The 113,772-nt window shown below is 71.7% G+C and carries 101 protein-coding genes, 2 tRNA genes and 1 pseudogene; 47 read left to right on the top strand and 57 right to left on the bottom strand.

From position 1 onward, the window contains the following. Positions 1 to 104 precede the first annotated feature (104 nt). Together BIV04_RS14115 and BIV04_RS14110 are read right to left on the bottom strand one after the other, a co-directional pair. The gene (locus BIV04_RS14115) at positions 105 to 593 is read right to left on the bottom strand and encodes a DUF4126 family protein (RefSeq protein WP_071257009.1); all 489 of its coding nucleotides are present in this window, start codon (positions 591 to 593) and stop codon (positions 105 to 107) included. Between the two features lie 94 nt (positions 594 to 687). Then, positions 688 to 759, bottom strand: a tRNA-Gln gene (locus BIV04_RS14110). Positions 760 to 886: 127 nt separating this feature from the next. On the opposite strand from BIV04_RS14110, the gene BIV04_RS14105 reads away from it, so the two are divergent. Continuing rightward, positions 887 to 1,381 carry a MarR family winged helix-turn-helix transcriptional regulator gene (locus BIV04_RS14105; RefSeq protein WP_055974208.1) on the top strand — a complete coding sequence of 165 codons (495 nt, stop codon included), beginning with the start codon at positions 887 to 889 and terminating at the stop codon, positions 1,379 to 1,381. A 26-nt stretch (positions 1,382 to 1,407) separates the two neighbouring features. Here the strand turns inward: BIV04_RS14105 and BIV04_RS14100 are convergent, their stop codons facing one another. The 6 genes and pseudogenes from BIV04_RS14100 to glp form a co-directional block, all read right to left on the bottom strand. Continuing rightward, on the bottom strand, positions 1,408 to 2,742 hold the full coding sequence (locus tag BIV04_RS14100) for an ABC-F family ATP-binding cassette domain-containing protein (protein ID WP_369825329.1): 1,335 nt from the start codon (positions 2,740 to 2,742) through the stop codon (positions 1,408 to 1,410). Positions 2,743 to 2,753: 11 nt separating this feature from the next. Beyond that, positions 2,754 to 3,156: pseudogene (locus BIV04_RS17545) on the bottom strand (ATP-binding cassette domain-containing protein); the annotation flags it as partial. 122 nt (positions 3,157 to 3,278) lie between these two features. After that, positions 3,279 to 3,809, bottom strand: coding sequence for a molybdenum cofactor biosynthesis protein MoaE (locus BIV04_RS14095; protein ID WP_083396486.1), 531 nt, complete (start codon positions 3,807 to 3,809; stop codon positions 3,279 to 3,281). Next, entirely contained in the window at positions 3,806 to 4,381 is a 576-nt protein-coding gene (locus BIV04_RS14090) for a molybdenum cofactor biosynthesis protein B (RefSeq protein ID WP_083396485.1), read from the bottom strand. The genes BIV04_RS14095 and BIV04_RS14090 overlap by 4 nt, the downstream gene beginning before the upstream one ends. Continuing rightward, positions 4,378 to 4,941 carry a cyclic pyranopterin monophosphate synthase MoaC gene (gene moaC / locus BIV04_RS14085; protein ID WP_083396484.1) on the bottom strand — a complete coding sequence of 188 codons (564 nt, stop codon included), beginning with the start codon at positions 4,939 to 4,941 and terminating at the stop codon, positions 4,378 to 4,380. Before moaC ends, BIV04_RS14090 begins: the two co-directional genes overlap by 4 nt. Further along, positions 4,938 to 6,215 (bottom strand): gephyrin-like molybdotransferase Glp, encoded by a 1,278-nt coding sequence (gene glp, locus BIV04_RS14080; protein ID WP_083396483.1) that lies wholly within the window; start codon positions 6,213 to 6,215, stop codon positions 4,938 to 4,940. The genes moaC and glp overlap by 4 nt, the downstream gene beginning before the upstream one ends. 38 nt (positions 6,216 to 6,253) lie before the next feature. Here glp and BIV04_RS14075 point away from each other — a divergent pair, with 38 nt between their 5' ends. The 5 genes from BIV04_RS14075 (at position 6,254) to BIV04_RS14055 (ending at position 10,423) form a co-directional block, all read left to right on the top strand. Further along, the gene (locus BIV04_RS14075; protein ID WP_255364302.1) at positions 6,254 to 7,168 is read left to right on the top strand and encodes an MTAP family purine nucleoside phosphorylase; all 915 of its coding nucleotides are present in this window, start codon (positions 6,254 to 6,256) and stop codon (positions 7,166 to 7,168) included. Between the two features lie 65 nt (positions 7,169 to 7,233). Beyond that, positions 7,234 to 8,289 carry an NAD(P)-dependent oxidoreductase gene (locus tag BIV04_RS14070; RefSeq protein WP_071257042.1) on the top strand — a complete coding sequence of 352 codons (1,056 nt, stop codon included), beginning with the start codon at positions 7,234 to 7,236 and terminating at the stop codon, positions 8,287 to 8,289. Between the two features lie 84 nt (positions 8,290 to 8,373). Then, positions 8,374 to 9,042, top strand: a complete 669-nt coding sequence (locus BIV04_RS14065; RefSeq protein WP_071257006.1) for a glycosyltransferase family 2 protein — start codon at positions 8,374 to 8,376, stop codon at positions 9,040 to 9,042. Then, positions 9,039 to 9,722: a DUF2064 domain-containing protein gene (locus BIV04_RS14060; RefSeq protein WP_071257005.1), complete on the top strand. Its 684-nt coding sequence runs from the start codon at positions 9,039 to 9,041 to the stop codon at positions 9,720 to 9,722. The genes BIV04_RS14065 and BIV04_RS14060 overlap by 4 nt, the downstream gene beginning before the upstream one ends. After that, positions 9,719 to 10,423 carry a bifunctional 2-polyprenyl-6-hydroxyphenol methylase/3-demethylubiquinol 3-O-methyltransferase UbiG gene (locus tag BIV04_RS14055; protein WP_255364301.1) on the top strand — a complete coding sequence of 235 codons (705 nt, stop codon included), beginning with the start codon at positions 9,719 to 9,721 and terminating at the stop codon, positions 10,421 to 10,423. Before BIV04_RS14060 ends, BIV04_RS14055 begins: the two co-directional genes overlap by 4 nt. Here the strand turns inward: BIV04_RS14055 and BIV04_RS14050 are convergent. Then, the gene (locus tag BIV04_RS14050) at positions 10,372 to 10,878 is read right to left on the bottom strand and encodes a hypothetical protein (protein WP_071257004.1); all 507 of its coding nucleotides are present in this window, start codon (positions 10,876 to 10,878) and stop codon (positions 10,372 to 10,374) included. The two genes, BIV04_RS14055 and BIV04_RS14050, sit on opposite strands and share 52 nt — an antisense overlap. Next, positions 10,875 to 12,233, bottom strand: coding sequence for a molybdopterin-dependent oxidoreductase (locus tag BIV04_RS14045; RefSeq protein WP_071257003.1), 1,359 nt, complete (start codon positions 12,231 to 12,233; stop codon positions 10,875 to 10,877). Before BIV04_RS14045 ends, BIV04_RS14050 begins: the two co-directional genes overlap by 4 nt. 85 nt (positions 12,234 to 12,318) lie before the next feature. Between BIV04_RS14045 and BIV04_RS14040 the strand changes: the two genes are divergently transcribed. Beyond that, a complete protein-coding gene (locus BIV04_RS14040; protein WP_177174827.1) occupies positions 12,319 to 13,788 on the top strand; it encodes a glycosyltransferase 87 family protein in 1,470 nt (489 codons plus the stop codon). Here the strand turns inward: BIV04_RS14040 and BIV04_RS14035 are convergent. The 4 genes from BIV04_RS14035 to BIV04_RS14020 are packed head-to-tail and all read right to left on the bottom strand — an operon-like array spanning position 13,776 to position 16,949. Further along, positions 13,776 to 14,834, bottom strand: a complete 1,059-nt coding sequence (locus tag BIV04_RS14035) for a sulfate/molybdate ABC transporter ATP-binding protein (RefSeq protein ID WP_071257001.1) — start codon at positions 14,832 to 14,834, stop codon at positions 13,776 to 13,778. The two genes, BIV04_RS14040 and BIV04_RS14035, sit on opposite strands and share 13 nt — an antisense overlap. Further along, positions 14,831 to 15,715 (bottom strand): ABC transporter permease, encoded by an 885-nt coding sequence (locus BIV04_RS14030; protein ID WP_255364300.1) that lies wholly within the window; start codon positions 15,713 to 15,715, stop codon positions 14,831 to 14,833. Before BIV04_RS14030 ends, BIV04_RS14035 begins: the two co-directional genes overlap by 4 nt. Positions 15,716 to 15,725: 10 nt before the next feature. Then, complete coding sequence (gene modA / locus BIV04_RS14025; RefSeq protein WP_071257000.1) at positions 15,726 to 16,541, bottom strand: molybdate ABC transporter substrate-binding protein; 816 nt, start codon at positions 16,539 to 16,541, stop codon at positions 15,726 to 15,728. Between the two features lie 3 nt (positions 16,542 to 16,544). Further along, positions 16,545 to 16,949: a molybdopterin-binding protein gene (locus tag BIV04_RS14020; protein WP_043593466.1), complete on the bottom strand. Its 405-nt coding sequence runs from the start codon at positions 16,947 to 16,949 to the stop codon at positions 16,545 to 16,547. Between the two features lie 158 nt (positions 16,950 to 17,107). Between BIV04_RS14020 and moaA the strand changes: the two genes are divergently transcribed. Together moaA and BIV04_RS14010 are read left to right on the top strand one after the other, a co-directional pair. Further along, positions 17,108 to 18,202, top strand: a complete 1,095-nt coding sequence (moaA, locus tag BIV04_RS14015; RefSeq protein WP_369825324.1) for a GTP 3',8-cyclase MoaA — start codon at positions 17,108 to 17,110, stop codon at positions 18,200 to 18,202. 1 nt (position 18,203) lies between these two features. Beyond that, entirely contained in the window at positions 18,204 to 18,521 is a 318-nt protein-coding gene (locus tag BIV04_RS14010; protein ID WP_071256999.1) for a MoaD/ThiS family protein, read from the top strand. Between the two features lie 11 nt (positions 18,522 to 18,532). Here BIV04_RS14010 and BIV04_RS14005 read toward each other — a convergent pair whose 3' ends face one another. Continuing rightward, a complete protein-coding gene (locus BIV04_RS14005; protein WP_083396481.1) occupies positions 18,533 to 19,816 on the bottom strand; it encodes a ThiF family adenylyltransferase in 1,284 nt (427 codons plus the stop codon). Between the two features lie 52 nt (positions 19,817 to 19,868). On the opposite strand from BIV04_RS14005, the gene BIV04_RS14000 reads away from it, so the two are divergent. Then, positions 19,869 to 21,482, top strand: a complete 1,614-nt coding sequence (locus BIV04_RS14000) for a glycosyltransferase family 39 protein (RefSeq protein WP_083396480.1) — start codon at positions 19,869 to 19,871, stop codon at positions 21,480 to 21,482. A 91-nt stretch (positions 21,483 to 21,573) separates the two neighbouring features. Here the strand turns inward: BIV04_RS14000 and BIV04_RS13995 are convergent, their stop codons facing one another. From BIV04_RS13995 to rsmI, 7 genes are all read right to left on the bottom strand, one after another. Beyond that, positions 21,574 to 22,512 carry a 4-(cytidine 5'-diphospho)-2-C-methyl-D-erythritol kinase gene (locus tag BIV04_RS13995; RefSeq protein ID WP_071256996.1) on the bottom strand — a complete coding sequence of 313 codons (939 nt, stop codon included), beginning with the start codon at positions 22,510 to 22,512 and terminating at the stop codon, positions 21,574 to 21,576. 13 nt (positions 22,513 to 22,525) lie between these two features. Beyond that, positions 22,526 to 23,092, bottom strand: a complete 567-nt coding sequence (locus BIV04_RS13990) for a hypothetical protein (protein WP_143048716.1) — start codon at positions 23,090 to 23,092, stop codon at positions 22,526 to 22,528. A gap of 33 nt (positions 23,093 to 23,125) precedes the next feature. Beyond that, entirely contained in the window at positions 23,126 to 24,028 is a 903-nt protein-coding gene (gene rsmA, locus BIV04_RS13985; RefSeq protein ID WP_071256993.1) for a 16S rRNA (adenine(1518)-N(6)/adenine(1519)-N(6))-dimethyltransferase RsmA, read from the bottom strand. After that, positions 24,028 to 24,990, bottom strand: a complete 963-nt coding sequence (locus tag BIV04_RS13980) for a TatD family hydrolase (protein WP_071256992.1) — start codon at positions 24,988 to 24,990, stop codon at positions 24,028 to 24,030. Before BIV04_RS13980 ends, rsmA begins: the two co-directional genes overlap by 1 nt. Then, positions 24,987 to 26,555 carry a methionine--tRNA ligase gene (gene metG / locus BIV04_RS13975; RefSeq protein ID WP_071257037.1) on the bottom strand — a complete coding sequence of 523 codons (1,569 nt, stop codon included), beginning with the start codon at positions 26,553 to 26,555 and terminating at the stop codon, positions 24,987 to 24,989. The genes BIV04_RS13980 and metG overlap by 4 nt, the downstream gene beginning before the upstream one ends. 96 nt (positions 26,556 to 26,651) lie before the next feature. Further along, complete coding sequence (locus tag BIV04_RS13970) at positions 26,652 to 27,644, bottom strand: NADP-dependent oxidoreductase (RefSeq protein ID WP_071256990.1); 993 nt, start codon at positions 27,642 to 27,644, stop codon at positions 26,652 to 26,654. A 93-nt stretch (positions 27,645 to 27,737) separates the two neighbouring features. Further along, complete coding sequence (gene rsmI, locus BIV04_RS13965; protein ID WP_071256988.1) at positions 27,738 to 28,565, bottom strand: 16S rRNA (cytidine(1402)-2'-O)-methyltransferase; 828 nt, start codon at positions 28,563 to 28,565, stop codon at positions 27,738 to 27,740. 46 nt (positions 28,566 to 28,611) lie between these two features. On the opposite strand from rsmI, the gene BIV04_RS13960 reads away from it, so the two are divergent. Further along, on the top strand, positions 28,612 to 30,351 hold the full coding sequence (locus BIV04_RS13960; RefSeq protein WP_083396479.1) for a dolichyl-phosphate-mannose--protein mannosyltransferase: 1,740 nt from the start codon (positions 28,612 to 28,614) through the stop codon (positions 30,349 to 30,351). 64 nt (positions 30,352 to 30,415) lie between these two features. Here BIV04_RS13960 and BIV04_RS13955 read toward each other — a convergent pair whose 3' ends face one another. Genes BIV04_RS13955 through BIV04_RS13945 form a run of 3 tightly spaced genes read right to left on the bottom strand, consistent with a single transcriptional unit; the run spans position 30,416 to position 33,171 of the window. After that, positions 30,416 to 31,354, bottom strand: a complete 939-nt coding sequence (locus BIV04_RS13955) for a 3-oxoacyl-[acyl-carrier-protein] synthase III C-terminal domain-containing protein (RefSeq protein ID WP_071256987.1) — start codon at positions 31,352 to 31,354, stop codon at positions 30,416 to 30,418. 49 nt (positions 31,355 to 31,403) lie between these two features. Further along, positions 31,404 to 32,219, bottom strand: coding sequence for an MBL fold metallo-hydrolase (locus tag BIV04_RS13950; protein ID WP_071256986.1), 816 nt, complete (start codon positions 32,217 to 32,219; stop codon positions 31,404 to 31,406). Then, positions 32,212 to 33,171, bottom strand: a complete 960-nt coding sequence (locus tag BIV04_RS13945) for an NAD(P)-dependent oxidoreductase (protein ID WP_071256985.1) — start codon at positions 33,169 to 33,171, stop codon at positions 32,212 to 32,214. Before BIV04_RS13945 ends, BIV04_RS13950 begins: the two co-directional genes overlap by 8 nt. A gap of 38 nt (positions 33,172 to 33,209) precedes the next feature. Here BIV04_RS13945 and BIV04_RS13940 point away from each other — a divergent pair, with 38 nt between their 5' ends. From BIV04_RS13940 to BIV04_RS13925, 4 genes are all read left to right on the top strand, one after another. Then, positions 33,210 to 34,406: a glycosyltransferase gene (locus BIV04_RS13940; protein WP_071256984.1), complete on the top strand. Its 1,197-nt coding sequence runs from the start codon at positions 33,210 to 33,212 to the stop codon at positions 34,404 to 34,406. A gap of 96 nt (positions 34,407 to 34,502) precedes the next feature. Next, positions 34,503 to 35,795 (top strand): O-acetylhomoserine aminocarboxypropyltransferase/cysteine synthase family protein, encoded by a 1,293-nt coding sequence (locus BIV04_RS13935; protein WP_056261918.1) that lies wholly within the window; start codon positions 34,503 to 34,505, stop codon positions 35,793 to 35,795. A gap of 42 nt (positions 35,796 to 35,837) precedes the next feature. Continuing rightward, positions 35,838 to 36,368, top strand: a complete 531-nt coding sequence (locus BIV04_RS13930; protein WP_369825328.1) for a CoA-binding protein — start codon at positions 35,838 to 35,840, stop codon at positions 36,366 to 36,368. 111 nt (positions 36,369 to 36,479) lie between these two features. Then, on the top strand, positions 36,480 to 37,364 hold the full coding sequence (locus BIV04_RS13925; RefSeq protein WP_071256982.1) for a sulfurtransferase: 885 nt from the start codon (positions 36,480 to 36,482) through the stop codon (positions 37,362 to 37,364). 59 nt (positions 37,365 to 37,423) lie between these two features. Here the strand turns inward: BIV04_RS13925 and BIV04_RS13920 are convergent, their stop codons facing one another. The 4 genes from BIV04_RS13920 to BIV04_RS13905 form a co-directional block, all read right to left on the bottom strand. Further along, positions 37,424 to 39,412, bottom strand: coding sequence for a thioredoxin domain-containing protein (locus tag BIV04_RS13920; protein WP_071256981.1), 1,989 nt, complete (start codon positions 39,410 to 39,412; stop codon positions 37,424 to 37,426). A gap of 17 nt (positions 39,413 to 39,429) precedes the next feature. Further along, positions 39,430 to 40,614, bottom strand: a complete 1,185-nt coding sequence (locus BIV04_RS13915) for a bifunctional 2-methylcitrate synthase/citrate synthase (protein ID WP_071256980.1) — start codon at positions 40,612 to 40,614, stop codon at positions 39,430 to 39,432. A 139-nt stretch (positions 40,615 to 40,753) separates the two neighbouring features. Continuing rightward, positions 40,754 to 42,382, bottom strand: a complete 1,629-nt coding sequence (locus BIV04_RS13910; RefSeq protein ID WP_071256978.1) for a long-chain fatty acid--CoA ligase — start codon at positions 42,380 to 42,382, stop codon at positions 40,754 to 40,756. A gap of 92 nt (positions 42,383 to 42,474) precedes the next feature. Continuing rightward, positions 42,475 to 42,975: a helix-turn-helix transcriptional regulator gene (locus BIV04_RS13905; protein ID WP_071256975.1), complete on the bottom strand. Its 501-nt coding sequence runs from the start codon at positions 42,973 to 42,975 to the stop codon at positions 42,475 to 42,477. Between the two features lie 411 nt (positions 42,976 to 43,386). On the opposite strand from BIV04_RS13905, the gene hrpA reads away from it, so the two are divergent. The 6 genes from hrpA to BIV04_RS13875 all read left to right on the top strand — a co-directional run bounded on the left by hrpA (position 43,387) and on the right by BIV04_RS13875 (position 53,581). Further along, on the top strand, positions 43,387 to 47,286 hold the full coding sequence (gene hrpA, locus BIV04_RS13900) for an ATP-dependent RNA helicase HrpA (RefSeq protein ID WP_071256973.1): 3,900 nt from the start codon (positions 43,387 to 43,389) through the stop codon (positions 47,284 to 47,286). A 41-nt stretch (positions 47,287 to 47,327) separates the two neighbouring features. Next, positions 47,328 to 48,356: a LacI family DNA-binding transcriptional regulator gene (locus BIV04_RS13895; protein WP_071256971.1), complete on the top strand. Its 1,029-nt coding sequence runs from the start codon at positions 47,328 to 47,330 to the stop codon at positions 48,354 to 48,356. Positions 48,357 to 48,576: 220 nt separating this feature from the next. Further along, a complete protein-coding gene (locus BIV04_RS13890) occupies positions 48,577 to 49,962 on the top strand; it encodes an extracellular solute-binding protein (protein ID WP_083396495.1) in 1,386 nt (461 codons plus the stop codon). A 230-nt stretch (positions 49,963 to 50,192) separates the two neighbouring features. Then, on the top strand, positions 50,193 to 51,050 hold the full coding sequence (locus tag BIV04_RS13885) for a carbohydrate ABC transporter permease (RefSeq protein ID WP_043593482.1): 858 nt from the start codon (positions 50,193 to 50,195) through the stop codon (positions 51,048 to 51,050). Beyond that, complete coding sequence (locus BIV04_RS13880; RefSeq protein WP_043593442.1) at positions 51,047 to 51,958, top strand: carbohydrate ABC transporter permease; 912 nt, start codon at positions 51,047 to 51,049, stop codon at positions 51,956 to 51,958. Before BIV04_RS13885 ends, BIV04_RS13880 begins: the two co-directional genes overlap by 4 nt. A gap of 87 nt (positions 51,959 to 52,045) precedes the next feature. Continuing rightward, a complete protein-coding gene (locus BIV04_RS13875; protein ID WP_071256969.1) occupies positions 52,046 to 53,581 on the top strand; it encodes an alpha-N-arabinofuranosidase in 1,536 nt (511 codons plus the stop codon). Positions 53,582 to 53,723: 142 nt separating this feature from the next. Here the strand turns inward: BIV04_RS13875 and BIV04_RS13870 are convergent, their stop codons facing one another. Together BIV04_RS13870 and msuE are read right to left on the bottom strand one after the other, a co-directional pair. Beyond that, positions 53,724 to 54,128 (bottom strand): hypothetical protein, encoded by a 405-nt coding sequence (locus BIV04_RS13870; RefSeq protein ID WP_071256968.1) that lies wholly within the window; start codon positions 54,126 to 54,128, stop codon positions 53,724 to 53,726. 57 nt (positions 54,129 to 54,185) lie between these two features. Next, positions 54,186 to 54,902: an FMN reductase gene (msuE, locus tag BIV04_RS13865; RefSeq protein ID WP_071256966.1), complete on the bottom strand. Its 717-nt coding sequence runs from the start codon at positions 54,900 to 54,902 to the stop codon at positions 54,186 to 54,188. 72 nt (positions 54,903 to 54,974) lie between these two features. On the opposite strand from msuE, the gene BIV04_RS13860 reads away from it, so the two are divergent. The 3 genes from BIV04_RS13860 to BIV04_RS13850 all read left to right on the top strand — a co-directional run bounded on the left by BIV04_RS13860 (position 54,975) and on the right by BIV04_RS13850 (position 58,239). Continuing rightward, positions 54,975 to 55,769, top strand: coding sequence for a class I SAM-dependent methyltransferase (locus tag BIV04_RS13860; protein WP_143048715.1), 795 nt, complete (start codon positions 54,975 to 54,977; stop codon positions 55,767 to 55,769). Positions 55,770 to 55,873: 104 nt separating this feature from the next. Further along, on the top strand, positions 55,874 to 56,980 hold the full coding sequence (locus BIV04_RS13855; protein ID WP_071256964.1) for a hypothetical protein: 1,107 nt from the start codon (positions 55,874 to 55,876) through the stop codon (positions 56,978 to 56,980). Next, positions 56,977 to 58,239, top strand: coding sequence for a kynureninase (locus tag BIV04_RS13850; RefSeq protein WP_071256962.1), 1,263 nt, complete (start codon positions 56,977 to 56,979; stop codon positions 58,237 to 58,239). The genes BIV04_RS13855 and BIV04_RS13850 overlap by 4 nt, the downstream gene beginning before the upstream one ends. Positions 58,240 to 58,317: 78 nt before the next feature. On the opposite strand, the gene nrdF is transcribed toward BIV04_RS13850, so the two are convergent. From nrdF to nrdH, 4 genes are all read right to left on the bottom strand, one after another. Continuing rightward, complete coding sequence (gene nrdF / locus BIV04_RS13845) at positions 58,318 to 59,319, bottom strand: class 1b ribonucleoside-diphosphate reductase subunit beta (RefSeq protein ID WP_054146924.1); 1,002 nt, start codon at positions 59,317 to 59,319, stop codon at positions 58,318 to 58,320. 99 nt (positions 59,320 to 59,418) lie between these two features. Continuing rightward, the gene (gene nrdE, locus BIV04_RS13840; protein WP_071257033.1) at positions 59,419 to 61,524 is read right to left on the bottom strand and encodes a class 1b ribonucleoside-diphosphate reductase subunit alpha; all 2,106 of its coding nucleotides are present in this window, start codon (positions 61,522 to 61,524) and stop codon (positions 59,419 to 59,421) included. Between the two features lie 32 nt (positions 61,525 to 61,556). After that, the gene (nrdI, locus tag BIV04_RS13835; RefSeq protein ID WP_071256960.1) at positions 61,557 to 61,976 is read right to left on the bottom strand and encodes a class Ib ribonucleoside-diphosphate reductase assembly flavoprotein NrdI; all 420 of its coding nucleotides are present in this window, start codon (positions 61,974 to 61,976) and stop codon (positions 61,557 to 61,559) included. A gap of 81 nt (positions 61,977 to 62,057) precedes the next feature. Then, positions 62,058 to 62,291, bottom strand: coding sequence for a glutaredoxin-like protein NrdH (nrdH, locus tag BIV04_RS13830; RefSeq protein WP_043596549.1), 234 nt, complete (start codon positions 62,289 to 62,291; stop codon positions 62,058 to 62,060). Between the two features lie 329 nt (positions 62,292 to 62,620). On the opposite strand from nrdH, the gene BIV04_RS13825 reads away from it, so the two are divergent. From BIV04_RS13825 to BIV04_RS13815, 3 genes are all read left to right on the top strand, one after another. After that, the gene (locus BIV04_RS13825; protein ID WP_071256958.1) at positions 62,621 to 63,829 is read left to right on the top strand and encodes an MFS transporter; all 1,209 of its coding nucleotides are present in this window, start codon (positions 62,621 to 62,623) and stop codon (positions 63,827 to 63,829) included. A gap of 108 nt (positions 63,830 to 63,937) precedes the next feature. Then, on the top strand, positions 63,938 to 64,768 hold the full coding sequence (locus tag BIV04_RS13820; protein WP_071256957.1) for an aldo/keto reductase: 831 nt from the start codon (positions 63,938 to 63,940) through the stop codon (positions 64,766 to 64,768). Between the two features lie 120 nt (positions 64,769 to 64,888). Then, complete coding sequence (locus BIV04_RS13815) at positions 64,889 to 65,422, top strand: ribonuclease H (protein WP_071256955.1); 534 nt, start codon at positions 64,889 to 64,891, stop codon at positions 65,420 to 65,422. Positions 65,423 to 65,674: 252 nt separating this feature from the next. On the opposite strand, the gene BIV04_RS13810 is transcribed toward BIV04_RS13815, so the two are convergent. Continuing rightward, the gene (locus BIV04_RS13810; RefSeq protein WP_043596555.1) at positions 65,675 to 66,436 is read right to left on the bottom strand and encodes an SDR family NAD(P)-dependent oxidoreductase; all 762 of its coding nucleotides are present in this window, start codon (positions 66,434 to 66,436) and stop codon (positions 65,675 to 65,677) included. Positions 66,437 to 66,505: 69 nt separating this feature from the next. Next, the gene (locus BIV04_RS13805) at positions 66,506 to 69,076 is read right to left on the bottom strand and encodes an RNA helicase (RefSeq protein WP_083396476.1); all 2,571 of its coding nucleotides are present in this window, start codon (positions 69,074 to 69,076) and stop codon (positions 66,506 to 66,508) included. Positions 69,077 to 69,603: 527 nt separating this feature from the next. Here BIV04_RS13805 and BIV04_RS13800 point away from each other — a divergent pair. After that, entirely contained in the window at positions 69,604 to 70,101 is a 498-nt protein-coding gene (locus BIV04_RS13800; RefSeq protein WP_055974314.1) for a flavin reductase family protein, read from the top strand. A gap of 68 nt (positions 70,102 to 70,169) precedes the next feature. Here the strand turns inward: BIV04_RS13800 and BIV04_RS13795 are convergent, their stop codons facing one another. Continuing rightward, positions 70,170 to 70,352 carry a hypothetical protein gene (locus BIV04_RS13795; protein ID WP_071256954.1) on the bottom strand — a complete coding sequence of 61 codons (183 nt, stop codon included), beginning with the start codon at positions 70,350 to 70,352 and terminating at the stop codon, positions 70,170 to 70,172. A 236-nt stretch (positions 70,353 to 70,588) separates the two neighbouring features. Here BIV04_RS13795 and BIV04_RS13790 point away from each other — a divergent pair, with 236 nt between their 5' ends. Continuing rightward, on the top strand, positions 70,589 to 71,491 hold the full coding sequence (locus BIV04_RS13790) for an NAD(P)-dependent oxidoreductase (RefSeq protein WP_071256952.1): 903 nt from the start codon (positions 70,589 to 70,591) through the stop codon (positions 71,489 to 71,491). A gap of 78 nt (positions 71,492 to 71,569) precedes the next feature. On the opposite strand, the gene BIV04_RS13785 is transcribed toward BIV04_RS13790, so the two are convergent. Then, a complete protein-coding gene (locus BIV04_RS13785) occupies positions 71,570 to 74,068 on the bottom strand; it encodes a beta-glucosidase (RefSeq protein ID WP_083396475.1) in 2,499 nt (832 codons plus the stop codon). 77 nt (positions 74,069 to 74,145) lie between these two features. On the opposite strand from BIV04_RS13785, the gene BIV04_RS13780 reads away from it, so the two are divergent. Continuing rightward, a complete protein-coding gene (locus BIV04_RS13780; protein ID WP_083396474.1) occupies positions 74,146 to 74,736 on the top strand; it encodes a TetR/AcrR family transcriptional regulator in 591 nt (196 codons plus the stop codon). Positions 74,737 to 74,770: 34 nt separating this feature from the next. Here the strand turns inward: BIV04_RS13780 and BIV04_RS13775 are convergent, their stop codons facing one another. From BIV04_RS13775 to galU, 7 genes are all read right to left on the bottom strand, one after another. Beyond that, positions 74,771 to 76,369, bottom strand: a complete 1,599-nt coding sequence (locus BIV04_RS13775) for a methyltransferase (protein ID WP_071256948.1) — start codon at positions 76,367 to 76,369, stop codon at positions 74,771 to 74,773. A gap of 111 nt (positions 76,370 to 76,480) precedes the next feature. Continuing rightward, entirely contained in the window at positions 76,481 to 77,446 is a 966-nt protein-coding gene (locus BIV04_RS13770; protein ID WP_071256946.1) for a DUF4190 domain-containing protein, read from the bottom strand. Positions 77,447 to 77,576: 130 nt separating this feature from the next. Beyond that, the gene (locus tag BIV04_RS13765) at positions 77,577 to 77,780 is read right to left on the bottom strand and encodes a hypothetical protein (RefSeq protein ID WP_071256944.1); all 204 of its coding nucleotides are present in this window, start codon (positions 77,778 to 77,780) and stop codon (positions 77,577 to 77,579) included. 199 nt (positions 77,781 to 77,979) lie between these two features. Continuing rightward, positions 77,980 to 78,055 (bottom strand) — tRNA-Ala (locus tag BIV04_RS13760). 67 nt (positions 78,056 to 78,122) lie between these two features. Continuing rightward, a complete protein-coding gene (locus BIV04_RS13755; RefSeq protein ID WP_071256942.1) occupies positions 78,123 to 79,160 on the bottom strand; it encodes a hypothetical protein in 1,038 nt (345 codons plus the stop codon). A 115-nt stretch (positions 79,161 to 79,275) separates the two neighbouring features. After that, positions 79,276 to 79,923 (bottom strand): GNAT family N-acetyltransferase, encoded by a 648-nt coding sequence (locus tag BIV04_RS13750; RefSeq protein WP_056229038.1) that lies wholly within the window; start codon positions 79,921 to 79,923, stop codon positions 79,276 to 79,278. 16 nt (positions 79,924 to 79,939) lie between these two features. Further along, on the bottom strand, positions 79,940 to 80,836 hold the full coding sequence (galU, locus tag BIV04_RS13745; protein ID WP_054146939.1) for a UTP--glucose-1-phosphate uridylyltransferase GalU: 897 nt from the start codon (positions 80,834 to 80,836) through the stop codon (positions 79,940 to 79,942). A 66-nt stretch (positions 80,837 to 80,902) separates the two neighbouring features. Here galU and BIV04_RS13740 point away from each other — a divergent pair, with 66 nt between their 5' ends. The 3 genes from BIV04_RS13740 to mscL all read left to right on the top strand — a co-directional run bounded on the left by BIV04_RS13740 (position 80,903) and on the right by mscL (position 82,516). Continuing rightward, positions 80,903 to 81,481, top strand: coding sequence for a 5-formyltetrahydrofolate cyclo-ligase (locus BIV04_RS13740; RefSeq protein WP_055974340.1), 579 nt, complete (start codon positions 80,903 to 80,905; stop codon positions 81,479 to 81,481). A 26-nt stretch (positions 81,482 to 81,507) separates the two neighbouring features. Next, complete coding sequence (locus BIV04_RS13735) at positions 81,508 to 81,927, top strand: FmdB family zinc ribbon protein (protein WP_071256940.1); 420 nt, start codon at positions 81,508 to 81,510, stop codon at positions 81,925 to 81,927. A gap of 94 nt (positions 81,928 to 82,021) precedes the next feature. Beyond that, positions 82,022 to 82,516 (top strand): large conductance mechanosensitive channel protein MscL, encoded by a 495-nt coding sequence (gene mscL / locus BIV04_RS13730; RefSeq protein ID WP_055977401.1) that lies wholly within the window; start codon positions 82,022 to 82,024, stop codon positions 82,514 to 82,516. An 81-nt stretch (positions 82,517 to 82,597) separates the two neighbouring features. Here mscL and BIV04_RS13725 read toward each other — a convergent pair whose 3' ends face one another. Further along, complete coding sequence (locus tag BIV04_RS13725) at positions 82,598 to 82,813, bottom strand: hypothetical protein (RefSeq protein ID WP_071256937.1); 216 nt, start codon at positions 82,811 to 82,813, stop codon at positions 82,598 to 82,600. Further along, the gene (locus BIV04_RS13720; RefSeq protein ID WP_071256935.1) at positions 82,810 to 86,577 is read right to left on the bottom strand and encodes an ATP-binding protein; all 3,768 of its coding nucleotides are present in this window, start codon (positions 86,575 to 86,577) and stop codon (positions 82,810 to 82,812) included. The genes BIV04_RS13725 and BIV04_RS13720 overlap by 4 nt, the downstream gene beginning before the upstream one ends. Before the next feature lie 274 nt (positions 86,578 to 86,851). On the opposite strand from BIV04_RS13720, the gene BIV04_RS16865 reads away from it, so the two are divergent. Both BIV04_RS16865 and BIV04_RS13710 read left to right on the top strand, forming a co-directional pair. After that, positions 86,852 to 87,253 carry a hypothetical protein gene (locus BIV04_RS16865; protein WP_071256934.1) on the top strand — a complete coding sequence of 134 codons (402 nt, stop codon included), beginning with the start codon at positions 86,852 to 86,854 and terminating at the stop codon, positions 87,251 to 87,253. 328 nt (positions 87,254 to 87,581) lie between these two features. Further along, a complete protein-coding gene (locus BIV04_RS13710; RefSeq protein WP_055974355.1) occupies positions 87,582 to 87,788 on the top strand; it encodes a DUF1508 domain-containing protein in 207 nt (68 codons plus the stop codon). 19 nt (positions 87,789 to 87,807) lie between these two features. Here BIV04_RS13710 and BIV04_RS13705 read toward each other — a convergent pair whose 3' ends face one another. Further along, positions 87,808 to 88,650: a sulfurtransferase gene (locus BIV04_RS13705; protein ID WP_071256933.1), complete on the bottom strand. Its 843-nt coding sequence runs from the start codon at positions 88,648 to 88,650 to the stop codon at positions 87,808 to 87,810. 94 nt (positions 88,651 to 88,744) lie between these two features. Here BIV04_RS13705 and BIV04_RS13700 point away from each other — a divergent pair, with 94 nt between their 5' ends. Further along, complete coding sequence (locus BIV04_RS13700; protein ID WP_071256932.1) at positions 88,745 to 89,713, top strand: epimerase; 969 nt, start codon at positions 88,745 to 88,747, stop codon at positions 89,711 to 89,713. Positions 89,714 to 89,891: 178 nt separating this feature from the next. On the opposite strand, the gene BIV04_RS13695 is transcribed toward BIV04_RS13700, so the two are convergent. Together BIV04_RS13695 and BIV04_RS13690 are read right to left on the bottom strand one after the other, a co-directional pair. Beyond that, on the bottom strand, positions 89,892 to 91,187 hold the full coding sequence (locus BIV04_RS13695; protein ID WP_071256931.1) for a DUF418 domain-containing protein: 1,296 nt from the start codon (positions 91,185 to 91,187) through the stop codon (positions 89,892 to 89,894). 99 nt (positions 91,188 to 91,286) lie between these two features. Further along, positions 91,287 to 91,718 carry an Lrp/AsnC family transcriptional regulator gene (locus tag BIV04_RS13690; protein ID WP_054146944.1) on the bottom strand — a complete coding sequence of 144 codons (432 nt, stop codon included), beginning with the start codon at positions 91,716 to 91,718 and terminating at the stop codon, positions 91,287 to 91,289. 149 nt (positions 91,719 to 91,867) lie between these two features. Here BIV04_RS13690 and BIV04_RS13685 point away from each other — a divergent pair, with 149 nt between their 5' ends. The 3 genes from BIV04_RS13685 to BIV04_RS13675 all read left to right on the top strand — a co-directional run bounded on the left by BIV04_RS13685 (position 91,868) and on the right by BIV04_RS13675 (position 95,262). Then, entirely contained in the window at positions 91,868 to 92,899 is a 1,032-nt protein-coding gene (locus BIV04_RS13685; protein ID WP_055974365.1) for an ornithine cyclodeaminase, read from the top strand. Between the two features lie 53 nt (positions 92,900 to 92,952). Further along, on the top strand, positions 92,953 to 94,026 hold the full coding sequence (ctlX, locus tag BIV04_RS13680) for a citrulline utilization hydrolase CtlX (protein ID WP_218141857.1): 1,074 nt from the start codon (positions 92,953 to 92,955) through the stop codon (positions 94,024 to 94,026). Between the two features lie 195 nt (positions 94,027 to 94,221). Beyond that, the gene (locus BIV04_RS13675; RefSeq protein ID WP_071256929.1) at positions 94,222 to 95,262 is read left to right on the top strand and encodes a TerC family protein; all 1,041 of its coding nucleotides are present in this window, start codon (positions 94,222 to 94,224) and stop codon (positions 95,260 to 95,262) included. Between the two features lie 188 nt (positions 95,263 to 95,450). On the opposite strand, the gene BIV04_RS13670 is transcribed toward BIV04_RS13675, so the two are convergent. Beyond that, positions 95,451 to 97,562 (bottom strand): phosphoenolpyruvate carboxykinase (GTP), encoded by a 2,112-nt coding sequence (locus BIV04_RS13670; RefSeq protein ID WP_071256927.1) that lies wholly within the window; start codon positions 97,560 to 97,562, stop codon positions 95,451 to 95,453. Then, positions 97,559 to 99,304 carry a glyceraldehyde-3-phosphate dehydrogenase gene (locus BIV04_RS13665; RefSeq protein WP_071256926.1) on the bottom strand — a complete coding sequence of 582 codons (1,746 nt, stop codon included), beginning with the start codon at positions 99,302 to 99,304 and terminating at the stop codon, positions 97,559 to 97,561. Before BIV04_RS13665 ends, BIV04_RS13670 begins: the two co-directional genes overlap by 4 nt. A 132-nt stretch (positions 99,305 to 99,436) precedes the next feature. Between BIV04_RS13665 and BIV04_RS13660 the strand changes: the two genes are divergently transcribed. Beyond that, complete coding sequence (locus BIV04_RS13660; RefSeq protein ID WP_071256925.1) at positions 99,437 to 100,870, top strand: helix-turn-helix domain-containing protein; 1,434 nt, start codon at positions 99,437 to 99,439, stop codon at positions 100,868 to 100,870. Then, on the top strand, positions 100,860 to 101,312 hold the full coding sequence (locus BIV04_RS13655; protein WP_071256924.1) for a DUF6314 family protein: 453 nt from the start codon (positions 100,860 to 100,862) through the stop codon (positions 101,310 to 101,312). The genes BIV04_RS13660 and BIV04_RS13655 overlap by 11 nt, the downstream gene beginning before the upstream one ends. Before the next feature lie 118 nt (positions 101,313 to 101,430). Here BIV04_RS13655 and BIV04_RS13650 read toward each other — a convergent pair whose 3' ends face one another. Further along, positions 101,431 to 101,679 (bottom strand): glutaredoxin domain-containing protein, encoded by a 249-nt coding sequence (locus BIV04_RS13650; RefSeq protein ID WP_043594734.1) that lies wholly within the window; start codon positions 101,677 to 101,679, stop codon positions 101,431 to 101,433. Positions 101,680 to 101,928: 249 nt separating this feature from the next. Here BIV04_RS13650 and BIV04_RS13645 point away from each other — a divergent pair, with 249 nt between their 5' ends. Further along, the gene (locus BIV04_RS13645; protein ID WP_177174826.1) at positions 101,929 to 103,443 is read left to right on the top strand and encodes an MFS transporter; all 1,515 of its coding nucleotides are present in this window, start codon (positions 101,929 to 101,931) and stop codon (positions 103,441 to 103,443) included. Between the two features lie 276 nt (positions 103,444 to 103,719). Next, a complete protein-coding gene (locus BIV04_RS13640; RefSeq protein ID WP_071256922.1) occupies positions 103,720 to 109,155 on the top strand; it encodes an S-layer family protein in 5,436 nt (1,811 codons plus the stop codon). Positions 109,156 to 109,298: 143 nt separating this feature from the next. On the opposite strand, the gene BIV04_RS13635 is transcribed toward BIV04_RS13640, so the two are convergent. Further along, entirely contained in the window at positions 109,299 to 110,315 is a 1,017-nt protein-coding gene (locus BIV04_RS13635) for a YafY family protein (RefSeq protein WP_071256920.1), read from the bottom strand. Between the two features lie 78 nt (positions 110,316 to 110,393). Between BIV04_RS13635 and BIV04_RS13630 the strand changes: the two genes are divergently transcribed. The 4 genes from BIV04_RS13630 to BIV04_RS13615 all read left to right on the top strand — a co-directional run bounded on the left by BIV04_RS13630 (position 110,394) and on the right by BIV04_RS13615 (position 112,799). Further along, positions 110,394 to 110,846, top strand: coding sequence for a VOC family protein (locus BIV04_RS13630; RefSeq protein ID WP_071256919.1), 453 nt, complete (start codon positions 110,394 to 110,396; stop codon positions 110,844 to 110,846). A 175-nt stretch (positions 110,847 to 111,021) separates the two neighbouring features. Next, on the top strand, positions 111,022 to 111,717 hold the full coding sequence (locus BIV04_RS13625) for a YafY family protein (protein ID WP_071256917.1): 696 nt from the start codon (positions 111,022 to 111,024) through the stop codon (positions 111,715 to 111,717). Between the two features lie 97 nt (positions 111,718 to 111,814). Then, positions 111,815 to 112,189, top strand: a complete 375-nt coding sequence (locus BIV04_RS13620; RefSeq protein WP_071257029.1) for a VOC family protein — start codon at positions 111,815 to 111,817, stop codon at positions 112,187 to 112,189. 175 nt (positions 112,190 to 112,364) lie between these two features. Then, entirely contained in the window at positions 112,365 to 112,799 is a 435-nt protein-coding gene (locus BIV04_RS13615) for a hypothetical protein (RefSeq protein WP_071256915.1), read from the top strand. Positions 112,800 to 112,855: 56 nt separating this feature from the next. Here BIV04_RS13615 and BIV04_RS13610 read toward each other — a convergent pair whose 3' ends face one another. Both BIV04_RS13610 and BIV04_RS17540 read right to left on the bottom strand, forming a co-directional pair. Beyond that, positions 112,856 to 113,092 carry a hypothetical protein gene (locus BIV04_RS13610; protein WP_071256914.1) on the bottom strand — a complete coding sequence of 79 codons (237 nt, stop codon included), beginning with the start codon at positions 113,090 to 113,092 and terminating at the stop codon, positions 112,856 to 112,858. A 283-nt stretch (positions 113,093 to 113,375) separates the two neighbouring features. Next, on the bottom strand, positions 113,376 to 113,570 hold the full coding sequence (locus tag BIV04_RS17540; protein WP_369825327.1) for a PLDc N-terminal domain-containing protein: 195 nt from the start codon (positions 113,568 to 113,570) through the stop codon (positions 113,376 to 113,378). Between the last annotated feature and the right edge of the window lie 202 nt (positions 113,571 to 113,772).

Below are 113,772 nucleotides of genomic sequence, written 5' to 3'. Positions count from 1 at the left end.
GGTGGCGCGTGATCACCGCCGATCCTCCCACGGGAGGCGACGCGGCCGCGGGTCACCCGCCCGGCGTGGGGACGCGGCCGTCGACGCGACGGGGTGGGGAGGAGTCAGCGCGACCGGACGACGGCGACCGAGCCCGAGATCGCGACGGCGTCCTCGACGAGGGCGACGACGACGTCGGGCACGCCGGTCTTCTCGACGACGGCCTTCCGGGCCCGGTAGAAGAGCCAGCTGCCGACGAGGGCTCCGGACGCCCCGGCGAGGGCTGCCGCCACAGGGGTGCCTGGGCGGCCGGTGCCGGCCATCGCGATGCCCGCGACGGCGCCGGAGACCGCCCGTCCGAACAGCGGCCCGGCACCGACCCGACTCGGCGTGGCCGGGAGCTTGTCACCGACCAGTTCACCGACGCCGGCGGCCACCAGGGCACCGCGACCGATGGGCGAGCGGAACAGGCGCCAGCGCTGCCACCGGCCCCGCGCCTCCTGGACGTCGTGGTTGAGGGCGAGGACGGCGAGAGGCGTCGCCGAGCGCGACCCGCTGAGGACGCCGAGCAGGGCGGCACGGAGGAGGGGCGGCACGGAGCTGGTCTTCGACATGACGGGAGTCCTCGTCGTCAGGTGGACGCCGGGGCGCCCACGATCGGGAGCGGGACGGGACCGACGAGCCGACCGCGACCTGCGACGCTCGGGGCTCCGCCACCAGGATTCGAACCTAGACCTAACAGCTCCAAAGGCTGTCGTGCTGCCGTTACACCATGGCGGACCGCGCGTGCGCGCCGGACCATTCTGCCAGACCGCGACTCGACCGAGGTGACCGCGAGGGGTGACGTGCCCGCCGGGCCGCACCCGCGCCTCCCGCGTCCGAGGACGGCCTCGGGCATGATGGGCGGATGCCCGAGCAGGACGAGGTCGACCGGATCGTCGAGGCGTGGCGCCACGAGCGACCCGACCTTGACTTCGCGCCGCTCCACGTGCTCTCGCGCGTGGGTCGTCTGTCGAAGCACCTCGACCGGGCGCGACGCGAGGCCTTCCACGCCAGCGACCTCGAGTCGTGGGAGTTCGACGTGCTCTCGGCCCTGCGCCGTGCCGGCGATCCCTACCAGCTGAGCCCCAAGACGCTGCTGCAGCAGACCCTCGTCTCGAGCGGCGCGATGACCAACCGCATCGACCGGCTGGTGGCGCGGGGCCTGGTCGAACGCCGCACCGACCCGAACGACGGCCGGGGCATCCTGGTCACGATGACGACCGAGGGGCGCCGCGCCGTCGACGCCGCTATCGAACGACTCGTCACGGCCGAGGACGCCCTGCTCAGCGATCTCAGCGACGACGACCGTCGACGGCTGACCGAGCTGTTGCGCACGCTGAGCCTGACGCTCGGCGGCTGAACGGCTTCTGCCCCGCGCCCTAAGCCCTACGCCAGCAGCTCGCTCAGTTCGAGCCAGCGCACCTCGAGCTCGCCCGTCTTGTGGTCGAGCGCCGTCAGCTTGGCCTGCAACGCGGCCAGGCCGTCGAAGTCGGACTGGTCGAACGACGCGAACTGCGCGAGCAGGGCCTCGCGCTCGCCCGACGCCTTGGCCAGCTTGCGGTCGATCGAGCCCAACTCTTTCTCGGCGTTGCGCTTCTCGGCGCCGGACAGGCCCGACGCGGCGGCCGAGGCCGCGACCGACGCCGAGGCCCCCTGGACGGCCGTCGGGCGGTCGGTCGCGCCTCCTTGGTTCTGGGTCGCCTCGCGACGCAGCTGGAGGTACTGGTCGACGCCGCCGGGAAGGTGCCGGAAGCGACCCTCGAGCACGGCGTACTGCTGGTCGGTGACGCGCTCGAGCAGGTACCGGTCGTGCGAGACGACGAGCAGGGTGCCGGGCCAGCCGTCGAGCAGGTCCTCCATCGCGGCGAGCATGTCGGTGTCGAGGTCGTTGGTGGGCTCGTCGAGGATCAGCACGTTCGGCTCGTTCAGCAGGATGAGCAGGAACTGCAGGCGGCGCTTCTGGCCACCGGACAGGTCCTTGATCGGCGTCTGCAGTTGGGCGCTGGTGAAGCCGAGGCGCTCGAGCAGCTGCCCGGGCGTCATCTCTTTGCCGCCGGTGACGTACGAGGTGCGCTGTCGCCCGATGACGTCGTTGACCCGCTCGTGCGCGACCTCGTGCAGGTCGGCGAGCTGCTGGTCGAGGATCGCGAACTTGACCGTCTTGCCCTGCTTGACGCGCCCCTCGGTGGGCGTGATGGCCCCGGTGACGACCTTGAGCAGCGTCGACTTGCCGGCGCCGTTCACGCCGAGCACGCCGGTGCGCTCGCCGGGAGCGATGCGCCACTCGACGTCCTGCAGGACGCGCTTGTCGCCGAACGAGACACCGACCTCGACCAGGTCGACGACGTCCTTGCCGAGTCGCGCGGTCGCCATCTGCGACAGCTGGACCGCGTCGCGGACGGGCGGCTCGTCGGCGATCAGCTCGTTGGCCGCGTCGATGCGGAACTTGGGCTTGGTCGACCGCGCCGGGGCGCCGCGACGCAGCCAGGCGAGCTCTTTGCGCATCAGGTTCTGGCGCTTGGACTCGGAGGCCGACGCCATGCGGTCGCGCTCGACACGCTGCAGCACGTAGGCCGCGTAGCCGCCCTCGAAGGGTTCGACGATGCCGTCGTGGACCTCCCACGTGTCGGTCGAGACCTCGTCGAGGAACCACCGGTCGTGGGTCACGACGACGAGCGCACCCGAGTTCGGGGACCAGCGGCGCGAGAGGTGCTGCGCCAGCCAGGCGACGCCCTCGACGTCGAGGTGGTTGGTGGGCTCGTCGAGGAACAGTACGTCCCAGTCGCCGACCAGCAGGGTGGCGAGGGCCACGCGGCGACGCTGGCCGCCGGAGAGGTCCTCGACCCGCGCCTCCCACGGGATGTCGGTGGCGAGCCCCGAGATGACGTCGCGGATGCGCGCGTCGCCGGCCCATTCGTGCTCGTCGCGGTCGCCGACGATCAGGCTGCCGACCGTGGCGCCCTCGGGCAGCACGTCCCGCTGGTCGAGCATGCCGATCGTCAGGCCGCGGCGGGTCGTCACGCGGCCGTCGTCCGGTTCGAGCCGGCCGGCGAGCACCGACATGAGCGTCGACTTTCCGTCGCCGTTGCGGCCGACGACACCGATGCGGGAGCCCTCGTCGATGCCGAGGGTCACCCCGTCGAGGACGACCTTGGTCGGGAATTCGAGACGGAGGTTTTCTGCGCCGAGTAGATGAGCCACCACAGAAGCGTAGACGGCCCGGGCCGGGCGGCCGACTCGTTGGTGCGCCGCCGGTGTCAGCCCAGCGACGCCACCCACTCGTCCGAGCCGTCGGTGAACTCCTGACGCTTCCAGATCGGGGTGCGGGCCTTGACCTCGTCGACGAGGGCGGCGCAGGCCGCGAACGCCTCGGCGCGGTGGGCCGACGCCACGGCGCAGGCCAGGGCGACGTCGCCCACGACGAGGTCGCCGTACCGGTGCTCGACCGCGATCGCGACCTCGGGGTGCGCCTCGGCCACGGCCAGCGCGACCTCGCGGATGACCTCGGTCGCGGTCGGGTGCGCCTCGTAGTGCAGGGCCTCGACGCCGCGCCCCTCGTCGTGGTCGCGGACGACCCCCTCGAAGGTCACGACCGCCCCGGAGGCGCGGCTCGTCACGAGCGCGGAGCACTCGGCCACCGACACGGTCACGTCGACGACGCGGGCGAGCAGCACGCGCTCGGAGGCGGATGCTGCGGCGGGTGCGATCGGCGCGCCGGAGCCCGTGGCCGCACCGGCCTCCCGGGCGGGCTCCCCGCCGGGCAGGAGGGTCGGATCGTCGGCGGTCATGCGGCCCCCTCGGGACTGGGATGGCGGTTCTGGGCGTGGTCGACCCCGTGCAGCTGGTCGACCACGTGGTCGAGGACGTCGTCGAGCACGGCGAGCCCGTCGCGCACCCCGCCGCGCGAACCGGGCAGGTTGACGACGAAGGTGCCGCCGGCCACGCCCGCGAGCCCACGGGAGAGGACGGCCAGCGGCGTCGAGACCGCGCCGCGCCTCCTGAGCGCTTCGGCGATGCCGGGCAGCTCGCGGTCAAGCAGGGGCAGGGTCATCTCGGGGGTCGCGTCGGTCGGCGAGACGCCCGTGCCACCGGTGGTGACGACGGCGTCGACGCCCCACTCGAGGGCGGCCTCGAGCACCGCCCCGACCGGTTCGCCGTCGGCCACGACGACGGGGCCCTCGACCAGCCAGCCGCGCGCCACGAACCAGTCGCGGATGACGGGGCCGGTCGTGTCGTCGGCCGTGCCGGCGGCCGCGCGGGTGGAGGCGACGACGACGACCGCCCGACGCCGAACGGTCCCGTCGGCCGTGGCTACGTCTGCCGTAGGCACGTCGCCCGGCTCGTCCAAGGTGTTGCTCATCGCGACCAGTCCCCCGACTTGCCGCCCTGCTTGTCGAGCACCTTGATCTCGCCGATGACGGCGAGCGCGTCGACCGCCTTGATCATGTCGAACAGCGTCAGGGCCGCGACCGACGCGGCGGTCAGGGCCTCCATCTCGACCCCGGTGACGCCCCGGGTCGAGACGCGTGCGATCACGGTGACCTGCGCCTCGGTGGTCTCGAAGTCGACGGTGATCGCGCCGAGCGGCAGGGGGTGACAGAGCGGGATGAGGGTCGGCGTCTGCTTGGCGGCCAGGATGCCGGCGATGCGGGCGGTGCCGAGGGCCTCGCCCTTCGGCAGCGAGCCGTCGACCAGTCGCGCGATCACGTCGGGCCGGGTGGTCAGCACGGCCTGGGCGGTCGCGATGCGCTTCGTCTCGGCTTTGCCGGTTACGTCGACCATGTGCGCGGTGCCGTCGTCGCGGACGTGCGAGAGCGGGGTGTCGGACAGCGCGGTGTCGGACAGCGCGGTGTCGGTCTGCGGCACGTCGGTCTGCGACACGTCGGTCTGCGACACGTCGGCCGGCGGGGTCTCGGTCATCGGTCGGCCTTCTCGTGGGGGGCGGGATCGTCGAGCGCCCAGACCTCGACCCGGTCGCCCTCGTCGACGCGGTCGACCCCGACGGGGATCGAGACGAGCACGGTGGCCTCGGCGTGGGCCGCGAGCAGATGCGAGCTGGGCCCGCCGACGACGTGGGCGCGGCCGTCGACGTCGACCCGGCCGCGCCGCAGCTGGTGCTTGCCGACCGGAGAGTCCACGGGGTGCGCCATGGGCACGGTCCACCGCCGTCGGGGCAGTCCGACGCCCGTGACGCCGTGCAGGGCGGGGCGCAGGAAGGCCTCGAACGACACGAGCGAGCTGACGGGGTTGCCGGGGAAGCAGACGACGGGCAGCTCGCGGTCGTGCACGCGGACGGTGCCCCAGCCCTGCGGACCGCCGGGCTGCATCGCGACCGAGCCGAAGGTGACGCCCGACTCCTCGAACGCGTCACGGACGACCTCGTAGGCCCCCGCGCTGACCCCGCCGCTCGTCAGCACGAGGTCGACCTCGGCGGCGTGGCGGGCGACGACGGCGACGAGGGCCGCCGCGTCGTCGGTCACCCGGGCGGTCGTGACGATCACGCCGACCTCGGCGAGCGCCGCGGCCAGGGCGACGCCGTTCGCGTCGTGGATCTGGCCGGGCCCGAGCGGGGCACCGGGCGCGGCGAGTTCTTCGCCGGTCGAGACCAGCAGGAGGCGCGGGCGGCTCCGTACCTCGACCGCGTCGATCCCGGAGGCGGCGAGCACGCCCCACCGGGCGGGTGTCAGTCGCGTCCCGGCCGGGAAGAGCACGGAGCCCGCGGCGACGTCGCTGCCCGCGGCGCGGACGAAGGCCCCGGCGGTGACACCCGCCGGGACCTCGACGACGGCGTCGACCCCGACGGGAGGGAACGCGTCGGGCGAGACCTTCTCGATGGGCACGATCGCGTCGGCGCCGGCGGGGACGGCGGCCCCGGTCATGATCGGGGCGGCGGTGCCGGCGCCGAGGTCGGGGGCGGCCCGCCCGGCGGGGATGCGCGCCGCGACCTGCAGGGTCGTGGGACCGGCCGGGTCGAGCCCGGCGGTCGAGACGGCGTAGCCGTCCATCTGCGAGTTGGCGAAAGGCGGCAGGTCGATCGGGGCGACGACGTCGGCGGCGAGCACGCGGTCGCGGTATCGGTCGGAGCGGGCGGCGAGCGCCTCGGGGCTGACTACGAGCGCGTCGACCGGCCGGGCCCGCACGGCGGCCTCGACGACTGCCGTGACCTCGGCGAGGTGGATCTCGATGGTGCGCACGCGGTTCCTCTCGGGCGATGGTCAGTAGCGTATCGGGGGTGACCGACCCCGCGACCGAGACCGACGTCCCCCAGCCCACCCGCGCCTCCTCGGGGCCGCCGCGCGTCGACGTCGCCGTCATCGGCGGATCAGGGCTGTACTCGCTCTTCGCCGAGGGCGAGGCGACCCGGCACGTCGTCGAGACGCCCTACGGCCCGACCTCGAGCGAGGTGACGATCGGCGAGCTGGGTGGCAAGCGCGTGGCGTTCCTCACCCGGCACGGCGCGGGCCACGCGGTCGCGCCGCACCTGATCGACTACCGGGCGAACGTGTGGGCGCTCGCGTCGCTCGGTGCAAAGGCCGTCGTGTCGTCGTCGGCGGTCGGCGGGGTCAGCCCCGACGTCGCCCCGGGCACCATGGTCGTCACCGACCAGTTCATCGACCGCACCTGGGGACGACGCGACACGTTCTTCGACGTCGAGGGCCACGTGCAGCACCTGATCGCCGCCGACCCGTTCGACCCCGTGCTGCGGGCCGCCGCGATCGAGGCCCTCGAGGCACAGGGCGAGCCGTTCGCCGCGACCGGCACCTGCGTCGTGATCCAGGGGCCGCGGTTCTCGACCCGGGCCGAGTCGCTGTGGTTCCGGGCCGCGGGGGCGCACACGGTCAACATGACGATGTACCCCGAGATCCCGCTCACCCTCGAACTCGGCATGGGAGCCGTCAACATCTCGTACGTGACCGACAGCGACGCCGGCCTGGCCCCGGCCGAGGGCGACGCGCCCGACGCCGACGCCGTGAGCGCCTCGCTCGTCTTCGAACGACTGGCGGCCGCCCAGCCGCGCATCGTCGCGGCCATCGAGTCGATCGTCGCCGCGATGCCCCACGACTACTCCCCGCGCGAGCTGATGCCACCAGACGCGGTGGCCGAGGTGCTCTCGCGGCCCGTCTCGGGTCGGAAGGCCGCGCTGTGAACGCCACCCGCGCCTCCTCGTCCGCGGCGTCCGCCGCGTCCGCTGCGTCCACCGACGGTCCGGGCCTGCTGCTCGTCACCGGCGGGGCCGGCTTCATCGGGTCGGCGATCGTCGACCTCGCGCTCGACCGCGGCTGGCGGGTGCGCGTGCTCGACTCGCTTCGGCCAGACGTACACGGCGGCGAGCCGACGCTCGATCCGCGCGTCGACTTCGTGCACGGTGACGTGCGTGACGCCGAGACGGTCGACCGGGCACTCGTGGGCGTCGACGCGGTCTGCCACCAGGCGGCCAAGGTCGGGCTCGGCGTGGACTTCCAGGACGCCCCCGACTACGTCTCGTCGAACGAGCTCGGCACGGCCGTCGTGCTCGCGGCGATGGACCGCGCCGGCGTCGACCGCCTCGTCGTCGCCTCGTCGATGGTCGTCTACGGCGAGGGCAGCTACCGCACCTCGTCCGGCGCGACCGAACGACCCGCACCCCGCCGCATCGCCGACCTCGACGCGGGCGTCTTCGACCCGCGTGACGAGGCGGGCGAGCTGCTCGAGCCGCAGCTGATCAGCGAAGAGGCCCCGCTCGACCCCCGCAACGTCTACGCCATCACGAAGCTCACCCAAGAACACCTGTCGACCTCGTGGGCGCGCAGCACCGGCGGTCGGGCCGCCGCCCTGCGGTACCACAACGTCTACGGTCCGGGCATGCCGCAGAACACGCCCTACGCCGGAGTGGCCTCGCTCTTCCGCTCGGCACTCCAGCGCGGCGAGGCACCGCGCGTGTTCGAGGACGGCGCCCAGCGTCGCGACTTCGTCCACGTCCGTGACATCGCGTCCGCCAACCTCGCGGCACTCGAGTGGACGGCCGATCGACCGGCCGACACGTTCCGCGCGTTCAACGTCGGCAGCGGCACGGTGCACACGATCGGCGAGATGGCCGAGGCCCTGGCTCGCGAGGCCGGCGGACCGATGCCCGTCGTCACCGGCGAGTACCGCGCGGGAGACGTGCGGCACGTCACGGCCTCGTCGGCGCGGCTGCAGGGCGAGCTGGGCTGGCGGCCGAGCGTGACCTTCGAGCAGGGCATGCACGAGTTCGCCACGGCCCCGCTGCGCGCCGCGGTCGTCCGCTAGGCGGGCAGGGCCACTCCCCCCGTTCGGGGCCCGCACCGCCCGCTCCCATGACCTTCATGGGATCGCGTCCGTACAGTCGAGAGGATGAGCAGCCCCCGAGTCGACGTCGTGCTTCCCTGTCTCGACGAAGAAGGCGCGTTGCCCTGGGTGCTCGGCCGCCTGCCCGAGGGCTGGCACGCGATCGTCGTCGACAACGGCTCCACCGACGACTCCGCCCGCGTCGCCGCCGAGCACGGCGCGACGGTGGTGCAGGAGGCGCGGCGCGGCTTCGGCAGCGCCGCCCACGCCGGTCTCGAGGCCGCCACGGCCGACTACGTCGCGTTCTGCGACGCCGACGCCTCGATGGACCCCGCCGACCTCGTCGCCCTCGCCGCCCCCGTGATGGCCGGTGAGGCCGATCTCGTCCTGGGCCGTCGACGCCCGACCACCCGGGCTGCCTGGCCGGTGCACGCCCGCCTCGCCAACCTCGCCCTCTCGCACCTGATGCGGAGGGCCAGCGGCGTCGCCCTGCACGACCTCGGCCCGATGCGCGTCGCCCGACGCCGGGCACTGCTCGACCTCGACCTGAAGGACCGCCGCAGCGGCTACCCGCTCGAGATGGTGCTGCGCGCCAGCGAGGCCGGCTGGCGGATCGTCGAGCAGGACGCCCCGTACTCGCCCCGGGTCGGCCGCAGCAAGGTGACCGGCACCATCCGCGGCACGTCCGTCGCGATCAAGGACATGTCCCGACTGCTGCGGGAGGTCGGCCGATGACGACCCTCGTGGTGATCGCGAAAGAGACGATCCCGGGCAAGGTCAAGACGCGCCTGCACCCCCCGCTCAGCCTCGAGCAGGCCGCCGACGTGGCCGCCGCCGCCATCCAGGACACCCTCGACGTGGCCCGCCGACTGCCGGCCACTCGGCGCGTGTTGCTGTTCGACGGCAACCGCATGCCCGTCGGCTCCGAAGACTTCGATGTGATCCCTCAGATCGGTGGCGACCTCGACGCACGCCTCGGCGCCCTCTTCGACGAGGTCGACGGGAAGACCGTGCTGATCGGCATGGACACCCCCCAGGTGACGGTCGAGGCCCTCGCCCCCGTCTTCGAGGCGTGGACCGACGACGTCGACGCCTGGTTCGGCCCGGCGAACGACGGCGGCTTCTGGGCCCTGGGCCTCGCCCGGCCGACCGGCGACCTGCTGCGCGGCGTGCCGATGTCGCGGGACGACACGGGTGCCCACCAGCTCCGCCGACTCGCCGACGCCGGACTGATCGTGCGCATGCTGCCCGAACTCGTCGACGTCGACACCATCGACGACGCCCGACTCGTCGCCTCCACCGCACCCGACAGCAGGTTCGCCGCCGCCCTGCGGCACGCCGAGGCCACTGCCCCCACCACCACGAACGGCGTCGCCCGCACGACCGATCCCGCCACAGAAGGGGTCACCTCGTGACCATCGCCCCCGACCGACCCGCCACCTTCGGATCAGGAGGCGCGGAGCCGTACGCGCGCGCCCTGCGTCACGAGGGACTCCTGCAACTCGTCCGCGCGACCGGCGGTGCCGGACGCCCGGCGTCGCCCCCGGCCGCCGGGGACGCCGACGAAGCGTTCGACGTCGCGCGCTGGAGCGCCGACGCCGACGCCGCCGACCTCACGACCCTCGACGACGAGACCGGCCCGGTGCTCGACATCGGCTGCGGGCCCGCCCGCATGGTGCGTGCCGCCGTCGAGCGCGGCCTGACCGTGCTCGGCCTGGACGTCTCGCCCACGGCCGTCGCGATGGCCCGGGAGGCCGGCCTGCCCGTGGCCGGTGGTTCGGTCTTCGACCCGCTGCCCCGCGAGGGCCAGTGGAACCTCGCCCTGCTGCTCGACGGCAACGTCGGCATCGGCGGCGACCCGACGGCACTGCTGACCCGCTGCGCCGAGATCCTCACCACCACCGGTTCGATCGTCGTCGAGACCGCCCCCGAGGCGACGCTCGACGACAGCTACGAGGCCCACGTGGTCGACGACCAGGGTCACGCCAGCGCGACCTTCCCCTGGGCCGAGGTCGGCCGCGAGGCCCTGCACCGCCACGCGAAGCGGTCCGGCCTGCGGGTCGCTCAGACCTGGTCGGTCGACGGACGCACCTTCTGCCGCCTGCGCGCCAGGTAGAGCGCCACCAGTCCGGCGGTCAGGGCCGCGATCACGAGCCAGAGCACGGTCAAGCGCAGACCGTAGTCGAACGGCAGCACGGTGTCGTTCTTCGGCCCCTTCGCCTTCGCGACGATCTCGGGCACCACGATCAGCGAGAAGATCGCCCCGACGACGACCGCGCCCTGCACGATCCAGAGGACCGCGGGTCGGACGCGACGCCCGGTCCGCCGCACGACCAGCGACACGGCGGCCACCACGGGGGCAAGGACGGCGTCGTGGACGACGACCGAGCCGACGAGCCAGAGCAGCAGGCCGCCGTACCGGTTCGGGTTGACGGTGTCGGTGAGCACCCAGCCGCCGAGGCCGATCAGGGCGACGCCGAGGGCGATCAGCACCCCGCGCACGACGCGGACGGTGCGCGACGTGCCCGCGCCTCCTGCGCTCGATGCGGCCGAGGGGACGCGCGCGGTCACGAGAGCACCTCGATCGAGCTGAGCCACTTGGTCTGCAGCACGCCGGGACGTCCCGGGGCGATCATGCGTGCCGGGTAGCCGTGGTCGATGCTGAGCGGCTCGCCGTTCAGCTCGAGGGCGACGAGGGTGCGCGGGTCGGAGGCGTACTCGGGGCCCATCTCGGTCACGCGGTAGCCCCCCTTCTTCTCGAGGCTGGTGAGCCGCAGGCGGTGGTCGGTCGGGGCTCCGGCGGCGGCCAGCAGGTCGACGAGGCGGACCCCGCGCCAGGCGCCGGTCTGGCTCCAGCCCTCGACACAGGCGATCGGCAGGCGTTCGTCCGCCCCGTCGAACCCGCGCAGCGTGTCGAGCGTGAACGAGGTCGCGACGCCGCCGACCACGACGTCGAGCCGCCAGTCGGGGTCCATGGCCGTCTCGAGCACCTGGGCCGCGGCGGCCGTGCGGTTGATCGGCAGGTCGTTCGGGCCCAGGCCGCGCTGCCGCGGCGCGAAGGCGTTGAGCGGCGAGAACGGGGCGAAGGACTGCCCGGCCGTGAGCGCGACGACTCCCCCGGTGGCGACGCCGGCGGCGGTGAAGAAGCCGCGGCGCGACACGCGTGCCCGCCCCGGTTCGCGGTCGACCTGGTGCGCGGTGTCGATCCAGCGCGTCAACCGGCCGGTCAGCCCCCGGGCGTGAGCAGGAGGCGCGGCGTGCGGATCACGGTCGCGTCGCGTCGCGTCGGCGTCGGGCACGGCACGGAAGCGGGCGAGCTCGGCGGACGCCTCGCTCTCGGCCACGAACGCGGCGCGGGCCTCGTCCAGCTCGGCCGACGGCTCGACGAAGCGTCCGTCGTCGTCGTAGCTGTCGCGCGCCCGCCAGTAGCGGGTGATCAGCGGCAGCTTCACCGCGATGTGGATCGCGAGCGAGCCGATGATGACGAACGACAGGGCGAAGTGCACCTGCTTGAACGGGAACGGCCACGGGTAGTACTGGTACGTGTTGAGCAGGCCGGTGACGAGCTGCAGGATCGTCGCCGCGACGAACAGGGCGATGGAGGCGCGCTCGAGCACGTCGACCGGGTGCTTGATCGGCGGGTGCTGGAAGAGCTGCGGGAACACCGAGTGCAGCTTCGCCAGCAGCAGCGGGATGCAGGCGATGCCGGCGGTGATGTGCACGCCCTGGCTGACCTGGTAGAGCCAGACGGGGCTCGTCGGGAATCGCATCCCGTCGAGGGGCTCCTGCAGGAAGTGGCTGTAGAGGCCGGTCAGCAGACAGATGACGAACGCGGCACCGAGGAGGCGGCCGAAGACGGTCGCCGACCGGGCGTTGCGGTTCGGTGACGAGGCCGCGCGGCGCGCCTCGTACAGCAGGCGCCTCATGGTGTCGGTCGTCTCATGTGGCTCATCATCTCCGATGCGCACGACTCGGACGGACTCCCAGGGCCGATTCGGCCAGACTGGGGGCGTGCGTACTGTGTTCGCGGCCGTTGCCGTCCTCGGATTGGCCGGGGCGATCGCCTGGGGCGTCGTGAACGTCGGGTTCCTCATGAAAGAGCTGCGCACCGACTTCGTCGTCTGGACCGCCGTGTGCTGGGCGCTGTTCGCCGTGGCCTTCGTGCTGCTGCGGCGGGTGCCCGTGCGACACGTCACGGCACTCGTGATCGCGGGCACGGCCCTGGTCGGTGGTGCGGGCCTGACCGGCGTGCCCAACACGAGCACCGACCCGGCGCGCTACGCCTGGGACGGGATCGTACAGACCGCCGGCGTCTCGCCGTACGAGTACACGCCCGACGCGGGCGAGCTGCGCGACCTGCGGCCGGCGTGGATCTTCCCCGAGTCGACGCCGTTCACCCGCGACGACGGCACGATCGGCGAACGCTGCGGCGAACCCGACCGCCAGGTGCACCGCGCCTACGACAGCCAGACCGGCGACGTCGTCTGCACGCTGATCAACCGGCCCGACGTGCCGACGATCTACCCGCCGATGGCCGAGCTGTACTTCTGGGCGGTGTCGGCCGTGGTCGGCCCCGACGCCGGGTTCTTCCCGCTGCAGGCCATGGGCTTCGTGCTCGTGCTGGGGACGACCCTCGCCCTGCTGGCGACGCTGCGTCGTCGGGGTCTCGATCCGCGCTGGGCGGCACTGTGGGGCTGGTGCCCGCTCGTGGTCGGCGAGGGCATCACCAACTCGCACGTCGACCTGCTCGGCGCCGTGCTCGTGGTCGCCGCGTCGCTGCTCGTCGCGACCGGTCGGCGCTTCCGCGGCGGCATCGCGCTCGGAGCCGCGATCGCGACCAAGCTCATCCCGGTGATCGCGGCACCCGCCCTGCTGCGCGGGCAGCCCTGGAAGGTGATCAGCGCCTCCGTCGTCACCTTCGCCGTCCTCTACGTGCCCTACGTCGCGATGACCGGGTGGGGTGTGCTCGGGTACCTGCCGGGGTACCTGACCGAAGAGGGCTACGAGGACGGCTCCCGGTTCGTGTTCCTGTCGGCCTTCCTGCCCGACGCCTGGACGACGCCGGTCGCCGTGCTGATCGTCGGCGTCACGGCCGTGCTGGTGTGGGTGAAGACCCCGGCGCACGACCCGTGGCTCGGGCAGCTCGTGATGATCGGCGTGACGCTCGTCACCGTCAGCCCGCGCTACCCCTGGTACGCGCTGCTGCTGGTGCCGTTCGTCGCGCTGACCGGGCGGGTCGAGTGGTTGGCGATCCCGCTCGCGCTGCTCGTCCGCCAGCTCGAGCCGGGCATGGCGCTGCAGCGCGCGTCACTCGCCTCGGCGGTGCTCGTCATCCTGCTCGTGACGCTCCGGCGGGCCGGGCCCGGGTTCACCGACCGGTTGCTCGACGGCATCGAGCGCGACGTCGACCGGGTGCGTCGGGTCGTCGGACACCGACGGTCCGACCCGTCGTCGAGCCCCAGGACCACTCAGACCAGGTAGGCGACGGCGTCCTCGGCGTCGAACGAGAACCGGACGAGGCTGCCCGGCACGAGGTCGAGGGTGGCGACCACGGCCGGCAGGACGTCGGCCGAGACGCCGCCGGCGCGGACCCGGACGACGTCGCCACGGGGTTCGAGGTCGGTGACGACGAGATCGAGGACGTTCGCGGGTGGTGTCGGACCCGGAGCGGCCCCCGTCGTCACGCGCACGGCGCTCGGCCGGACGGCCACCGCCGCCGCCGCCCCCGTCGCGAGCGCGTCGGCGGAGCGGGCGGCCAGCAGGGTGCCGTCCTCGAGCCGGACGCCTCCCCCGTGAGCCGTGCCGGTCAGCAGGTCGAGACCCGCCAGCCCGGCGGCGAACGGTGTGGTCGGGCGTTCGAGGACCGCACGCGTGGGGCCGACGTCGACGACCCGACCGCCCTCGATCACGACGACCCGGTCGGCCAGGGTGAAGGCGTCGAGGACGTCGTGTGTGACGACGACCGCCGTGCGGTCGGCGAGGACGTCGCGAAGGGTCCGTCGCAGGGCGGGCGCGACCGACACGTCCAGGGCGGCCATCGGCTCGTCGAGCAGCAGAAGGTCGGGACCCGCCGCCAGGGCCCGCGCGACGGCGATGCGCTGCGCCTGGCCGCCCGAGAGCTGCGCCGGTCGACGATCGGCGAGCGCCGTGGCGTCGACCCGGGCGAGCCAGTCGGCCGCGCGACGGGTGGACTCGTGGCGCGGCAAGCCGGCGCTGCGCGGGCCGAACGCGACGTTGTCGAGGGCGCTGAGGTGCGGGAAGAGCAGGGCGTCCTGCGCGAGCATCGAGATGCCACGTTCGTGCGGCCGCAGCGCGGGCCCGCGTCCTCGACCGTCGACGTCGAAGAGCACGCGGCCACCCAGCCGGGCCGTGCCGTGGTCGGGTCGCAGCAGGCCCGCGATCAACGCCAGCAGCGTCGACTTGCCCGCACCGTTCGGGCCGAGGACGGCCACCGTCTCACCCTCGCCGACGGTCATCTCGACGTCGAAGCCGCGGTCCTCGACGACCGCCGCGAACTCGAGCGTCACGACCCGCGCCTCCTCGTGGCGACACCGGACGGCCGGCCGGCCTGGTGCGCGAGGGCGACGACGACGACCGCCACGAGGACGAGCACGAGCGACAGCGCCACGGCGGCGTCGGGGTCGGTCTCACGTTGCAGGTAGATCTCGAGCGGCAGGGTCCGCGTGACGCCCTGCAGCGACCCGGCGAAGGTCAGCGTCGCACCGAACTCGCCGATGGCCCGCGCGAACGACAGCACGGCTCCCGAGACGAGGGCGGGCAGCACGAGCGGCAGGGTGACCCGCCGCAGCACGGTCGTGGGCCGGGCCCCGAGGGTGGACGCGACGGCCTCGTAGCGCGTGCCCACCGTGCGGAGGGCACCCTCGAGGCTCAGCACCAGGAAGGGCAGGGCGACGAAGGTCTGGGCCAGCACGACCGCCGTGGTCGAGAACGCGATGGTCACGCCGAGCGCGTCGAAGGTCTGACCGAGCAGCCCGCGGCGCCCGAAGGTGTAGAGCAACGCGATGCCCCCGACGACGGGCGGGAGCACCAGCGGCAGCAGCACGAGCGACCGCAGCACCTTCTGGCCGCGGAACTCGGTGCGGGCCAGCACGACGGCCATCGGGACGCCCAGCACGACGCAGATCAGGGTCGCCGCGACCGAGGTGCGCAAGCTGAGCCAGAACGCGGCGACCGACGACTCGGACGTGACCAGCGGCACGAACCCGGCCCAGTCGACCCTCGACACCATGGCGACGAGGGGCAGCAGCACGAAGGCGGCGCCGAGCGCCGCGACGACCGCGACCCACGCCGGGACGCTCGCGTACGCTCGGCGACGTCGACGGAGGACGCGTCGGGTGGACTCGGATCGGGTCGCTCCGGCCCGGGGCGACAGGGGACGGCGTGTCACGGGGCCGACGTCACGGCGTGCCGAAGCCGGCGCCCTGCAGCACGCCCTGCCCGACCTCGCCGGTGACGAAGTCGACGAACGCCTCGGCCACCGCCGGGTTCGCCGTGTCGGCCACGGGGGCGATCGGGTACGTGTTGACGGCCTGGTCGGCCTCGGGGAAGTCGATGCCCTTCACGCTGTCGCCGGCCGCCTCGACGTCGGTCACGTAGACCAGCCCGGCATCGGCCTCGCCCGAGGTGACCTTGCCGAGCACGTCGGTGACCGAGGACTCCTCGCTGACCGGCGAGATCGTCACCCCGGTGGCCTTCTCGACCGTCGCCGTCGCCGCCCCGCACGGCACCTGGGCGGCGCAGATCACGGTCTTCACGTCGGGCTTCGCGAGGTCGGCGAAGTCGCTGACCCCGGCCGGGTTCGACGGCGGCACCGCGATCGTGAGGACGTTCGTGGCGAAGTCCTCGGGTGCCGACGAGTCGACGAGTCCGGCGTCGGTCAGCTTCGCCATGTTCTTCTCGTCGGCCGAGGCGAAGACGTCCGCGGGGGCGCCCTCGGTGATCTGCGTGACGAGATCGGACGAGCCCGCGAAGGTCAGCTCGACGGTCGTGCCGGGGTGGGCCTTCTCGAACTCGTCGGCCAGCTCGGTGAACGTGGTCTTCAGCGAAGCAGCGGCGTAGACGGTGATCGAGCCGTCGAGCGCCGAGCCGGAGGCCGTCGGGGTCGCGCTGGTCGCCGGGTCGACGGTCGCGCCCGAGCAGCCCGTCAGGGCGAGCGAGGTCGCCAGCGCGACGGTTCCAGCGAACGCCGCGACGATCGTGGGGGTCCTTCTCATGGGTCAGGCCTTCCCGCCGGGGGTCTCGATGATGACCGTCGTGGCCTTCACGACGGCGATGGCCACCGAGCCGGGCTCGAGGCCCAGCTCGCGGACGGCCTCGCTGCTCATGAGCGAGACGATGCGGTGCGGGCCGCACTGCAGCTCGACCTGGGCCATGACCCGGTCGGCCGTGATCTCGGTGACGACGCCCACCAGGCGGTTGCGCGCCGAGCGCCCCACCTCGGACGGGTCGGCGGGCAGCACGGCGTTCTTCCGGGCGAGCGTCGCGAGCGCGAGGCCGTCGACCACGCCGCGCCCGGCGTCGTCCTTGACGCTCTCGAGCAGTCCGAGGTCGATCCAGCGACGCACCGTGTCGTCGCTCACGCCAAGGAATGCAGCAGCATCCTTGATCCGTATCTGCGTCATGGACGCCACTCTAGTTCCGAAAGCGCGGACGAGACCACGGCACGGATGTCGACATCGAGCCCGTGCACGGCGGGCGCCGTGCGCCGGTGAGCGAACGGAGGCGCGGGTCGCCTCCCCCGGACACCGCACGTTCGGCCCCGCGGGCTTAACCTCGACGGATGACCGTCTCGCTCGGACTGCCCACCATGCCCGGCCGGGCCTCCGCCGACGCCCTGCTGCCCCCGCGGCCGACGAACGACGTGGCACCGGGACTGCTCGACCGCTTCGGTCGGACCGCGACCGACCTGCGGGTCTCGCTCACCGACAAGTGCAACCTGCGCTGCACGTACTGCATGCCGGCCGAGGGCCTTCCGGCGCTCCCCCGTGAGCAGGCGCTCGACGCCGACGAGATCGTGCGGCTGGTCGGCATCGGCGTGCGTGACCTCGGCATCCGCCAGGTGCGGTTCACCGGTGGCGAGCCCCTGCTGCGTGCCGACCTGATCGACATCGTCCGACGGGTCGCCGCGATCGAGCCGCGACCCGAGGTCTCGCTGACCACGAACGCCATCGGCCTGGCGCACCGCGCCCAGGCCCTCGCCGACGCCGGCCTCGACCGGGTCAACGTGTCGCTCGACTCGCTGCACGCCGAGACGTTCATGAAGGTCTCGCGTCGACCGTTCCTCGACAAGGTGCTCGCCGGGGTCGACGCCGCGGCCGCGGCCGGCCTCACCCCGGTCAAGATCAACGCGGTGCTGCTGCCCGGCGTCAACGACCACGAGGCGCCCGACCTGCTCGCCTGGGCGCTGCGCGGCGGCCACGAGCTGCGCTTCATCGAGCAGATGCCGTTGGACGCCGACCGCAGCTGGGACCGCGCCTCCTTCGTCACCTCGCGGGACATCCATTCGCTGATCGCCACGCGCTTCGACCTCAGCCCCGCCGACGTCGAGCGCGACGGTGCCCCCGCCGAGCTGTTCGACGCCGTCGGCCGCGGTGACGACGCCGGACTGACGGGTCGGGTCGGCATCATCGCCTCGGTCAGCGAGCCGTTCTGCGCCGACTGCCGACGCACCCGCATGACCGCCGAGGGCGGCATCCGCAGCTGCCTGTTCAGCGGGGGCGAGACCGGGCTGCGCGATCTGCTGCGCAGCGGGGCGAGCGACGTCGAATTGGCCGACGCCTGGCGCGGCGCCATGTGGGCCAAGCCCTCGGGCCACGGCATCGACGACCCCGACTTCGTGCAGCCCGAACGCACCATGAGCGCCATCGGAGGCTGACATGACGACCACCCACCCCGACACCACCGTCGACGACGGCGCCTCGGCCTCCGTCTCGGCCACCCTGCGCTTCTTCGCGGCCGCCCGCACCGCCGTGGGCCGGGACGACCAGCGCGTCGAGGTGCCCGCGGGCGAGCGCCCGACCATCGGGCGACTGTTGACCGAGGTCCGCCCCGTCGAGGGCGTGTCGGCCGCGGACTTCCGCGACGTGCTGCTGCGCTGTTCGTTCCTCGTGGACGGCCTGACGACGCGTGACCGCGAGCAGCTCGTGCCCGACGGCACGGTGATCGACGTCATGCCGCCCTTCGCCGGCGGCTGAGCGCTGCCTGCCTACGGTCGCGCGGGCGCGCCCTGCGCGAGCTGCCATCCGAGCATGCCCCCGTGCAGCACCGACACGTCGAAGCCGTCGCCCGCCAGCAGGTCGGCCGCGGCTCGGGCCCGCGGACCTCGGGCGCAGTAGACGACAACCCGCTGCGACGGGTCGAGCTCGGGCCGCTGACGGGTGCGCGTGCCGTACCCGGGAGCCTGCACGTCACCCGCGATGTGGGCGAAGTCGTGCTCGTCGACCTCGCGCACGTCGAGCAGGGTGAAGGCGGCGTCACCGCTCGCGCGTGCTCCGAGCAGGGTCGACAGCTCGGCGGCGTCGACGTCGGGGCCGACGATGCGACCACGCACCGGCGCGTCGGCGGTGGTCGCCTGCGCCCCCGGGACCGAGGACGAGGAGGCGCGGCGCGCGTCGTTCACCGTGGCCCGGGCCTCGACCCGGTGCGGGGCACGGGCCAATCGGCTCTCACGCCAGGTGCCGCCCAGGGCGTCGACGGTCACGACCCGGCCGATCAGCGGCTCGCCGAGTCCGGTGAGCAGCTTCACGACCTCGCTGGCCATGCCCGTGCCCACCGTGCCGCACAGCGGCCCCAGCACGCCGACGTCGGCACAGGACTCGTCCCAGCCCGAGGCGGGCGGGGCGGGGTGGAGGTCGCGGTAGTCGACCGCGCGGCCGTCGGGGGCGTCGTCCCAGAAGACGCTGAACTGGCCGTCCCAGCGGTTGACGCTGCCCCACACGACCGGCAGGCCCCGAGCGGCCGCGGCGTCGGCCACGAGGTAGCAGGTGTCGAACGAGTCGCTGCCGTCGACCACGACGTCGTAGTCGTCGAGCAAGCCGGCGGTGCGTTCGCTCAGGCGGAACGGGTGGGCGACGACGGTCACGTCGGGGTTCGCGGCACGCACCCAGTCGGCCGCGGCGCGGGCCTTCGGGAAGCCCAGCTGGTCGGGACGGAACAGCACCTGGCGTTGTAGGTTCGAGAGGTCGACGGCATCGTCGTCGACGATTCCCAGGGTTCCCACACCCGAGGCTGCGAGATATTGGATGACCGGCGCGCCCAGCCCGCCGGCCCCGATCACCAGCACCCTCGACGTCGCCAGGCGCCCCTGGGAGCCCAGACCGAACCCCGGCAGGCGCACGCTTCGCGAGTAGCGTTCGCCCTCGGCGGGGTCGCCGCCGTGTCCACCGTCGCGCACGTCGGCACCGTGCACGCCACCGTCGCGCACGGCCGCCCCGTGCGCGTCACCACCGTGTCGCGCCCGAGATCCGCCGAGAGGGGGAAGAGACGACATGACGAACCTCCTGCATCCGGCCGACGGTCGATCGACCGCGCCCACTGTACCCATGACGTCCGACACCGGTCGGGGCACGACCCTCGCGCGCCTCCGGCACTGGCGTCACCTCGACGCCCTGCTGATCGGGCTGCTGGCCGCCGTGATCTCGGGAGCCTTCCTGTGGGTGCCCTCGGTCTGGTACGACGAGGCCGCGACGGTCATCTCGGCGACCCGCAGCTGGGGCCAGCTCTGGCAGATGGTCCAGACCGTCGACCTGGTGCACGCCACCTACTACGCGTTCATGCACCTGTGGTTCGACGTGTTCCCGTACTCGCCCGTGTCGCTGCGCGTGCCCAGCACGATCGTCACGGGTCTGGCCGCCGCCTTCACGGTGGTCCTCGCCCGCACGCTGGCCGACCGCCGGACGGCCGTGGTCGCCGGCCTGCTGTTCTGCCTAATCCCCCGCGTGACCTGGATGGGCGGCGAGGGCCGTTCGTACGCCTTCTCGGCGATGTTCGCCGTCGCCCTGACCCTCGTGCTCGTCACCGCCTCGCGCCGCACCGCCCAGGTGGGCGAGACCCGCACCCGGGCGTCGGCGGTGCGCTGGTGGGTCGCCTACGCCGTGCTCGCCGTCGTCTCGGTGCTGTTCTTCCTGTACGTCGCCTTCGTCGTGGTCGGGCACGGCGTCACCATGCTGGTGCAGTGGCGACGCGAGCGACGCCTGCGCGCCTCCATCGGGTCCGAGGCGGGGTCGCGTGACGCCGCGGTCGCGGCCCCGCTCGTCGGCGGACCGCACGGTGCGCGCGGCTCGTTCCTCGGCTGGTTCGCCGGTGCGGCCGTCGCCGGTCTCGCCAGCCTGCCCGTCGTCTACTTCACGTCCGAGCAGAGCGGCCAGGTCGGCTGGCTCGACCGACCGAGCTTCGCCACGATCAACCAGGTGCTCACGACGCAGTGGTTCTACCAGAACGACCGTTTCGCCGTCTTCGGCTGGATGCTGGTCGTCGCCAGCCTGGTCGTCGTGGTCGCCGGTCTCGTGCCCCACGCCCGAGGTCTCGCCGAGGTCGTCCTGCCGTGGATGATCGTCCCCACCGTCGGTCTCGTGGGCGTCTCGCTCGTGACCGAGCCGCTCTACTCACCGCGCTACCTGACCTTCGGCACCCCGGCCGTCGCGATCATGATGGCCGTCGCGGTGGCCGCCATCCCCTGGCGGCGGGTCATCGCGCTCGTGCTGCTGCTCGCCCTGGTGCTCACCGCTCCGACCTGGGAGCGTCAGCGACAGCCCGAGGCGAAGGACTCCGCCGCCTGGAACCAGGTGGCCGACCTCGTCGCCGGACAGCGCGCCCTCGAGCCCGCCGGTACGACCGAGGGCGTCGTGTTCGGTCCCGTGCGTCGGCACCCCAAGGCGACGTCGCGCATCATCGAGAACACGTACCCCGCGGCGTTCGAGGGCATGTCCGACTTCACGCTCGAGACCCCCGCGGCCGAGACCGGCGGCCTGTGGGAGGTCCAGCACCCGCTCGAGGACGTCATCGACCGCACCGACGACCTCGACGTCGTCTGGCTGATCACCAGCGACAAGCAGGATTGGCGCCCCCGCGTCACCGCCGACCTCGCCGCGAAGGGCTTCCACGTCGCGGACGAGTGGCACCTCACCCGCACGAACGTCCTCAAGTACGAGCGCTGAGTCGCCGAGACCCCAGGAAGTCGCCGAGACCCCTCTGCGCGCACAGGGGTCTCGGCGACTTCCTGGGGTCTCAGGGCCTGCGGCGGCGGAGTCAGTCGGTGACGACGCGGGCGCCGTGCACGGGGCCCGTGGCGCGGACCACCGTGAGGCGGGCGGCGCTCAAGGCGATCTGCAGCTCGAGGGCGCCGTCGAGGTCGGGCGCGAGGAACGCGACGGTCGGGCCGGAACCCGACACGATGCCCGCCAGGGCACCGTTGCCCTCGCCGAGCTCGAGGACGTCGGCGAGGCCCGGCTGGAGGTGCAGGGCGGGCGCCTGGAGGTCGTTGTGCATGGCGTCGGCGAGCATGCCCGGGTCGCCCGCGCGGAGGGCCTGCAGGACGCCGGCGTCGACGACCGGGTGCCGCACAGACCGGATCTCGCCCTGGTGCCGCAGCCGGTGGGCGTCGAGTTCGTCGTAGACGCGGGGCGTCGAGAGGCCGACGTCGGCGACGGCCAGCACCCACTGGAACTGACCCTTCGCCAGGGCCGGGCTGAGTTCGTCGCCGCGGCCGGTGCCGATCGCGGTGCCGCCGGCGAAGGCGAACGGGACGTCGGCGCCGAGCCGGGCCGAGAGCCGCAGCAGTTCGTCGCGGCCCACGCCGGTGCCCCACAGGGTGTCGCAGGCGAGCAGCGTCGCGGCCGCGTCGGCCGAACCGCCCCCCATGCCGCCGGCCACCGGCACGGCCTTGTCGACAGTCAGGGCGACGCCCCCGGCGTAGCCGGTCGTCTCGGCCAGCAGGCGCGCGGCCTTGACGGCGAGGTTGGACTCGTCGGTCGGCACGCCCGACACGTCGATCGACGGACCGCCCGTGACGCTGACGGTGAAGTCGTCGGCGTGACGCGCGCGCACGTCTTCGTAGAGCGACACGGCTTGGTAGGCGGTCGCGAGGTCGTGGTACCCGTCGTCCTGCAGATCGCCGACGGCGAGGAAGACGTTGATCTTGCCCGGCGCACGCGTGTGGACCACGGTCGGGGCGGCCACGGACGTCATGGGTCCAACCTAGTCAGTTCTGGCGATCACCCATGACGCCGAACGCCCGCGTCAACCCCTCTTTCACGGGCTGGACCCGTTCGGGCAGGCGCAGGCTGCCCTGCGTCAACGACACCGAGCACTTCGGACCGTCGGTCGACACCACCCGGAGGCGTAGGGTGTCTCCGTGCGCGAGGGTCCAGTCGGCGGTCGGGCGCGTCGCCGACCGGGCGACGACCTCGGGCGGGCCCCCGGCGTACCGGGCGAACCGGTCGACGGCGAGGTCCAACAGTTCGAGCGCTCCGCCCCGCAGGCTGCGGCCGACGGTGACCGCGTAGCTGCCGTCGGGCTGACGCCCCGGCGGCTCGACGCCGCGTTCTTGCTCGTAGCGCACCGTGATGCCCTCGGCCCACCACGGCACGACCTCGAATTCGTCGACCAGGAGGCGCGAGATCTGCTCGTGGGACAGTCGCGTCGCCCCCGCGGCGTCGAGCCGCGCGAACCACTCGGTCGCACTGCGCCCCGTGCCCGATCCGAGTCGGGCGTCGCTGAGCCGCTGCTCGACGCGCCCACGCTCACCCCCGCGCGTACCGGAGGGCACGTCGCCGGAGCCGTTCCTGCGTCGGGGCACGACTCAGCCGGCCTCGCCCTCGTCGGAGTGCAGCACGGCGGCGACGGACGCCCCGGCGAGGGCCTCGACGTCACTGACCCGGGCCACGGCGAGGAAGTCGTCGACGGTGAGCTGCTCGCCCCGCTGCGTCGGGGCGAGGCCGGCTCGCTCGAGGGCCTCGGACGCCGCGGCGGACGAGCCGTAGAGGGACGACAGCGACTGGCGCAGCATCTTGCGTCGCTGCTGGAACGCGGCGTCGACGAGGGCGAACGTCGCCCGGCGCTCGAGTTCGCTGCCCCGGGCCGGCTTGCGGTCGAAGGCGACGAGGATGCTGTCGACGTTGGGCACCGGCCAGAACACCTGGCGGCTGACCTGGCCCGCGGCGCGGAACTCGCCGTACCACGCGGCCTTGATGCTCGGACCGCCGTAGACCTTCGAGCCGGGCTCGGCGGCGAGACGCAGACCGACCTCGGACTGCACCATGACGAGCCCGTGCTCGAGCCCGCCGAAGTGCTCGAGGAAGTGCAGCAGCACCGGCACGCTGACGTTGTACGGCAGGTTCGCCACGAGGTGCGTGGGTTCGTCGGGAAGGGTCGTCACGCGCAGGGCGTCGTCGACCACGACGGTGAGGTCGGCCGCCGGCTGCAGTTGCGCGACGGTCTTCGGCAACTGCTCGGCGAGCCGCTTGTCGATCTCGACGGCCACCACCTTGGCACCCGCCTCGAGCAGGCCGAGGGTGAGCGAGCCGAGCCCGGGGCCGATCTCGACGACGGTCATGCCGGCCGAGACGCCCGACGCGGCGACGATGCGACGCACGGTGTTGGCGTCGTGGACGAAGTTCTGCCCGAGCTTCTTGGTCGGCTGGACGCCCAGCAGGTCGGCGAGGTCGCGGATCTCGGCGGGGCCGAGCAGGGTGGCGCGCGACATCAGCCCTCGACCGTCACGGGTTCGCTGTCCCAGGTGCCGTAGACCAGCTCGGTCGTCGACGAGATCTGGGCGGCCAGCATGGACACGTCGGTGCCGATCGTCTCGGCCATCGACCGCAACGTGAAGGGGATCAGGTACGGCGCGTTGGGGCGACCGCGATAGGGCACCGGTGTCAGGTAGGGCGCGTCGGTCTCGACCATGATCAGGTTGCGCGGCAGCTGCACGAGGGCGTCGCGCAGGGGCTGGGCGTTCTTGAACGTCACCGTGCCGGCGAAGGACGCGTACCAGCCGTTCTCGGCGAGGATGCTCGCCAGCTCGGGCCCGCCGCTGAAGCAGTGGAAGACGGTGCGTTCGGGAGCGCCCACCTCGAGCAGCAGGTCGACCACGTCGTCGTGGGCGTCGCGGTCGTGGATCTGCAGGGCCAGGCCGTGGCGCTTGGCGATCTCGATGTGACCGCGGAAGGCCTCGAGCTGCGCCGCACGACCGTCGTCGCCGGTGCGGAAGAAGTCGAGGCCGGTCTCGCCGACCGCACGCACGCGCGGGCGGGCCGCGAGCCCGTCGAGCTCGGCCAGGGCGTCGTCGAGGGTGCCCGCGGCGGCGAGGGCGGGGGCCTCGTTCGGGTGGATCGCGACGGCGGCGAGCACGCGGGGCTCGCGGCTGGCGATCTCGGCCGACCAGCGGGACGTCTCGAGGTCGGTGCCGACCTGCACGACACCGCGCACGCCCACGGCCGAAGCCCGGTCGAGGTGCTCGCGGTAGTCGAGGGGGCCGTCGCCGTCGTCTCCGACGCCGTCGGCGATCTCGAGGTGCGTGTGGTTGTCGTAGACCGGCACGACGAGCGGCTGAGGAGGCGCGGGGTAGGTGAGGTCGCGCTTCTGGCCGTCGGCGCCCGACGAACGGTGTCGGACGTGCGTCGCCGGGTCCCCGGCAGTCGCGGCGCCGTCGGACGTGACGTCGCTCATGCCGCGGGCTCGGGCTGTTCGATGCGCGGGAAGAGTCCGGCGGCGAGCAGCTGGACCTTGGGAGCGCTGGACCACTCGGCCGCCCTGTCGACGGGCTGGCTGGTCAACTCGCCCTGCCCGATCGACTGCCACAGGGTGTGCGTGGCCGTCGGGATGAACGGCGACAGCAGCACGGTGAGGGTGCCCAGGCCCCGCAGGGCCGTGGCGAGGACGGTCGCGAGACGCTCGCGCTGCGACTCGTCTTTCGCGATGGCCCAGGGCTCTTGCTCGGTGATGTAGCCGTTCAGCTGGTCGACGAGCTGCCAGATCGAGGCCAACGCCTCGTTGATGGCGAAGCGGTCGATCGCCGCGTCGGCCTCGGCCGTGACGCGCAGCTCGGTCTCGCGTACGGCGAGGTCGGCCTCGGTCAGGTCGCCGGCGACGGGAACGGTGCCGTCGAAGTACCGGGTGATCATGGCCACGACGCGCGAGGCGAGGTTGCCGAACCCGTTGGCCAGCTCGGCCTGGTAGCGGGCCGCGATGTCTTCCCAGCTAAAGTTGCCGTCCTGGCCGAAGGTGATGGCGCGCATGAAGTAGTAGCGGAACGCGTCGGCCCCGAAGACGTCGGTGATCTGCTGCGGGGCGATGCCCGTGAGCTTCGACTTCGACATCTTCTCGCCGCCGACCAGCAGCCAGCCGTGACCGAAGACGTTCTTCGGCACCGGCAGCCCGGCCGCCATGAGCATGGCGGGCCAGATGACGGCGTGGAACCGCACGATGTCTTTTCCGACGAGCTGCACCGCCGGCCAGCGCCGCTGGAACTCGTCGTCGTCGACGCCGTAGCCGATCGCCGTGACGTAGTTGAGCAGGGCGTCGAACCACACGTAGACGACGTGCTTCTCGTCCCAGGGCACCTTGACGCCCCAGTCGAAGCTCTGGCGCGAGATCGAGAGGTCACGCAGACCCTGCTTGACGAACGAGACGACCTCGTTGCGCACCGAGTCGGGCTGCACGAAGTCGGGCTGGGAGTCGTAGAGGTCGAGCAGTCGCTGCTCGAAGTCGCTCATGCGGAAGAAGTAGTTGCTCTCTTGCAGCACCTCGACCGGGATGCTGTGGATCGCACAGACCTGCTCGCCCTCGTAGGCGCCGGTGCCGGGCACGAGGTCGCTCGGCTGCTTGTACTCTTCGCAGCCGACGCAGTAGAAGCCCTCGAACTCGCCCTGGTAGATGAAGCCGTCGTCGTAGAGCTTCTGAAGGAACTTCTGCACGCCGGCCTCGTGGCGGGCGTCGGTGGTGCGGATGAAGTCGTCGTTGGCGATGTCGACCGTCTGCAGCAGGGGCTTCCAGGCCTCGGTGACGAGCTTGTCGGCCCACTCTTGCGGGGTGACGCCGTGGCTCGTGGCGGTGCGCAGGATCTTCTGACCGTGTTCGTCGGTGCCGGTCAGCAGCCAGGCGTCGTCACCCCGCTGACGGTGCCACCGGGCGAGCACGTCGGCTGCGACCTCGGTGTAGGCGTGACCGATGTGCGGCACGTCGTTGACGTAGAAGATGGGCGTTGCGATGAAGAAGGAGTCGCCGGCGGGCATGGGGACCATCTTAGGTGGGGGCACCGACGTGATGACGCGACCCGCGCCTCCTGCGTCCGCCGTCGGGGACGAGGAGGCGCGGGTCGCGTCGACCGGTCAGGTCGCGTCGTTCTCCTCGGTGCGGTCGTCGGAGCCCGCCCGTTCGCCCGCGTGCTCGCCCGGGTACTCGACGACGTCCATCCCGAGCACGTACTTGCCGCGGGCGTGGCCGTCCTCGAGGTCGCGGTAGGCGTCCTTCACCTCGTCGAGGGGGAAGATGCCGTCGATCGGCACCATGATCTTGTTCGTCGAGATCAGCTCGAGCAGCTCGGACAGGACGGCCTGGCTCGTGGCCTGGGCGCTGCCCTCGGCCTTCACGCCGTGCTCTTCGGCGGCCGCGAAGTCGATGATCGTGTCGATGCGCTGCGGGGCGACGCCGAGCTCGAGCGCGTAGCCGACGTTGCCCTGGCCGAAGCAGTCGACGTAGGCGTCGACGCCCTGCGGGGCCGCCTCACGGATGCGGTCGACGACGCCGTCGCCGTACTCGACGGGCGTGACGCCGAGCTGGCGCAGGAAGTCGTGGTTGCGCTCGCTCGCCGTGCCGATCACGGTGAGCCCGCCGAGGACGGCGAGCTGCGACACCATCACGCCGACGCCTCCGGCCGCGGCCGAGACGACGAGCGTGTCGCCCTCGGTCGCCTGCACCGCGCGCAGGGCGGCGTAGGCCGTGGGCCCGGTCACGCTGATGCTGCCGGCGACCTCCCACGGCACGTTCTCGGGCTTGGCGACGAGCTCGTCGTGGTCGACGACGACGAACTCGGCGTGCGACGACCGGTTCGCCCAGCCGACGACCTCGTCGCCGACCGACCACTCGTCGACGCCCGCCCCGACCTCGTCGACGACGCCGGCGAAGTCCGTCCCCTGTCCCGACGGGAAGGCCGCCGGGAACGCGTCGTGCACCAGTCCGGCGCGGATGGCCGCCTCGCCGGGGTTCAGGCCCGCCGCCTTGACGGCGACCACGACCTGACCGGCACCCGCCTCGGGCTTCGCCACCTGCTCGACCTTCAGCTCGTCGATGTCGCCGTACTGCTCGAAACGGACCGCCTTCATGCCGTGCCTCCTGATCGTGGTGGGCCGCGCCTCCTGCGGGCACGTGCCTGCATCGAGCTTGCACCCGCCGCCCTGCGAGGGGTACGCGACGCCCTACGTGCGGGGCGGGCGGGCCGCGAGGGCGGCCTGGTAGAGGTCGCGCCTCGACAGTCCCGTGGCGGCGGCGACGTCGGTGGTCGCCTCTTTCAGGCGGGTGCCGTCGGCCACGAGGGCCTGCACCTGGGCGAGTCCGGCGGCCAGGTCGACGACGCGCTCGGGGGCGCCCTCGACCACGATGCAGATCTCGCCGCGCACGCCCTCGGCCGCCCACTCGGCGAGCTCGGCCGCGCTGCCACGGCGCACCTCTTCGTGCAGCTTGGTCAGCTCGCGGCAGACGACGACGCGGCGCGAAGCCCCGAGGGCCGTCACGAGGTCGCCCAGCGAATCGGCCAGACGGTGCGGCGACTCGAAGAACACCATGGTGCGGCGTTCGTCGGCGAGCGCGCCCAGCACGCGCAGCCGGTCGCCTTGCTTCCGCGGCAGGAAGCCCTCGAAGCTGAAGCGGTCGGTGGGCAGTCCCGACACGGCGAGCGCGGTGAGCACCGCGGACGGTCCGGGGATCGCCGTGACGGTGACGCCCGCGGCGGCGGCCGCCTCGACGAGCGGGAACCCGGGGTCGCTGATGGCGGGCATGCCGGCGTCGGTGAGCACGACCACGTCGGAGGCGCGGGCCAGCTCGACGATCTCGCCCGCCTTCTCGCGCTCGTTGTGCTCGTGCAGGGCGATCAGGCGGGGGCGGTTCTCGACGCCCAGGGCGCGCATCAGGTGGATCGCCGTGCGCGTGTCCTCCGCGGCGACGACCTCGGCGTTCGACAGCGTCTCGATCAGGCGGCGGCTGGCGTCGCCGAGGTTTCCGATGGGGGTGGCGGCGAGCACGATCACCCGCCCATTGTCCCCCGGCCCCGGACCGCACAATTACGATGGCCCGATGACGACCGGGCCCGAGCGCGAATTCGACGCGCTCGTCGAGACCGACACCGCGCCTCCTGCCCGTCCGGTGGCCGGCGAGCCGGCCCCGGTGCCGTCCGGTCCGCTCGTCGGCCAGGCGGCCGTGACGCCCGTCGGCACGTCTGTCGACGACACGACGGCGGCCCACACCCGAGCGGCTCCCCAGACCCGGCTCGACGCCTGGTGGGGACGCGTGCTGCGCACCCCGGTCAGGAGGCGCGTCTGGGGCTGGGCGGGCCCCCTCGCGGTCACGCTGCTGGCCGCGGCGCTGCGGCTGTGGCATCTGAACTCGCCCGCGACGCTCGTGTTCGACGAGACCTACTACGTCAAGGACGCCTGGTCACTGTTCAACTTGGGCTACGAGGGGTCGTGGCCGGCCGACTACGACCCGACCTTCGCCGCCGGCGGGGTCGACGGGTTCCTCGCCGCACCGTCGTTCGTCGCCCACCCGCCCCTCGGCAAGTGGCTGATCGGCCTCGGCATGGCGGTGGTCGGCCCCGAGAACCCGGCGAGCTGGCGCATCAGCACGGCCGTCGTGGGCATCCTCGCGGTCGCCCTGGTCGCGGTCATCGGGTCGCTGCTGCTGCGATCGACGCTGCTCGGCACGCTGGCGGGGTTCTTCCTCGCGATCGACGGGCACGCGATCGTCATGTCGCGGGTGGCCCTGCTCGACAACTTCGTGATGTTCTTCGGCCTGCTGGCCTTCGGGGCGGTGCTGCTCGACCGCCGGCAGAGCGCCCGGCGACTCGAGGCCTGGCGGGCGAGGAGGCGCGGTGCCGGTCGCGACATCGCCTGGGGTCCTGCCCTCTGGGCGCGTCCCTGGCTGGTGACGGCCGGGCTGATGTGCGGCCTGGCGACGGCCGTCAAGTGGAACGGCCTGTACTTCCTGGCGTTCTTCGCGGTCTACACGGTGGTGGTCGACATGGTGGCGCGCCGCCGGGCCGGCGTGGAGTTCTGGCTGTCGGGCACGCTCTTCAAGCAGGCACCGGTGAGCTTCCTGCTGACCGTCCCCGTCGCCGTGGTGGCCTACCTGGCGAGCTGGACCGGCTGGTTCGTGACGTCGGGCGGCTACTACCGCAGCTGGGTCGAGGACGGCGGCGCCCGGTGGACGGGCGCCCTGGCGTGGGTGCCCGACGTCGTCCAGAACTTCTGGCACTACCAGGCAGGCGTCTACGGGTTCAACGTCGGCCTGCACACCCCCCACGCGTACCAGGCGAACCCGCTCACTTGGTTGCTGATGCTGCGACCGACGAGCATGTACTACCAGGGGTTCGACGAGGGCCAGGGCGGATGCGACGTGGCCCGGTGCGGCGAGGCGATCACCTCGGTCGCGAACCCGCTGATCTGGTACGCGGCGGTCGCGGCCTGCCTCTACCTCGTCTATCGCGTGGTGCGGTACCGCGAATGGCGCTACGGGGCGATCCTCGTCGGCGTCGCGGCGGCCTACCTGCCGTGGCTCGCGTTCACCGACCGGACGGTGTTCCAGTTCTACACGATCGCCTTCGAGCCCTACCTCGTGCTCGGTCTGGCCGCGGTGCTCGGCATCGTCCTCGGTGGACGCACCGACGATCGGTCCCGTCGACTGAGCGGGATCGGTGTCACGGCGATCGTCGTCGTGGTCGCCGTCGTCGTGTCGGTGTTCTTCTACCCGCTGTGGACGGGGCAGCTCGAGGACTGGGAGTTCATCCGGTTGCACTACTGGATCCCCAGCTGGAAGTAGCCGCCGGGGCCCCGACCGTCGCGACCGTCGTCGCCGCTGCCGTCGTCGCAGCCGGGGCCGTCGCCTAGAGCCGCAGGGCGAGCGCGTTCGCCGTGAGACCGGCCGCCGTGCCGCAGAGCAGGACGGTGTCGCCACGACCCAGGCGGCCGTCGTCGAGACAGCGGGCCAGGGTGTACGGCACCGACGCCGAGACCATGTTGCCGTACTCGGCCACGGCGTCGACGTACGTCCCGGGTGCCATGCCGAGTCGTCGCATGGCGATGCCCAGCGCTCCGCTCGCCTGGTGCGGCACGACGAGGTCGACGTCGTCGAGGCCGAGGCCGGCCTTCTCGAAGAACGCCGCGAAGAAGCCCGGCAGCACGGCCAGCATCCCCATCAGCGCCCGCCGGCCGTTCATGTCGAAGAGGTAGTCCCTCGGGTCGCCGTCGGCGTACGCCTGCGCCGGGTGCCGCGACAGCCCGCCGCGGAGCTCGGTGTCGTGCGCGTGCGCCGGCCAGGTGCGCTGGAGGCTCGCGATCACGCCCGGCCCCTCGGGGTCGTCGGCGCCGCGGGTGAGGACCACGGCGGCCGCCGCGTCCGAGAACAGCTCGAAGCTCTCGCGTTGGCCGGGGTCGAGGAACCTCGAGCCGACGTCGCCCGAGACGATCAGCACGTTCTCGTACTCGCCGTCGGCCAGGTAGCGGGAGGCGACGTCGACGGCCGTGACGAAGCTGGTGCAGGTCGAGTTGACGTCGAACGCCGCGGCCGCGGCACCCGGAGCGACGCGCTCCATGACCAGTGCGGCGGTGCACGGGATGGGCTGGACGCCGGCGGCGCAGGCCGCGATGACGCAGTCGACGTCGTCCGGGCGGAGGCCCGCGCGCTCGAGGGCCTGCTCGGCCGCCGACGCGAGCATGTCGAGCTGCGAGGTGTGGTCGGCGACCCGGTACCGGGTCTGTGCCCCGAAGGTCACCACCTCGTCGGGCAGATAGGTGCCCCAACCGGCGATCTGGCAGTTCTTCATGGTCGTCCCCCTCGTGTCGACGCGCGCCGGACCCCCGCCGGTGCGCTCCTCAGAGTAGGTCCGTCCGGGTCGGATGCGGATCGTGGGCGAGCAGCAGCCGCGCGCCGGACCGTTCGGCCGCCAGGAGCGACCGGGCCGTGCGGGCCTGCGCGGCACCGTCGTGGGCCACCAGGCGGGGCACGGCACGGAGGCGGGCCTCGTGGCCCAGCAGGTCACGTCCCCAGGCCGCGTCGCCGGCGAGCACGACCCGCCCCTCGACGAGGGCTCCCAGGTGGCCCCGGGCGTGGCCCGGCAGGTCGACGAGCAGGTAGCGGTCGTCGGCGAAGGGATCGGCGACGCGCAGCCCGAACGGCCCGTCGACGAAGTCCGACACGACCGTCGCCCGGCCGACGTCGAACCCGTCGGGCAGCAGCCGCCGCAGCACGCCGTCGCGCAGCCGCGGCCTGCCCAGGGTGCGGGCCACTCCCTCGCTGAGGACGAGCGTCGCGTGCGGGAAGGACCGCAGGCCGCCGACGTGGTCGGGGTGCAGGTGCGACAGCACGACGTGGGTGACCGTGGCGGGGTCGACCTGCTCGGCGATCGTGGCGCCGGCGGGCACGGTCGGCGGCAGGAGGCGCCGGTAGGCCCAGGCCGCGGGCCCGGCCCGCCAGGGCAGCGGGGCGTAGCCGGTGTCGAAGAGGACCCGCCGGGTGGCGGACGTCCAGAGGAACGCCCCCGACGGGAAGACCCGTCGCCCCCGGACGCCACCGCGGGTCAGCAGGCCCATGTCGTGGCTGGTCTCGCCGCAGGCGAAGTACTCGAGGCGGGTCGTCGTCGGGTCGGACGGGTCGGGCACGTCGGCCCCGGGCGCGGCGGCGTCAGGCACGCGCGTACCCCGCGAGGCTCTCGTCGAGGGTGACCTCGGGCTCGTAGCCGAGCAGTCGCCGCGCCTTCGAGATGTCGAGGGTCTGCGAGTGCGCGATGGTCGTGACGGTGTACCGGGTCATCGGTGGCTCGGGGCGCCCCGGCAGCACCGAGCAGACGCCCTCGAGCGCGCCGGCGAGGGCGTAGGCGGCCCGCGCCGGGACGGGACGGCCCCGCAGGGGCAAGCCGAGACCGCGCAGCAGCTGCTCGAGGACCTCGCCGAACGGCCGGGGGTCGCCGTTCGTGACGTTGAACGCCTCGCCGTGCACCCCCTCGGCCGTGGCCGCCAGCCGGACGGCGAGCGCGACGTTCTCGACCGACGTCAGGTCGACGAGCCCGCGTCCGCCCCGCATCAGCGGCACCCCGACCCGGGCGTGGACGCGCAGCAGCCGCGGGACGAGGCTCGGGTCGCCCGGCCCGACGATGCCCCTCGGCCGGAGGACGACGATCTCGGGCGCGTCCGACCGGTCGGCGGCGGCCGACAACAACTCCTCGGCCGCGAGCTTCGAGCGGATGTACTCGTTCATGGGGCGTCGCGCGTCGACCTCGTCCTCGCGGATGCCCACCCGGTCGCGGGGAGCCGCGTATATCCCCGGCGACGACAGGTGCACGAGACGCCGCGTGCCCACCCGCCGGGCGAAGTCCAGCACCCGGGCGGTGCCGGTCACGTTGGCGTGCTCGAACTCGGCCCGGCGACCCCACGGCGACGAGAGCGCCGCGCAGTGCACGACGACGTCGACCCGGTGGGAGGCGCGGGCCAGGTCGTCGAGGTCGCCCACGAAGGTCTCGCCCCCGCTCGGCAGACGGTCGGCCCGACGGCCTGCCGCGACGACGTCGTGGCCGCGGCGGCGCAGGTCGCGGACGACGTGACCCCCCACGAACCCACTGGCACCGGTAACGAGGTAGGAGTCCATGCCCGAATGCTAGACGGATCGGTCCCTAGGATCGGACCGTGCGCATCGCCCTCGTGACCGACTACTACCCGCCCACGCTCGGCGGGGTGCAGACCGCGGTGAAGGCGCTCGCCGAGGCCCTCACGGCAGCCGGTCACGAGGTCACGGTCTTCTGCCCGCTTGCCGCGCCGTCCGACGACGCCCGGGTGGTCGCGCTGCAGGTGGCGAGGTGGTTCCGCCCCGACGGCTACCCGTTCGCCTGGTCGCCGCGCCGCGTCGCCGACCGGCTGCGCCGCGAGTTCGTCGAACGCCGCATCGAGGTGGTGCACACGCACTCCGAGATGTTCGCCGCGCTCGGTGCCATCACGGCGGCCCGGTCGCTCGGTCTGCCCGTCGTCCACACGATGCACGGCCGCGTCGACGTCTACACGGCTCACGCGCTGCCCCTGCCCTCGGTGACCACGGCCCTGCTCGGCGCCCTCCACGCGCGGCACGTGAGCCGGCGGGGGCTCCGGGTCGAGCCCGGTTCGCCCTACACGGCGACCGTCTCGGCCCGCCGGATGTGGCGGCTCATGCTCGCCCAGTCCCGGGCGAGCGCCCACGTCTTCGTCCCCTCCGCCCACTTCGCGCGCAAGCTCGTCGACCAGGGCGTGACGACCCCGGTCAGCGTGTCCTCGAACGGACTCCAGCCCTCGGTGCTGGCGGCGATCGGCGAACCCGCGCCGCGCCTCCTCGTCCCCGGCGAGACGGTGACCGTCGTCTGGGTGGGGCGACTCTCGCGTGAGAAGAGGCCCGCAGCGCTGGTCGAGGCAGCGCGCCGACTCGGGTCGGCCGTGCGGGTCGACGTCTACGGCGACGGCCCCGAGCGGCGGGCGCTCGAGCGGCTGGGCGGGCCCGTGACGCTGCACGGAGCCGTGCCGCACGCCGAAGTGCTCGCCGCCATGCGCCGCAGCCACCTGCTCGTCTCGAGCTCGGTCGACTTCGACAACCAGCCCATGGTCATGCTCGAGGCGATGGCGACGGGACTGCCCGTCCTGTACTGCGACCCCGACCTCGCCGAGGTGGTGCCGCCCGGTGGCGGATTCGTGACCCCGACGCCCGACGTCGAGGGCATCGTCGACGAGGTCCGTCGGCTGGTGCGCGAACCGGACGCCGTCGGCGCGGCGAGCGCCGTCATGGTGGCCGAGCGCGACCGCGCGGCGCAGCACGTCGACGACGCGCTCGAGGTCTACGCGCGGGTCGTGGCCCGCGGCTGACCGACGACTCCTCCCCCGCAGGAGGCGCGGGTCGGCCGTGTTCCGCCGTGTGACGTCCCGGGTCCCCGCGTGACGCCCAGCGGCTAGCGTGGGGGCATGGCAGATCGTGAGTACGGCTTCCGCACGCGGGCGATCCACGCGGGCAACATCCCCGACGCGGCGACGGGAGCGCGGGCGCTGCCCATCTACCAGACCAGCGCCTTCGTGTTCGACGACACCGACGACGCCGCGGCGCGGTTCGCCCTGCAGAAGTACGGCAACATCTACAGCCGCCTCGCCAACCCGACCACCGCCTCCTTCGAGGAGCGCGTCGCCAGCCTCGAGGGGGGCCTCGGTGCCGTCGCCACCGCGAGCGGGCTCAGCGCCCAGTTCGTCACCTTCGCCTCGCTGGCCGGCGCGGGCGACCACATCGTCGCCAGCGCGAACCTCTACGGCGGGTCGATCACCCAGCTCGACGTCACCCTGCGTCGCTTCGGCGTCGAGACGACCTTCGTGCAGTCCTCCGACCCGGCGGACTACGCCGCCGCGATCCGCCCCGAGACGAAGCTGCTGTTCGTCGAGACCGTCGCGAACCCGTCCGGCGAGGTCGCCGACCTCGAGGGCCTCGCCGACGTCGCCCACGCGCACGGCCTGCCGCTGATCGTCGACTCGACCATCGCCACCCCCTACCTCAACCGGCCGATCGAGTGGGGTGCCGACGTCGTCGTGCACTCGGCCACGAAGTTCCTCGGCGGGCACGGCACGACGCTCGGCGGCGTCGTCGTCGAGTCCGGCCGCTTCGACTGGGACAGCGAGCGCTTCCCGCTCTTCGACCAGCCCGTGCCGAGCTACGGCGGGCTGAACTGGTCGGGCAACTTCGGCGAGTACGCCTTCCTCACCCGGTTGCGCGCCGAGCAGCTGCGCGACATCGGGCCGGCCCTCGCTCCGCACTCGGCCTTCCTGCTCGCCCAGGGCGTCGAGACCCTGCCGTTCCGCATGCAGGCCCACGTCGACAACGCCCGTCAGGTCGCGGAGTGGCTCGACGCCGACCCGCGCATCGAGCGCGTGCGGTGGGCCGGGTTGCCCGGGCACCCCCACCACGACCGTGCGGCGAAGTACCTGCCGAAGGGGCCCGGCTCGGTCTTCACCTTCGAACTGAAGGGCGGCCGTCCGGCCGGCAAGACCTTCATCGAGTCGGTCGAGCTCGCCAGCCACCTCGCCAACATCGGCGACGCGAAGACGCTCGTCATCCACCCGGGCTCGACCACCCACGCCCAGCTCAGCGAGCAGCAGCTCGTCGACGCGGGCGTGCTGCCCGGCTCGGTGCGCATCAGCGTCGGCATCGAAGACCCCGACGACATCATCCACGACCTCGACCAGGCGCTGGCCGCGGCGACGAAAGGCGAGTGAGCCGACGTGACCGACACCGTCACCACGCAGCTGACCAACGGGCTGACCTGCGAGCTGCCCTCGTCGTCCCCCCTCGCCAAGCTGCTCAAGTCGCAGCGCACCTGGGTCGGGCCGTCCGCCCGCGAGCGCCAGGCCATCCTGCGGTCGGCGAAGAGCGTCGCCGTCGTCGGCGCCTCGCCGAACCCGAGCCGGTCGAGCTCGTTCGTCGGCACGTACCTGCAGCAGTCGACCGACCTGCGCGTCTACTTCGTGAACCCCCGCGCCGACACGATCCTCGGTCAGAAGGCCTACCCCGACCTGGCGTCGCTGCCCGAAGTGCCCGACATCGTCGACGTGTTCCGCAAGGCCGCCGACATCCCGTCGGTGGTCGACGAGGTGCTCGCGATCGGGGCGAAGACCATCTGGGTGCAGTTGGGCATCTACCACGAAGAGGCCGCCCGCCACGGCGAAGAGCAGGGGCTCACCGTCGTGATGGACCGCTGCATGAAGGTCGAGCACGCCCGGTTCAACGGCGGGCTGAACCTGATGGGCTTCGACACCGGCGTGATCACCGCGAAGAAGGCCGGTCGCTGAGACGACCGGCCGGGCCCGTCCACCCGCTCGGGGTGGCTGCGCCGCAGACCCTGTGACGCTTCATTGCGGACTCACTGGGCGATGTCACCGGTGGGCGTTACCGTGGCCCGCATGGCCCCAGTCCTCACCTCACCCGTCGTCTCGGCGCAGTGGTTGGCCGACCACCTCGGCGCCGACGACCTGACGATCGTCGACGCGACCGTGCTCGTCGACCTCGGACTCGACGGCGACGCCGACCACGAGTCCGTCGCCTACGCCACCGGTCGTGACGGGTTCGAGCGCGACGGGCACGTCCCCGGGGCGGTCCTGGCCGATCTGGTCGCGGAGTTCAGCGACCCCGACTCCGGCCTGCCCTTCACCCGTCCCGGCGCCGCGCGCTTCCAGGCCGCGGTCGCCGCCCTCGGCGTCTCGAACGACAGCACCGTCGTGGTCTACGACACCGTCGACGGCCGCTGGGCGTCCCGCCTGTGGTGGCTGTTCCACGCCTACGGGCACGACGCCGTGGCGGTGCTCGACGGCGGGTGGTCGCAGTGGCTCGCCCACGGCAAGCCCTACGACCTGGGTCGCACCGACCCCGTGCCGGCACGGTTCGCCGCGACCGAACGCCCCGAGCACTGGGTCGACAAGGCCTTCGTCGAGTCCGTCCTCGCCGGTGACGAACGAGCGGCCCTCGTCTCCTGCTCGCCCCGCGACGAGTTCGACGGGACGTCGAGCCGGCTGCCCCGTTCCGGGCACATCCCCGGCAGCGTCAACGTGCCGGCCGAGACCCTGCTGGCCGACGACGGCACGCTGGCCCGCGACCCCGTGCTCCACGACCGCCTCGCCGTCGTCCCCGACGAGCCCCGCACGGTCGTCTACTGCGCCACGGGCGTCTCGGCCAGCGTCGACGCTCTCGCCCTCGCGGTCCTCGGACGGTCCGGCGTCTCGGTCTACGACGGCTCGCTCTCCGAGTGGGTCGCCGATCCGGCGGCACCGCTCCTGCCCGCCGCCGCCTGAGCCTCCGGGCGTCCTCCGGGCGTCCCCCGCCCGAGACGCCGCCCGACGCGATCGGGCGGTCAGCCCTCGAGCAGCAGCCCGTCGAGGTCGTCGACGGTCGTGACCGGCAGTCGGCAGACGAAGTCGCGGCAGAGGTACGCGGTGGGCACGCGCCCGGGGGCCGAGCGACCCGCGAACAACTCGAAGCCCGCGTGCTCGAACGCGACCAGCGCCTCCTCGTCCAGCACGGCGACGACGCTCCCGGGGCGGACGAGACCCCGCGCCCGCCGGGCGAGGTCACCGTCGGCGCGGTCCGCCCGTGACGGCTCGACCACGACCAGCTGCGTCAGCGGGGCCTCGAGCTCGACGAGCAGCCCGAAGGCGGCGCCGTACGCGAGCGGGTTGTCGAGGGCCGAACCGGCCACCTCGGCGGCGAGCCGCTCGGCGACGGACCGGTAGCGCGCCTCCCCGGTGAGCTGGTGCAGCGTGAGCGCGGCCGCCGCGACCGCACTGCGTCCCGACGGGTAGGCTCCCTCGCTCGGGTCGCTCGACAGGGCCACACCCTGCGAGACCAACACCGGGTCACCGCCCGAGGGCGCCGCGACGATCCTCGGGTCGGCGTCGTCGAGCAGGCAGGCGTCGACGAACGACCGGGCGGCGACCGCGTACCGGGCCTCGCTCGTCGCCAGGGAGAGGGCCAGCAGGCCGGACGCGAAGAGGCCGTGGTCCTCGAGGGTCGCCACGGCGTCCGACACGGTCGACCCCACGGAGGCGCGCAACAGCCGGCCGTCGTCCGTCACGTGACGTGCGAGCAGCAGGTCGGCCGCGCCCCGCGCCGTCTCGACCCACTCGGGCCGGACGTGTCGCGCCCCCGCCTCGGCGAGCGCCGCGATCGCCAAGCCGTTCCAGCCCGTGAGCACCTTGTCGTCGACGGGCGGCGGGTCGAGGGCGGCTCGGCCCGCGGCGTCCCGTCGGTAGTAGCCGCCCTCGTCGCGGACGCCGTCGATCGTGCTCTCGCTGTCCTGCGCCGAGCCGAAGGCCCCGTCGGCCGTGCGCAGTCGGGAACTCAGGAAATCGGCGACCCCGGCGGCGATCCGGGCCGGATGCGTGTCGATCTCCTGAGTTGCCGACGTCGGCGCGGTGCCCGACGTGGCATCGGCACCCGGGGCCGCAGCAGCGTCCGGGCCCGCGTCGAGCACCGCCAGCCGCGAGTAGGCGAGCAGCAGCTGGGCGTTGTCGTAGAGCATGCGCTCGTAGTGCGGCTCGGACCAGTCGCGCCGGACCGCGTACCGGAAGAACCCGCCCTCGACCGGGTCGCGCAGCGGCGACGCGGCCATCCGCGTGAGCGTCCGCGACACGAGTTCGAGTGCACCGTCGTCTCCCCCGGCGCCGAGGGCGAGCAACGCCAGCTGGGCCGGCGCCGTTGGGAACTTCGGGGCCCCGCCGAAGCCGCCGTGCTCGCGGTCCTCGTGGGCCGCGAGGCGGGCGACGGCGTGGGCCAGCTCGGGGCGCCCCGGCAGGGCGACCCCGGCACCGGGACCAGGAGGCGCGGTGCCGGTGACCGACGCGGGCCCCGCGGCCAGCGCCTCCTGCACCGCCGACGCGGTCGCGTCGACCTCGGTCCGCCTGGTGGTCCAGGCGTCGGTGACGGCGTCGAGCACCTGTCGGAACGACGGCCGACCCTGCACGGGCACCGGCGGGAAGTACGTGCCGGCGTAGAAGGGCCGACCCTCGGGCGTGACGAAGACGGTCAGCGGCCAGCCGAGCCCCTCGGTGAAGGCGGAGGCGGCGGCGAGGTAGCTCGAGTCGACGTCGGGGTGCTCCTCGCGGTCGACCTTGACCGAGACGAATCCGGCCGAGAGCTGCGCCGCGACCTCGGGGTCGGAGAAGCTCTCGCGCGCCATGACGTGGCACCAGTGGCAGGTCGAGTAGCCGATCGAGACCATCACGGGCACGTCTCGCTCGGCGGCCTCGGCGAACGGCCCCGGCCCCCAGGCGCGCCACTCGACCGGGTTGTCGGCGTGCGACCTGAGGTAGGGGCTGACGGCGTCTCGCAGCTGGTTCGGCATGCGGGCCACGGTAGGCGTCAGCGCGCGGGGACGTCCCTCAGGGGTGCACCGTCGTACTCGCTGAGGGGACGGATCAGCGAGTTGGCCTCGCGCTGCTCGATGACGTGGGCGCTCCAGCCGAGGACGCGCGACGCGACGAAGAGCGGCGTGAAGACCGGGGTCTCGAAGCCCATCAGGTGGTACGCCAGCCCGGACGGGTAGTCGACGTTGGGCTTCAGGCCCTTGCGTTCGAACACCGTCGCGGCGACGACGTCGTAGGTCTCCTTGAGCCCGTCGACCCGATCGTCGCCCTGCTCGCGGGCCCGGTCGACGAGGCGGCCGAGGGCGTCCTCCATCGTGGGCACCCGGCTGTCGCCGTTCTTGTAGACCCGGTGGCCGAAGCCCATGATCTTCTCCTTGCGGGCGAACGCGTCGTCGAGCCAGGCCACCGCGCCGTCGGCCGGTCCGACGCGGTCGAGCAGCTCGAGCGCGGCCTCGTTGGCACCGCCGTGCAACGGGCCCTTGAGGGCGCCGATCGCGCCGACGATCGACGAGTGCAGGTCGGACAGCGTCGAGGCGATCACCCGCGCCGTGAAGGTCGAGGCGTTGAACGAGTGCTCGGCGTAGAGGGTCATCGAGGTGTCGAACGCCTCGACGTCGAGCGCATCGGGCTCGCGGTCGAACACCTGGTGCAGGAAGTCGGCGCTGTAGCCGAGGTCGTCGCGCGGCGGCACCGGCGGCAGGTCGTGGCGGCGCCGCTGGTCGTAGGCGATCACGGCGGGCAGCACGGCGAACAGGTGCGTGGCGAGTCGACGCGTGTCGGCGACGTCGTAGGCACCCGCACCCGTCGTCGGTTCGGGCCGGGCGGCCCCGATGGCGCTGACCGCGGTGCGCACGACGTCCATCGGGTGGGCCGAGGTCGGGATCAGGTCGATGAGGTGCTGCAGCCCGGGGGCGAGCGCGCGGTGCGCGCGGAGTTCGGCGTCGAAGTCGCGCCGCTCGTCGGCGGTGGGCAGCTCGCCGTGCAGCAGCAGCCAGGCGACGTCTTCGACGTCCCGCTCGGCGGCGAGCTGCTGCACCGGATAGCCACGGTAGAGCAGGGAGTTGCTGGCCGCGTCGACCTTCGAGACCGCCGTCCGGTCGACCGTGACGCCGGCCAGGCCCTTGTGGATCTCGGGGCCGTCGGAGGCGGCCGGGGCGGGTGCGGTGATGGTGTCGCTCATGTCACTCCTTCGTGATGAGACGGGCCCGCCGGGACGGGCCGGTCGTGCGCGGCCGGGGCCCCGACACGATCGTCGAGGCTCCACTCTAGGTGGAGGGCACTCCCGACCGGGAGGGGCCCGGGGTCGACGTGACCGGGCGTCAGCTGCCCGAGCGCGCCTCCTGCGGGGTCCCGAAACGGTCGACGAGCTCGCGCTTGAGCACCTTGCCGCTGGGGCCGAGGGGCAGGGCCTCGAGGACGTGGACGATGCGGGGGAACTTGTAGGCCGCGATCTCGTCGGCGACGAACGCGACCAGCTCGTCGGGGGTGGCCGTGGCGCCGTCGCGCAGGACGACGGCCGCCTCGATCTCTTGCCCGTGCAGCTCGTGCGGTACGCCGAAGACGGCCGCCATCGTGACGTCGGGGTGCAGTGCGAGGACCTCTTCGACCTGCCGCGGGTACACGTTGTAGCCGTTGCGGATGATCATGTCCTTCGTGCGGTCGACGATCGTCAGGTAGCCGTCGTCGTCCTTCGTGCCGAGGTCGCCCGTGCGGAACCAGCCGTCGACGATCGCCTTCGCGGTGTCGTCGGGACGGTTGAGGTAGCCGTTCATCAGGTTGTGGCCGCGGATGACGAGCTCGCCGATCTCGCCGTGCGGCAGCAGCACGATCGAGTCCTCGACGTGCTGGTCGGCGATCTCGACGTCGACGCCCCAGATCGGTGTGCCGATGGTGCCGGGCCGCGGCGGTACCCCGACGTGGTTGAAGGTGGCGACGGGCGAGGTCTCGGTCAGGCCGTAACCCTCGTGGATCGGTGCGTCGTACACCTGCTGGAACTTCTCGAGCACCGCGAGAGGCAGGGACGCCCCGCCCGAGACGGCGTAGCGCAGCGGCGGACGCGCCTCGCTGCGGGTGGCGGCGGCGATGAGGGCCATGTACATCGTGGGCACGCCCATGAACACCTCGCAGCCGTGCTCGACCATCGCGGCGAGCGCCGCGTCTCCGTCGAACTTCGGCAGCATGACGATGGTCGCGCCGACCCGGAACCCGGTGTTCATCGTGCAGGTCTGCCCGAAGGTGTGGAACAGCGGCAGCGCACCGAGCAGCACGTCGCCCCGGTGCATGTCGAACGTCGTCATCAGGTTGGTGTTGACCTGCTCGATCAGCGCGAGGTGCGACCCCTCGGCGCCCTTGGGCTGGCCGGTCGTGCCGCTCGTGTAGAGGATCGTGGCGGTGTCGAAGGGGTCGCGGGGAACGTAGGTGTCGAGCGGTTCGGCGGCCGAGGCGAGGTCTTCCAGGCGGTCGGGCGCGGGGGCGGGCTCGGCGGCGCCCGCTGCGCCTGCCGCGTCTGCGGCGCCACCGGCAGGAGGCGCGAGCACGGTGAGGACGTCGACCCCGGCCAGCTGCCCTCCCGCACCTCCTTCGCCGAGCAGCGGCGCGGCGCAGACGAGCAGGCGGGAGCCGCTGTCGCGCAGCACGTACTCGATCTCGTGGCGCTTGAGCAGGGCGTGGACGGGCACGGCGACCGCGCCGAGCGCGAGCGTCGCGTAGTAGACCCGCGGGAAGTCGGCCACGTTCGGGACGAGCATGGCGACCCGGTCCCCGGGGCCGACGCCCCGGGCGCGGAGGGCGCCGGCGTAGGCCAGCGTCTGCTGCCACAGCTCGGCGTAGGTGGTCGAGGTGGGCCCGACGATGACGGCGACGTCGTCGGGGTGGCGGGCGGCCGACTCGGCCAGGATGGCCGCGACCGACGCGGTGGCGTGGCCTCGGGGGCTGGGTGCTGATGACATCTGTGTCTCTCCGTCTCCGTCGACGTGCAGTCTGCCGCGATCCTACGACGCGACGCCCGACGACCCGCCCAGCCCGCGCCTCCTGCACTCGGTCACTCGAGGCCGTAGCTGCCGTCGGCGTACTCGGACCAGTGGCTGCGTCCGACGCCCAGTTCGCTCTGGTTCTTGCCTCGTCGCCCCCGGGCGGTCGACCGCCGGGCATGGCTCTGCCCGGCGAAGGCGTCACCGGGTGCGGGGAGCATGCCCCGCCGGGCTCGGGCCGGGAAGACGTCGGCGCCGAAGCCGAGCTCGCGGGTGGGGGCGTGCTCGCGCCAGGCCGTGCGCAACTCGGCGAGCGAGTCGTCGACGCGGTCCCACCAGTCGTCCCGCAGCCGATACCAGCGCCGCGGGCCGTCGACCAGGAGGTCGACGAATCCCGAGTCGTGCAGGACGGACAGGTGCTCGGAGACCGACGACCAGCCGATGCCGTACGAGTCGTACGCCATGGTCGCGAGGTCGCCCGAGGTCGTCTCGCCGGTGCAGAGCAGGTGGACGAGGTACTGCCGGGCCGGGTGCGCCAAGACGGCGAGGGGGTCCATCGCGCGCTTGCTCACGGCCGGTGACCCGCTGCCGTGGGTCGTCCGCCCCGCCGACCGTCCGCCCGGCGCCACACGCACGGCTCCTGCGGTCTTCCCGGTTTCCCTGATCCGGTACGTACCGGATCAGCACTCCTCGATCCGGTACGTACCGGATCAGCGAAAGTGAGGTGCCAGGTCGTCGGAGGGACGGCCGGACCTCCGCCGGGAGCGTCTCGCAGCGGCCGAGCACGACGGCGGGTACAGGTGCGGGTGCGGGTGCGGGTGCGAAGCGAAAGACGTGTCTGCATGAGGCGACGATGACGGCTCGCCGACCCGCGCCTCCTCGTCCCCCACCGGACCTGTGCAGGACCGACGCGGAGACGCCGTCGGGGGCGACACGACCGGCGCGCCCCCCGCCCAGCCCGGGCGGCTTACGATGGAGGGCTCATGATCCCCACCATCACGTATCCCGCCGAGCTGCCGGTCAGCCAGAGACGCGACGACATCGCCGCGGCGATCCGTGACAACCAGGTCGTCATCGTCGCCGGCGCCACCGGCTCGGGCAAGACGACCCAGCTGCCCAAGATCTGCCTCGAGCTCGGTCGCACCAAGATCGGCCACACCCAGCCGCGACGCATCGCGGCCCGCACGATCAGCGAACGCATCGCCGAAGAACTCGGCGACGAGGTCGGCGGCGTGGTCGGGTACCAGGTGCGCTTCACCGACAAGGTCGGCGCCGACACCCAGATCAAGCTGATGACCGACGGCATCCTGCTCAACGAGATCCACTTCGACCGCGAGCTCGAACGCTACGACACGATCATCATCGACGAGGCCCACGAGCGCAGCCTCACCATCGACTTCCTGCTCGGCTACCTCAAGCAGCTGCTGCCCCGCCGCCCCGACCTCAAGCTGATCATCACCAGCGCCACGATCGACCCCGAGTCGTTCTCGAAGCACTTCGGCGACGCGCCCATCGTCGAGGTCTCGGGTCGCACCTACCCGGTCGAGGTCCGCTACCGACCGCTCGTCGCCGACGACACCACGAGCGACGACGACGGCGACCTCGACGACGACGACGACGACCGCCCCTCGGGTCGGCAGGGCGACCGGCAGGAGGCGCGGACCGGCGACCGCAGGCAGCGTGCCGACGACAAGGACTACCTCCAGGGCATCAACGAGGCCCTCGACGAACTCGCGCGCGAGTCGAGCGGCGACGTCCTGGTCTTCCTCAGCGGCGAGAACGAGATCCGCGACGCCGAAGAGAGCATCCGCGGCCGCAACCTGCCGCACACCGAGGTGCTGCCCCTCTACGGCCGACTGAGCGCCGCCGACCAGCACCGCGTCTTCCAGCCCAGCACGACCGCCGGCACCCGCAGGCGCATCGTCCTCGCGACCAACGTCGCCGAGACCAGCCTCACCGTGCCCGGCATCAAGTACGTGATCGACGCCGGCACGGCCCGCATCAGCCGCTACTCGACCCGGGCCAAGGTGCAGCGCCTGCCGATCGAGGCCATCTCGCAGGCGAGCGCCAACCAGCGGTCCGGTCGCTCCGGTCGCACGAGCAGCGGCATCGCGATCCGCCTCTACAGCGAGACCGACTTCGAGAAGCGTCCCGAGTTCACCGAGCCCGAGATCCTGCGGACCAACCTCGCCGCGGTCATCCTGCAGATGATCTCGCTGAACCTCGGCGACATCGCCGCCTTCCCCTTCCTGCAGCCGCCCGACTCCCGCGGCATCAAGGACGGCCTCGACCTGCTGCGCGAGCTCGGCGCCGTCACCCAGGGCGGCCAGATCACGCGTGTCGGCAAACAGCTCACCCGGCTGCCGATCGATCCGCGCCTCGCCCGCATGGTCGTCGAGTCGAAGACGCAGGGCACGACGCGCGAGGTGCTCGCCATCGTTTCGGCGCTGAGCATCCAGGACCCCCGCGAGCGCCCCCTCGAGCGACGCGCCCAGGCCGACGAGAAGCACTCGCGCTTCCGAGACCCCAAGGGCGACTTCCTCACCCTGCTCAACCTGTTCGAGTACCTCGAGGACAAGCAGAGAGAGCTCAGCGGCAACGCCTTCAAGCGTCTCTGCCGGGACGAGTTCCTCAACTACCTGCGCATCCGCGAGTGGCAGGACGTCTACCGCCAACTCACCCGCGCAGCCCGTCCCCTCGGGCTGCACGTCGGCGAGCGCAGCGCGAACCCCGACGGCGTGCACCGCAGCCTGCTGGCCGGCCTACTCAGCCAGATCGGCCTGTTCGACCCGCAGAAGAAGGACTTCGTCGGCGCCCGCCAGACGAGGTTCCTGATCTTCCCGGGCAGCAGCCTCGCGAAGAAGCCGCCGGCGGCCGTGATGACCGCCGAACTGGTCGAGACCAGCCGCCTGTTCGCCCGGGTCGCCGGCTCGATCGACCCGGCCTGGGCCGAACCGCTCGCACCCGACCTGGTGAAGCGCAGCTACGGCGAGCCCCACTGGGAGAAGAAGCAGGGGGCCGTCGTCGCCTACGAGCGCGTCACGCTCTACGGCGTGCCCATCGTCGAGCGACGGCGCATCCAGTTCTCCCGCATCGACCCCGCCTACGCCCGCGAACTGTTCATCCGGCACGCGCTCGTCGAGGGCGACTGGGAGGGGCACCAGGCCTTCGAGCAGAAGAACCAGCAGCTGATCCGCGAGCTGACCGAGGTCGAAGAGCGCACCCGCCGCCGCGACATCCTGGTCGACGGCGACGCCGCGTTCGAGTTCTTCCAACGGCGCATCCCGGCCGACGTCGCCAGCATGCGCGACTTCGAGGGCTGGTGGCGCAAGGCCAAGGTCGACACCCCCGACCTGCTCACCATGACCGCCGCCGACCTGCTCGGGGACGACGAACCCGACGTCGACGAACAGGGCTTCCCGAGCACGTGGCAGCAGGGCGACCAGACGTTGACTCTGCGCTACAAGTTCGAGCCGGGGGCCGACGACGACGGCGTGACCGTGATCGTCCCGCTACCCCTGTTGCCGCGCCTCCGTCCGGTCGGGTTCGACTGGCAGGTGCCGGGGCTGCGCGACGAGCTGGTCACGTCGCTGATCAAGTCGTTGCCGAAGCAGATCCGCAAGAACGTGGTCCCCGCCGCCGACTGGGCGTCGAAGATCACCGACGAGCTGCCCGACGCACCGCCCGCCGACGTCGACGAGCCGTTCACGGCGACCGTGGCCGCGGCGATCAAGAAGCTCACCTACACGCCCGTCACGACCGACGACTTCGACCTGCACCGCGTGCCCGCCCACCTGCGGGTCACGTACGCGGTGGTCGACGAGCGGGGCCGCACGGTCGGTGCCGACAAAGACCTGGACGCGCTGCAGCATCGGTTGCGCGACGCCACGCGCGACAGCGTCGCCCGCGTCACGCAGGGCGGCGGGCGCGACGAACGCGGCCGCGGCCGGGGTCGCGGACGAGGAGGCGCGGGTGGCGACACCACGCCCGTCGCGCCTCGCCCCACGAGCTCGATCGAGCGCGAGGGCCTGACGTCGTGGGACTTCGACGAGCTCCCCGCCGTCGTCGACACCCGCCACGGCGACACCGTCATCCGCGCCTACCCGGCCCTGGTCGACCACGGCGACTCGGTCTCGATCACGTTGATGGCGACGCCCGCCGACCAGGCCCTCGCGACCCCGAAGGGCGTGCGGCGCCTGCTGATGCTGGCGACCCCGTCGCCCGTGGCCTACGTGCAGCAGCACCTGACGAGCGCCGAGAAGCTCATCCTGGCGACGAGTCCGTACCAGAACACGTCGGCGCTCTTCGCGGACTGCCTCGTGGCCGTCGTCGACGACGTGCTGTTCCGGGTGAAGCCCGACGGCATGGTGATGACCAAGAAGGAGTTCCTCTCGACGCGCGACCGGGTGTCGGGGGCCGTGATGGACCAGATGTTCCAGACCGTCTCGCTCGTCGCCCGCACGCTGACCGCCGCCCGCGACGCCGACAAGGCGATGAAGGGTGCCACGTCGATGACCCTCCTCGCCGCGTTGACCGACATGCGCCAGCAACGCGACCGGCTGATCCGTCCGGGCTTCGTGTCGCAGACCGGGCTCCAGCAGCTGCAGCGCGTGCCGGTGTACCTCGTGGGCATCACGAAGCGCACGGCGAAGCTGCTCGAGAACCCCGGGCGGGACCGCGTCTGGCTGAGCGAGGTGCAGCAGGCGACCGAGCGGTACGAGGCCGCGGGCGGGACGTTCCCGCCCTCCGACACCGCGCCTCCTGCGCTCGTCCGCGCCCGCTGGATGATCGAGGAGTTCCGCCTCAGCCTGTTCGCACAGGACCTGCGCCCGAGCGAGAGCGTCTCGTTGCAGCGCATCGTCAAGGTGCTCGCCTCCGCCTGAGCGGGGCCCCGGGGTCTCGTGGCCGCCACTAGCCTGTGGGAATGCGCGCGACGGTGAAGGACGTGGCGGCACTCGCCGGGGTGTCGCCGAAGACCGTCTCGAACGTGATCAACGGCGTCGTCTTCGTGCGACCCGACACCAGGACCCGGGTCGAGAGCGCGCTCGCCGAGCTCGACTACGTGCCGAACCTCAGCGCGCGCGGCCTGCGCACCGGGCGCACCGGCTCGATCGCGCTGGCCTTCCCCGACCTGAGCACCCCGTACAGCGCCGAGATGACGCACTGGTTCGTCGAGCAGGCGCACGAGCGCGGCTGGTCGATCCAGCTCGAGCAGACCGGCTCGCGGCCCGAGCGCGAGGGCGAGCTGCTCTCGCGGGGCAAAGAACACCTCGTCGACGGTCTCGTCCTCAACCCGATCACGCTCGACGCCAGCGCCCTGTCGTCGGCCGGCACCGGGGCCGCCACCGATTCGCTGCCGCCCGTCGTCGTGATCGGCGAGGTCGAACAGACCCTCGTCGACCAGGTGCGGGTCGACAGCGTCGCCGCGGCCCGCGACATGACGGCCCACCTGATCGCCGCCGGACACCGCCGCATCGCGACCCTGGGCGACTCGGCCGGCGAGTTCGACACCGCCACGGCCCGCGCCCGCACCCGAGGCTTCGAGCAGGCCATGGCCGAGGCCGGGCTGCCCGTCGACCGTGCTCTGCAGTACTCGTGCCCCGAATGGACGTCGGCCGACGCCTTCGCCGTCGTGCGCGCCGCGATCGAGCGCGGCGACCGGCCCGACGCGATCTTCTGCTTCACCGACTCGCTCGCGATCGGCGCCGTCAGCGCGCTGAGCTCGGCGGGCCTGCGCGTCCCCGACGACGTCGCGGTGGCCGGCTTCGACGACATCGTCGACGGGAGGTTCTCCGTGCCGCCGCTGACGACCGTCACCTTCGACAAGCGACTCTTCGTCGACCGCACCCTCGAGCTGCTCGCAGCCCGCATCGCCGACCGCCAGGGCGCGGCCGAGCTCGTGCTGATCCCCCACGAGATCGTCGTGCGGGCCAGCACCCGCGGCCGCGCTTGATCCCGACCGGCCCCGCCCCGCCGCCATTCCGCCACGAAGTAAACACGGCGCCACGCAAAAAAGTGGCGGCGTGTGTACTTCGTGGCGGCGTGTGGCTCCGGCACCGCCGACAGCCCGTCAGGCGGGAACCCAGGAGGCGCGGCTCGCCGACTCGTGCCCCTTGCGATTCCGTTACAACGATGGAATAGTCGCTCTCGTCACACATCACAAAGGAGTGAAGATGACCGAGAACCATCGGACGACCCCGACACCGCGACCGGGCACCACCCGCGGCACCACCACCCCCCGAGGCCTCAGCCGCCGCAGCATGTTGCTCGGCTCGGCAGCCCTCGTCGGTGGAGCGTTCGTCGCCACGGGCCTCTCGGGCTGCGCCCCCGGCGCCGTCACCGGCTCGGGCACGGACGTCGCCCAGCTCAAGTTCTGGCACCTGCTGAGCGGCGGTGACGGCATCAAGATGTCGGCACTGATCGACCAGGCCAACGAACAGAACCCCGAGTTCCACGCGACGCAGACCGTGCTCGCCTGGGGCACCCCGTACTACACGAAGCTCGCCATGGCCTCGGCCGGCGGGCGCGCGCCCGACGTCGCGATCATGCACGCGTCGCGCGTGCCCGGCTACGCCCCCGGCGGCCTGCTCGACCCGTGGGACGTCGACAAGCTCGCGTCGTACGGCGTCCGCGAACAGGACTTCGCCGAGGCGGTCTGGAAGAAGGGCTTCAACGGTGGCGACCTGTACTCGGTCGCGCTCGACTCGCACCCGTTCATCCTGTTGTACAACACCGACATCGCCGCCCAGGCGGGTGCGCTGGGCCCCGACGGCAAGCTCGTCGAGATCACCAGCCCCGAGCAGTTCCTCGAGGTCGCGAACGCCATGCAGCAGGTGACCGGCAAGCACGGCGCCTCGTGGGGCTACCTCAACGACGGTGCCCAGCTGTGGCGCATGTTCTACACGTTCTACAAGCAGCAGGGCGCCGACATGGTGCTGAAAGAGGGCGGCACGGTCGAGTACGACGAGCAGGCCGCCGTCACCGCGCTCGAGTTCATGCAGCAGCTCACCGACGGCACGGCCATGGCCACGGCCAGCGACATCGAGTCGGGCATCGCCGAGTTCGTCAGCGGCGAGAGCGGCATGCTCTTCACCGGCGTGTGGGAGGTCCCGAGCGCCGAGAACGCGGGCATCCCGTTCGACGGCAGCATCATCCCGACGCTGTTCGGCACGCCGGCCGTCTACGCCGACTCGCACGCGTTCGTGCTGCCGCGGCAGAGCGAGGTCGACGACGTCAAGCGCGAGGACGTCTACAAGATGGTCTCGACCATCCTCAAGGACTCCCTCTTGTGGGCGGCGGCCGGGCACATCCCCGCCTACCTGCCCATCGTCGAGAGCCCCGAGTACGCCGAGCTGCGACCGCAGGCGAACTACGCCGAGGCCGCCGACTATCTCAACTACGACCCGCCCGCCTGGTTCACCGGCTCGGGTTCGGACTTCCAGACGTACTTCCTCGACTCGATCCAGTCGGTGATCCTCGCCAAGGACGACGCGGCCGACGGCATGCGGCGGTTCGTCGCGCGCGTGAACACCCAGCTGTCGCGCCCGGCCCCGGTGTGACGGCCATGGGACGCCCCCCGCGCCACCGGCCGACCCGACCGACCCGCCCGCCCGACGCCTCTCTCCTACCCCTCCGCACGACCCGACCATCACGACGACGAAGGAGTCGATCTGTGACCTCCACCACGGTCAAGGCCCCCCGGGCCACCGCCGAACGCGCGCGGTCCGACGCCCGCGCGACCGACCGCAGCCGCGCCTCCCGCAAGCGGACCGGCCCGTCCGACAACCGCATCGGCTGGGGCTTCGCCGCCCCGTTCACCGTGCTCTTCGCGGTGTTCCTCGTCTGGCCGCTGCTGCACGGCTTCTACCTGAGCTTCACCGGCCAGAGCCTGACCGGCCAGGGCGGCGAGCTGATCGGCGTCGCCAACTACGCCGAGGCCTTCGCCGACGGCGACATGTGGCGCTCGATGCTCAACACCCTGTGGTTCACGGTGCTCAGCACGATCCCGCTCGTCGTGGTCGCCCTCGTGCTCGCCATCCTCGTTAACACCGGGCTGCCGGGGCAGTGGCTCTGGCGGCTGAGCTTCTTCCTGCCGTACCTGCTCGCCTCGACGGTCGTCTCGCTGTTCTGGATCCAGCTCTACAGCCCGACCCTCGGCCCGATCAACAACGTCCTGGGCACGCTCGGACTGCCGCAGCCCGCCTGGCTGCAGGACCCCGACACCGCCATGATCGCCGTGGTCGCGACCACCGTCTGGTGGACGGTCGGCTTCAACTTCCTGCTGTATCTCGCCGCGCTGCAGAACATCCCCGACCAGCAGTACGAGGCCGCGTCGCTCGACGGCGCCGGACGCTGGCGTTCGCTGCTGTCGATCACCATCCCGCAGCTCGGCCCGACCACCGGCCTGATCGTCATCCTGCAGGTGCTCGCCTCGCTGAAGGTCTTCGACCAGATCTACCAGATGACCACCGGCGGGCCGGCGGGCAGCACCCGCTCGGCGGTGCAGTACATCTTCGACACCGGGTTCACCGGCTACCGCTTCGGCTACTCGTCGGCGATCTCGTACATCTTCTTCGCGGTCATCGTCGTCATCTCGATCGCACAGTTCAGCATCACGGCCCGCAACCGCAAGGGAGCCCAGAAATGACCGCCCCCGCCATCGCCCCCACGTCCGACCTGCGCGCCCCCACCGCCGACCGCGGCCGGAAGGGCCACAAGCCCGGCCAGAAGCCGTTCGGCCCGATGGCCGTCCTCAGCGTGATCATCCTGGTCGTGCTCGCCGTCCTCTGGCTGCTGCCGTTCCTGTGGTCGCTCGCCACCTCGTTCAAGAGCGAGACCGACGCCGCGGCGACGCCGCAGACCTGGATCCCGGCCGGCGGCTTCACGCTCGACGCCTACCGCGGGGTCCTCGAGCAGGGCAACATCCCGGTGTGGCTGTTCAACAGCCTCTTCACGTCGATCGTGATCACGCTGATCGTCGTGGCCACCTCGGCCCTCGTCGCCTACGCGTTCTCGCGCCTCGACTTCCGGGGCAAGAAGTGGCTCTACGTGGCGACGATCGCGTCGATCATCATCCCGCCGCAGGTGCTGATCGTGCCGTTGTTCTACCAGATGCTCGCCTTCGACATGGTCGACACGTACTGGGGCATCATCCTGCCGCAGGCCATCGCCCCGGCCATGGTCTTCGTGCTGAAGAAGTTCTTCGACCAGGTGCCGATCGAGCTCGAGGACGCCGCTCGCGTCGACGGCGCCGGGCGCATCCGGGTGTTCTTCACGATCCTGCTGCCGCTGTCGCGGCCCATCCTCGGGGCGGTGTCGATCTTCGTGTTCATCGGCGCCTGGAACAACTTCCTGTGGCCGTTCATCGTCACGAACGACGCCTCGCTGCTCACGCTGCCGGTCGGCCTGCAGACCATCGAGAGCGCCTACGGCATCCAGTACGCGCAGAACATGGCAGCCGCGGTCCTCGCGGCCCTGCCCCTAATCCTCGTGTTCCTGTTCTTCCAACGCCAGATCATCAAGGGCATCTCGACCACCGGTTTCGGGGGGCAGTGACCCGCCCACCCCGGACCCGACCGCCCTGCCGCACCGCGCCTCCCCGTCCCCACCACACGCACGCCGTTCCCCTCAGCTAGGAGATCCATGTCCACCGCCCGCATCACCGTCGACCGCGAGTTCACCATCGGCCCGGTCCCGCGCCGCCTGTTCGGCTCGTTCGTCGAGCACATGGGCCGCTGCGTCTACACCGGCATCTACGAGCCCGGCCACCCCACCGCCGACGAGAACGGCTTCCGTCAGGACGTCCTCGACCTCACCAAAGAACTCGGCGCGACCGTCATCCGCTACCCCGGCGGCAACTTCGTGTCGGGCTACAACTGGGAGGACGGCGTCGGGCCGGTCGACCAGCGCCCGCGTCGCCTCGACGGCGCCTGGCACACGGTCGAGACCAACGCCTTCGGCCTGCACGAGTTCGTCGCCTGGTCGAAGCTCGCCGGCACCGAGGTGATGGAGGCCGTCAACCTCGGCACCCGCGGCGTCGACGCCGCCCGCGAGCTCGTCGAGTACGCGAACCACCCCGGGGGCACGGCGCTCAGCGACCGGCGCATCGCCAACGGAGCGAAGGACCCGTTCGACATCAAGCTCTGGTGCCTCGGCAACGAGCTCGACGGCCCGTGGCAGATCGGCCACAAGACCGCCACCGAGTACGGCCGTCTGGCCCAGGAGGCCGCCAAGGCCATGAAGTTCGTCGACGACTCGATCGAGCTGGTCGCGGTCGGCAGCTCGGGCCGCGGCATGCCCACCTTCGGCACCTGGGAGCACGAGGTTCTCACCCACGCGTACGACGAGGTCGACTACGTCTCGATGCACGCGTACTACCAGGAGCACGACGGCGACGCGAAGAGCTTCCTCGCGACGGCCGTCGACATGGACGCGTTCATCGAGGAGGTCGTGTCCACCATCGACGGGGTCAAGGCCGCCGGCAAGCACACGAAGCAGGTCGACATCTCGTTCGACGAGTGGAACGTCTGGTACCAGACGGGCCTCGACTCGGACGACCAACCGCACAACGTGTCGAAGGGCTGGCGCGAACACCCCCGACTGATCGAGGACCAGTACAACGTCACCGACGCGGTCGTGGTCGGCACCTTCCTCAACTCGCTGCTGCGTCACGGCGACCGGGTCAAGATCGCCAACCAGGCGCAGCTCGTCAACGTCATCGCGCCGATCCGCAGCGAGGCCGGCGGGCCCGCGTGGCGCCAGTCGATCTTCTGGCCGTTCGCCCGCATGGCGGCGCTCGCGACCGGGCAGATCCTGCGCACCCTCGTCACGAGCGACAAGGTCGAGACCGAGAAGTACGGCGACGCCGACCTGGTCGACGTCAGCGCGACCTACGACGAAGAGGCCGGAACGGTCGCGTTCTTCCTCGCGAACCGCGGTCTCGACGAGGCCGCCGACGTCGAGGTCGCCCTGCGCGGCTTCAGCGGCGGACGCGTCACCCGCGCCGAGGTGCTGGCCGTGCCCGAGGGCGGCGACCGCTTCTCGTCCAACACCGAGAACGCGCAGGACACCGTCGGACTCGTCCCGCTGACCGGCGTCACGGTCGACGGCGGCACCGCGCGCCTGCGCCTGCCCGCCCTGTCGTGGGCGGTCGTCGAGCTCGAGGTCGGCAAGGCCTGACCCACGGACCGACTGACTGCAGGAGGCGCGGTGCCGGTCACGACCGGCACCGCGCCTCCTGCGTCCGGTCGCGTCGGGTGCGCGGCGCGGCCGCGCGGCCCCGGCTCAGCCGTGGAGCCCTCGCTGAGCCGCCGGGTCCGCCTCAGCCGCGGGGCTTGAAGAGGCGGGAGATGCTGTCGCGCACCGACTCCTCGATGGTGTCGGTGAAGCCGTTCGAGAAGCCCAGGGCGTCGTTCGGGGCCGACGCCGCCGTCATCGACTCGACGACGCGCTGGCCGTGGTGGGCCCGTGCCTCGCGCACCGAGTCGAAGCCGAGGCCGAGGTCGGTCGCGGCCCGGGCGAGCAGCGCCTCGCGGTCGTCGTCGGTGCTGGTCTGCGCCTCGGCGAGCGTGCGCACGGACGGGTCGTCGACACCGTCGACCACCCATCGGGCGGCACGTCCCGGCAGCACCCCGGACGGCAACAGGCCGAGCCGCCGCTGCGCCTCGCTGTCACGGATCTCGGAGCGGGCGACGGACGGGTCACGGGGCGTCGGGTCGGGGCTCACGAGAACTACGATACTCGTGGGCATCCGGGGCGGCTGCCCCGCCTTCGAGTCGCGCGCTCAGCTGAACAGCCGTGTGGGCGTCGAGAGGTCGAGCTCGCTCGCACGCAGGTCGTCACCCGACGGTCCGTCGCCCGCGCCACCGTCGTCGAGACTCCGCTCGATGCGCCCCTTCTCGGCGATGCTCGACCGGATCAGGGGCAGGCCGCGCTGGATCGCGTGGCGGATGCGCTCCTGCAGCAGCGGGGCCGTGACCGCGTACTTCTCCGCGCCCCCGGTCGCCGTGAAGTCGGTCGTGTGGGCGTACACGCCGAGCGGCAGCGTGAGGGCCTGGAAGAACCCGAACAGCGGTCGCAGCGAGTGCTCGATGATCAGCGCGTGGCGCTCGCTGCCGCCCGTCGCGGCGAGCAGCACGGGCACGTCGACGAGCGCGTACTGCTCGACGAAGTCGAAGAGGTGCTTGAAGAGCCCGGTGAAGGAGGCGCGGTAGACGGGCGAGGCGACGATCAGCAGGTCGGCGGTCTCGATGGCGACCAGCTCGCGCTCGACCCGCTCGTCGAGCTGGTCACGGGTGAGCGCGCCGGCGAACAGCGGCCCGAGTTCGCTGACCCGGATCACGTGCGCCTCGATCGGCAGGACGTCGCCCAGCGCCGTGACGATCTCGTGCACGAGGGCGTCGGTCTTGGACGGCGTGCTGAGGGTGCCCGACACCGCGACGACCCGCAGGGGCCGGGTCGGACGCGGGGACGAGGGGGTCGGAGGCAGCGTGGAAGTCATCCCGTCCATGCTGCGCCCGAGGCCGACGTAACACAGGGTGTGTGACGGATCGTGACGTGCGACAGTGTTCCGGTGACACATCAACCAACCCAGGAGGGGTTCGACCCGGCCGCCCACGGCTTCGACCCCGCACGACCCGATTCCGACCTCGCCGCCTCGTTCGGGCTGGCCGCCGACGTCTACGAGAGGGGCCGTCCGTCGTACCCCCTCGAGGCCGTCGACTGGCTGCTGCCCGAGGGCGCCTGTCACGTGGTCGACCTGGGGGCCGGCACGGGCAAGCTCACCCGCCTGCTGCTCGACCGCGCTCCGTCGGTCACGGCCGTCGAGCCCTCGCCCGGCATGCGCGCCACCCTCGAGCAGGTCGTCCCCGGGGCGACGTCGGTCGCGGGGTCCGCGGAGAGCATCCCCCTCGGCGACGACTCGGTCGACGCCGTCCTCGTCGCGCAGGCCTGGCACTGGGTCGACACCGACCGAGCCGTGCCCGAGATCGCCCGCGTGCTGCGCCCCGGCGGCACGCTCGGCCTGATCTGGAACATCCGCGACGAGTCGGTGCCGTGGGTCGCGGAGCTCAGCCGGGTGATGCACCAGCCGCGCGAGCGCGACATGGGGTCGGACGCCCCGGTCGTCGGTGCACCGTTCGGCACCGTCGAGCGACACGACATCGCCTGGGTGCACGAGCTGGGTCGCGACGAGTTCCTCGCCATGATCGCGTCCCGCAGCTACGTCATCACGCTCTCGCCCGACGATCGCGCGGCCGTCCTGCGCGACGTCGAGCAGCTGCTCGACACCCACCCCGACACCCGCGGCGTCGACCTCATCCGCCTGCCGTACGTGGCGCGGTGCTCGCGGGCCGTCCTGCCCTCGTAGGTCGCGCCTCCTCGGCACCTCCCCGCCCTGCGGGCCCGCCTCGTCGTCCCCGGACGCGGGCGGGCCTGCAGGGCACGGGCAGCACGCACGAATAGGGTCGGGTCATGGACCAGGAGGCGCGGCTCGTCACGGTCGACCACGCCTGGTCGGGCCGGTGGTCCGGTCGCAGCCTGGTGCGACTCGACGCCCACGGCGTCGTCTTCGCCGGGTCGGCCGACGCGCACGACGCCGACACCCTGGCCGGTGCCGAGCTGCCGCACGTGCCGGGCACCGTGCTGGCCCCCTTCACCGACTCGCACGTCCACCTCGGCCTGATCGACGCCGCGCAGCTGCCCGTCGGCGGCATCTCGCGGGTCGTCGACCTCGGGTGGGACCCGGCGACCGCCCACGGCTGGCTCGGCCGGTCCGGGCGGGACGGCTGGCCCGAGGTGGCCATCGCCGGCGGGCTGATCACCGCACCGGGCGGGTACCCGAGCCGCTCGGGCTGGGCGCCGCCCCGCGCCTCCCTGGCGGTGGGCGGCCTGCGCGCCTCGACCCGGCTGCGCCGCGCGGCCCGGCTCGTCGAACAGCAGCACGCCCTCGGCGCCTCGATCGTCAAGGTCGCCCTCAACACCGACGCCGGGCCCGTGCTCGACGACGCGACGCTCCGGGCCGTCGTCGACGCCGCGCACGGGCTCGACCTGCCCGTGGTCGCGCACGTCCAGGGCGTCGGCCAGGCCGCTCGTGCGGCCGACGCCGGGGTCGACCGGTTCGCGCACACCCCCTTCAGCGAACGGCTCGACGACGAGCTGGTCGCACGCCTGGCCGCCTCGACGACGTGGGTGAGCACGCTGGACATCCACGGCTACGGTGTCGGTGGGGTCGCGCACGAGACGGCGGTCGAGAACCTCTCGCGCTTCCGTGCCGCGGGGGGTCGGGTGCTCTACGGTACCGATCTCGGCAACGGCGACCTGCCGCTCGGCGTGAACGAGCGCGAGCTGCGTGCGATGGGCCGGGCCGGCTTCGGGCTGGCGGGACTGCTCGACGCCCTCGCCCCCGACGTCGCCGAGCCGACCGGCGGTGCGCGGCTGCCGTTCACCCGCGTGACCTGGATCGCGGACGCGCCCCGCGCCTCCGCGTCCTCCGACGAGCGGGCCGCCTGGCTCGCGCGCGCGACCGCACTGACCGCCGACGAGCTGCTCGCCGTCGCCCTCGAGGAGAAGACCCGATGACCGATCCGCTCGCCTACCCCGTCGACTCCACCGACCCCGACGAGCAGGCCTCGGCGCATCCCGCCGGCCCGCTCGACGCCGCCGACCCGCTGGCGTCGTTCGTCGACCGGTTCGTACCGGCCGTCGACGTGGTCTCGTACCTCGACGGCAACTCGCTCGGGCGGCCCGTGACCGCCACGCTGTCGCGACTGTCCGAGTTCGTCGAGGGCGCCTGGGGCACGCGGTTGATCCGTTCGTGGGACGAGCGCTGGATGTCGCTGCCGACCGAGCTCGGCGACCGCATCGCGGCGGCTTGCCTCGGTGCCGCGCCGGGTCAGACGGTCGTGGCCGACTCGACGACCGTGCTGCTCTACAAGGCGATCCGCGCCGCTCTGCGGGCCCGGCCCGACCGCCACGAGATCGTGATCGACGACGACCAGTTCCCGACCGACCGCTTCGTCGTCGAGGGCATCGCGCGGGAGCACGGGGCGACGATCCGCTGGATCGCCGTCGACAAGGCGACCGGCGTGACCGTGTCGCAGGTGCGCGACGTCGTGGGGCCCGAGACGGCACTGCTGCTGGTCAACCACGTGTCGTACCGGTCGGGGTGGCTGGTCGACCTGCCCGCCATCACGACGATCGTGCACGAGGCGGGCGGGCTCGTGCTGGCCGACCTCTGTCACAGCGTCGGCGTCGTGCCGATGCAGCTCGACGAGTGGGGCGTCGACCTCGCCGTCGGCTGCACGTACAAGTACCTCAACGGCGGGCCGGGTGCCCCCGCCTTCGTCTACGCCCGCGCCTCGCTGCTGCCCGAGCTCGACCAGCCGATCCAGGGGTGGATGGGCGCGGCCGACGTGTTCGCGATGGCCGACGGGTACGAGGCGGCGGCCGGCATCCGGCGTTTCGTCAGCGGCACTCCCCCGGTGATGGGCATGCTCGCGATGCACGACATGCTCGACCTGATCGACGAGGCCGGCATCGACGCCATCCGGACGAAGTCGCTCGCCCTGACCGACTACGCCTTCGACCTCGTCGACGCCTGGCTCGTGCCGCTCGGGGTGACCGTCGCGACGCCCCGGGCTGCGGCGGAACGCGGCAGCCACGTCACGATCACGCACGAGTCGTTCCGCGGGATCGTGGCCCGGCTCTGGGACGCCGGCGTCGTGCCCGACTTCCGCAACCCGGACGCCCTGCGCATCGGCCTGTCGCCACTCAGCACGTCGTTCGCCGAGGTGCGCATCGGCATCACCGCGATCCGGGCGGCGCTGCTCGCCGACTGAGCCATAGCGAAGTCGGGCCGGACGCAGAACAGGCGCCGCCCGGGGTGGGCGACGCCTGCTGCGTGGTGCGGGGGTGGGCTAGAAGTCCCAGTCCTCGTCTTCGGTGTTGACGGCCTTGCCGATGACGTACGACGAGCCCGACCCCGAGAAGAAGTCGTGGTTCTCGTCGGCGTTCGGCGAGAGCGCGGACAGGATCGCCGGGTTCACGTCGGTCGTCTCTTTGGGGAACATCGGCTCGTAGCCGAGGTTCATCAGCGCCTTGTTGGCGTTGTAGTGCAAGAACTTCTTGACGTCCTCGCTGAGGCCGACGCCGTCGTAGAGGTCTTGCGTGTACTGGATCTCGTTCTCGTACAGCTCGAAGAGCAGGTTGAACGTGTAGTCCTTGATCTCTTGCTTGCGTTCTTCGGACGCGCCCTCGAGACCCTTCTGGAACTTGTAGCCGATGTAGTACCCGTGCACGGCCTCGTCGCGGATGATGAGGCGGATCAGGTCGGCCGTGTTGGTCAGCTTGGCGCGCGAGGACCAGTACATCGGCAGGTAGAAGCCGCTGTAGAACAGGAAGGACTCGAGCAGCGTCGAGGCGACCTTGCGCTTCAGCGGGTCGTCACCCGTGTAGTAGTCGAGGACGATCTGGGCCTTCTTCTGCAGGTTGACGTTCTCGGTCGACCAGCGGAAGGCGTCGTCGATCTCGGGAGTCGACGCGAGGGTCGAGAAGATCGACGAGTAGCTCTTGGCGTGCACCGACTCCATGAACGCGATGTTCGTGTAGACGGCCTCTTCGTGCGGGGTGATCGCGTCGGGGATCAGGCTGATCGCGCCCACGGTGCCCTGGATCGTGTCGAGCAGCGTCAGGCCGGTGAAGACCCGCATCGTCATCTGCTGCTCTTCGGGAGTGAGGGTGTTCCACGACTGCACGTCGTTCGACAGCGGGATCTTCTCGGGCAGCCAGAAGTTGTTGACGAGCCGGTTCCAGACCTCGACGTCTTTGTCGTCGTGGATGCGGTTCCAGTTGATCGCGCTGACCGACGTGATCAGCGGGACCGACTTGCCGGTGGCGTGCACCGGATCGGTGATGGTCATGACGTGCCTTTCAGAGGGAAGAGCGAGAGTTCAGGAGGCGCGGGCCGGCTGTCGAGGCCGGCCCGCGCCGGGTGGCGCGAAAGCCGTGAGGCCCAGGGCCTAGAGCATGCAGCTGACGCAGCCGTCGACCTCGGTGCCCTCGAGCGCGAGCTGACGCAGACGGATGTAGTAGATCGTCTTGATGCCCTTGCGCCATGCGTAGATCTGCGCCTTGTTGATGTCGCGCGTGCTGGCCGTGTCTTTGAAGAAGAGCGTGAGCGACAGGCCCTGGTCGACGTGCTGCGTCGCCGCGGCGTAGGTGTCGATGATCTTCTCGGGCCCGATCTCGTACGCGTCGGTGTAGTACTCGAGGTTGTCGTTCGTCATGAACGGCGCCGGGTAGTACACGCGGCCGAGCTTGCCCTCTTTGCGGATCTCGATCTTCGACGCGATCGGGTGGATCGACGACGTCGAGTGGTTGATGTACGAGATCGACCCGGTCGGCGGCACGGCCTGCAGGTTCTGGTTGTAGATGCCGTGCTGCATGATGCTGGCCTTGAGCGCACGCCAGTCGTCCTGCGTCGGGATCGCGACGCAGGCATCGGCGAACAGTGCGGCCGCCCGCTCGGTCTCGGGCTTCCACTCGGTCTCGGTGTACTTGTCGAAGAAGGTGCCCGAGGCGTAGGTCGAGTCTTCGAAGCCGCCGAAGGTGACGCCACGCTCGATCGCGATGGTGTTCGAGGCACGCAGGGCGTGGAACAGCACCGTGTAGAAGTAGATGTTGGTGAAGTCGATCGCCTCGGGCGTGCCGTAGTGCACACGCTCGCGGGCCAGGTAGCCGTGCAGGTTCATCTGACCGAGGCCGATGGCGTGCGACTGGTCGTTGCCGACCTCGATCGAGCGCACCGAGGTGATGTGGCTCATGTCGCTGACCGCGCTGAGGCCGCGGATCGCGGTCTCGACGGTCTTGCCGAGGTCGGGCGCGTCCATCGAGAGGGCGATGTTCATCGAGCCGAGGTTGCAGCTGATGTCTTTGCCGATCTCGTTGTACGAGAGGTCTTCGTTGAACGTGGTGGGCGTGTTGACCTGCAGGATCTCGGAGCACAGGTTCGACATGTTGATGCGGCCCTTGATCGGGTTCGCCTTGTTGACCGTGTCTTCGAACACGATGTAGGGGTAGCCCGACTCGAACTGGATCTCGGCGATCGTCTGGAAGAAGTCGCGCGCCTTGATCTTGGTCTTCTTGATGCGCGAGTCGGCGACCATCTCGCGGTACTTCTCGCTGATCGCGACGTCGCCGAAGGGGACGCCGTAGACCTTCTCGACGTCGTACGGCGAGAAGAGGTACATGTCCTCGTTGTTCTTGGCGAGCTCGAACGTGATGTCGGGCACGACGACGCCGAGGGACAGCGTCTTGATGCGGATCTTCTCGTCGGCGTTCTCACGCTTGGTGTCGAGGAACCGCATGATGTCGGGGTGGTGCGCGCTGAGGTACACCGCGCCGGCACCCTGACGGGCGCCGAGCTGGTTCGCGTAGCTGAAGCTGTCTTCGAGCAGCTTCATGACGGGGATGATGCCCGACGACTGGTTCTCGATCTGCTTGATCGGTGCGCCGGCCTCGCGGATGTTCGAGAGCGACAGGGCGACACCGCCGCCGCGCTTCGACAGCTGCAGCGACGAGTTGATGCCGCGCGAGATCGACTCCATGTTGTCTTCGATGCGCAACAGGAAGCAGCTGACGAGTTCGCCGCGCTGGGCCTTCGCCGTGTTGAGGAAGGTCGGCGTGGCCGGCTGGAAGCGACCCGCGATGATCTCTTCGACCAGGTCGACGGCGAGTGCCTCGTCGCCCTGGGCGAGGCCGAGGGCGGTCATGACCACCCGGTCTTCGAAGCGCTCGAGGTAGCGCTTTCCGTCGAACGTCTTGAGCGTGTACGAGGTGTAGTACTTGAACGCACCGAGGAAGGTCTGGAAGCGGAACTTCTTCGAGTACGCGAGGTCGTTGAGCTTCTCGATGAAGGCGAAGTCGTACCGCTCGATGGTCGCGGCCTCGTAGTACTCGTTCTCGACGAGGTAGTCGAGGCGCTCGCGCAGGTTGTGGAAGAAGACCGTGTTCTGGTTGACGTGCTGCAGGAAGTACTGCTTCGCCGCCTCGCGGTCCTTCTCGAACTGGATCTCGCCGGAGGGACCGTAGAGGTTCAGCATCGCGTTCAGGGAGTGGTAGTCCATCCCCGAGCTGAGACCCTGCCCCGGTGCGGCGATCACTTCGAGGTCATCGACTGCTGCGTCCAAAATTCTTCCAATCCTGTGTGTACGGCTTGTACGTCGTCTGGTGTTCCGAAGACTTCGAAACGGTAGAGAAGGGGAACGTCACACTTGGCCGCGATGATGTCGCCGGCCAGGCAGTAGCCCTCTCCGAAGTTGGTGTTGCCCGCTGCGATCACGCCTCGGATGAGGCGTCGGTTGCCCTCGTCGTTGAGGAACCGGATGACCTGCTTCGGGACGGCGCCTCGACCTTCGCCGCCGCCGTAGGTCGGCAGGACGAGGACGTAGGGGTCATGGACGTGGAGCGGCGGCTCGGACGGGAACAGCGGGATGCGCTGGGCCGGCACACCGAGCTTCTTGACGAAGCGGTCGGTGTTGCCCGAGACGCTCGAGAAGTAGACGAGTTCGTTCGTCACGACGAGTCCTCGCCTCCGAGGTGGTGTGGGGCCGAACCCCGGGTCACGGTGCAACGGGTCGGGCGCGGGGCGCCCGGTCGACTAGTCGACCTTGGCGGCCAGCGCGGCGATCTTGTCGGGGCGGAAGCCGCTCCAGTGGTCGTCGTCGGCGATGACCACGGGGGCCTGCATGTAACCGAGGGCGCGCACCTTCTCGAGCGCGGCGTCGTCGGCGGTGACGTCGAGCACGTCGTACTCGATGCCCTTGTTGTCGAGGGCACGGTAGGTGGCCGTGCACTGGACGCAGGACGGCTTGGTGTAGACGGTGATGGCCATGGGATCCCCTGTGTTCTGGCCGGCCCCTGAGGCCGGATCGGTGGTTCGTGAGCCTGCGGGGCGTGGTGCCCGTGGCGACTCCTCGATACTACATCTAGTGGCCCGGGGTTGTCCCCACAACTAGATGCGGTGTTACACGCCTGTAGTTCGTCTCGGGGAGTTCTCCACAGGGAACCGCACACGTTTTGCACAGAACGAGGGCGGTTCTCCCCGCTTCTGGGCTGTTCTCCACATGTTCGTCCACACCACCGACACTCGTCGATCGCTGTCCCCAGTTCGGGACCACGGCGTGTCGCGCACCCTGGACTCGCTCGTAGACTTGTCCCCTCGTGAGCACCTATTCGACCCTGCTGAAGACGCCCGGCGTCTCGCGCATCATCGCGGCCCAGCTGACCGCGCGCTTCCCGTTCGGCATGCTGTCGCTCGCGTTCCTGCTGCACGTCGAGCACGTGCACCACTCGTACGCCGCGGCCGGTCTCGTCCTCGCCGCGACGAGCATCGGCCAGGCGATCTCGGGCCCGCTCACCAGCCGATGGATGGGCCGCTGGGCGATGCGCCCCGTCCTGACCCTGACGCTGATCGTCTGCCTGATCACGATGGTCACCTTCACCCTGTACGACTTCTCGGTGCCGGTGTTCATGGCACTCGGCTTCGTGACCGGCCTCAGCGTGCCTCCCGTCCAGCCGGCCGTCCGCACCATCTACCCCAAGATGGTCACCTCGAACCAGCTCACTCCCCTCTTCTCCCTCGACGCGTCCGCACAGGAGATCATCTGGGTGGCCGGCCCGGTCATCACGACCTTCGTCGGGACGCAGATCGGCACCCGAGAGGCCATCTGGCTCGCGGCCGCGTTCCTGGTGGGCGGCGGCATCTGGTTCATCGCGTCGCCCGAGGTCGGGCGCGTCCGCATCCCCCGCAGCAAACGGGCCTTCGGCAAGGTGCTCGCGCGGCCGACGGTGCTCCTGGCGACCGTCGCCGGGTTCCTGCTCATCGGCGCCTGCGCCGCGGTCGAGGCGGGCGTGGTCGCGCTCTTCGGCGAGGGCAGTGCCGACTCGGGCATCGCGCTGGCCATCTTCGCCGCGGGGTCGCTGGTCGGCGGCCTCGCGCTCGGCCACGTCCCGGTCGGCCCGTGGGCTCTCGGGCGCCGCATCGCCATCGTCTTCGTCGGCATGACCCTGGCGATCTTCGCGACGGGCCTCTGGCCGATCAGCATCACGCTGCTGATCGCGGGCGTCGGCATCGCGCCCGCCCTCGCCGTCATGTTCGCCATCGTGTCGTCGAGCGTGAAGTTCAGCGACACGGCCGAGGCCTACGGCTGGGCCGGCACCGGGCAGCTGATCGGCTCGGCCCTGGGTTCGGCCATCGCCGGCTTCGCGATCGACCACATCGGAGGCCAGGGCGGACTCATCGTGGCCGCCTGCTTCGCCTTCGTCGGCATGGTCGTCGGCGCCGCGTTCCACAAGGCCCTGCCCGACCTCCGCGGTCGCGACGCGAGCCCCCTGCCCGACACCGAACCGGTGCCGGTCCAGACGAGCTGACCCGCGCCTCCTCGTCCATCGGACGACGGGCCCTGACACACACCGTTCACCGGACGGTCGCCCGTCCCCTGCGACACGTGTCGGCCAAACGCTGGCAGAGTTGAGGGCATGCCCTCCATCGACGTGCCCCGGATCACCCTCAACGACGGCCGCACGATCCCCCAGCTCGGCCTCGGCGTCTACAAGGTCGCCGACGACGAGGCCGAACGGGTCGTCGAGACCGCCCTCGGCGAGGGCTACCGCCACCTCGACACCGCCGAGTTCTACGCCAACGAGAAAGGCGTCGGACGCGCCCTCGAGGCGTCCGGCGTTCCCCGTGACGAGGTCTTCCTCACGACCAAGGTCTGGAACACCGCGCAGGGCTACGACGAGACGCTCCGCTCGTTCGACGAGAGCCTGACGAAGCTCGGCACCGACCACGTCGACCTCTACCTGATCCACTGGCCCGCCCCGAAGCAGGACAAGTACGTCGAGACGTACCGCGCCCTCGAGACGATCCGGGCCGAGGGCCGGGCGCTCTCCATCGGCGTGAGCAACTTCCAGGTCGCCCACCTCGAGCGGCTGATGGCCGAGACGGACGTCGTGCCGGCCATCAACCAGGTCGAGGCGCACCCGTGGTTGCAGCAGCACGAGCTGCGCGCCTTCGACGCCGCGCACGGCATCGTGACCGAGGCGTGGTCGCCGTTGGCGCGTGGGCGCATCCTGGACAACGCGGCACTGGTGCGGATCGGCGCGAAGCACGGGGTCACCCCGGCCCAGGTGACGATCCGGTGGCACCTGCAGCAGGGCCTCGTCGTGATCCCGAAGTCGGTCACGCCCTCGCGCATCCGCGCCAACCTCGACGTCTTCGGCTTCGAGCTCGACACGGGCGACCTGGCCGCCATCGCGGGCATCGAGACCGGCGAGCGCACGGGCTCGCACCCCGACCACAACGGCTGACCCGATCGGGCGCGACGCCGCCGCTCGGTCGCGACACCCCTGCAGGAGGCGCGGGTCCGGTCGGTCGCGCCCGGCACGTTACCGTGGACCGGCAACCCGTCGACGCAAGGAGCACCCCGCATGACCATCACCGCCGCAGCAGACGGATCGGCCCTCGGCAACCCCGGCCCCGCCGGATGGGCCTGGTACGTCGACGACGAGCGGTGGGCCGCCGGCGGCTGGCCGCGGGCCACGAACAACCAGGGCGAGCTCACCGCCGTGCTCGAGCTGCTGCGCGCCACGGCCGGCATCGACGACGACCTGCACATCCTGTGCGACAGCCAGTACACGATCAAGGCCTGCACCGAGTGGATGCCCGGCTGGAAGCGCAAGGGCTGGCGCAAGGCCGACGGCAAGCCCGTGCTCAACGTCGAGATCCTGAAAGAACTCGACGCCGCCCTGGCCGGACGGAAGGTGCGCTTCGAGTGGGTCCGCGGTCACGTCGGCCACGAGATGAACGAAGCGGCCGACGTGCGGGCCCGGGGCGCGGCCACGGCGTTCCAGAACCGCACCGAGGTGCCGTCCGGGCCCGGGTGGCCGGGGGCGCCGGTCGCGACCACCGACCCGATCGCGGCGCCGGCGACCCCGCCCGCGCCTCCTGCGACGCTCTTCTGAAGGACCGCACCGCGAATCGTGCACCGCACCTGATCTAGATGCGGTGCCGTGCACGAGACGCGGTGCCGCGCCGTGCCACGCCGCGCCGGGCCGGGCCGCACCGCACCGCACCGCACCGCACCGCACCGCGAATCGTGCACCGCACCTGATCTAGATGCGGTGCCGTGCACGAAACGCGGCGCCGCGCCGCGCCGGGCCGCGCCCTGCCGGGCCGTGCGGCGTCGTGCCGCGTCGCGTCGCGTCGACGTGCAGCTACATCGAGGGGTGCGTGCTCGACAGGCCACCGTCGACGACGAACTGCGCGCCGGTCGAGAAGGCCGAGTCGTCGCTCGCGAGGTGCAGGGCGAGCCCGGCGACCTCGTCGGGCTTGGCGAGGCGACCCCGCGGGCTCATCGCGCGGAACGCGTCGAGCACCTGCGGTTGGGCCTCGACCTGGCGGCGGAACAGTGCGGTGTCGGTCGGGCCGGGGTGCAGCGAGTTGATGCGGATGTTCCAACCCTCTTGGGCGGCGTGGGCTGCACTCGACCGGGTGAGACCGACCAGGGCGTGCTTGCTCGCCGTGTAGGCCGCGTCGTCACCGAAGCCGAGGAAGGACGTCGCCGGGGCCAGGTTGATGATCGACCCGCCCTCGCCGTCGGGGTTCGCGCGCATCTGCTCGATGGCGAAGCGCGTGCCGAGCATGACGCCGGTGACGTTGACCGCGAAGACGCGGTTCCAGCTCTCGAGCTGGGTGACGTCGATGGACTGGCCCGAGACGATGCCGGCGTTGTTCACCAGGACGTCGAGTCGGCCGTAGTGCTCGGCGATGCGGTCCATGACGCGCTTCCAGTCGCCACCGTTGGCGACGTCGTGCTGGACGAACTCGGCGCCCGTCTCGGCGGCCACGGCCGCCCCGTCGACGATGTCGGTCGCGACGACCCGGGCCCCCTCGTCGGCGAACCGACGGACGATCGCCTCGCCGATGCCCGAGGCTGCCCCGGTGACGATGGCGACTTTGCCGGACAGACGAGACATGGCGACCTCTTCGTGGTGGAACGCGGGTGGAGCTGGTCGGCTGCCGGGGTGGGGCAGGACCCTACGAGATTACCCCTCGACGGGTGACGGTCGGCTCCGCTCGGAGGCCGGCCCGACGGCCGTGACCGTCACGACGGCCTCGCCCCGCTCGTCGCTCGAGGCGAGGTCGACCACGGCCGAGATGCCGAAGTCGTGGTCGCCCTCGGGGTCGGCCAGGATCTGCCGCACACGCCACACCGTGGGCAGCTGCTCGACCTGCAGCATCTGCGGCCCCCGGGCCGCGGCGTCCGTGCCGATGGAGTCGTACTCGTCGTAGTACCGGTCGAGGGCCTCACCCCAGCGGTCGGCGTCCCAGCCCGAGCCCGCGTCGAGGGCGCCGAGGGCGTCCGCGTCGTCCCGGGCTGCCAGTTCGACGCGACGGAACAGCTCGTTGCGCACCATGATGCGGAAGGCCCTCGCGTTGGCGGTGAGGTTGCGCAGCGTCGGAGGCACGATCTCGTCGTGGGCTTCGACCTCGCGCGGGTTCACCATCTCTTCCCACTCGTCGAGCAGGCTCGAGTCGACCTGCCGCACGAGCTCGCCGAGCCACTCGATGACGTCGACCAGCTCGTCGGTCTTGGCCTCGTCGGGCACGGTTTGGCGCAGGGCGCGGAAGGCGTCCGAGAGGTAGCGCAGCACGAGGCCCTCGGAACGGGCCAGACCGTAGAAGTTCACGAAGTCGCCGAAGGTCATGGCGCGCTCGTACAGGTCGCGCACGACCGACTTGGGGCTGAGCGCGAAGTCGCCGATCCAGGGCTGGGAGGCCGCGTAGGTCTCGAACAGGGCCGTCAGCAACTCGTCGAGCGGCTTGGGCCAGGTGACCTCTTCGAGGAGTTCCATGCGCTGGTCGTACTCGATGCCCTCGGACTTCATCGCGGCCACGGCCTCGCCCCGGGCCTTGAACTGCTGTTGCGACAGGATCGGCCGCGGGTCGTCGAGCGTCGCCTCGACCACCGACACCATGTCGAGCGCGTAGGTGGGCGACTCGACGTCGAGCACCTCGAAGGTCGCCAGGGCGAAGGGCGACAGCGGCTGGTTCAGGGCGAAGTTCGCCTGCAGGTCGACCGTCAGGCGGATGGTCGGGGCACCGCCGTCGGGCGAGGCCTCTTGCACGACGACCTCGGCGGTGCGCAGCGTGCGGTAGATCGAGATGGCCTGCCGGGCCATGGCGTACTGCTTGGCGAGCGGCTCGTGGTTGTCGAAGACCAGGGAGCGCACGTTCGCGAAGACGTCGCCGCCGCGTCCGATGACGTTGAGCAGCATGGCGTGGGTGACCTGCATGTGCGAGGTCAGGGCCTCGGGCTCAGCGGCGATCAGCTTGGTGAAGCTGGGCTCACCCCAGGACACGAACCCGTCGGGCGCCTTCTTGCGGACGATCTTGCGCTTCTTCTTCGGGTCGTCGCCCGCCCGCTCGATCTGTTTGAGGTTGTCGATCTCGTGTTCCGGCGCCTGCAGCGTGACCGTGCCCGAGTTGTCGTAGCCCGCGCGACCGGCCCGCCCGGCGATCTGGTGGAACTCTCGGGCGCTCAACTGGCGCATGCGGGTGCCGTCGAACTTGGTCAGCGCCGTCAGCAGCACCGTGCGGATCGGCACGTTGATGCCGACGCCGAGCGTGTCGGTGCCGCAGATGACCCGCAGCAGGCCGCGTTGCGCGAGTTGCTCGACCAGGCGACGGTACTTGGGCAGCATGCCCGCGTGGTGCACGCCGATGCCCGAGCGCACGAGGCGGTTGAGGGTCTTGCCGAAGCCCGTGCTGAACCGGAACCCGCCGATCAGCTCGGCGATCTCGTCGCGTTGCTCGCGGCTGGCGACCTTGATGCTCGAGAGCGCCTGCGCGCGCTCGAGTGCCGCGGCCTGCGAGAAGTGGACGACGTAGACGGGTGCCTCGCCGGTCGAGAGCAGCTCTTCGACCGTCTCTTGCACGGGCGTCTGGGCGTAGAAGTAGTGCAGCGGCACGGGACGCTCGACGCCGGTGACCCGCGCGACGGGCCGCCCGGTGCGCCGCGCCAGGTCGTCGGTGATGCGGGTGACGTCGCCGAGGGTGGCCGACATGAGCAGGAACTGCGCGCGCGGCAGCAGCAACAGCGGCACCTGCCAGGCCCACCCGCGCGACTGGTCGCCGTAGAAGTGGAACTCGTCCATGACGACCTGGTCGACGACCGCGTCGGCCCCGTGCCGCAGCGCCAGGTTCGCGAGGATCTCGGCGGTGCAGCAGATGATGGGCGCGTCGGCGTTGACCGACGAGTCACCGGTCACCATGCCGACGTTCTCGGGCCCGAAGAGCTCGACCAGCGCGAAGAACTTCTCGCTGACCAGCGCCTTGATCGGGGCCGTGTAGTACGAGCGCCCGCCCTGGCTCAGGGCGACGAAGTGCGCGCCGGCCGCGACGAGCGACTTGCCGGTTCCCGTCGGCGTGCTGAGGATCACCGACGCGCCGCCGACGAGCTCCATCATCGCCTCGTCCTGGGCCGGGTAGAGCGGCAGCCCGCGTGACTCGGCCCACTCGGCGAAGGCCGTGTACGCCGTGTCGGCGTCGTACGAGTCCGCACCCGGCGTCGACGGGAGCAGGGCGGCGAGGGGGGCGGCGGGAGCGGGCGACATGATGAGTCAACCCTGCACCATCGACCGGGCCGATGGCGACGACAGCGGACGGGTCGTCCGACCGCGGGGGCGAGACGACGCCCCCGCGGTCGGTCCCCTGCCTCGTGCCCTGAACCTCCACGAGGTGAGAGGAACTCAAGTAAATCACGAGGAGGCGCGGCGCGCGACCCCGAGGAGGCGCGGTCCACGACGACTCCCGACGACGCGCGGATGACGACGGCCCCCGGGACGAGAAGAGGGCACGCCCCGGTCGACGAGCAGAACTCGGACCAGGGCGTGCCCACCGGACCCACGGCCGAGGACCTCACGAAGTCGGATCAGGAGACCACGCTGCGTTCGACGGCCGCTTGTCGGGAACGGGCGCCCCGGTAACCAGCCGGTGAGCGCACTACACCGTACCTCGGACGGCTCCCGAGGCGGTGGGTGACTTCCAGGTGATTGACCCACCTCGTAATCCGGATGAAACACCCGACGGCTAGCGTCACGGATGAACCAACTGGTTCACATTCTCACGACGGGAGCCCCCGATGACCCGCACCACGTCGCTCGCCCCGGTCGAACGCTCGGCGTTCGCCGCCTTCCCGAGCGGGGTCGCCGCGCTCGCCGCGACCGGGGTCGACGGCCCGGACGGCATGGTCGTCTCGAGCTTCACGGTCGGGGCGTCGTTCGACCCGCCGATGGTGACCTTCGCCGCGCGTCAGGACTCCGCGACGTGGGCCCGCCTGCGCACGGCACCGAGCCTGGGCGTCTCGGTGCTCGCCGCCGACCAGGGCCTGCTCTGTCGCCAGCTCTCGTCGCGCACCCGGGCCGCCCGGTTTGCCGACGTCGACCACGTCGTCACCGACGACGGGGCCGTCCTGGTGTCGGGCACCCCGCTGCGGCTCGAGTGCGTCGTGCACCGCGAGGTGCCGGCCGGCGACCACGTCGTCGTCATCTTGCAGGTGCTCGGTGCCGAGGTCGACGACACGGCCGCACCGCTCGTCTATCACGGCACCGCCTTCCACTCGTTGCAGCCGATCGGCTGACGCGCCCGAGCGCGACAGCTCCGAGTCGCCGAGGCCCCGAAGGGCCGACGTGCCGACGTGCCGACGGCTCAGGCGATGCGCCCCGGACCACCGAGCAGACCGTCGACCTGCTCGACGGCGCCTTCGACGGCGGCCTCGTCGGCCGGGGACTCGCCGTGCAGCTCGACGGGCTCGGGGCTGTCGCCGTGCACGGCTGCCGGGTCGGTGCGCTCGTCGGCGTCGTGGTCAGCGGGGTTCGTGGGCGTGCTCATGGGGGCCTCTCTCGGGGGCCGACGCTCGACCCCGGTCAGCTCGAAGCTACCCGGCACCTCCGACACGGCTCCCAGCGGACCGGGACCGGCACCGCGCCTCCCGGGTGTCGAGACGGAGTCGACCGGACCACCCGCGTCCGACCACGGACGGCCGCCGACTAGTAGACACGAGGGAGGCGCGCAGCCCGATCCGCGCACCTCCAGACCCGCCGGGCGCCCGGCAGAAAGGGCCGACGATGTCGTCTCCCCGCACCCCCACCACCCGAGTCGCCGTCACCGGCGGCAGCGGCAAGCTCGGCCGTGCCGTCGTGCGCGACCTCGCCGAGCACGGCTACGAGGTCGTCCTGCTCGACCGCGTGCCCAGCCCCGACCCCGTCGAGGGCGTCGTGTTCGTCAAGGTCGACCTGACCGACTACGGCCAGGTCGCCCAGGCCCTGACGAGCGTCGACGACCGGTACGACCACATCGACGCCGTCGTGCACCTCGGCGCGATCCCGGCTCCCGGCCTGGTGCCGAACGCCGCCCTCTTCACGAACAACGTGACGTCGAGCTACAACGTGTTCGCCGCCGCCCGCGCGGCGAAGATCCGCAACGTCGTGTGGGCCTCGAGCGAGACCCTGTTGGGCATCCCGTTCGACATCGACCCGCCCTACCTGCCGCTCGACGAGGAGTACCCCGTGCGCCCCGAGTCGTCGTACTCGCTCGGCAAGGCCGTCGAGGAAGAGATGGCGCGGCACTTCACGCGCTGGGACCGCCAGCTGAAGCTGATCGGCCTGCGCTTCTCGAACGTGATGGACGACGGCGACTACTCGGAGTACCCCTTCGACGAGACCCCCGAGAAGCGCACCTTCAACCTCTTCTCGTACATCGACGCCCGCGATGGCGCCCAGGCCGTGCGCAAGGCGCTCGAGAGCGACCTCGTCGGCTTCGAGGCGTTCATCATCGCCGCGTCCGACACCGTGATGAACACGCCGACGGCCGTGCTCGCCGAGCAGTACTGGCCGCAGGTCGAGAAGCGCCGGGCCGTCGAGGGCGTCGAGCCGCTGCTCAGCAGCGACAAGGCCCGCGACCTGCTCGGTTTCGTGCCCGAGTACTCGTGGCGCGAGTGGGGCGAGCGCACGGGCAACCACCGCGGCTGACGTTCGCTCCCCGCACCGACGACCCGCGCCTCCTGATCCGACGGACCAGGAGGCGCGGGTCGCGTCAGGAGGCGCGCGTCACCCCTCGAGCACCACCGTCGCCTCGAGCGGCAGCTCGGCCACCGACGAGCCGACGTGCAGCGTGAACGCGCCCGGCTCGTGGGCCCAGGCGCCGTCCCGCCAGTCGGCGAAGGCCCGGGCCGGGACGCTCACCTCGACGCGACGCGTCCCTCCGGCCGGCACCACGACGGGCGCGAACCCGACCAGCCAGAGCACCGGACGATCCACCACGGAGTCGGCGCGCGACGCGTAGACCTGCACGACGTGCTTGCCCTCGCGAGCACCCGTGTTGGCGACGTCGACGGCCACCTGCACCGTGCCTCCCACGGTCACCGACGGCGTCGCGTCGAGGCCCGACAGCGACCAGCTCGTGTAGCCGAGGCCGTGCCCGAACGGGTAGGCCGGCGTCGTCCCGGCCTTGAGCCAGGCGCGGTGGCCGATGTGGATGCCCTCGTCGTAGACGACCTCGCCGTCGACCGGGGTGACGTCGATGACGGGTACGTCCGCCTGGGTGGCGGGCCAGGTCGTGGGCAGGCGGCCGCCGGGCTCGACGGCACCGGTGAGGACGTCGCCGAGCGCGTGGCCGTACTCCTGGCCGCCGAACCAGGTGAGGAACAGAGCGTCGACCTCGTCACGCCAGGGCATCGTGACCGGCGACCCCGCGTTGACGACGACGACCGTCGTCGCGGCGGCCGCGGCCACGCGCGAGACGAGCTCGTCCTGACGTCCGGGCAGGTCGAGCGAGGTGCGGTCGAAACCTTCGGACTCGACCTTGCTGTTGGTGCCCACGACGACGATCGTGAGGTCGGCGGACGCCGCGGCTGCGACGGCCTCGTCGATCAGTCCGGACGGGTCGCCGTCGTCGGGTTCGATGCCGAAGGTGTAGCTCAGGGCTCCGCCGAGCGCACTCGCCCCGATGGTGTGGTCGATGACGACGTCGATCGGTCGGCCCTCGACGACCGCCACGGCGGCCGACTGCGACGGCGGCGCGAGGAACGCCGCACCGAGGTCGTCGCCGACGGCCTCGCTCGTGCCGTCGAGCACGACCTCGCCGTCGACCCGGATGACCGAGTGCCCGACCGAGGCCACGCCGAGCAGGATCTCGCCCGTGACCTCGGGCGTGTACCGGGTCGAGAACCGCACGGTGTCGCTGCGCTCGATGGGGGCGTCGCCGCCGAACCAGACGAGCGCGGTGGCCCGGCGGTCCTCGGCGAACAGTTCGTCGTCGCCCGAGCGGAACGACACGCGGACGCCGGGTTCGCCCGTCTGGGGGTTGGTGATGCGGTCGAGGGGCAGCTCGGCCACCCCTTCTTGCACGACGGCGCCGACCGAGTACGTCACGGTCGCGTCGGGGAAGGCCTCCTCGATGCCCTCGATCGGCGTGACGACCTTCTCGGGCAGCACGGTCGCGCTGCCGCCGCCCTGGGTGCGGGCGAAGCGGGCGTTGTGGCCGACGACCGCGATGGACCGCACGGTCGAGGGGTCGACCGGCACCGCGCCTCCTCGGTCGTGGGCCAGGACGGTGCCGGCGGCCGCGGCCTCGCGGACGAAGGCGATGCCGTCCTCGACGGTGGTCGGCGTCGCGGCCACCGGCTCGAAGCCGTCGAGGGCGCCGACCCGGGCGGCGAGCTGCAGCAGGCGCAGCACCTTGCGGTCGATCGCGTCCTCGGACACCTCGCCCGCCCGCACGGCGGCGACGAGGGCGTCGCCCCAGGGGCCGTCCGGGCCGGGCATCACGAGGTCTTGCGAATGCTTCGCGCTCTCGACGCTGCGGACGCCCGTCCAGTCGCTGACCACGACGCCGTCGAAGCCCCACTCGCTGTTCAGCGGGGTCTCGAGCAGCTCGTTCTCGGTCGCGGTGACGCCGTTGATCGAGTTGTACGACGACATGACCAACCAGGCGTGCGCCTCGGTGACCGCCTTCTCGAACGCCAACAGGTAGAGCTCGCGCAGGGCCCGGTCGCTCACCACGGTGCTCGCGGTGAAGCGGTCGGTCTCGTAGTCGTTCGCGACGTAGTGCTTGGGCGTCGCGCCGACGCCGTTGTCCTGCACGCCGTGGACGTACGCGGCGGCGAGCTCGGCGGTGAGGACGGGGTCTTCGCTGAACGCCTCGAAGTGCCGACCGCCGAGGGGCGACCGGTGCAGGTTGATGGTGGGGCCGAGCACGACGTCGACGCCCTTGCGGCGGGCCTCGACGGCGGCCGCGGCACCGTAGCGGCGGGCCAGGTCGGGGTCCCAGGACGACGAGAGCGAGGAGGCGCTGGGCAGGTTCAGGGACGGCGAGCGTTCGTCCCACACCTCGCCGCGCACCCCGCTGGGGCCGTCGCTGACCAGGATGCGCCGCAGTCCGATCTTCTCGTTCGGGTGGGTGGTCCAGAAGTCGCGACCGGTGAGCAGCTGCACCTTCTCGTCGAGGGTGAGCCGCCCGAGGAGCTCGGCGAGTCGTGCCTGGTCGTGTCGTGTCTGGTTGTGTCGTGTCTGGTCGTCGGCCGCGTCGCCGTCGCTGTGGAGGGTCATGACGTGACGCTACCAGCGAAAACCGAGCGACGGTGGGTTTCGGGCCGGACCCGTGACGGTCGCGCTAGCCTGACGGCATGGCACAACGGGGTTCGTACGCGAAAGGCGTGGCCAAGCGCACGGAGATCCTCGACACGGCGCTCGACGTGGTCGCCCGCAACGGTTTCCGCGGCACGTCGGTCAAGGAGCTGGCCGACTCGGTCGGCCTCAGCCAGGCCGGGCTGCTGCACTACTTCGACAGCAAGGACGAGCTGTTCACGGCCATCCTCCGCCGACGCGACGAGGTCGACCACGCCCTCGCCGACCAGCACGTCGACATCGTCGAGCAGCTGATCGCGGTCATCCGGCACAACGCCGACGTGCCCGGGCTGGTCCAGCTGTTCGCGAGCATGTCGACGGCCGCGACGAGCGACCCGAGCCACGCCGCCCACGCCTACTTCGTCGAGCGCTACGCGTCGATCCGATCACAGGTCGCCGAGGCGATCACCGTCCGGCAGCAGCGAGGAGAAGTGCCGGCGGGCATCGACCCCACCCGCCTCGCGACCGTGCTGCTCGCGGTCAGCGACGGCATGCAGATCCAGTGGATGCTCGACCCCGCCACCGACATGGCCGAGCACGTCGAGCTCGTCTGGAGCCTGGCACTGGCGGCGGTGGCGACCCCCGCCTGACGCGCCGGACCACCGCTCGGCACGCCCGTCGGGCTCAGGCCCGCAGCATGCCCGTCGTCACCAGTTCGCGGACCTGCGGCAGCAACTCCGCCCGCAGCGCGGCCTCGTCCGCCCCGAGCAGCTGGGCCAGTGCGCCGACGATGGCGCCGACGCTGAGCTCGCCGTCGCAGGCACCGACCAGCGCCGACAGGGCCGTGCCCGAGTCGACCGTCCGGGCGAAGCCGCCACCCTGTCGCAACGAGATGACCGTGGGGTCGTCGTTTCCCGGCCAGTAGTGCCGCTCTTCGGTGACGTCCCCCGCGACGACCAGCCGACGCGCGGCCAGCTGCTCGTCGTCGAGGTCGCGCAGCAGCTCGATCGCGTCGAGCGTGCCGAGCAGGTGGGCGCCGAGTCCGACGTCGTTCTGTCCGAGACCGCCGAGGAGGCGCTCCGTGCGCACCACGGGCAGGCTCGCGTCGTCCACGGGCCGGCGCACCGTCAGGTAGCCGAAGCCGACCTCGACGACGCCCCGGGCCTCGAAGTCGCCGAGCCACGCCTCGTACAGGCGCTCGAAGTCCGCCGAGCCCGGTCGGGTGCCGCCGTCGCGGATCCAGGTCTCGGAGTACGCGGTCGGGTCCTGCACCTCACGCTCGACGACCCAGACGTCGACGGGCACGCCGCCCCGGACCGCCCAGTCGGCGACCGAGTACGCGCCCCTCTTGCCGGCGACCGCACCCGCGCCTCCGGACTCCCAGTTGCCCAGCAGCTGCGCGACGCCGCCCGGCGCGAGGTGGCGGCCGAGGCCCTCGACGACCGAGGCGACGAGGTCGTCGCCGACCATGCCCCCGTCGCGGTACTCGTACTCGGGCACGCCCTCGGCCCGCGGCGTGATGACGAACGGCGGGTTCGAGACGATGTGGTCGAAGGCCTCGCCGGCGACGGGCTCGAAGAGGCTGCCGAGGCGCAGCTCGATGCCGTCGACCAGGTTGAGCGCGGCGTTGAACGCGGCGTAGTCGAGGGCGCGCTGCGAGATGTCGGTGGCCACGACGTGCCGCGCGTGCCGGGCCGCGTGCAGGGCCTGGATGCCACAGCCCGTGCCGAGGTCGAGCGCCCGGTCGACCTGGCGCGAGATCATCAGGCCGGCGAGCGTGGCCGAGGCTCCCCCGACGCCCAGCACGTGGTCCTCGCGCAGAGCCCCCTCGACGACGAGTTCGCCGAGGTCGGAGGCGATCCACCAGCTCGCCTCGCCCGAGGAATCGACGAAGGCGTACGGGCGGAGGTCGACGAGCGCACGGACCGAGTCGCCTTCGCTCGCCACGAGCCCGAGGGCGACCGCGCCCTCGGCACCCAGGGTCGGCAGGGCGTCGGCGACCGCGTCGAGGCCCTGCGGGTAGCCGAGCACGAACAGCGACGCCAGCGTGGCGGCCGGACGCACCGACGCGTCGCGCGCGGCGCTGCGGGCGAGGGCACGACGGGCGGCGACCCGCTCGCCGCGGAAGAGTGCGGCGCCGGCGTGCGAGCCCCAGGCGTCGGCACCCTGCAGCCGCTCGACCGTGAACCCGGACGACGCCAGGTCGGCCCTCAGCCGTGCGAGCAGCTCAGGGTCGGTCGAGAGGTGGGGTGTCGAGGCGTCGGTCGGGGTCGTCGGAGGCACCCGACCATCATGGTGCAGGAGGCGCGGCGCCGGTCACCGGGGACGCCACGGAGCCCCCGTCGAGGGTCGACGGGGGCTCCGCCCGGAACGGGCCGGTGGACGCGCGACGGGTCAGCTGGTGAAGACCACGTCGTCGTAGTCGAACGACGGGGACATCTGGAAGACGATCTGGTCGGCGTCGGCCACGGAGAACACGACGCGGTAGGTGATGGTCTGGCCGGCCGGGACGACCGTCGTGGGCGAGCTCTCGATGTCGGAGTCGTAGACCTTGCTGGCCTCGACGCCGCCCGAGGTGGCCGTCTCGTAGGGCATCGGCTCGAAGTTCGCGTCGGTGCCGTTCTCGATGGTCACGGTGAAGATCACGGAGGCCGCCTGGTCGGCGCCGCTCGAGTACTCGCCGGGCGTGTACGCCTCGGGCGCCGAAACCGTCACGGCGATGCCGTCGTCGTAGGTGAAGGTGTCGCCGAAGGCGTTGTTCTCGGCCGAGGCGTCGCTGTCGGCCGACCCGGAGTCACCCGAGTCGATCGAGCCGCTCGTGGGCAGGGAGTCGTTGACGGCCTGGACGGAGGCGAGCCCGATGACGAGTCCGACGATCACGACGGCGATGCCGATGAGCACGCCGAGCCCCGACACGATCGTGCCGATCAGGGCGAGCATGCGCGCGCCCTTCTTCTTCACGAGGGCGATGATGCCGAGCACGAGGCCGACGATCGCGAGGATCGCGCCGAACCCGACGAACGACAAGAGCAGCCCGACGCCGCCGACGACGATCGAGGCGATGCCGAGCCCGTTGCCGCCCTGCGATGGCTGAGGGGACTGGCCGTAGGCCGGTGCACCGGTCGGGGCGCCACCGTAAGGCGACTGCTGGCCGCCGTAGGGCTGCTGCGACTGCCCACCGTAGGGCTGCTGCGGTGCTCCGTAGGCGGGCTGGGGTGCACTCGGCGGGGGCGTCGTGCCGTACGCCGGCTGCGGGGGCTGGGGTGCCGACGGCGGAGGCGTCTGGTCGCCCCGTCCGTTCTCGTCGCGGGGGTCACGGGGCTCGTCGGACGAACCGTAGGGCGGCTGCGGAGTGCTCATGAGGCAAGCATGTCGTGACTCGGGAGTTCCGACGAGCCGAACAGGCTGCGTGACCCGTTTTCGTTACCGATCTGTCGTATTTGATTTACCCTGCGCAACCTCTCGTCGGTCGCGCACACCCCGGCGGTGCTCAGGCGGGCGACACCGATATCTCGAACTCGCCGTACATGTGGGCGGCGTCGCGGAGGTGGTGCAGGGCCTCCTCGGCGTCGAGTCGCGAATGGTACGGCCCCCGGGCCGGCGCTCCGGGCAGGGTGCTCGCGTAGGAGTACTGCAGGTACCAGACCGGGCGTTCGTGTTCGTCGTGCTGAACGATGCTGACTGCGAGTGACATGCCCGGATGCTACGACCGGCCCGTCCGGGCCGCACCCGCTCACAGCACATCCATCAACTCGCCCGGGACACCGCCGAGCCGAGACCCCAGGAAGTCGCCGAGACCCCAGGATGCGTCATGGGGTCTCGGCGAGTTCGTGGGGTCTCGGCGGTGGCCGGCATGCGAAAGGCCCGGGTCGTGGTCGACCCGGGCCTTCGTGTGGTGGAGCTAAGGGGATTCGAACCCCTGACCTTCTCATTGCGAACGAGACGCGCTACCAACTGCGCCATAGCCCCAGAAACTGCTCTGCCACGATAGCACCTCGTCGACCGACGGATGAACCCGGGCCGGGCGCTCCGGGGGTCAGACGGCGCGACGCCGCTGCAGGGCTTCGTCGAGCGAGAAGTCCGACTGCGGCAGGTCGTCGATGATGCCCATGCGGGCGAAGCGACTCGGGGGGCGAGGGGGTGCGACCGGCTCGACCCGCGCCTCCTCGGCGGGGGCGGCGGGGGTCGCGGCGGGTGCAGGAGGCGCGGCGGCGGTCACCGGAGCGCGTCGCGTCGACTGCAGTGCGGCCTCGGCCCGGGCGGCCTCGCGCAGGGCGTCGTGCTGCGCGGCACGCAGCGACTCGACCGAGCGACGGGAGTCCCGCTGCAGCTCGGCCGCGGCGGCGTCCGCCGACGCGGCGGGGGCGGGACGCTGTCGCCCGCGCCGCAGGTAGAGGGGCTTAGGGACGGGCACGGGCGTCCACAGCCGTGACTCGGCCGAGGCCTCGTCGTCACGGACGACGACGCCGTCGCCCATGACGCCCGAGAAGTCCTTGAGCGGCTGCGCCACGGGCGCGACCACGGCACGGCGCGCCCGGGCCTGCGACACGGCGGCCAACTGCGTGAGCATCGCGACCGCACCGGCGCCGAAGACGAGGCCGGCGACGACGAGCACCCAGGACGACGTCAAGCCCGCGGCGACGCCTGCGATCACGGCCACCACGCTCAGGACGAGCACCACCGTCGAGACCAGGCGGGAGCGTCGGAGCCGACGAGCGGCGAGGGCGGGGTCGCGGTCGGCGGCACGCAACACGGGGGCGGCCGCGGCGAGCTCTCGGGTGACGGCACGCTGACGCGCGGCCTCGTGCGCACGCCTGAGGGCCTCGCGCCGCGCCTCCTCGTGTCGCAGGATCTTCTGCGCGTCGGCGACCGACCGGGCGTTCGCCTCGATGCGCACCTCGTCGGGCACCTCGGCCGTCTGGGCGAGGATGCGCAGGGTCTGCTGCAGCCGCACGGCGTTGCGTTCGGTCGCGAGGTACTCGCGTCGACGCTGCCAGGTGGGCACGAGGTAGACGAGCCAGAGCGCGGCGACGAGAGCGAGGACGACGCCTCCACCCCACGACTCGATGTTCATGGTGACCAAGGTATGAGCGGGCGGGCCCCGGAGGCCGCTGATCGACAGGTGTGTCCGCGTGTCGCGGGACGGATCCGCCTCACGGCCCGACGGACGACCCGAGCGGGCGGAGTCGCTACAGCGGCAGCGTGCGCCCGGCTTCGGCCAGGGCGTCGGCCGGCACGCTGCCCTGCCCGACCGGCACGGTGCCCGTGGTCCAGCGACGCAGGACCCCCTCGGGAACCTCTTCGGCGACCAGGGCGAAGCAGAAGTGGTCGCGCCACGATCCGTTGATGTGGATGTACCGCCGTCGCAGACCCTCGTAGCGGAAGCCCAGCTTCTCGACGACGCGCAGGCTGGGGGCGTTCTCGGGCCGGATGCAGATCTCCATGCGGTGCAGGCCCAGGGCCCGGAAGCAGTGGTCGGTCGCGAGGGCCACCGCGATCGGCGTCGCGTTGTGGCCCGCCGCGGCCTGGGTGACCCAGTAACCGATGGTGGCCGAGCCGAGCGAGCCGTAGGCGATGCCCGAGACGTTGAGCTGGCCGACGAACCGGCCGTCGAGCTCGATGGCGAAGGGCAGACCGAGCCCGGCCCGGGCGTTGGTCTGCAATGAGCGGATGCTGCCACGCACGTCGTGGCTCGTGAAGCCGTTCGGGTTGGTGGCTTCCCACTGCCGCAGCCACGACCTGTTCTCCATCAGGGCCTGGTCGAGGTCGCGGGTGTCACGAAGACGGAGGGGGCGGATGGTCACCGCCCCCTCCGTCAGCGTGGGGATGTTCGTCACGGAGCGTGTCGCCTGCTTACTTCTCGAGCCCGGCGGTGAACTCTTGCAACCACGGGCGCAGTTCGCCACCGATGTCGTCCCGGTCGGAGGCGAGCTGCACGATGGCCTTGATGTAGTCGAGCTTGTCACCGGTGTCGTAGCGACGACCACGGAACACGACGCCGTACACGCCGCCGGTCCACTCTTCGGCGCCGGCCATCTTCATCAGCGCGTCGGTCAGCTGGATCTCGCCGCCCTTGCCCGGCTCCTGCTTCTCGAGGACGTCGAAGACCTCGGGGCGGATGACGTAGCGGCCGATGATCGCCAGGTTCGAGGGCGACTCGCCCTGTGCCGGCTTCTCGACGAGGCCGGTCACCTTGACGACGTCGTCCTCGTCGGTCTTCTCGACCGTGGCGATGCCGTAGAGGTGGGTCTGCGACGGGTCGACCTCGAGCAGGGCGATGACGGTGGCGTTCTTCTGCCCCTGCACCTCGACCATGCGCGTCAGCAGCGGGTCGCGGGCGTCGATGATGTCGTCACCGAGCAGGACGGCGAACGGCTCGCGTCCGACGTGCATCTTGGCGCGGAGCACCGCGTGGCCGAGGCCGAGCGGGTCACCCTGACGCACGTAGTGCATGTCGGCGAGGTCGGTCGACTGGTTGACCTTGGCGAGCTTGTCGTGGTCGCCCTTCTTCTTCAGCGTCTCTTCGAGCTCGCTGACGTGGTCGAAGTGGTTCTCGAGCGCGTTCTTGTTGCGCCCCGTGATCATCAGCACGTCGGTGAGGCCGGCGCTGACGGCCTCTTCGACGACGTACTGGATCGCCGGCTTGTCGACGACCGGCAGCATCTCCTTCGGCATTGCTTTCGTGGCGGGCAGGAATCGTGTCCCCAGGCCCGCGGCGGGAATGACTGCTTTAGAAATCGTGAAGCCCATGCGGGTCAGCGTATCCATCCCCGACGTTTCGCGGAGGTTAATAGTCGGACGGTTAAGCTCGACGTCATGACTGACGACGTCGGCAACGCCAAACGCGCCCTGCGAGCCGAGATCCGCCAGAAGCGTCGCACCCTGGGTGCGCACGAGAGGGAACAGACCACCGAGGGCATCACCCGGCACCTCACCGACCTCGCCACGGGCCTGTCGGTGCGCTCGATCGCGGCCTACCTCTCGACCGACGTCGAGCCGAACACGCGTCCGTTCCTGAACTGGGCCTTCGCGAACGGCATCCGCGTACTGTTCCCGATCACCCGGGCCGACGGCCTGCTCGACTGGGCGGTGGGCGACGGCGAGAGCGAGACCCGCGGCCTCTTCGACCTGCCCGAGCCCGTCGGCGAGGTGCTCAGCCCGATGGCGGTCAACGACGTCGACCTGATCGTCGTGCCCGCGGCCTCGATCGACCACGGCGGCATGCGCATGGGCTGGGGCCGGGGCTACTTCGACAAGACCCTCGGCTCGATGGAGCGCCGCCCGCCCGTCTATGCTGTGGTGTTCGACCCCGAGTACGTCGAGTCGGTGCCCCGAGAGCGGCACGACCAGCCCGTCGACGGCGTCGTCACCCCCTCCGGCATCCACGAGTTCTAGACTCGCCTTCCCTCAGGAGCGCCTCCGTGCCCACCTACTCGTACCGCTGCACCGAGTGCGACAACGCGTTCGACATCGTGCAGTCGTTCACCGACGACACCCTTACGGTCTGCCCGGTCTGCGAGGGCAAGCTGCGCAAGGTCTTCAGCCCCGTCGGCGTGACCTTCAACGGGTCGGGCTTCTACCGCACCGACTCGCGCTCCAAGAGCACGTCGGGCTCGGGGTCGTCCGGATCGGGCGACAAGGCGTCGTCGTCCGGCTCGTCCGAGAAGAGCTCCGGAGGCGCGAGCGGCTCGCCCACGTCGGGTGCCTCGGGCAGCGGGTCGGGTTCGTCGTCGTCCGGCAACGGCTCGTCGGGCTCCGGCTCGAGCTCGTCCGGCAGCGGCTCGTCCGGCTCGAGCTCTTCGGGCTCGAGCTCGTCGGGCGGTTCCTCGAGTTCGTCCTGACCGGACCGAGGCGAGCGACGGGATCACCCGAGCGCGCCTCCGTGGTTTGCTGGACGTCGAGAATCCCCTCTCGCCGGATCATAAGGAGTCGCCCGTGAAGGGTTTCAAAGAGTTCATCCTGCGCGGCAACGTCATCGACCTCGCCGTGGCTGTCGTCATCGGAGCGGCCTTCACGGCCATCGTGACGTCGCTCGTGACCAACGTGTTCAACCCGCTGATCGGTGCCGCGTTCAACGCGACCATGCTCGACGAGGCGCTCATCGTGACGATCCCGACCCTCAGCGGCGGCGAGGCCCAGCTGAAGTTCGGCGCCGTGATCGGGTCCGCGATCCAGTTCCTGATCATCGCGGCCGTCGTCTACTTCGTGCTCGTGCTGCCGGTGAACAACCTGCTGAAGCGCACCTTCGCCAAGCAGAAGGCGGAAGAGACCCCGGCCGACGTCCCGCCGACCGACGTCGAACTGCTCAGCGAGATCCGCGACCTGCTTCGTGCCCAGGCCGCACCTGCCGTCGGCAGCGGCTCGCACGCCGCGCCCGTGCTCGAGTCGCGCGACCCGCACAGCGAGAACGGCCCGCTCGGCAGCCGCTGAGACCGCCGCGACGAACCCGTCACGACGAACCCGCCACGAGAGATCTCGTGGCGGGTTCTTCGCGTCCCGGAGGGCGTCGACTCAGCCCCAGTGGGGCGGGACGTCGGCACGCAGTCGCTGGTCGTTCTCGCTCGAGCCCTGCCGACCGGGTTCGGGCGCGGGAGTCGGATCGCTGCCCGGCACCGGATCGGTGGTCACACGACGCCCGGCCCGTCGACGCACCACCAGGGGGCGCTGCTCGACCGACTCGAGCTCGTGAGGGGCGTCGCCGTCGGACGCCGCGCCTCCTGCGGTCATCGACGGTTGACGTGCTGGCTGGCCGACAGGGCCGGCACCTCGTGCGTGTGCGAGTCACCGATGCCGAGCACCTCGGCGACGCGCTCGGCGACGGCGTCGGGATCGGTGAAGAGCTGGAACGCGTGCACGCGGATGTAGTGCCAGCCGAGCCGCCGCAGCACCTCGGGACGTGAACGCAGCGACTCGCGCAGGCTGGTGCGCGAGAGCGTCGTGTCGGTCTCGATCGTGACGCAGACGCCGTCGTGGGCGGCCACGAGTCCGAGCTTGCCCCGGTGGCCGAGCGCGACGGGGATGCCCTTGACCTCGAGCCGGCGGGCCAGGTCGACGAGCATGGGCTCGCTGTCGTCGGGGACGTGCTCGGCCGACGTCCGGGCCTGCACCTCGGTGAGGATCTCGCTGAGCGCGACCGTCCCGTGACCCATGCGACTCGAGTCGATGTCGCCCGGTTGGAAGCAGGTGACGATGACCATCGAGCGACGCGCACGCGTCATGGCGACGGCCAGCAGTCGCTCGCCACCCGGCTGGCCGAGCGGACCGAAGTCGCTCAGCACGCGGCCGTGCGGGGTGCGGCCGTAGCCGATCGAGAACACGACGTGGTCACGGCTCTGCGCGACGCTCTGCTCGAGGGTGGCGATCATGAACGGTTCGCTGCGGTCGCCCACGACGAACTCGGTCAGGTCTTTGTGGCCCGAGACCGCGGTGAGGACGGCCTGCTGCACGCGGATGGCGTGCTTGGCCGACGCCGTCAGCACCATGAGCGACTCGCTCGGACGCGTGCGGGCGTGCTCGAGGACGAGGGACACGACGCGATCGACCTCGGCGTCGACGCTCTCGACGGCGCCGGACTCGGGGTCGGGGACGGCGGTGCCGCCCGAGACGTAGTCGAGCGCGATGCAGCCGTGGCCGAGGAAGCTGCCCGCCCAGGGCAGGGACTCGATGCGCCCGCCGTAGAAACGACGGTTGACGAGCTCGGCGAGGTCCTCTCCGCCGGCACGGTAGCTGCGCGTGAGGGAGAGCGTGGGGAGCAGGGTCGCGAGGCGCGCGAGGGCACTTTCGGAATGGGACGCGGCCAGGGCCTCTTCGTCGGCGTCGACGGGCGGTTTGCCCGGCACGACGCCGATGTCGAACTCCGACGGCGTCTGGGTCACGGGGTCGCCGAAGGCCACGGTCTGTTTGCCGCGACGGATCGCCCCGACGTTCTCGGCCAGGGTCGTGGCGCCGGCGTCGACGAGCACGACCGTGTCGAACGGCACCGTGTCGGCGATGGTGTGGACCTCGTACGGTGACGCGACCCAGACGGGTGCGATGGCCCGGGACAGGTGCGGGGCCGCGTCGTGCAGCAGACGGGCGGTCAGGTGGCCCTGACGCAACAGCCCCTTGAGGGCCGAGGCCTCTTCGGGCCAGTCGACCAACCCGATCTTCCAGTTCTCGGCCAGCAGCCACGCGAGCAGCTGGGCGCTGCCCGCGGCGTGGGCCTCGTCGACGAGGCGGAAGTCGGCCTCGAGCCGGTCGAGCATCGCGGTGTTGGCGCCGAGCAGGGCACGGTCGGCCTCGAGCAACGACTCGAGTGCCGAGCGCCACCAGGCGAGCTCGAGCTCGGCGGCGACCTGGTGCTCCGGCACGTGGCGGTTGGCCAGGTCGGTGATGAGCGGGGTCAGTTCGAGATCGCGCAGGGTCGTCATGAGCTCGGTGCGCTCCTGCAGGTTCTGCAGGACGTCGCTCTCGGCGGCGAGGGCCTCGAGCCGCTGCTGCAGCTCGACGATGCCGATCTCGGTCAGCCCGTCGTCGCCCGTCAGGCCCAGGGGGCCGTCGAGTCGTTCGAGGTCTTGCGACACCTGCTGGTGCAGCACGTGCGTGTCGGCGATGCCCGTGGGGACCTCGGGCGGGGTGCCGGCCGACACGTAGCGCTGCCACACGACGCGTTGCTGCTGGATGCGCTGGAGGGCGCCGTGCAGGTCGGCGATGTGGACGCCGGGTCGCACGTACTCGCGGGCGAGCTTCTTGAGCCGACGACGGTTGGCGCTCGACATGTCGGGCGCCTCGCGCTTGGGCGCCGTCGCGGCGACGAGTTCGGCGACCGAACGGTCGAACACCACGGGCATGAACTTGTCGAGGGTGTCGCGGATCTCGGTGAGCAGGCGCAGGTAGACGCCGAGCTCGGAGACGCTCTCGAACGGGCGCATGCGGGTGCTGCCGATGACCTCTTCCGCGCGCTCGAGGAGGCGGGGCAGGTCGCGGTGGTGCAGGTTCTTGGCGAGCTGGTGCGCGTCACCGGCTCCGACGCTCTCGGTGAAGCGGGCGCCGTACCAGGGCGAGTCGCCCGGGCCGTACTTGAACTCGCCCAGGTTGGCGGCACCGACCATCGTCTCGGCCACCCGCCCACGGCCGTCGACCATGGCGGCGATGCTGCGGCGGCTGAGGCGGGCCGTGGTCGCCGGGGCGGCGGGCAGCAGGGCCAGCCGCGAGAGCTCGGTGAGGCAGTCGAGCACCGAGACGCCGAGCTCGGGGTCCCGACGGCTAAGTGCGCCACGGTAGTCGACGAGCACCTTCCGGAGGCGCACGAGGGCGTCGTCGACTTCTCCCATCTGAGGGTGGGTGGCCTTCTCGTTGCGGGAGATCGACCGGATCACGTCGCGGCGCAGCGTGGTCGGGCTGACGGCGACGCCCGGCAGGCCGACGTCGGCGAGACGGCTCGTGATGCCCCGCAGCGTCGCCCGGCGGGCGCTCACCACCAGGACGCGCTTGTTCTGCGACACGAGACGGCCGACCGCGTTGACGATGGTCTGGGTGCCACCGGTGCCCGGCAGGGTCTTGACGACGACCGAGTTGCCGGCGGCGATCTGCGCCACGACGTTCTCTTGTTCGGGGTCGGCGTCGAGCAACAAGGTGTCGGTCTCGGGGCTGCGCTCGTCCTGCGGCGTCGCCGTGGTCGGACGATAGGCCTCTTCGACCTGGCGGATGGCCATCGGGTTGCCGGCGAGCGCGTCGAGCACGGGGTGCCCCAGCTCGCGGGCGTCGAGGGCCATCTCGGTCGAGACCTCGGCGAAGGTCGAGACCACGAGCCGCGGCTGGACCGTGAACCACTCGAGGTGGGCGGTCAGCCCGCGGAGGCGGTCGATGACCGGGTTCGGCGTGAACGACCCCTCTCGACTGGCGAGGGAGACGAAGGACTCGGCGTCGAGCGTGATGCCGAACTGGTCGTGCAGGGCGTCGACCAGCGCCGGGTTGAGGAAGGGCTCGCCGAGCAGCTTGACCTCGAAGTCACGCCCGTGGCGCCGGATCGCCAACGGGCGCAGCAACACGGGGGCCCGGAAGTCTTCTCCGGCGAAGGACCAGGCGGCGACGCCGATGGCCAGGTGCACGGCGTCGATGCCGCGGACCGTGCTGAGCTCGAGCCCCTTCGCGGCGATCTCGCCGGCCGCGGCGCGGGCCGTGCGCAGGGCGAGGTCGTCACGGATCAGGCTGGAGAGCAGGGTCGTCTTGCCCGTGATGAACTGGGCGAGGCCACCGGGATGGGTCGTGCTCAGCTCGATGCGGGACCGCTGCGAGTCACCGAAGTGCAGCAGCGTGGAGGGGCCGCCGACCCGTCGCAGGGACTCGCGCCAGGTGTTCCAGACGGGCTCGGCCACGTTGCCCAGGGACTGCCCCGGGTGACCGAGGCTGACGGCATGGGGTGTGATCACGCCCGTGGGCGCGCCGGTCGGGACGGCGACGGAGTCGTTCTCGTCGTCGTCGTTGTCATGCTGTCTGTCGGCTCGCCACACCCTGACACCTTAAGCGGTCCGCCCCGACAACACCCGGAGGACGGGCGGTTCCGCCGCGAGTCGTCACGGTGGGCCGCCTACACGTCGGTGGGCCACTCGGCGACACCCGATGCCGATCGGTGGTCGTGTTACAGCATTCGTCATGATGCGCGACACGAACGGTTACGTGAGTTGTCGTCATAACCGTGCGCCACCACGTCAACGTACAGTACGGTCATCACGGGGGCTATTCAATGAGCCGACACGACACCGTGTCTCGACATCAGGAGCGCACATGCCTTTCGAACAGAAGTACAGCGACGAGACGCGAGAGAAGTCGCTCGCCCGGGTGCTCGAACGTCGCGAGGCCGAGCCGGGCAACCGGGCGATCATCCGCGAGACGGCGTCCGAGTTCGAGGTCGGTGAGCAGTCCCTGCGCGGGTGGATCCGGGCCCACGAGCGGTCGATCGCCCCGACGCCGGCACCCAACGACGCGGTCGAGAAAGAACTCGACGTCACCTCGGACGACGACGAGGCCGCCCCCTCGACCGCGGCAGCCCCGCGCCGGGGTCGGCCCCCGGGTTCGGGATCGGCCGCCACCGCCGAGCGCGTCGCCGAACTCGAGGCCGAGGTCGCCAAGCTGCGTCGCGACCGCGAGGCCCTGAAGAGCGCCATGGCGGTCCTGCTGGCCGACTGACGCGGCACTTGTGCCGGGCCGTCGCCCGGAACGACGAGAGCGCCCGACCCCGCGACTGCCATCCGGGGCCGGGCGCTCTCGTCTGCTCGATGCACGATCGAGACGGACCGGCGCGACCGCCCGGTCTCGGAGGGGGGAACGAGACTCGCGGGCGGCCGCACCGACTCGCCCAGCATGCCATGTTGCATTTCACATGTCAAACGGTCGGCGTGATCGAAGGCGGGGAGGCGCAGGTCGGCTCGGCGACGCAGGGCGCCCCTCGGTCGGGGTGCGGCCCTATGCTGTCGCCACGCAGAGCGCGTGCACCACTTCGTGCAAGGGGACCCACATGGCAGGCACCTTCGTCGTCACCCAGGACGCCTCGGGCGAGTACCGCTTCGACCTGACGGCGGGCAACGGCGAGGTCCTCGCCTCGTCCGGGGGCTACAAGCAGAAGGGCTCGGCGATGAACGGCATCGACGCCCTGCGCCGGACGGCCGTCGACGCCGTGGTCGACGACCGGACGGACGTCCCCGTCCCGGGCCACGCCGACTGACCACGGCCCCACCCCTCGGTCACCCGGGGCGGCCGCCGGTGGCGACGGCGCGCGTGGGGTCGTTCGACCAGGCGCTCCACGAACCGGCGAAGAGCACGGGGTCGAATCCGGCGATCGTCGCGGCCAGGGCGTTGTGGGCCGCGGTGATCCCCGACCCGCAGTAGACGGCCAGGGGCGTTGCCGGGGTGACCCCCGCCTCCTCGAACCGGGCGCGCAGCGCGGTGGCGTCGACGAACCGACCCGTGGAGTCGAGGTTGCCCGCCGTGGGCAGGTTGACGGCACCCGGGACGTGACCGGCCCGCGGGTCGACCGGCTCGACGTCGCCGCGATAGCGCTCGGCGGCCCGACTGTCGACCAGCACGCCGGTGCCCGGCCAGGCGGCTGCCGCGTCGGCGTCGATCACGGGCCACGGGTCGTCGCCGAGGGTGACGTCGCCGGGCACGACCTCCGCGTCGCCCTGCTCGAGGGGCAGGCCCGCGTCCGTCCAGGCCGCGAGTCCCCCGTCGAGCAGACGCACGTCGGCGATGCCCGAGGCCCGCAGCAGCCACCACGCGCGAGCCGCCGACTGTCCGCCGAGGTCGTCGTAGACGACGACGGCGTCGCCGTCGCGGAGCCCCCACCGCCGGGCGGCGGCCTGCAGGTCGGCCCGGTCGGGCAGCGGATGCCGCCCCTCGACGGGTTCGCCGTGCCGGGCGAGCTCGGAGTCGAGGTCGACGTAGACCGCGCCGGGCAGGTGCCCCTCGCGGTGGGCGGGACGGCCGTCCGGCCGGTCGAGCCGCCACCGGACGTCGAGCAGGCGCACTGCTCCCCCGCCCGTCAGGGTCGCATCGAGCTCGGCGGCGGTCACCAGGGGATGGTTCATGCCGACGAGGCTAACGGGCACCCCACAGGTGAGGACTTCTCGACGTCGAAGGATCGGGCGGCCGGAGACCGGTCGGTCCCCTAGCGTGAGCCCCATGACTGACCACATCGTCCTCGCCGGAGCCAGCGGCTTCATCGGGCAGCACCTCGCTGCCGCGTTCCGCGCGGAGGGCGCGCGCGTCAGCCTGATCGGCCGCCACGGACCCGACGCCTCGTGGGGCGACACCGCCGGCATCACCGCGCTGCTCGACGGGGCCGACCTGCTCGTCAACCTCGCCGGCAAGAGCGTGAACTGCCGCTACGGCCCCGAGAACCGCGACGAGATCGTGCGCTCACGCGTCGAGACCACGCGCGAACTGAAGGAGGCGGTGCTCGCGTGCACCGCGCCTCCCCGGGTCTGGATGAACTCGTCGACGGCGACCATCTACCGGCACGCCGAGGACCGCCCGATGACGGAGTCGGGCGGCGAGATCGGCTCGGGGTTCTCGGTCGACGTCGCGACGGCGTGGGAGGCCGAGTTCTTCTCGGGCGAGCTGCCCGCCACCCGCCGCGTCGCCCTGCGCATGGCCATCGTGCTGGGCGACGGCAGCGCGCTCGTCCCGCTGATGAACCTCGTGCGGGCGGGTCTCGGCGGGCCGCAGCTCGACGGCCCCTGGCCCGCCACCCGGGCACGACTCGCAGCGGGCACGTACCACCACGAGGGTCGTGGCGGTGGGCGGCAGAAGTTCAGCTGGATCCACGTCGACGACGTGCTCGGGGCGATCCGGTTCGCCCGCGGCGACGAGTCGGTCGACGGCGTGCTCAACCTGTCGTCGCCGAACCCGAGCGACAACCGCACCGTGATGCGCACCCTGCGCCGCGTGCTCGGCGTGCCGTTCGGCCTGCCCGCCTGGCGCTGGATGCTCGAACTCGGCACGGCCGTCCTGCGCACCGAGACCGAGCTCGTGCTCAAGAGCCGGTGGGTGCTGCCCGAGCGCCTCATCGACGGCGGGTACGAGTTCACCCACCCGCACCTCGACGAGGCCCTGAAGAGCATCGTCGCCGGGAGGCGCGGCGCGGTCTGAGCGCGCCGGGTCGCGGGCGCCTGGTCTCGGGCGCCTGGTCTCGGGCGCCTGGTCTCGGGCGCCTGGTCGCGGGCGCCTCGGGGAGCCGGCCCGCGCCTCCTCCGCTCGCCCGACCTCGATCGCGCGGCACCGCACCGGCGGCGGGCGTCGCGGTGTCGTCGATCCGGTACGGACCGGATCAGCCCGGGAGCCGGACCGGCAGGGGCTCAGGTCTGCGGCCGTAGCTGAGCCGGCGGAGCAACCACTCGGCGGGGCCGTCACGCCCCGCTCGCTCGAGGGCGACCGCCACGACGACGGTCACGAGCCAGACGCCGACGGCGATCAGACTGACCCGGAGGGTGCCCGCCCCGACACCGAGCCCGAGGGCCCACGGAGCGAGCAGGGGGACGAACAGCACCGACTGCAGGAGGTAGCAGGTCAGCGAGCGCCGGCCCACGGCCGCCAGGGCACGCACGACCGGGCCGCTGACGACAGGGCCGGTGACGACCGGGCCGGTCGCGGCCGAGAAGGCGCGGGTGCGGTTCGCGACGAACCAACCGACCGCGCCGAAGAAGCCCAGGGCGCCCGCGACGCCGCTGACCCCGTGCAGGATGCCGAGGAGGTAGAGCGCCCACCACGGCGGCTGCCAGACCTGGACGGCGGCGAGCACGAGGGGCACCGCGCCGAGCACGCCGGCCGGGAGGCCGACGAGCGTGAGACGACGGAACAGGCCGAGGTTCTCGACGGGGCGCTCGAGCACCTGACGGCGGCCGAGCAGCGTGCCGATGACGGCGAGCGGCACGAAGGTCGCCGCCACGAACGGGGCACCCAACACGAGCGCGAGCAGGGCCACCACGCGCCAGAGCAGTGCACCGAGGAACGTGCCCGGATCGAGGCCGGGCAGGCCGGCGTCCAATGACCCCTGCGGCAGCCCGTCGAAGCCGGCCGTGACGACGAAGACGACCGCGAGCGACCAGCCCAGCACCGTCAACGTCGTGTCCCGGGCCGCGAAGAGCAGCGCGAGGACGATGCCGAGGCAGCCGTAGCTCAGCAGGATGTCGCCCTCGAACAGGAGGACGACGTGGGCGGCGCCGAAGACCGCCAACCAGAGGCTGCGACGTAGCAACAGGGATCGCGCCCTGCCGTACGGCACACCCCGTGCCGCCTGGCGCCGGATCATCACGGTGAAGCCGTACGCGAAGAGGATCGTGAACAGCGGGAAGGCGCGGTTGTCCACGAGGAGGCCGACGAGCACGTCGACGACACGATCCCCCGCGGTGCCGTCGACCGGCCGGGCCAACGGGCCCAGGTCGCGGCCGCCGATGTAGTACACGCAGTTCGCGAGGGCGATGCCGAGCAGGGCCAGACCCCGGGCGAGGTCGGGGGCGAGCAGGCGCTCCTCGGAGCGGGTCGGGCCGCTGTACGCGACAGGGGCCGGGTCGACGCGGAGCTCGGGCGGGGCGGGGGACGGCGGGGGTTCGGACGCGGGGCTCACCCTGTCCAGGGTGCCTGAGGAAGCCGGCCCGCGCCTCCTTCGCCCGGTGGACCGGGCAGCCTCGACAGGGGACGCGACGGCCGCCGGGCGGGCACCGGGTCAGCGGAGGACGGAGCTGAGCAGCAGGCTCGTCTCGCTGTTGACGACGCCCTCGACGCTGCGGATGCGCGCGAGGACCCGGTCGAACTCGCCGAGCGACGACGTGCGCAGCTCGGCGACGAGGTCCCAGCCGCCGTTCGTGGTGTGGAGCGACGCCACCTCGGGGAAGCCCCGCAGCTGCCGGATGACGTGGTCGGTCGACCGGCCCTCGATCTCGATGAAGCCGATGGCGCGGATCAGGTCGGGGTCGTCGGCCTCACGCACCCGCACGGTGTAGCCGAGCACCGTGCCCGTCGCCTCGAGCCGGTCGAGCCGCGAGGTGATCGTCGCCCGCGTCACGCCCAACCGTCGCGCGAGGCTCGCCGCCGACTCGCGTGCGTCGACGCGCAAGGCGGCCAGGAGGCGCCGGTCCAGTTCGTCGAGATCCGCCATGACCCGAAACGTACAGCACGAGTAGGCAGACCGGGTGATCGAACGTGCGAAATGGCGCTCGATGGTGATTGTGGCTGCACATCGCCCAGTCCTAGCGTGGTGCCACCCGGACGCGACGACCGAGCCGGGCCGAGCAGGAGGAGGTCGCCGTGGTGCGCTTCGTGGACGTGCAGAACATGATCCGATGGGTCACCGACCGTGGCGTCGGCCCGATCACCAGCGGCATGGTGACCGCCCTCGAGCGCGACTTCGCCCGGTGGCCCGCCTTCGACAAGTCGCCCCGCGTCGCCTCGCACAGCCCCATCGGCGTCATCGAGCTGATGCCCGCCAGCGACAGCGAGACCTACGGCTTCAAGTACGTGAACGGCCACCCGTCGAACCCCGGCCGCGGTTACCAGACCGTCACCGCGTTCGGCGTGCTCGCCGACGTCGACACGGGCTACCCGACCTTCCTCGCCGAGATGACGATCCTCACGGCGCTCCGCACCGCCGCCACGAGCGCCATGGCCGCCAAGCGCCTCGCCCGGGCCGACTCGCGCGTGCTCGCCCTGATCGGTGCCGGCTCGCAGGCCGAGTTCCAGGCCCTGGCGATGCGCGCCTCCCTCGGACTCGAGACGGTCCGCGTGTTCGACGTCGACCCCCGCGCCACCGCGAAGTTCGTCCGCAACCTCGAGCCGCTCGGGTTCGACATCACGGTGTGCGCGAGCCCCGGCGAGGCGGCCGACGGCGCCGACGTGATCACGACCTGCACGGCCGACAAGCAGAACGCGGTCGTGCTGCCCGACGAGGCCGTCCGCCCCGGCGTGCACGTCAACGCGATCGGCGGCGACTGCCCGGGCAAGACCGAGCTCGACCCCGCGACGCTCCGCCGGGCCGACGTCTTCGTCGAGTACCCCGAGCAGACGCGCGTCGAGGGCGAGATCCAGCACCAGCCCGCCGACTTCGCCGTGACCGAGCTGTGGCAGGTCGTCGCCGGGCAGCGCCCCGGGCGCACGAGCGACGAGCAGATCACGATCTTCGACTCGGTCGGCTTCGCCATCGAGGACGTCTGCGCCCTGAAGTACCTGCGCGAGGACGTCGTGGGCACCGACTACGCCGTCGAGATCGACCTCGTCGCCGATCCCGACGACCCGAAGGACCTCTTCGGCCTCGTCGCCGCCCGTCGGCCCGTCGGCGTCTGAGTCGTCGGCCGACCCGGACCGGCACCCGCCGCACGAACCGCGCCGAGACCGTCGTGACGACCCTCGCTCCCCCGCCCCGCGCCTCCTCGTCCCCCTCGACCGTCGTGGCGACGACGGCGCCCCCCGCACTCCGCGCCTCCTCGCGCACCCGAAGCGCTCACGAGGAGGCGCGGACGACCGTCCAGTCCCCCGCCGCGGTCGTCATGGTGCGGCCGCACCACTTCACGCCGAACCCGCAGACCGCCGCCGACAACGCGTTCCAGACCGACCCGGCCGACGTCGACGCGACCCGGGTCGAGCTCGCGGCGCGCGCGTTCGACGAGGTGACCCGGGCGGCCGAGGCACTGCGCGCGGCGGGCGTCACGGTGCACCTCGTCGACGACGAGCGGACCGACCGGCCCGACGGGGTGTTCCCGAACAACTGGTTCTCGACGCACGCCGACGGCCGCTTGGTGCTGTACCCGATGCACTCGCCGAACCGCCGCAGCGAGCGACGCACGGACGTCGTCGGCCTGCTGCGCGAGCGGTACCTCGTGACCGAGGTGCTCGACCACTCGCCGCTCGAACGGCGCGGGATCGTCGTCGAGGGCACCGGCGCGCTCGTCCTCGACCACGTCGAGCGCGTCGCCTACGTCGCGCTCTCGCACCGCGCCGACCGGGCGGCCGTCGCCCTGGTCTGCTCCGACCTCGGCCACGAGCCCCTGACCTTCACCGCGACCGACGCGACGGGCGTGCCGATCTACCACACGAACGTCATGATGAGCGTGGCGTCGCGCTTCGCCCTGGTCGGCCTCGAGTCGATCGAGTCGACGAGCGAACGGAGGCGCGTGGCCGAGCGCCTGTCGGCCTCCGGACGCGAGGTGGTCGCCCTGACCCGCGCCCAGCTCGGCGAGTTCGCCGGCAACGCGCTCGAACTGCAGGGGGCCGACGGGCCCCTGCTGGCGATCTCGGCACGCGGCTGGGCGTCCCTGACGCCGACGCAGCGCCGGACGGTCTCGCGGCACGCCCGACCCTTGCCGCTGGAGGTGCCCACGATCGAGCTGGCCGGCGGGTCGGTGCGCTGCATGCTGGCCGGGGTGCACCTGCCGCGGCGGCCGCCGCCTCTGGCGCCGTTGCCGCCTGGATAACGCCTTGATGACGCCTTGCTGACGGGGTGAGAGCCTTGCACGCACTGCAGCTTCTCAGCACTGTCACGGTCGCTTGAGGGCACGCCCCCAGCGGACCCCCACGTACCGTCTTCTCAGGAGCCTTCTCCGCTGTTCGACCGATCGCGCCGCGCAGCCCGACCCGCCTCATCAGCCCGACCCACCCGGAGCATCCCCGTGGACGTCTCACTGACCACCTGGCTCATCACGATCGCCGTCACCATCGCGTTCTTCGTGTTCGAGTTCTTCACCCACGTGCGCAAGCCGCACGAGCCGACGATCGGCGAGTCCGCCCGCTGGTCGGCGTTCTACATCGGTCTCGCGCTGCTCTTCGGCGTCGGCATCGGATTCGTCAGCGGCTGGGGCTTCGGTGGCGAGTACTTCGCCGGCTACCTCACCGAGAAGGCGCTCTCGATCGACAACCTGTTCGTCTTCCTGCTGATCATGACCGGGTTCGCCGTGCCGCGCATGTACCAGCAGAAGGTGCTGATGATCGGCATCGTCATCGCGCTGATCATGCGCGCGGGCTTCATCGCCGCCGGCGCCGCCCTGATCGAGAACTTCTCGTGGGTCTTCTACCTCTTCGGTGCCCTGCTCTTCGTGCTGGCCTACCAGCAGATCAAGGGCGACCACGGCGGCAACGCGGCCGACAACGCGTTCGTCAAGATCGCCCGCCGCGTGCTGCCCGTCGACGACGAGTTCCACGAGGACAAGTTCACGGTCAAGAAGGGCGGCAAGCGCTTCGTCACGCCGCTGCTGCTCTGTGTCATCGCGATCGGCTTCGTCGACCTAGTGTTCGCCCTCGACTCGATCCCCGCGATCTACGGGCTCACCAACGAGGCGTACATCGTCTTCACCGCCAACGCCTTCGCCCTGATGGGTCTGCGTCAGCTGTACTTCCTGATCGGTGGACTGCTCGAGCGTCTCGTCTACCTGTCGCAGGGTCTCGCGATCATCCTCGCGTTCATCGGCGTGAAGCTCGTCTTCCACGCCCTGCACGTCAACGAGGTGCCGTTCATCAACGGCGGCGAGCCGCTGCTCTGGGTGCCCGAGATCCCGATCTGGTTCTCGCTGCTCTTCATCGGCGCCACCATCACGGTCGCCACGGTCGCCAGCCTCGCCAAGACCCGCGGCGACGCCGAGAAGGCCAAACGCGACGAGATCGACGGCGAGAAGGTCACGGTCGCCAAGGACTCGGACGACCCGACGCGCCACTAGGTCTCGGCGTCGGGCCGGCCCGACGACGCACCGCACCGCACCGCGTTTCGTGCACGGCACCCCGACTAGTCCGGGTGCGGTGCACGAAACGCGGTGCGGTGTCGTGTTGAGGGCTCCGTGTCCCCACGACGCGGAGCCCCCGGGGCCCGTCACCCGCTGATCACGGGCGGCGGGAGTCGTCGGCCCCGTCAGCCAGCCGGCGTGCCTGCTGCGCCCGCGGTCGGCACGGCCGCGCCCACGGCCGGCGCGGCCGCGCCCGCGGCCGGCGCGGCAGCACCGGCGGTCGGCCCGGCCGCAGGTGCGGTCGGCACGACAGCGGCAGCGGCGGCCTCGAGTCGGGCGCGCAGGGCGGCCAGCTCGTCGCACAGCGCGTCCGGCAGGGTCGACCCGAAGCGGCCGAAGAACTCGGCGGTGAGGTCGCACTCGGTGAGCCAGGCGTCCGGGGGGACCGCGAACGACTCGGCCAGCGCCTCCTCGGTGAGGTCGAGACCGGTCAGGTCGAGGGCTCCCGGCGCGGGGGCGAGGCCGAGCGGCGTCTCGACGGCGTCGGCGCTGCCCGCCAGGCGACCCGCGATCCAGGCGATCACCCGCGAGTTCTCGCCGAAGCCTGGCCAGAGGAACGAGCCGTCGGCACCCTTGCGGAACCAGTTGACCTGGAACACCCGCGGCGCCCGGTCGCCGAGCTCCGCCCCGAGCCGCAGCCAGTGCGCGAAGTAGTCGCCCATGTCGTAGCCGCAGAACGGCAGCATGGCGAACGGGTCGCGCCGCAGCTCGCCGACGACGCCCTCGGCCGCCGCGGTCTGCTCGGACGCCACCGTCGCGCCCACGAACACGCCGTGCTGCCACGACCGCGCCTCGGTCACCAGCGGCACGTTCGTCGCCCGTCGCCCGCCGAAGACGATCGCGTCGAGCGGCACGCCGTCGAACGCGTCCCAGTCGGGACTGAGCGACGGGCACTGCTCGGCCGGCGCGGTGAAGCGCGAGTTCGGGTGGGCGGCCGGAGACGAGGAGGCGCGGGTCCAGTCGTTCCCCTGCCAGTCGGTCAGGTGCTCGGGCGCCTCGTCGGTCAGCCCCTCCCACCAGACGTCGCCGTCGTCGGTCAGCGCCACGTTCGTGAAGATCGTGTTCGCGTGCAGGGTGCGGACGGCGATCGGGTTCGACGCCTCGCCCGTGCCGGGGGCGACCCCGAAGAACCCGGTCTCGGGGTTCATCGCCCACAGACGACCGTCGGCGCCGGGCTTCATCCAGGTGATGTCGTCGCCGAGGGTCTCGACCCGCCAGCCGGGCAGGGTGGGCTGCATCATCGCGAGGTTGGTCTTGCCGCAGGCCGACGGGAACGCCGCGGCGACGTGGAAGGCTCGCCCCTCGGGGCTGGTGACCTTGATCAGCAGCATGTGCTCGGCGAGCCAGCCGTCGTCGCGCCCCATCGTCGACGCGATGCGCAGCGCGAAGCACTTCTTGGCCAGCAGCGCGTTGCCGCCGTAGCCCGAGCCGAACGACCAGATCTCGCGCGTCTCGGGGAACTGGGTGATGTACTTCGTCTCGTTGCACGGCCAGGCCACGTCGTCGCGGGCGGTGCCGACGACGTCGCGCAGGGGGTAGCCGACACTGTGCACGCCGCGCACGAACGGCACGTCTCCGTCGGCGCCGCCGAACGCGGCCAGCGGCTCGGAGCCGACGCGCGCCATGATGCGCAGGTTGAGCACGGCGTAGGCCGAGTCGGTCAGCTGCACGCCGAGTTGCGAGAGCGGGCCGCCGACCGGGCCCATGCTGAACGGCACGACGAACATCGTGCGCCCGCGCATCGAACCGGCGAAGAACGGCCGGAGTTCGCGCGTCATGGCACCGGCCTCGCGCCAGTTGTTGGTCGGGCCGGCACCCGCGGGATCGGTCGTGCAGATGAAGGTGCGGTCCTCGACGCGGGCGACGTCGCCGGGGTCGGTCCGGGCGAGGTAGCTGCCGGGACGCAGGTCGGAGTTCAGCGGGATCAACGCCCCGCTCGCGACGAGGTCGGCCGTCAGTCGCTCGGCCTCGGCGTCCGAGCCGTCGATCCACTGCACGCCGTCGGGTTCGAGCAGGTCGACCTGCTCGGCGACCCACGCGACCAGGGCGCGGGGAGCCCACGACGGGGCGGGCACGTGGCGACGGCGCGCGGTCCGTGCCCAGTCGGTCGGCGCTGCCGACGGCGGGGTCGAGGAGGCGCGAGTCGCGTCGCTGCCGGAGGCGCGGGTCGCGTCGCCCGAGGAGGCGCGGGTCGCGTCGCCGAGGACGCCGGGGTCGAGGGGTCGGGTGGTGATCATCGCGTGGCCTCCAGGGTCAGGTCGAGCAGGTCGTCGGTCGGTTCGGTCAGCGGCGCCGCCGCCGACCGGGATGTACTTCCCTCTTCACCTGATCCGGTACGTACCGGATCAGCCCGGGAGGGGGATGTAGTCCGGGACACGTCGAGCGTCGCGGGTGCGGCCTCGTCGGCCGAGCCGGAGGCGGCTCGGGCCGGACGGGGCAGGGACGGGGGCGTTCCTCCGGCGAGGTGCTCGAGCAGGCGGACGACCTGGCAGCTGTAGCCGAACTCGTTGTCGTACCAGACGTAGAGCACGACGCGGCGGCCCGAGCCGTGGCCGCCCGCCCCGTCGCCGCCCCCGTCCTCGTCGCCGTCGCCGTCCCCGGACACCACCGTCGCCAGCCCGTCCACGACGCCCGCGTGGCGCGAGCCGACGAAGTCCGTCGACGCGACCTCGGGCGACTCGACGTAGTCGATCTGGCGGCGCAGGGGCGAGTCGAGAGAGGCCCGACGCAGGTGTGCGTTGAGCTCGTCACGGTCGACGGGCGTCCTCAGCCGCAGGTTCAGCACCGCGACCGAGACGTCCGCCGTGGGCACGCGGATCGCACTGCCGGTCAGGCGCCCGGCGAGCTGCGGCAACACCTCGGCCACGGCCTTCGCCGCCCCCGTCTCGGTGAGCACCATGTTGAGCGAAGCCGACCGCCCCCGCCGGTCACCGGGGTGGAAGTTGTCCGTCAGGTTCTGGTCGTTCGTCACCGCGTGCACGGTCTCGACGTGTCCCGACTCGACGCCCCAGCGGTCGTCCAGCACGGCCAGCACCGGCGTGATCGCGTTCGTCGTGCAGGACGCCGCGGCGACCACGACGTCGTCACCTGCCGTCTCGTGGTTCACGCCGAACACGACGTTCGGGATCGCGCCCTTCCCGGGGGCCGTGAGCAGCACGCGCGACGTGCCCCGCGCCTCCAGGTGTCGTCGCAGCGACGGCTCGTCGCGCCACCGACCCGTGTTGTCGACGACGATCGCGTCGCGGATGCCGTACCGCTCGTAGTCGACCGTCGCGGGGTCGTCCGAGTAGATCACCTGGATCGTCGTGCCGTTCGCCACGATCGTGTCGGCCGCCTCGTCGACGACGATGGTGCCCGCGAACGGGCCGTGGATCGAATCGCGGCGCAGCAGGCTGGCCCGTTTGACGAGGTCGTCGGCCGAGCCCCGACGCACGACGACCGCCCGGAGCCGCGCACCGCCGCGGTCGCCGGCGTGCTCGATCAGCAGCCGTGCGACGAGCCGACCGATGCGGCCGAAGCCGTAGAGCACGACGTCGCGGGGCGGGGGCCCGCCGTCGCCCCGGCGTCCGACCACGTCGGCGAGTTCGGCGTGCACGACGTCGACGAACGACCGGACTGGCTGCTCGTCGCGGGCGGCCCGGTGCCGAGCGCTCAGCCGGGCGAGGTCGATCGACGCCGGGCCGAGCTCGAGGCCGTCGAGCAGTTGCAGCACCGCCAGGGTCTCGGCGGGATCGAGCACGTGGTCGTCGAGCTGGCGGGCGAAGCGGTGCAGCTTGAGCACGCCGACCGGCGACCGGTCGAGCAGGCTGCGTCCGTGGATCGACACGACCACGCCGTCGCGGCGCCACAGCCGACCGATCACCGGGATCATCGCCTCGGCGAGCGCCATGCGCCCGGCCCACTCGGCCTGGCGGTCGTCGTACCGGGCGGTGGTGTCGCCGAGCGGCTCCGGGTCGGCGGTGGGGGTCGGTGCCATCATCTCTTCTCTCGTCGTCGAAAGGGGTGCTTCTCCACGATGGAGGCCCGCTCTCTTGATCTGCAGATGCCCGGTGCGTAAAGATCAGGTGTTCTTTCGCGATCGTCAAAGAAGACCGCCCGAGAGGGGTGCCCCGTGGTCGATGCCGACCCCCTGCTGCTCGGCCAGGCGGTGCGGCACGCCCGCACGGCCCGTGGCCTGACCCTTGACCAGCTCGCGGCGCGGGTCGAGGTCAGTGCCAGCCAGCTGTCGCTGATCGAGACAGGTCGTCGCGAGCCCAAGATCGGGCTGGTCCGAGCGCTGGCGACGGCCCTCGACGTGCCCCTCGCGACGCTGCTGGCCGCCGAGCCGCCGAGCGAGCGGGCGGCCCTCGAGATCGAGCTGGCTCAGGCGCAGCGCGGGACGCTGTACCGGTCGCTCGGCCTGCCCGACGTGAAGGCGAACAAGGGCATGAGCACGCCGGTGCTGCAGACGATCCTCGGGCTGCACCGCGAGCTCGCCCGCCGGCACAGCGAGGCCAGCGCCACCCCCGAGGAGGCGCGGCGGGCGAACACCGAGCTGCGGCTCTGGATGCGCGGGCGCGACTCCCACCTGCCCTACGTCGAGGAGGCGGCGGCCGACCTGCTCCGCACCGTGGGCCACACCTCGGGCGCCCTGTCGCACAGCAGCGTGAGCCGCATGGCCCGCAGCCTGGGGCTCGAGATCATGCACGTCTCCGACTTGCCGCACTCGGCCCGCTCGGTGATCGACCTGGCCAACGGGCGCATCTACCTGCCACCCGCCTCGATCCCGGGCGGTCACGGTCTGCGGGCGCTGGCCCTGCAGGCGATGGCGCACCGTCTGCTCGGCCACGAACGGCCCTCGACCTACGCCGAGTTCCTCAAGCAACGGCTCGAGATCAACTACTTCTCGTCGGCCTGCCTCATGCCGCTCGGTGCGGCGGTCGAGTCGCTGCAGAAGGCCAAGGCACAGCGCGACCTGTCGGTCGAGGACTTCCGCGACGGCTTCGGCGTCACCCACGAGGCGGCCGCGATGCGAATGAGCAACCTGCTGACGTCGCACCTCGGCATCCGCATGCACTTCCTGCGGGTGACGGGCGACGGCGCGATCGCCAAGGCGGCTGAGAACGACGGGCTGCCCCTGCCGACCGACGTCACCGGGGCCGTCGAGGGGCAGCTGGTCTGCCGCCACTGGGCCGCGCGCACGGCCTTCGCCCGGACGAACCGCACCACCGAGCACTACCAGTACGACGACACCCCGGCCGGCACCTTCTGGTCGGCGTCGCAGACCGGCACGACCGAGCACGACGAGTTCTCGATCACGGTGGGCGTGCCGTTCGCCGACGCGAAGTGGTTCCGCGGACGCGACACCGAGCGTCGCGAGACCTCGACCTGCCCCGACGAGTCGTGCTGCCGTCGTCCTCCGGCCGGACTCACGGCGAGGTGGCGCGACGCGGCCTGGCCGAGCGCCCGCCTGCACGCGCACGTGCTGGCACCGTTGCCGTCCGGCACCTTCCCCGGCGTCGAGGACACCGAGGTCTACGAGTTCCTCGACCGGCATGCCGGCTGAGACGCTCGCGCTGCTGCTCGGCCGGTGGGCCGTCACGCGCGAGATCGACGACCACCGCACCGGCGAGCGCGCCCGCTTCGACGGGACGGCGACGATCGAGGAGGCGCGGGCGGGTTCCGACCTCGTGGCGACCTACGACGAGGCCGGCGAGCTCGTCGTGGCCGACCGGCGGACGCCCGCCACCCGGCGGCTCGGCTACGCGGCCCGGGGTGACGGCTCGCTCGACGTGCGGTTCGCCGACGGCCGGCACTTCGTCGACCTCGACCTGCGGTCGGGGGCCTGGGAGGCGCACCACCCGTGCGCACCGGACAGCTACCTGGTCGAGACCCGGGTGCTCTCGCCGGTGTCGTTCAAGGAGCGGTGGACGGTGCGCGGCCCGGCGAAGTCGTACGACGCGCTCACGACGTACGAGCGGCTGCCGACGCACCCCGCCACGAACTGAACAACCCGCCACACGTTTGCGTGGCGGGTTGTCTACTTCGTGGCGGAGTGGCGGGCCGGCGCGCGGAGTGGCGAGTCGGCGCGGGGTGGAGGGTCTGCTGCGGCGCGGCGGTGCCGGGCTAGAGCTTGGCGGCGAGCTCGGCGTCGGTCGGCTCGACCAGGTGGCTGCCGTCGGGGAACACCACGACGGGGATCTGCGTGCGACCGCTGACGGCGTAGGCGCGGTCGGCCCCGTCGGCGACGGCCTCGAGGTCGACGTAGTCGTAGGCCACGCCCTCACGGTCGAGCAGCGCCTTCGAGCGGCGGCAGTCACGGCACCACTCGGCGCCGAACATCAGGATGCGGTCGGGGGCGGTGTCGGTGCTCATGGCGACCAGGGTACGCGCGGTGACGGGGCGCGGGCACGCCACCCGCGCCTCCTCGTCCTCGACGGGCGGCGACGATCGCCCGATCGCCGCTCGCCGCTCGCCGCGAGCGAACGGCGTTCGGTTTCTCGTTCGGGGGCCTTGCGAGCCCCGGGGGGTGGCATGTCACACTGGATGAGCGCCCTCGTCGTGGAGTGGCAATCCCCCCAATCCACCCGCCAGCAGCATGGCCCGCGACGAGTGTGCTGCATCGTGCAGACCGGGGTCGACCACGAGTCGGCCGCCGACGTCCACGATGCCCCCGACGAGATCATCGTCGTGCGCACGCGCCACGGGCCCGGAGGCAATCCCGTGACCGACACCCTTCAGCGCCCGCCCGAGACCTCGAGCACGCCCGCCGTGCGTACGCCCGCCGCGGGCACGTCCGCCGCCGCGCCTCCCCGACGCTCGTCGACCGGGCACCCGCGCGACACCCGCCCCACGCCTCAGCCGCACCGCCTGACCGCCTCGGGCGTCGTCGGCATCGCCGTGCTCGGCCTGGCGACGTTCTTCGCGATCACCACCGAGCTGAGCCCGGTCGGACTGCTCTCGACCATGAGCGCCGACCTCGGCGTGAGCGAGGCGCGGATGGGCGTCGTCGTCACGGTCTACGCCGTGGCCGTCGCCGCGCTCGCCCTGCCGCTCACCTGGGCCACCGCGCGGTTCCCCCGCAAGGCCGTGCTCGTCACGACCCTGGTCGGCTACACGGCCTCGAACCTGATGGTCGCGCTCGCGCCGAGCTTCGGCGTGCTGCTGACCGGCCGCGTGGTCGGCGGCATCGCGCACGCCCTGTTCTTCTCGGTGGCGTCGGCCTACGCGACGCGCATCGTGCCGCCGCGCCTGGCCGGACGCGCGATCGCGTTCGTCTACTCGGGCAGCTCGCTGGGCTTCGTCGTGGGCGTGCCGCTCGCGACGACGGTCGGCGACCAGCTCGGCTGGCGTCCCGCCGTGGGCGCGGTCGCCGTCGCCACCGCGGTGCTGGCCGTCGTGGCCGCGCTGTTCCTGCCGCACGTCCAGGGCGAGTCGTCGCCGCACGTCGGTTCGGTGCGGTCGTGGGCGCGCTCGGGACTGTTGGCCGTGGTCGTGGCCGACCTCATGCTCTTCGCCGGTCACTACGTCGTCTACACCTTCATCGGTCCGTACCTGACGGGAGCCGGCCTCGGCGAGGACCTCGTCGGCGGCGCCCTGCTCGTGCTCGGCGGTACGGGCGTGGTCGGCCTGCTCGCGGCCGGCGCGTTCGTCGACCGGGCCCCTCGCCAGACCCTGATCGTCGCGGTCGCCGTGATGATCGGCGCCCTCGCGGCCCTGCCGTTCGTGCACGGCTCACTCGTCGGCACCTTCGTCGTCGCCGGCCTGTGGATGGCCGCCAACGGCACGACCGGCACCCTCTTCATGGCCGCGGCGATCCGCACGGGCGGGGTCAGCCCGGACATCGCCGGCGCACTGATCAACGCGGGCTCGAACGTCGGCATCGCCGCCGGTGCCGCGATCGGCGGTCAGGTCTACGGGATGTCGGGCCTCGCCACGGTGCCGTTCGCGGCCGCGGCGATCGTCGCGATCAGCCTCGTCGTGATCGTCGCGGGCCGACGTGGGTTCCCGCGGACCGGTCACGCCCAGGCGAACCTGTCGACCTCCTCGCTCGCGGTCATCACGTCGTCGGTGGCGGTCGTCACGACGTCGATCCCGACCGTCGGCCAGGGCCGAGGCGGGCGTCGCCCCCGCCGCTAGGACACCAGGAGGCGCGGGTCGCGTCCTCGGCACCGCGACCCGCGCTCACTCTGCCCTTGTACCCCGATGTCCCCCACAAGGCGGACGAAATCACCCCTGCTCTGGGGACTCCATTCGACAAACAAGAAGCTTTATTGTCGAAACATCCACTTCCGTGGAGCCCCCGTTCCCGTGGGGGCGACGCGCGGGCGCCTGAACCCCCGCGTGTCGAGCAGGACCGACGTCCGACCGGATCCGACCCGGCCGGACGCCCCCACCCGAGGACACCACCAGCCCATGTCGCTTCTCCGCGCCTCCGTGCGCCCCCGTCGTCGCGCCCTCTCGTTCGCGGCCTTCGCCACCGCCTCCCTACTGGCGGCCGTCGCCGTGACGCAGGCCGTCGCGCCGGCACCCGCGCTGGCCGCGGCCGCGCTCTCGTGCGACCAGAACACGATCTACGCCACGGCGGGCCAGGGCCAGTTCGTCGCGATCAACGTCGCCGCGAACACGGTGTCCGACGTGATCGCCGGGTCGGCCACGCCGTTCTCGCCCGCGAACAACGGTCTCGGCGTCGGACGCAACGGCCTCGACGCCTACGCCTTCACCAACGGCCAGGCGAACAACTCGAACGGCAACACGCTCGCACGCTACGACTCGGCGGCCGGTGCGGTCACGACCGTCGCCAACGCCAACCCGTCGGGCGCCCCCGCCTCGACGCTGCGCGGTGCGGTCAACCCGGTCACCGGCATCTACTACTACGCGACCGGTGGCGACCCGGCCACGATCTCGGCCTACGACCCCAAGACCGGTGACAAGATCGGCGTCGTCGGTCGCATCCCCGGCCTGCAGGCCGGCAACGGCGACTTCGCCTTCAGCACGCAGGGGCTGCTCTTCGTCGTGGCGAGCAACGCGGTCTACCGCCTCAACGACGAGACGATCCCGACCACGGCCGGCACCACCTCGCTCGCCGCCACCAAGCTGACCGACCTGCCCACCGGCACCAACAGCCCGGGCATCGCGTTCTCGTCCGACGGCTACCTCTACGTCTCGTCCGGCATGCAGATCATCAAGCTCGACTCGAGCTCGGGTGCCGAGGTCAGCCGCATGACCACGCCGGCGATCAGCAACATCGCCTCGTACACCGACCTCGCGAGCTGCAACTACGCCAACACCCTGACCGGCAAGGCGGATGTCACGGGCCGCTGGAAGTCCGGCGACCAGTTCGCGCTCAAGGTCGACGGCGGCAACCTGTCAGCGCCCTCCACCGCGACGACGTCCGGCAACGCGACCGGGGTCCAGGCCCAGAAGGCCGGCGCCGCACTCGCTATCCCGGCCCGCACGTACACCGTCTCGCAGACGGCGGGCAACAGCACGACCCGCCTCGCCGACTACTCGACCACCTACCGGTGCGCGAACGTCAACGACGACGCGACCGTCGCCTCCGGCTCGGGCAACACCGCGCAGTTCTCGTTCCCCGCCGCGACGAGCGCCGACGGCACCGACGTCGTCTGCACCTTCGTCAACACCGTCTCGGCGTCCTCGGCCGCAGCCTCCGACGACTCCGGGACCACCGCCTCCGGAACCACCCTGACCGTCGGCGCCCCCGGCGTCCTCTCCAACGACGCCGGCACCGACCTGACCGTGACGTCGAACACGCAGCCGGCGAACGGCCGGGCCACCGTCGCGGCCGACGGCTCGTACACCTACACGCCCGCGAAGGGCTTCTCGGGCACCGACACCTTCCAGTACACGACGACCGACGGAGGCGGTGGCACGTCGACCTCGACGGTCACGATCACCGTCACCCCGGCCGGCAGCGACGACGTCGCGACCGCTCGCGCCGGCCAGGCCCTCGTGGTCGACGCCGCCTCGGGCGTGCTGTCGAACGACTCGGGCAGCGGTCTGACCGCCGCCGTCGCGACCGGACCCTCGCACGGCTCCCTCGTACTCGGCCGGGACGGCTCGTTCCGGTACGTCCCGGCGGACGGCTTCTCGGGCACCGACACCTTCACCTACACGGCGACCGACACCGAAGGCCGGAGCACCACGAGCACCGTGACGCTCACCGTGCTGCCCACCGCCGTCGACGACACGGCCACCGCGGTCGCAGGGACCCCGACGACCATCGCCGGCAGCGCCCTGACCGCGAACGACGACGGCATCGACACCAAGGTCACCGCCGTCGGGACGCCGGGTCACGGCACCGCGTCGGTCACCCCCGCGGGCGACGTGCTCTACACACCGGCCGACGACTTCTCGGGCACCGACACCGTCGACTACACCGTCACCGACGGCAACGGCGGCACCGACACCGGCACGGTGACCGTGACCGTCGCGCCTCGCGCCTCGGCCGACACCGTCGACGCCGTCGCGGGCTCGCCCCTGGACGTGCCCGCCGGGCGTGGACTGCTCAGCAACGACGGGGGCAGCGGCCCGCTCAGCGCGGCGCTCGCCACGGCCCCGACGAACGGCACCGTCGTCGTCAACCCCGACGGCTCGTACGTCTACACGCCGGTGAAGGGCTTCTCGGGCACCGACACCTTCACCTACACGCTGACCGACACGAACGGCGTGACGAGTACCGGGACGGTCACCGTCGCCGTCGCCCCGAAGGCCGTCGACGACACCGTCACCGTCGTCGCGGGTGGCAACGCTCACGTCGACGGTCCCGGCGTCCTCGGCAACGACCTCGGCACCGGCCTCAGCGCCGCGATCGTGACCGGCCCGCAGCACGGCACCGCGACCATCGCCCCGAACGGCGAGTTCGGCTACACGCCGACGCCCGGCTTCTCGGGCACCGACACCGTGACCTACCAGGCCACCGACGCCGCCGGCCGCACCGCGACGGCGACGGTGACGATCACCGTGAAACCGGTGGCCGTCGACGACGAGGCGACCACGCCGAACGGCACCACGGTGACCACGCCCGCCTCGGCCGGACTGCTCGCCAACGACCTCGGCACCGGGCTGCGCGTGACCGACCACGGCACGCCCGCGCACGGCACCGTGACGGTCGACCCGGACGGCACCTGGAGCTACACGCCGGATGCCGGCACCTCGGGCACCGACTCGTTCGAGTACCGGGTGACGGACGCCGCAGGGCAGACCGCGACGGCTCGCGCCTGGGTCGTCGTCGGCGACCTGGCCATGGCCGACCGGGGCACCGCGACCGCCGGTCGCGACCTGACCGTGCCGGCGAAGGACGGCCTGCTCTCGAACGACCGCGGCACCGGCCTGACGGCCGCGCTCGACGGAACCCCGCGTCACGGCGACGTGACCGTCGCGAAGGACGGTTCGTACGTCTACACCCCGACGAAGGGCTTCTCGGGCACCGACAGCTTCACCTACACCGCGACCGACGCCGAGAACCAGACGAGCACGGGCATCGTGACGATCGTCGTCCTGCCCGACGCCGTGGACGACACGACCTCGACGAAGGCCGGCACCCCGGTCACCGTCGCGGCGCCCGGCGTGCTCGGCAACGACCTCGGCACCGACCTGCGCGCCGAGCTCGTGGAGGCCCCGGCGCACGGCACCGCGACCATCGCGGCCGGCGGCACGATCAGCTACACGCCCGCCGACGGCTTCTCGGGCACCGACCAGCTGACCTACCGCGCCACCGACGCGTCCGGTGGGTCGGACGTCGCCACGGTGACGATCCACGTCGGACCGATCGTCGTCGACGACTCCCCCGCGGGCGGCACGACGGCCGACCAGCCCCTCGTGGTGGACGCCGACCACGGCGTGCTCGCGAACGACAAGGGCACCGGCCTGACCGCCGTCGTCACCGACCAGCCGAAGGCCGGCACGGTCACGATGGCACCCGACGGCTCGTACACCTACACGCCGAAGCCCGGTACCTCGGGCAAGGACTCGTTCGGCTACGAGGTCACGGACGGCAACGGTCAGACCGGCACGGGCATCGTGACGATCGTGGTCAGCCCCAAGGCCGCCCCCGACGTCGCCACGGTCGTGGCCGGTGACCGTGTCACGGTCGCCGCACCGGGTGTGCTCGGCAACGACGTCGGAACCGGCCTGACCGTCACCGCGGCGACCCCGGCCGCGCACGGGACGGCCACGATCGCGCCGGACGGCACCGTCGACTACACACCGGCCCCCGGCTTCTCGGGAGACGACATCGTGGTCTACACGGTCGGCGACCGTGACGGCGGCAGCGCCACGGCGACGGTCACCGTCACGGTGACGCCCCGCGCCCTCGACGACCGCTACTCGACGCCTGCCGGCACCGCGCTCTCGGTGCCCGCCCCGGGTCTGCTGGTGAACGACCTCGGCACCGGCCTGACCGTGACGGGCGTCGGCACCCCGGCGCACGGCACGATCGACACCCGGTCGAACGGGTCGTTCGTCTACACGCCGGTCGCCGGTTTCTCGGGCACCGACCGGGTCGAGTACACCGTGACCGATTCGGCCGGCCGGTCGACGAAGGCCACCGCGACCGTCGTCGTCGGTGCCGTGGCCGTCGACGACACCGGCAGCACGCGCGCCGGCACCCCGCTGACCGTCGACGCCGCGCACGGCCTGCTCTCGAACGACGCGGGCAGCTCGCTGACCGCGACGCTCGACGCGTCGCCGACGCACGGCCTGGTCGAGCTCGCTCGCGACGGCTCGTACGTCTACACGCCGAAGGCCGGCTTCTCGGGCACCGACGCGTTCACGTACACGGCGACCGACGGTGAAGGACAGACCCGCACGGGCGCCGTCACCATCACGGTGCTGCCGACGGCGGTCGACGACGCGGCCTCGACGCCGGCCGACACGATGCTGACCGTCGACGCCCCGGGCGTGCTGGCCGACGACCTCGGCACGGGCCTCCGCGTCACCTCGACGGGCCCCGCCGCTCACGGCACGGTCACGATCGACCCCAGCGGTCGCCTGGTCTACGCGCCGACCGCCGGGTACTCGGGGAAGGACCCCGTGACGTACACGGTCACCGACCGCGACGGCGGCACCGCGACCGCCACGGTCACCATCACCGTGCGCGTCAAGGCCGTGAACGACTCGAACAGGACGATCGCCGGCAAGCGACTCGTCTCGGGCAGGGTCGGCGGAGTGATGCGCAACGACGACGGGTCGGCCCTCTGGGTCGCCCTGGCGTCCGAGCCGTCGCACGGCACCGTGTCGCTCGACCTCGACGGCGCATACGACTACATGCCGAACGCCGGCTTCGTCGGGGTCGACACCTTCGACTACACGGCGACGGACGAGGCGGGACAGACCGCCCGCGCGACCGTGGACATCACGGTGCTGGGCGCGGCCGTCGCAGTCGACGACGAGCAGCGCGGCACGACCGACCACCCGGTCACCGTCGACGTCACGGCGAACGACGCCCCCACCGAGGGCGCGACCTTCGACCGCGGCACCGTCGTCATCGTCGACCCGGCGACCGGTGACGGGGTCAGCACGCTGACCGTGCCCGACCAGGGCACCTGGACGGTCGTCGACGGCGACGTCGTCTTCACCCCCGCGGCGGGCTTCGACTCGAAGGCCTCGGCGCAGTACCGCGTGACTGACACGGCCGGCGAGACGGTCCAAGCCGTCGTCACGGTGTCGTTCCCGATGATCCTGTCGGCGACGCAGCTGGCCTTCACCGGCAGCGCGTCGGTGCTCGGCATCGCCGCGATGGCCCTGCTCGGGGTCGCGCTCGGCCTGGCGCTCTCGCGTCGCGGTCGTCGCGTGGTCGGCCCGATCCGCGGTCGCCGCCGGGCCGAGTAGCCCTCGCCACACCGACGTCCCCGTCCGCTCACCCCTCCTCCCGAGGCGGCGAGCAGGCGGGGACGTCCGTCGCGCAGGAGGCGCGGTGCGAGTCCCCGAGGACGACGACGCGAATTCTGCGACCTGGCCCGTGGGCTGAGCCGCTAGCGCTGGCTCGTCGCGGCGTACCGCTCGGCGAGGGCGGCGAACGCGTCCGCCAGTTCTGGTGGACCGAGCACGTCCATCGCCACGTCGAACCGCCCGAAGGACGCCGCGAGCGAGCCCCACGACCAGGAGCCCGCCTCGAGGGTGCACCGCTGGTCGTCCACCGCGATCACGGTTCCGTCGCCGGCGAACGGCAACACGTCGTGTGCCGGCAGGTGCAGGACGACGGTGCCGCGGCAGGCCCACTCGTCGACGTCCGACCCCTTGAAGCGTGCCGACACGAAGGCGTCGACGTTCCCTCCCGGGACGGCCCTCGGAGTGAAGCGGGGCCCGTTCGGTGTTCGCGGGCGAACACGGTCGACGCGGTGGAGCCGCCAGTCGTCGCGGTCCAGGTCCCATCCGACGAGGTACCAGCGGCCGTGGGACGCGACCAGGTGGTGCGGCTCGACACGGCGGGGCGGGCGGAGCTCTCGACCTCCACCGACCGCTTCGTCGTCACCCGCGGCATCGCGTGCCGGGTAGTCGAAACGGAGGGTCTCGTGGTCCCTGATGGCGTCGGACACCGTCACGAGTACGTCGAGGGAGACGGGGTTCGGGGGCGCGTCGCCGGGACGCCCGACGGTGGTGACGTGCAGGGCGTCGAGGCGATGACGCAGCCGGGAGGGCATCACCTGCCGGATCGTGGCGAGGGCACGGATGGCGGCCTCGCCGATGCGGGCATCGATGCCGGGTGCGGTCTGCAACGCCACGGCCAGGGCGAGGGCCTGGTCGTCGTCGAACAGCAACGGGGGCAACTCGCTGCCGGCGTCCAGTCGGTAGCCGCCGTCGACGCCCATCGTGGCGTGGATGGCGTAGCCCAGCTCGCGGAGTCGGTCGACGTCCCGGCGCACCGTTCGGTCGCTGACGTCCAGACGTTCCGCGAGAAGCGACCCCGGCCAGTGCCGCCGGGTCTGGAGCAGGGACAGCAGGTTCAGCAGGCGCGAGGTCGTCGTCACGGTGCTGACCTTATGCGCCATCTAGGCCAGAACCTGACCTACAGGGGCGGGACGCTTGACCCGTCGAGCCGCACCGGCCCGATCGACGAAGGAGCAGAGATGACCATCCAGACGACCACCCACCTCAACTTCCGTGGCGACGCGCGCCAGGCGCTGGAGTTCTACCACTCAGTGTTCGGCGGCCACACCGTCGTCAACACCTACGCGGACTTCGGCATGCCGGCCGAGGTGCCCGGCTCGGACAAGGTCGTGTTCGGCCTCGTCGCCGCCGAGAACGGCTTCCGCGTCATGGGTTACGACATCCCCGGCGAGACCGAAGGACCGATCGCCGGCGGCGGTTCGACCCGCCGGGAGAACGGCATCACCATCACCGACCAGGCCCTTTTCGTCTCGCTCGGCTCGGACACCCTCGAAGAGCTCCGGGGCTACTGGGACGCCCTCGCGGTGGACGCCGTGATCGTCGAGCCGTTGGCCGCGTCGGCGTGGAGCTCGGGCTTCGGCATGCTGACGGACCGGTTCGGTGTGACCTGGAGCATCAGCGTCACCGCCTGACGCCCGCCCCGCAGCCGCTCGGGTCGCGGCACGGGCACGGCCCGCCCGTGCCGCGGCCCCTCTTCCCCGGCCACCCAGGAATTCCTTCGTCAGAAGGACGTGACGTCCTCGCCCCACTCGTCAGCGGCCGATCTGCCGACATGGTTCCGCGAGCGACCTGGCGGATGATGGGTCGGTGAATCGGACCGATCGGCTCTATGGCCTCGTGGAGGAATTACGTGCCGTGTCACCGCGGCCACGAAGCGCGCGTCGTCTCGCGGAACGGTTCGAGGTGTCGGTGCGCACGATCGAGCGGGACCTCGCTGCGTTGCAGCAGTCGGGCCTACCGATCTGGGCAGAGCCCGGCCGAACCGGTGGGTACGTGATCGACGCGTCAGCGACGCTCGGTCCAGCGGCGTTCACGGTGGACGAGGCCCTCGCAGTGCTGATCGGGCTCGGATCCCTTCGACACAGCCCGTTCCGGCAGCCCGCCCAGACCGCCGCCCGGAAGTTGCTCGCGGTCATGCCGGACCGGGACGCTGCACACGCCCGCGCGCTCGCGTCTCGGGTCCATTTCCTGGAGGACGAGGATGACACGGTCGTGCCGGCCGAGTTCGCGGCGGCCCTCCGTGCGGACCGTGTCGTGCGGCTTCGGTACCGGGACGCCAGCGGTGCAGACTCCACCCGAGACGTCGAACCGTTGGGGTCGATCGGGAAGGACCGGCAGTGGTACCTGATCGCGTGGTGTCGACTCCGCGACGGGGTGCGAGCGTTCCGGGGAGACCGGATGCTCTCGGTCGAGGTGACCGACGAGCGCCCGCCCCGACGAACGCTGCGATCAGAGGACCTCGCGATTCCCTCCGGGCGGCTGCGATCCGTCATCGACGACTGATCCGCGACCGGCGATTGCCGGAATCACCGACAGGACGCTGTCGCGAGGCTCGGTGACGCTGATGCTCACACCTCGTCAGCTCCTCGAGAGGAACCCCATGTCATTCACCTCCATCCGCATCGTCACCGACGACGTCGACGGCCTCGTCGCCTTCTACGAGCAGGTCACCGGCCAGCAAGCCGAGCGCCCCGTACCGGCCTTCGCCCAGTTCAGCGGCCCGGGCGCGAACCTCGCGATCGCGAGCACCGCCACCGTCGCCGTGCTCGACGGCGCACTGGCCCCTGCGACGAACAGATCCGTGCTCATCGAGTTCGAAGTCGCTGACGTCGACGGCGAGTTCGCCGAGCTGCAGCCCAAGGGTGAGGACGTCGTCCTCGAACCGACCACGATGCCGTGGGGCAACCGGTCCGCACTGTTGCGCGACCCCGACGGCAACGTCGTCAACCTGTTCAGCAAGCCCGCCACGAACTAGCGCCGGTGGCGTCCGGACGCCGATCGGCTATCGGGCAGCGCAAGCAGGTCCAGAGCTGCGGCTCGTCCCGCAAGATGGACGATGATGAGACGTGATCTTCCGCAGACGGCAACTGCAGCCGGGAAGCCCGCCCACGTCAGGTGATACAGGGCCGGTCATCCCGCGAAGCGCGGCCGTGCCACGTTTCGAGACATGGCCTGACGCCGGTATCGGCGGACGCATCGGGCGGGGTGACTACGCGGGCTGCTGGGTTGTCGCGGAGTGCGACCAGGTCCCGTTTCTTTCGCCGTTCGAGTATCACCTGATGCTGCCGGCCACCGAGCTCCTCAAGGAAGACGGTTCCTTCCTCCTCGTCTCTGGATGCGAGGACCGATTGAACCCAGACGGCGGCGGTCTCATCGACCTCCTCACCGACGAGCTAGGCGTGGCCTGGAGCACTGAACGCGCTGACTACCTCGCTGCCCTCGACGCTTGGTCTGAAGACCTGGAGCATCGCATCGATGAGGAGAGGAAGCAGCAGGGCCTCCGACCCTTCGACTGGGCCGCCCCCGGAGGGGCACGCAGACATGGCCGCTGGTGGCAGGGCTGGCTGAGCTCCCGACGACCGTAAGCTCGGCCCTATAAGCGATCGGCTATCGGGCGCCTACAGCCGAAGGAGAGGTCGCCTCATAACCAGCGAAAGAACAGCTGCTCCAGCACGTTCTTCGCTACGCCAACTGGCCCGCTGACCGGTTCGCCGCTGTCCTTGCCAATGGCCCGCAGCAACGCCGCCTGCGCGTCGGCATATTCCTCGGCCTCCTCCTCGGTGAACTGGCCAGGGGCGGCACTTTTACTCGCGCTCAGAGACTCCAGCTGCTTGAGGCTGTACTTGTAGCCAACGGGCTGGGGAGCGGATTCGATCATTTGCTGAAGCTCGAGATCGGATCGGCGGCCCCCTGGATCGGTAGCAGCACGAATGAGATCAGTCAGGCCTTGGAGGCTCGCCTCTGATCCGCCTGATCTGAACTGAACTCGGCGCGCACGACTACACAAGTCGTACATCAATCCCTCATCCATGAAGCCCCCTTCGATACAGCTGAGCTTGGCAGAACGAGCCCCTGAGAAGAACAAGGCACAAGACAGAGCAGCAGATTGCGGAACCATGCGAGTCAAGAGCCGATCGTTCACCGGGCCTGACAATGGGCGGTCAGAGCCGCCGCGGGGATGACTTCCGTGCATCCCCACCGAGCACGAGCCATGCGAGGGCAGTAACGGCCGGCACAACAAAAGCACAAACAACCCACAAGGCCTTGGCGCGATCAGAAAGAGACGATCGGAGCACAGTCACCAGCGTCCACACCACCGCCAAGATCGACCCCGCGATGACCGCAACCCAGAACATGTCGTAGCCAGCCGGAAAGAAAACGGCCTCCCCCTCCGTTGCAAGAGCGATACCCAGGGAGAGACGTCGGTTCACAGGCCCACCGTAAGTGGGGCATTCCGAGAAGTCGAGCTAGATCACACTCGTCAGCTTCACAAGGCCCGCTGGCGGATCCCCTATTGGGACTCCTGATTGCGGCCCTTTGCACCGAGGTGGAGTCTGG

This window comes from Frigoribacterium sp. MCBA15_019 (assembly GCF_001864945.1).
Taxonomy (GTDB): Bacteria; Actinomycetota; Actinomycetes; order Actinomycetales; family Microbacteriaceae; genus Frigoribacterium.
The sequence above is the reverse complement of the archived record's forward strand: the minus strand, read 5'-3'. Positions and strand labels throughout refer to the sequence as shown.

What these genes read in the sequence shown, in the direction of transcription:
- BIV04_RS14115 (WP_071257009.1), bottom strand. Translation starts at nt 593, where the DNA reads ATGTCGAAGACCAGCTCCGTGCCGCCCCTCCTCCGTGCCGCCCTGCTC.
- BIV04_RS14105 (WP_055974208.1), top strand. Translation starts at nt 887, where the DNA reads ATGCCCGAGCAGGACGAGGTCGACCGGATCGTCGAGGCGTGGCGCCAC.
- BIV04_RS14095 (WP_083396486.1), bottom strand. Translation starts at nt 3,809, where the DNA reads ATGACCGCCGACGATCCGACCCTCCTGCCCGGCGGGGAGCCCGCCCGG.
- BIV04_RS14090 (WP_083396485.1), bottom strand. Translation starts at nt 4,381, where the DNA reads ATGAGCAACACCTTGGACGAGCCGGGCGACGTGCCTACGGCAGACGTA.
- moaC (WP_083396484.1), bottom strand. Translation starts at nt 4,941, where the DNA reads ATGACCGAGACCCCGCCGGCCGACGTGTCGCAGACCGACGTGTCGCAG.
- BIV04_RS14065 (WP_071257006.1), top strand. Translation starts at nt 8,374, where the DNA reads ATGAGCAGCCCCCGAGTCGACGTCGTGCTTCCCTGTCTCGACGAAGAA.
- BIV04_RS14060 (WP_071257005.1), top strand. Translation starts at nt 9,039, where the DNA reads ATGACGACCCTCGTGGTGATCGCGAAAGAGACGATCCCGGGCAAGGTC.
- BIV04_RS14045 (WP_071257003.1), bottom strand. Translation starts at nt 12,233, where the DNA reads ATGAGGCGCCTGCTGTACGAGGCGCGCCGCGCGGCCTCGTCACCGAAC.
- modA (WP_071257000.1), bottom strand. Translation starts at nt 16,541, where the DNA reads ATGAGAAGGACCCCCACGATCGTCGCGGCGTTCGCTGGAACCGTCGCG.
- BIV04_RS14020 (WP_043593466.1), bottom strand. Translation starts at nt 16,949, where the DNA reads ATGACGCAGATACGGATCAAGGATGCTGCTGCATTCCTTGGCGTGAGC.
- moaA (WP_369825324.1), top strand. Translation starts at nt 17,108, where the DNA reads ATGACCGTCTCGCTCGGACTGCCCACCATGCCCGGCCGGGCCTCCGCC.
- BIV04_RS14010 (WP_071256999.1), top strand. Translation starts at nt 18,204, where the DNA reads ATGACGACCACCCACCCCGACACCACCGTCGACGACGGCGCCTCGGCC.
- BIV04_RS14005 (WP_083396481.1), bottom strand. Translation starts at nt 19,816, where the DNA reads ATGTCGTCTCTTCCCCCTCTCGGCGGATCTCGGGCGCGACACGGTGGT.
- BIV04_RS14000 (WP_083396480.1), top strand. Translation starts at nt 19,869, where the DNA reads ATGACGTCCGACACCGGTCGGGGCACGACCCTCGCGCGCCTCCGGCAC.
- BIV04_RS13995 (WP_071256996.1), bottom strand. Translation starts at nt 22,512, where the DNA reads ATGACGTCCGTGGCCGCCCCGACCGTGGTCCACACGCGTGCGCCGGGC.
- rsmA (WP_071256993.1), bottom strand. Translation starts at nt 24,028, where the DNA reads ATGTCGCGCGCCACCCTGCTCGGCCCCGCCGAGATCCGCGACCTCGCC.
- BIV04_RS13980 (WP_071256992.1), bottom strand. Translation starts at nt 24,990, where the DNA reads ATGAGCGACGTCACGTCCGACGGCGCCGCGACTGCCGGGGACCCGGCG.
- metG (WP_071257037.1), bottom strand. Translation starts at nt 26,555, where the DNA reads ATGCCCGCCGGCGACTCCTTCTTCATCGCAACGCCCATCTTCTACGTC.
- BIV04_RS13970 (WP_071256990.1), bottom strand. Translation starts at nt 27,644, where the DNA reads ATGAAGGCGGTCCGTTTCGAGCAGTACGGCGACATCGACGAGCTGAAG.
- BIV04_RS13960 (WP_083396479.1), top strand. Translation starts at nt 28,612, where the DNA reads ATGACGACCGGGCCCGAGCGCGAATTCGACGCGCTCGTCGAGACCGAC.
- BIV04_RS13955 (WP_071256987.1), bottom strand. Translation starts at nt 31,354, where the DNA reads ATGAAGAACTGCCAGATCGCCGGTTGGGGCACCTATCTGCCCGACGAG.
- BIV04_RS13945 (WP_071256985.1), bottom strand. Translation starts at nt 33,171, where the DNA reads ATGGACTCCTACCTCGTTACCGGTGCCAGTGGGTTCGTGGGGGGTCAC.
- BIV04_RS13935 (WP_056261918.1), top strand. Translation starts at nt 34,503, where the DNA reads ATGGCAGATCGTGAGTACGGCTTCCGCACGCGGGCGATCCACGCGGGC.
- BIV04_RS13925 (WP_071256982.1), top strand. Translation starts at nt 36,480, where the DNA reads ATGGCCCCAGTCCTCACCTCACCCGTCGTCTCGGCGCAGTGGTTGGCC.
- BIV04_RS13920 (WP_071256981.1), bottom strand. Translation starts at nt 39,412, where the DNA reads ATGCCGAACCAGCTGCGAGACGCCGTCAGCCCCTACCTCAGGTCGCAC.
- BIV04_RS13915 (WP_071256980.1), bottom strand. Translation starts at nt 40,614, where the DNA reads ATGAGCGACACCATCACCGCACCCGCCCCGGCCGCCTCCGACGGCCCC.
- BIV04_RS13910 (WP_071256978.1), bottom strand. Translation starts at nt 42,382, where the DNA reads ATGTCATCAGCACCCAGCCCCCGAGGCCACGCCACCGCGTCGGTCGCG.
- hrpA (WP_071256973.1), top strand. Translation starts at nt 43,387, where the DNA reads ATGATCCCCACCATCACGTATCCCGCCGAGCTGCCGGTCAGCCAGAGA.
- BIV04_RS13895 (WP_071256971.1), top strand. Translation starts at nt 47,328, where the DNA reads ATGCGCGCGACGGTGAAGGACGTGGCGGCACTCGCCGGGGTGTCGCCG.
- BIV04_RS13890 (WP_083396495.1), top strand. Translation starts at nt 48,577, where the DNA reads ATGACCGAGAACCATCGGACGACCCCGACACCGCGACCGGGCACCACC.
- BIV04_RS13880 (WP_043593442.1), top strand. Translation starts at nt 51,047, where the DNA reads ATGACCGCCCCCGCCATCGCCCCCACGTCCGACCTGCGCGCCCCCACC.
- BIV04_RS13875 (WP_071256969.1), top strand. Translation starts at nt 52,046, where the DNA reads ATGTCCACCGCCCGCATCACCGTCGACCGCGAGTTCACCATCGGCCCG.
- msuE (WP_071256966.1), bottom strand. Translation starts at nt 54,902, where the DNA reads ATGACTTCCACGCTGCCTCCGACCCCCTCGTCCCCGCGTCCGACCCGG.
- BIV04_RS13855 (WP_071256964.1), top strand. Translation starts at nt 55,874, where the DNA reads ATGGACCAGGAGGCGCGGCTCGTCACGGTCGACCACGCCTGGTCGGGC.
- BIV04_RS13850 (WP_071256962.1), top strand. Translation starts at nt 56,977, where the DNA reads ATGACCGATCCGCTCGCCTACCCCGTCGACTCCACCGACCCCGACGAG.
- nrdF (WP_054146924.1), bottom strand. Translation starts at nt 59,319, where the DNA reads ATGACCATCACCGATCCGGTGCACGCCACCGGCAAGTCGGTCCCGCTG.
- nrdE (WP_071257033.1), bottom strand. Translation starts at nt 61,524, where the DNA reads ATGGACTACCACTCCCTGAACGCGATGCTGAACCTCTACGGTCCCTCC.
- nrdH (WP_043596549.1), bottom strand. Translation starts at nt 62,291, where the DNA reads ATGGCCATCACCGTCTACACCAAGCCGTCCTGCGTCCAGTGCACGGCC.
- BIV04_RS13820 (WP_071256957.1), top strand. Translation starts at nt 63,938, where the DNA reads ATGCCCTCCATCGACGTGCCCCGGATCACCCTCAACGACGGCCGCACG.
- BIV04_RS13815 (WP_071256955.1), top strand. Translation starts at nt 64,889, where the DNA reads ATGACCATCACCGCCGCAGCAGACGGATCGGCCCTCGGCAACCCCGGC.
- BIV04_RS13810 (WP_043596555.1), bottom strand. Translation starts at nt 66,436, where the DNA reads ATGTCTCGTCTGTCCGGCAAAGTCGCCATCGTCACCGGGGCAGCCTCG.
- BIV04_RS13805 (WP_083396476.1), bottom strand. Translation starts at nt 69,076, where the DNA reads ATGTCGCCCGCTCCCGCCGCCCCCCTCGCCGCCCTGCTCCCGTCGACG.
- BIV04_RS13800 (WP_055974314.1), top strand. Translation starts at nt 69,604, where the DNA reads ATGACCCGCACCACGTCGCTCGCCCCGGTCGAACGCTCGGCGTTCGCC.
- BIV04_RS13795 (WP_071256954.1), bottom strand. Translation starts at nt 70,352, where the DNA reads ATGAGCACGCCCACGAACCCCGCTGACCACGACGCCGACGAGCGCACC.
- BIV04_RS13790 (WP_071256952.1), top strand. Translation starts at nt 70,589, where the DNA reads ATGTCGTCTCCCCGCACCCCCACCACCCGAGTCGCCGTCACCGGCGGC.
- BIV04_RS13785 (WP_083396475.1), bottom strand. Translation starts at nt 74,068, where the DNA reads ATGACCCTCCACAGCGACGGCGACGCGGCCGACGACCAGACACGACAC.
- BIV04_RS13780 (WP_083396474.1), top strand. Translation starts at nt 74,146, where the DNA reads ATGGCACAACGGGGTTCGTACGCGAAAGGCGTGGCCAAGCGCACGGAG.
- BIV04_RS13770 (WP_071256946.1), bottom strand. Translation starts at nt 77,446, where the DNA reads ATGAGCACTCCGCAGCCGCCCTACGGTTCGTCCGACGAGCCCCGTGAC.
- BIV04_RS13765 (WP_071256944.1), bottom strand. Translation starts at nt 77,780, where the DNA reads ATGTCACTCGCAGTCAGCATCGTTCAGCACGACGAACACGAACGCCCG.
- BIV04_RS13755 (WP_071256942.1), bottom strand. Translation starts at nt 79,160, where the DNA reads ATGAACATCGAGTCGTGGGGTGGAGGCGTCGTCCTCGCTCTCGTCGCC.
- galU (WP_054146939.1), bottom strand. Translation starts at nt 80,836, where the DNA reads ATGGGCTTCACGATTTCTAAAGCAGTCATTCCCGCCGCGGGCCTGGGG.
- BIV04_RS13740 (WP_055974340.1), top strand. Translation starts at nt 80,903, where the DNA reads ATGACTGACGACGTCGGCAACGCCAAACGCGCCCTGCGAGCCGAGATC.
- BIV04_RS13725 (WP_071256937.1), bottom strand. Translation starts at nt 82,813, where the DNA reads ATGACCGCAGGAGGCGCGGCGTCCGACGGCGACGCCCCTCACGAGCTC.
- BIV04_RS16865 (WP_071256934.1), top strand. Translation starts at nt 86,852, where the DNA reads ATGCCTTTCGAACAGAAGTACAGCGACGAGACGCGAGAGAAGTCGCTC.
- BIV04_RS13710 (WP_055974355.1), top strand. Translation starts at nt 87,582, where the DNA reads ATGGCAGGCACCTTCGTCGTCACCCAGGACGCCTCGGGCGAGTACCGC.
- BIV04_RS13705 (WP_071256933.1), bottom strand. Translation starts at nt 88,650, where the DNA reads ATGAACCATCCCCTGGTGACCGCCGCCGAGCTCGATGCGACCCTGACG.
- BIV04_RS13700 (WP_071256932.1), top strand. Translation starts at nt 88,745, where the DNA reads ATGACTGACCACATCGTCCTCGCCGGAGCCAGCGGCTTCATCGGGCAG.
- BIV04_RS13690 (WP_054146944.1), bottom strand. Translation starts at nt 91,718, where the DNA reads ATGGCGGATCTCGACGAACTGGACCGGCGCCTCCTGGCCGCCTTGCGC.
- BIV04_RS13670 (WP_071256927.1), bottom strand. Translation starts at nt 97,562, where the DNA reads ATGATCACCACCCGACCCCTCGACCCCGGCGTCCTCGGCGACGCGACC.
- BIV04_RS13665 (WP_071256926.1), bottom strand. Translation starts at nt 99,304, where the DNA reads ATGATGGCACCGACCCCCACCGCCGACCCGGAGCCGCTCGGCGACACC.
- BIV04_RS13655 (WP_071256924.1), top strand. Translation starts at nt 100,860, where the DNA reads ATGCCGGCTGAGACGCTCGCGCTGCTGCTCGGCCGGTGGGCCGTCACG.
- BIV04_RS13650 (WP_043594734.1), bottom strand. Translation starts at nt 101,679, where the DNA reads ATGAGCACCGACACCGCCCCCGACCGCATCCTGATGTTCGGCGCCGAG.
- BIV04_RS13640 (WP_071256922.1), top strand. Translation starts at nt 103,720, where the DNA reads ATGTCGCTTCTCCGCGCCTCCGTGCGCCCCCGTCGTCGCGCCCTCTCG.
- BIV04_RS13635 (WP_071256920.1), bottom strand. Translation starts at nt 110,315, where the DNA reads ATGGCGCATAAGGTCAGCACCGTGACGACGACCTCGCGCCTGCTGAAC.
- BIV04_RS13630 (WP_071256919.1), top strand. Translation starts at nt 110,394, where the DNA reads ATGACCATCCAGACGACCACCCACCTCAACTTCCGTGGCGACGCGCGC.
- BIV04_RS13620 (WP_071257029.1), top strand. Translation starts at nt 111,815, where the DNA reads ATGTCATTCACCTCCATCCGCATCGTCACCGACGACGTCGACGGCCTC.
- BIV04_RS13610 (WP_071256914.1), bottom strand. Translation starts at nt 113,092, where the DNA reads ATGATCGAATCCGCTCCCCAGCCCGTTGGCTACAAGTACAGCCTCAAG.
- BIV04_RS17540 (WP_369825327.1), bottom strand. Translation starts at nt 113,570, where the DNA reads ATGTTCTGGGTTGCGGTCATCGCGGGGTCGATCTTGGCGGTGGTGTGG.